Origin of the sequence: Nocardioides immobilis (assembly GCF_003515065.1) — a bacterium.
Lineage (GTDB): Bacteria > Actinomycetota > Actinomycetes > Propionibacteriales > Nocardioidaceae > Nocardioides > Nocardioides immobilis.
The window spans coordinates 1-112,735 of sequence record NZ_QXGH01000028.1; the positions used below are offsets into that span (position 1 = coordinate 1).

The window sequence follows — 112,735 nt, forward strand, 5'->3', positions numbered from 1 at the left end:
CCCACGACCAAGACCCGGAGAACCGGCGGCACCAGCGCCGGCGATCGCGCACGCCCGAAACGGATCCCGATCAGCGCCACGGCACCGAACCGCTCAGCGAGCCGCCCCGTGAAACGTCGAGGCTAGGCGTCTCCCGTCGTCCCACGTGCCCCGCTCACCAGCGGCCACGGGCGCGCCGCCTCGAGCTGGGCGCTGAGGCTCAGCAGGGTCGGCTCGTCGTCGAGGCGGCCGACCAGCTGGACCGACAACGGCAGGCCGTCGGGGCCGAGCCCGCACGGTACGGCGGCCGCGGGGTTGCCGGTCACGTTCCACAGCGCCGTGTAGGCGATCGCGGGGGTCGACCTCAGCGCCGCCGTCAGCGCGTTCGCGCCCTCGAGCACCCCGACCTTCGGCGGCCGGTTGGCGGTGACGGGGGTGAGGAGGACGTCGTACTCGTCGAAGACGCGGTTGGCCTTCGCGCTGACCCGCTCGGTCTGGCGCAGCGCCCACTCGATGACGCGGGGCCGCACCCAGAAGCCCAGCCGGTAGGCCTGTCGGATCGAGGGCTCGAGCCGTTCGTAGTGCTCGACCGCGTCGGCCTCGGTCCGGATCCCGGCGAAGAACTGGGGCACGAACGCCGCCGCCGGGTCCGGGAGCCCCGCGTCGACCTGGCGGACGTCGTGGCCGAGCTCGGTCAAGAGCCGGGCGGTGTCCTCGACCGCCTGCACGTGCAGCGGGTGCGGGCGGACGCCCTTGCTGGTCGGCTTCACGGTCCACCCGATCCGCAGCCGGCCGGGCTCGCGCGACGCGGCCTCGACGAAGCTGCCGGTCTCGGCCGCGTGAAAGCGGTCCCCGTCGTGGCTGCCGCGGATCACGTCGTAGACGAGGGCCGAGTCCAGCACCGACCTGGTCAGCGGCCCGATCACACCGAGCGCCCACCACAGGTGCGGGTTCGGGGCGGTGGACACCCGTCCGCGCTGCGGCTTGAGGCCGAAGAGACCGCAGTACGACGCCGGGATCCGGATCGAGCCGCCGCCGTCTCCCCCGATCCCGGTCGGGACCATGCCGGAGGCGACGGCGACCGCCGTACCGCCGCTGGAGCCGCCGGGCGTGTGCGCCGGGTCCCACGGATTGCGCGCCGGACCGAGGCTCCGCGGCTCGGTGTAGGGCCAGGCCCCGAACTCGGGCATCGAGGTCTTGCCCACGATCACCGCTCCCGCGGCCCGCAGCCGCCGGACGACCTCCGAGTCGGCAGCGGCCGGCGTGGTGTTGGCCTTGCCGCCGAAGGTGGTGACGCAGCCCTCGACGTCGTTCTCCTCCTTGATCGCGATCGGTACGCCGTGCAGCGGCCCCAGCGGGGCCGCCGCGTCGTCCCGGGTCGCGGCCTCGGCCCGGGCCCGGTCGGCGAGCACGACCGAGAAGGCGTTGAGCTCAGGGTTGCGGCTGTCGATGGCGTCGAGACACGCCTCGACCGCTTGTACGGCGGTCAGCTCGCCGGCCGCGATCCGGCCGGCCGTCTCGGCAACACCCCAGGTAGTGGTCATCGCCGCAGACTACGGCTGCGCCCGTCGTGCCGGGTCTTCATCGGAGCCCGATCCTCCGGTCGAACCCACCGGGCGCGTGGATGTTGAGGATCCGCACGTCGGTCGCGCCGTTGTTGACGATCGCGTGGGGGGTGCCGTCGGGGATCAGCACGAAGGTGCCGGCCCCGGCCGCCACCTCCCGGCCGTCCTCGCCGAGGGTGACCGACAGCGTGCCGTCGAGGACGAGGAACGAGTCGTCCTCGGCCCGGTGCACGTGGCGCTCGACGCCCTGGCCCGGCCCGAGCGTGACGATCCCCAGGTTGAAGAACGGGGTGTCCGTCGTACGGGCGAGGAACTCGACGTTGCCGAAGCGGTGCCCCTGTCCCGGCTCCACCACCACGACCGGCCGGCTCATCGCGCACCTGCCGGTGTGGAGGCGGCGTCGATCGCCGCGTGGCCGGCGAAGTTGGCCAGGCTGGTACCGGTCGACCACGGCGCCAGCGCGTCGACCACCCGGGTCGTGACGTCGTGCGCGGCCGCCAGCAGCGGCGGCGGTGCCGGCGCGATGGCCACCAACGAGAACGCGCCGTCCCGACCGGTCACTGCGTTCGGCACCGGCGCGGACCGGCCGAGCGCGCCGCCCATCAGCCGCACCTCGGCGACGGCCAGCGGGACGTCGACGTCGGGACCGGCCACGCCGAGCAGGGTGTCGACCAGCTCACCGGGCATCGAGTGCAGGAGTCCCCCGCGGGTCACTGCCGGCATCGGCTCCGGCGGGTCCATGTGGATGCTGTCGACCTCGGCGTAGGACATCGGGCGGACCGAGTCGAGGGCGGGCACGGCCACGCGGCGCAGCGGCGCCAGGAGCGCTTCGCCCTGCGCGGGCGAGCCGAGGAAGGCGAACCGGACGGCCAGGCTGACGACGCCTCGCAACGGCGGCGGTACGTCGTCGATCGGAGGCAGTCGCAGCAGGGCCACCGAGGTGGTGACGTCCTCCGGCATCGTCGGCGCCCAGGTCGCCCAGGCGTGCAGCACCTCCTCGACGGCGGGCCCGGTGAAGAACAGCGCGCCGCCGAAGAACGCGGGCACCGGGACCAGGTCGAACTCGAGCGCGGTGGCGATGCCGAACCTGCTCTGGCCGCCCCGCACCGCCCAGAACAGCTCGGGGTCGGTCCGGTCGGTGACCGTCCGGATCTCGCCATCGGCGGTCACCAGCACGACCGATCGGACGTGGTCGGCCGCGAAGCCGTGCCGGCGCGCGAGCAGGCCCATCCCGCCGCCGAGTGTGTAGCCGACGACCCCGACACCCGAGGACGAGCCGGACAGCGGCGCGAGTCCGTGCGGCACAGCGGCGTCGATGACGGACCGCCAGCGCACCCCCGCCTCGACCCGCGCCCGACGGGCCACCGGGTCGACGGCGACGCCCTGCATGCCCTTGGTGGAGACGAGCACCGAGCCGACCGACGGCGCGACCGCGCCGTGCCCGGTGGCCTGGACCGCCACCGGCAGGCCTTCGTCGTTGGCGTGGCGGACAGCAGCCGCCACGTCCTGCGCGGTGCGCGCCGCGACCACGACTGCCGGCTGGTGGCTGACAGCGGTGTTGAACCCGGCTGCCTCGGCCACGGCGCCGGCGTACGCGCCGTCGTACACCCTGCCGGTGAGCTGTCGCGCGAGCCGCTCGCGCGCAGACGTCGATCCCATCTCAGTTCCTCCTCGTCGCCTCCGCACGGTGCGGATCGGCATGGCGACGACGCTGGGCCTAAGGGGTGCCCTCAGACCTGAGGAATTCGCGCAGTCCCGCCTCAGAGACGGGCCGGCTCAGGGGACGTCCAGCAGTCCGCGACGTCGAGCCACGGTGACCGCCTCGGTGCGGCTGGAGACGTTGAGCTTGGTCATCAGGTTGCTCAGGTGCACGCTGGCGGTCTTCTCGCTGATGAACAGCCGCTTCCCGATCTCGCGGTTCGTCATCCCCTCGGCGACCAGGGTGAGCACCTCCCGCTCCCTGCCGGTCAGGACCGCGTCGGTAGAGGTGGCAGCGCCGGCGAGGCGGGCCTGGCTGATGGTGGCCGCGACTGCCCGTTGCAGCGGCGCGGCCTGCATCTGCTGCGCCGACGCCGCGGCGGCGAGCGCGTGGGGGCGGGCGCCGTCACGGTTGCCCGCGGCGACCAGCGCGTCGGCCAGCCGCCAGCGACAACGGGCCTGCTCGTAGACGTGCCCGTAGCCGAACGCGTCGAGCGCCTGCTGCCACAGCTCGACCCCTGGCTCGTCCCGCAGCCGGGCGTGCTCGGCCCGTGCGCGGGCGTGCCAGGCGCGTCCTTCCGGGCCCAGCTCCCCCGGCCTCCCGCGCCCGCCCTCGACGATCCGCTCGACGCGCTGGAGGAGCACGTCCCCCTGCCGGAGCGCTGCGGTCGCGCCCGCGTCGTCGCGCCGTTGGCGGCAGTACGACGCGCGGTCGGCCAACGCTCCGAGCGCGATCGCCGAGAGCCACAGGCCGCCGTACATCCCCTCGCCGGCGACAGCGTCGAGGTGGGACTGGGCGCGCTCGGCGACCGCCACTGCCGCGTCGGAGTCGCCTTCCCAGGCGAGCAGGTCCGCCTCGCAACCGCCGGCGACCAGCGCTACCTGCGGGTGCACGCTCCAGCTCTCGCGCAGGGCAGCCAGCCGCGGCGCGGCGTCGGGAAGCCCGCCGGCGACCACGGCGTAGCAGCTCACGGCGGCCAGCCGGGCGGCCGCGACGTCCGGCGGTTCGCTCTCCGGCGCCTGGGCTGCCTTCAGGCTGCCGTCGAGGTCGCCGGAGACGTAGAGCGCGACCGTGCTCAGCAGCCGCAGCTCGATGCCCGGGTTGCTCCACCGCAGGCCGGTCTCGGCCACCCGGGTCATCGCTGCTCCGAGCACCGGGAGCGACCCGGTGACGTCGCCGTTGTAGTAGTGGAGGGACGCCAGCAAGTAGTGTGCCCGCAGCTCGGCGGTCAGCTCCCCGGCATCGCGCGCCAGCCGCAGGGCAGTGTCTAGGCGGTCGGCCGCGGCCACCCGGTCGCCGGCAACCTCGTCGAGGAACGCCGCCGTCGTGAGCACCTCCACCTCGAGGCCGGTCGCGCCCGCGGCCCTGGCCTCGACCAGCGCCCGCTCGGCCACCGGGCGGGCCTCGTCGGTCCGACGCTCGGCGAGCAGCGCCCTCGCGAGCGCCGCGTGCGCCAACGCGGTCGAGCCCGGGTCGGAGCTCTCGGCCAGCCGCACGGCCTCCTCGGCCGGCCGGACCGCCTGGTCGGAGACGTCGGCCTCCACGAGCTGGTGGACCAGCTCCGCACGAGCCTCGATCCCGCCGGGCCGGTCGCCGTCGGCGTCGCAGAGACCGATCGCCCGGCCGGCCCAGTCGGTGGCCCGGGCCTGCTCGCCGGCGAGGCGCGCCGCGTGCGCCGCCCGTACGGCGACCCGGCCGTGTGCTGCTCCCGCGAGGTCGGCCGCCCCCTCGACGTCCGGCCACGCCGCGAGGGCGTGCTCGAGGTGCTGGAGCGCCTCCCCCGGGGCGCGGACAGCCATCGCCGCGTCGCCGGCGCGGACCGACCACTTCAGTGTCTTCGGTGCGTCCTGCGCCTCCTGGTAGTGGTGCGCGATCCCGGCAGCAGGTGCAGAGCCGGCCACGCCCGCCTCGAGGGCCGCGGCATGAGCGGCGTGCAGCCGCGCGCGCTCGCCGGGGAGCAGGTCGCCGTAGATCGCCGCGCGCAGCAGGTCGTGCGCGAAGACGTAGCCCGCCCCGTCCGGCGTCAGCAATCCCTCGGCCACGGCGGCCCGCACCGCCTCGTCGAGGCGGGCGTCGTCGAGGTCCACGACCTCCCGCAGCAGCCGGTCCGGGACAGCACCCGCAGCCACCGCGGCGCTGCGCACCACCGCCCGGACGTCGTCGCCGAGCCCCTCCACCCTGCCGACCAGCAGGTCCGCCAGTGCGCGCGGGATCCGCGCGTCCAAGCGGCCGGTCTGCGCCACCCCGGCCGCCAGGGTCTGCACGTAGTAGGGATTCCCGCGAGTTCGGCGGTACACCTCGGCGGCGACCTCCGGGTCCGGCTCGCTCCCGAGCAGCCGGGCGACGTACTCCGTCACCTCGGCAGGGCCGAACGGCTCGAGGTCGATCCGGCGCACCGCGGGGAGGCGACCGAGCTCGCTGAGCAGCTGCCGGGCCCGCGGCCGTGCGGCCAACCCGTCGGTGCGGACGGTCGCCACCACCAGGACCCGCTCCGTGGTCATCCGGCTGAGCAGGAACCGGAGGAAGTCCGCCGACGACGAGTCGACCCAGTGCAGGTCCTCCACGACCACGAGGACCGGTCCGCGGACGCGGCCCACGCCCGCGAGCAGCGAGGCCGTCGCATCGAAGAGCTGGAGTCGTCGCCCCTCGTCGACAGGGGTGTCGCCGGCGGACACCGGGCCGGTGATGCCGGCCAGGACCGGCAGGCCGTCGATGACCGCCGCGACGTCGGCATCGGTGGCGGCCACCGCCTCCAGGGCCCGAACCAGATCGACGATCGCGAGGTAGGGCAGGCCTGGATCGCCCAGGTCGACGCACTGGGCCCGGACGACGAGTGGTGCGGGGGGCGGAGGGTCGGTGAGCAGCGCGCGGACCAGGCGGGTCTTCCCGCCCCCGGCCTCACCGGCGACGAGGACCGCGCCGGCGTTGCCGTCGGCGGCCCTTGCCACCGACTCCCGCAGGAGGGTCAGCTCCCGCTCGCGGCCGACGAGCGGCACGTCGCCCAGGGATCCGACCACGGCGGCATCATCCCATCCGTCGCCGGGCGGGGTGCGGCTTCTGCAGCGGCTACTAGGCTCGCGGTCCGTGACTGCTCTGCTGCGCGAACGCCGCGACGACGGCGTCGAGATCCTCCGGATCAACCGCCCCGACAAGCGCAACGCGCTCGACACCGCGACGCTGCTGCTCATCAACGACGCCCTGACCGAGCTGGCCGCCGACGCCGACCTGCGGGTCGTGGTCGTCTCGACCAGCTCCACGAACGCGCTCTGCGCGGGCGCGGACGTCGGCGAGGACCTCGACGCAGCAGGCGGCGTCGCCCGGATGGAGGCGTTCGCCGAGCTCTACCGGCTGATCGAGCAGCTGCCGGTGCCGTCGATCGCGGTCTGCGTCGGCAACTGCGTCGGCGCGGGAGCCGAGATCGTCGCCGGTTGCGACCTGCGGGTCGGAGGGGACAACCTCAAGCTGGCCTGGGCCGGCGCGCGGCTGGGCGTCCCGGTGGGTCCGGCCCGGCTGACGCAGCTGATCGGGCTGTCCCGCGCGAAGGACCTGATCTACACCGGCCGTCCGATCGGCATGGAGGAGGCGGCGTCGTACGGGCTGTTCCAGCGCACCGCTGCCGCTGCCGACGCGGAGGCCGCCGCGCTCGACCTCGCGACCGACCTGGTCCGGCAGTCGGCCGGGGGCGTCCGGGTGCTGAAGCAGATGTTCCGCGAGCTCGAGGACTCGGCCCGGCGGGTCAGCTACGAGAACGAGCGGCTGATCGACTTCCAGCGCCACGGGTCCGGGCTGCCGCAGGGCACGGCCCCCTGACGGGCCGCTGGGTACGGCGGGCGGTCGCGATCTGTGGCCGACGCCCGGTTGAGGTGCACGGTGCCACCCGTCGGTTGAGGTGCGAGGCGCGCCAGCGCCGAGCCTCGAAACCAGGGCGAAGCCCGGTGGTCGAGGCGCGAGGAGCCGCCCTCCGGTCTAGGCGCGAGGAGTACAGCGCGCCGCTGGTCGAGGCGCGAGGCGCCGCCCGCTGGTCAAGGAGCGAGGAGTACGGCGCGCCGCTGGTCGAGGTGCGGGGCGCGCTAGCGCCAAGCCTCGAAACCAAGGCCCTCGCACCCGGCGAGCCACCTGTGGTCCACAGCCCAGATTGACGAACCGCCTGTCCACAGGCGGGTTCTGAGCGTTTCGATGTGTCGGTGGTCCCATATTGAATAGGGCTATGGATCTCGGGACCGCACCCCTCTTCGACCTCTCCGCCCCGGTGGCGGACGAGGCCGTCGAGCCCGCTCCGGTGACGCGTTCGCAGGAGCTGCTGGCGGAGATCCGCGACCGCCGTGCGGTGATCTCCGAGCAGGAGATCGCGACCGTCCGCGCGGTCGCCGAGTGGGCCGGCGAGCACGTCGTCGCCGACGAAGGCGACGCTTCGACGATCACCGAGCGGGGTTTCGACACCGGGCTCCCGGTCGCCGGCCCCGGTGCCCCGCTGATCAGTGACTTCGCGGTGATGGAGCTCTCCGCGCTGCTGGGCCGGTCGTTGGACGCCGGCCGCTCCTATGTGGGTCAGGTCGTCGAGCTGGCCTACCGGCTCCCCACTACCTGGGCCCGGGTGCTGGAGGGGCGGGTGCCGGTGTGGAAGGCACTGCGGATCGCGGAGTCCACCCGCACCCTGCCCGCCGACGCCGCGGGGTTCGTGGACCGGCAGCTCGCACCCATCGCCCACGGGGTCTCCTGGGCGCAGATCGACCGGCTGGTCGAGGAAGCCCTGGTCCGCTACGACCCGGCCGCGGCCGAGGAGAAGCGGCGCGACGCTCAGGAGACCCGGCACGTCGACATCGACCTCGACCGGGTCGGGTTCGACGGCACCGCCGAGGTCACCGCCACCCTCGACATCGCCGACGCCCTCGACCTCGAGACCGCGGTCGCCCGCCGCGCCAAGCTGCTCGGCCAGCTCGGCTGCGAGGACTCCCTCGATGTGCGCCGCGCGGTCGCGCTCGGGGAGATCGCCCGCCACGACCTCGCCCTCGACCTCCAGATCGTCGATCCCGACACCGGAGAGACCACCCACACCGCCCCCGGCCGCAGGGTCGAGCTGATCGTCCACCTCAACGACACCAGCGACCACACGGCCGACGGCGCGGTCGGCCGGTTCGCCAACACCCGCACCCCGATCAGCCCGGAGCAGATCAAGGAATGGATGGGCACCCCGGGCACCAGCGTGCTCGTGCGGCCCGTGATCGACCTCAACGGCCACCAGCCCGTGGACTCCTACGAGATCCCCGACCGGATCCGCCGCCAAGTCACCCTGGCCGACCACCACTGCACCTACCCCTACTGCACCCGACCCGCCGAACGCTGCGACCTCGACCACAACATCCCCCACACCCAGGGCGGACCAACGTGTCGATGCAACCTGAACCCGAAGTGCCGAGGCCACCACCGGTACAAGACCTCAGGACTCGCGACCTGCCGGGTCCTCTCACCCGGCACCTACCTGTGGACCCTGCCCAGCGGCCTGTACCTGGTCGACCCCACCGGCACCTACGACCTCACCCCCCGACCCGGCACCACCCAGCCGACCGAGCCGCCGACCGACCCGGCCGACCCACCCGACGAGTAGCCACCGAGCCCCGCACCCCGCCACCTGGTTCCACCGGCGGGGCTATCGGCGCGCTCAAGGGGTCGTTTCGAGGCTCCTCGCTGCGCTCGTCGCACCTCAACCACCGCGCGCCCGGCCGCCGACCTCGACCACCCGCCGTACCTGCTCCGACCGCGACCACAGCGAGCACCTCCGACCTCGCCGCGCCCTCCCTGGCGCGCGACCAAGTGCCGCAACCCACGACGGCGCGCCACCACGCTTCCTTCGAAAACCTCAACGATCCGCCAGCCGACGACTGCGAGCGCGCCTGCCTGGAAGACCCGCGCCAGGTCCTCAGCCCAGCCGTCGCCTGACCGACTCCGCGTAGGCCTGGGGCCGGAAGAGCAGGATCGGGTCCTCGGACAGCTCGATGCCGTCGACGACCCGGGTCGGATCGAACACGACGACGCCGCCGTCGGCCTCGGGGTCGTCGGCCGGCCCCGTGATCGTCAGCGTGCCCGCGTCGAAGACCTCGCGCGGCTTCCACACCGACATCGGGTCGTTCGGGTCGTCGCCGTCCGCGGCCACGCTGACCTCCAGGGTGAAGGTCACCGGTCCCGCGGCGAGCCGCGCGACGATCTCCTCGCGGAGCCGGTCCCGTCCCTCGAAGGAGCCCTCGGGATCGGTCGACGACTGCGGACGCAGCACGTAGCGCACCCAGCTGCCGGTGCCGTCAGCCGCGACCCACCGGAAGGCGTGGACGGCGAAGTAGGGCACCGCGGCGTACGAGCGCGGCGAGATCAGCGCTCTCGCCTTGCCGTTCACGAGCAGTGCAGGCACGGCGTCGCGGTGCCGCAGCAGGAAGCCGGGCAGCTTCCGCGGGTTGCGCGCCGCCTCCGTGAACTCGACGAACGCCTCCGGAGTGCGTACGACGAAGCGCGGGGCTGTCTGTCCCAGGATGTCGGTCGCCGTCCCGTCCGGGAGCTTGAAGGACACCGACATCCCGCGGACGTCGGGCGCCTTGTCGGGAGCGCGGTGGTTGCCCCCGCCGTTGGACCAGCGCACCAGGATCGGCACCTCGCTCCCCTGCAGGTGCCCGGCCGTGCTGAGCTCGGCGGCCCGGGGCGTCGCGGTGAAGGTGCCCGCGTAGAACGCGCCCTTGGCGTGCAGGGTGCGGTGGGGGGTGTCGGGCTCGGTCGGTCGCCCGAAGGCGGCCCGCAGGCGGTCGACCACGGCTGCGGGGGTAACGGCGCTCACCCGGCAGACGATAGGGCACCCGGCCGCTACTGGCGGGTGACCACCTCGCACGACCGCAGCCGGTCCGCGCCGTCCGTCGTCGCGGTGTCCGCTCCGCCGTCGCACTTGAGCCGGTCGGCGCCCAGCCCCCCGTCGAGGCGGTCGTCGCCCGCACCGCCCCCGAGCAGGTCGTCGCCGTCCTCCCCGAAGAGGACGTCCCGGCCGTCCGTGGCCACCAGCTGGTCGTCGCCGGCACCTGCCCACACCTGGTCCGGACCCTGACCGGTGCGGATCCAGTCGTTGCCGTCGCCGCCCCAGACCCGGTCACGCCCGGTGAAGCCGTTGAAGAAGTCCGGGCCGGCGCCGAACAGGGCCGTGTCGTGCCCCGCGTCCGAGAGCATGGTCATCGCGACCGTCTCGGGCAGACCCGACCCGTCGACGTAGTCGTCGCCGAGCCGCGGCCACACCTCGACCAGCAGGGGCGCGTCCGCGCTGATTCCCGCCGGCACCGTGCACAGCGCCGCGATCCCCACGTCCGCGTGCTCCTCGACGCAGGTACCCGCGAGCCGCTTGAACGCCGCGGTCCCGGTGTCGGCGAACCGGATCCCGTCATCGGTGAGCGTCACCACCAGGTGGGTGTCCTGCTGCCCGGCGCGGAACAGGTAGCCATGATCGGTCACGGTGAGCGCGGCCTGATCGGGCAACGGCAGGAACGCGTACCCGCCCATCAGCTCGGTCGCATAGTCGTACGGCGGGCCCGCGGTGCCCGGGCCGTCCGGCGGCGTCCCCTGACCGGCAGCGTCACCGGGGTCCAGTCCGGCGACGGCTGCGAGCGCGGCGAGCGCCGCGGCGGCGATGGAGGTACGACGGATCACCCGTCCAGGCTGAGCGGTGCACCGCAGTCGCGGAGCCGTTCACGCGCTTCCTGACCGACAGGTGCGCGGGCATGGCCCGCCTGTGCTACCTCCGCCGAACCGGACGAACCGGACGGACCGGCCGGACCGGCCGGACCGGCCGGCGCAACCTCGACGAGGGCGTGCATTCGGGACGAGATTGGGTACCTCCGCTGCAGATCTCCTCAGGAGGTCCGGAAGGACGAAGAGGACCCATGCCCGACCACGACGACGAGCAGCCCCAGGGTGCGCTGGTCGAGCAGGCCAAGGGGATCCTGACCCTTCTGTACCGGATCGATGCCGAGCAGGCGGTCGACGTACTCCGTGACTGGGCCAGGGATACCGACTGCTCCGTCAAGTCGGTCGCCCGCAGTCTCGTCCACGCCGTGTGCGCAGCGGACGACACGGAAGAGTGGAACCAGGTGGTGCGCGCTCACGTCGAGACCGCCGTCGGGCGGCTCCACGGCGTCCGGCTGCCCCGGCCGTCCGGCCCGCCGATCCGCCACCCGGCGCGCTTCAGGACAGTGAGATGAGCGTCCGGGACCGGCCGGACGACGACGTCGCGAGCACCGGTCACACGATCGCCACCAGCGACTCCGTCATCGCCTCGGTCCTCGACGTGCGGATCAAGTTCACCCCGACGCTCCCGGTCGTCCGGCTCACCGGCGAGCTCGACCTCGACTCCGCGCACCTGCTGGTCGACGCGTTGGACGCCATCGCCGCGACCTCGTGCCCGGCGGACCTCGTCGTGCTCGACCTCGCCGGGGTGACGTTCTGCGACGTCGCCGGACTGCGGGCCATCGAGTCGTCGGCGGCCATCCTCGCCGCGGCGGACCAGCACCTGGTGCTGTACCGCCCGCCGCGGCGGGTGACGAGGCTGATCGCGATGACGGGCGTCGCCGGCGGGTTGGCCCGGCACCAGGCGTAGCCGGATCAGACGTCGCCGGGCTTCACCTCGCCCCTCCAGCCACCCGTCTCGAGGCCGCGCGACTCGATGAAGTCCTTGAACCGCTCCAGGTCACCGTCGACCCGGTGCTGGATCAGGTGCGTGAGGTCCCCCGCCTTCTCGACGATGCCGGACGGCTCGAACTCCAGCCGCAGGGTGACCTCGGTGTGCTGGCCGCTCGGGTCCGAGGCGAACGACACGGTGCCGTCGTTCGTCGTACCGTCCGTCGCCCGCCAGGTGATCCGCTCGTCCGGCGTCTGGTCGACGATCTCGGCGTCCCACTCGCGGGTGACCCCGAGGATGTCGGCCTTCCAGTGCAGGTGCGTGTTGTCGATCTGGCGGACCTCCTCGACGCCCTCCATGAACTGCGGGAACGTCTCGAACTGGGTCCACTGGTCATACACCGTGCTCACGGGGAGGTCGACGGTGACGGTCTTCTCCATCGTGGACATCAGGGTTCTCCTCTCGATCGGGACTGACCCCTGGGCCGTACCCGCTCCCGCCTCCAGCAGACAGGTTCGGCGAATCGACTCCGCACCGGCGCCGTCGCCGGTAGCGTCCTCGGCACTGCCAGCTCCGCCAGCACCGCCCGCCAGGACCGCCGATGAGACAACAGCGCCCGTTCGCGCCGTACGACACGCCCGATGAGCTCGCCAAGGGCAAGCGGAAGACGATCCTGACCCTCGTCCTCGCCATCGGCGCCGCACTGCTCGCCGTCGTCGCCCAGTCCGTCGTCGACGACCAACGGCTGGCCACGGTCTACGTCGCTGCGGCGATCATCTGGATCCTCTCCGGCCTCGGCGAGGCACTGCGCTGGTCGAACACCGGGGAGTTCGAGCCGGCCGACTGACGGGCTGGGATGGGTGGCTTCTGGTCGGGTACCTGCGGTTCAGACCGTAGGACCGAGCCCGAGGAGCACCCATGACCGGAGATGTCGTCGACCTGATCCTGAAGGACCACCGCGAGCTGGAGCGCCTGTTCGACACGCTCCTCAACGAGCCGGACAAGCGCGCCGGTCTGGTGCCGGTCATGACCACGCTGCTGACCGCGCACAGCCGCGCTGAGGAGTCCGAGGTCTACCCGGCGGCCCGGGAGGCCGGCGGCGCGGACGACGTGGAGCACAGCCAGAAGGAGCACCTCGAGGCCGACGCGCTCGCCAAGAAGGTCGCTGCGACCGATCCGGACTCGGACGACTTCGGGACCGTGCTCCGCGAGCTCGTCGACGCGGTGAAGCACCACGTCGAGGAAGAGGAGCAGACCGTGCTCCCGGGGATGCGCGAGCGGATCGACGCCGCTCGGCGCGAGCAGCTCGGCGAGGCGTTCCTGGCGGTCCGCGAGGAGCACCTCGGGGACCAGCCGGCCGACATCACCAAGGCCGATCTCGAGCAGCAGGCTGCCAACGTGGGCGTCACCGGCGCCTCGTCGATGCCCAAGGACGAGCTGGCGGACAAGCTCGCGCAGGAGGCCGAGCGCTGAGGTGTCCCCTCGGCCCCGTGCCCTCGCGGCCGGCGTCGTCGTACTGACGCTGGCGTCGGGTTGCGGGTCGGCGGCCGACGACGACGCCGCGGAGCGCGCGGCGCACTTCTACGCCGCGATCGCCGCGGATGACGCCGCCGCAGCGTGCGCGGATCTCGCCCCGGAGGCTCGTGAGTCCCTCGAGGAGCAGGAGGGCAAGCCCTGTGCCGACTCGATCCTCGACCAGCAGCTCCCCGGGGACACCGGGCAGGGAGAGGCGCGGGTCTACGGGTCCATGGCCCAGGTGGAGTACCCGGACGAGACGGCCTTCCTATCGAGGTACGACGACCGATGGTTGCTGACCGCCGTCGGCTGTCCACCGCGCTCCGGCGATCAGCCACACGACTGCGCGATCGAGGTGGGCTGAGGTGCGAGTCCTGTTCTTCGGCTACCTGGCCGTCATCGTCCTCGGCCTGATGTTCTTCCTCGTTGTCGGCCTCACCAGGATGTGACCGCACATGCGTCGTGCGCTCCGCCACCACTCGCTCGGACTCTTCTTCGGCGCGCTCTTCCTGCTCAGCCTCGCGGGGCAGGCATTCGCGGGCTGGCACGCCTCCAACGCCGAGCAGGCCGCCGACGGGCTCGGCACGCTGTCGTTCGGCAGGTACCTGGTCTCGTCGGACTTCGCCGTCGACATCACCGAGAACTGGCAGAGCGAGTACCTCCAGTTCCTCCTCTTCATCACGGCGACGGTCTGGCTGCTCCAGCGCGGCTCCCCCGAGTCCAAGGAGCTCGACAAGGCGGGCCTCGAGTCGGACGAGGACCAGAAGGTCGGCAAGTACGCCGACGAGCGCTCGCCGCGGTGGGCTGCGGTCGGCGGGATCCGCACCACCGTCTTCTCCTGGTCGCTGGCCCTGGTGATGGGCACGATCTTCCTCGTGTCGTGGCTGGCCCAGTCGATCGCGGGCCAGGTCGCCTTCAACGAGGCCCGGCTCGGCCGGCGCCAGGACCCGTTGACCTGGACCGAGTACGTCGCCAACGCCGACTTCTGGTCACGCACCTTGCAGAACTGGCAGTCGGAGTTCCTCGCGGTCGGGTCCATGGCAGTCCTGGCCATCTACCTGCGCCAGCGCGGCTCGCCGGAGAGCAAGCCGGTGGGCGAGGCGCACGACGCCACCGGGGTCGAGGGCTGACGCGGAGCGGTCGGGAACTGGCGGTTGCCGACCGGACGGTGCGGGGTTATGGTCGTTTCGTAACACTGTTACGACAAAGGGGAGTCCGCGATGGCCAACATGTTCCTCGAGGGTCCGTTCGGCCCCGTCAGCGTCGAGCAGACGCTCACCGAGCTGCCGGTGACCGGCACGATCCCCGACCACCTCGACGGCCGCTACCTCCGCAACGGGCCGAACCCGGTCGCCGAGGTCGACCCGGCGACGTACCACTGGTTCACCGGCGACGGGATGGTCCACGGCGTCCGGCTCCGCGACGGCCGGGCCGAGTGGTACCGCAACCGCTGGGTCCGCACCGAGCGGGTCGCCCAGGCCCTCGGCGAGCCGTTCAGCGCGCGACCGCACCGGGGCGGGATGGACGCCATCGGTCCCAACACCAACGTGCTGGCGCACGCGGGCCGGACCCTGGCCCTGGTCGAGGGCGGCGTCGTCAACTACGAGCTCACCGACGAGCTCGACACGGTGGGCGCCTGCGACTTCGACGGCACCATCCACGGCGGCTACACCGCCCACCCCAAGCGGGATCCCGAGACCGGCGAGCTGCACGCGGTGTCGTACTCCTTCGCCCGCGGCAACACCGTGCAGTACTCCGTGATCGGCACCGACGGCCGGGCTCGTCGTACCGTCGACATCGAGGTCAACGGCAGCCCGATGATGCACGACTTCGCCCTGACCGAGAAGCACGTCGTCCTCTTCGACCTCCCGGTCACCTTCGACCCGCGCCAGGCCGCGGAAGCGAGCGTCCCGCGCCTCCTCCGTACGCCGGCCCGGCTGGTGCTGTCCGCCCTCATCGGCCGGGTCCGCGTCCCCGACCCGGTCGTCGCCGCCGTCGGCCGGCAGTCCACCGGCGGCGGCGTGATGCCGTACCGCTGGAACCCGCGCTACCCCGCGCGCGTCGGCGTGATGCCGCGCGAGGGCGGCGCCAGCGACGTCCGCTGGTTCGACGTCGAGCCCTGCTACGTCTTCCACTCGATGAACGCGTACGACGAGGGCGACTCCGTCGTCGTCGACGTCGTCCGGCACCCGAAGATGTTCGCCAGCGAGTTCCGCGGACCGGTCGAGGACCCGCCCACCCTGGACCGCTGGACCATCGACCTCAACGCCGGGAAGGTGCGCGAGGAGCGGGCCGACGACCGGGCCCAGGAGTTCCCGCGGGTCGACGAGCGGCGGCTCGGCCGGCGGCACCGCTACGGGTACGCCGTCGCCGCCGACCTGCGCGATCTCTCCAACAACACGTTGCTCCACCGGCACGACCGGGTCGCCGGCACGTCGACGACCCGCTCGTTCGGGCCGGGCCGGCTGGCCGGCGAGTTCGTGTTCGTCGAGTCCGGCCCCGACGCCGCCGAGGACGACGGCGTCCTCATGGGCTTCGTGTACGACGCCGCCGAGGCGACCACCGATCTGCGGATCCTGGACGCCGCGACCCTCGACGACGTCGCGAGCGTGCACGTGCCGCACAAGATCCCGGCCGGCTTCCACGGCAACTGGTGCCCGGCCTGATCTCACGGCGATCCGCCAGGATTTCCTTAACCCGGGCGACTGTTGCCTAGTGACCGTGATGCGCGTTACATTTCAGATCGCACCTGAACCGAACTCAGTTTGTAACGAGCGCCGGCCCGCTGGCAGGCAGGGATCGAGGACAAGATGACCGAGCTGTCGGCGAATGAAGACCTGAAGGCCACGGGCCGGGTACCGAGCGGTTGCCCGGTCATCCACCTGGACGCCTCACCCCCTCTCGAGGTGGGCAGCCACTGGCAGAAGGCCAACGAGCTGAGGGAGGAGAGCCCGGCGTTCTTCAACACCCACGCCCAGGGCTACTGGGTCTTCACGCGGTACGACGAGGTCCGGGAGATGTACCAGCACCCGGAGATCTTCTCCAGCGAGTCGATCACCCCGTGGGAGCCCGACCCGGTCTACCGCTTCGTACCCACCCAGATCGACCCGCCCGACCACAGCAAGTACCGCCAGCTGATCAGCCGCTGGTTCGCTCCCAACGCAATCACCCGGATCGCCCCCGAGGCGCACGAGATCGGCCGCCGCCTGGTCGCGGATCTCGCGCCGGCGGGCGAGTGTGACTTCGTCACCGACTTCGCGATGCGACTCCCCACCGAGATCTTCCTGACGATCATCGGCGTCCCCGGCTCCGACGCCGACCTGATGGGCCCGTGGGTGGAGGACTTCTTCGCCGGGTTCGGCGGCGACCTCGCGCAGCAGGAGGCGATGGGCGCAGCACTGGGTGGCATCCGGCAGTACTGGGTGGAGGTCCTCGAAGCCCGCCGCGGCGAGTCCGCTCCCCGCGACAACGACTTCGTGTCGCTGCTGCTGCACTCCGAGATCGACGACGAACCGCTCGACGACGCCCTGATCCTGGACATCCTGACGGTGCTCGTCCTCGCCGGGCTCGACACCACACGCGGGCAGCTCGGCTACCTGTTCCGCCACCTCGCCGAGCATCCCGACGACCGCAACCGGCTCCTCGCCGAGCCGGAGCTGATCCCCTCAGCGGTCGAGGAGTCGCTCCGGCTCTACACGATCATCTTCGGCGACGGACGGAAGGTGGCGCAGGACACCGACTTCCACGGCTGTCCGCTCAACAAGGGCGACATGGTCTACGGCCTGGTCTCCGGTGCCAACCGGGACCCGCGGGTCTACGACCGGCCGGACGAGTTCGTCGTGGACCGCAAGGCCAACAACCACCTCGGGTTCGCCGGCGGTCCCCACCGCTGTCTCGGCGCGCACCTCGCCCGGATGGTGATGCGGGTCGCGGTCGAGGAGTGGTTGAAGGTCATCCCCGCCTTCGAGGTGGCGAGCGAGGAGCCGCTGATGGAACGCGGCGGCGGCGCCATGTTGACCCTGCTCAGCCTTCCGCTCCGGTGGGAGGTCCCGGCATGAAGCTGACCGTTCGCAGCGACCTCTGCCGAGGACACGGCCGCTGCTACGACCTCGCCGAGGACTTCCTCGAGGACGACGACGAAGGGTTCGTGACCGCACGCGGTCAGACCCTCGACGTACCGGCTGACCAGGTGGAGGACGTCCGCAACGCGGCGGCCTCGTGTCCCGAGGGCGCCATCACGATCCTCGAGGACTGAGTCGGCTAGGGACCGACGACCCGCAGGCAGGCGCCCGTGATCAGCTCACGGACCTCGTCGAGCGTCATCCGGCCGCCCGGGCGGTACCACCGCCACACGCTGACGATCATGGCCAGCACGACGGTGGCGATCGCGTGCGGGTCGCGCTTGGCGAACTCCTTCGACCGCATGCCACGCTTCAGGAGAGCGGTCCACTCGCTCTCGATCTCCCGGACGAGCTCACGCGAGCGCTGACGTTCCGCCTCCTCCTTCTCCGACGGCCGGGGAGTGGCGAGAAGGTCCATGTGGCTCTGCAGGATGCGCATCTGCGACACCTCGCGCGGGGTCACGTCGTACGCCGCCGCGATCGCCGCCTCGAGCGCCTCCCGCGCTCCCGGCGCAGACGCGGTGACCTCGCGGAACCGCTGGAGGGAACGGTCCAGCTCCATGCTCATGATCGTGAGGAGGCAGTGGGCCTTCGACTCGAAGTAGTGGTAGAGCGCGGTCTGGCCGATGCCGACCTGGTCGGCGATCCTGGCCCACTTCGTGTGCTCGTACCCGTCCTTGCCGAAGCTGTCGATCGCCGCGGTCAGGATGAGCGCTCGCTTGGAGCGCGGACCCTCCGTCTCCGGCAACGTCTGCACCATGTGTCCACCTCGTCTGTCTGGTCCGCGAGCCCAGGCGTCGAGCCTGTGTCGGATGAGACGATGCTAGCAAGATGAGATGAACTCAGGTCAATTCTTCGGTCAGGCCGGCCAGCCGGGCACCTTCGGACCCCGGCCACCGACCGCCTCGAGGTAGCCGGCCGCGTCCGCGCGGCGCTCGCCCCACATGATCTCGAAGACCAGCCGCGAGATCTTCCAGGTGCCCTCGTGCTTGGTCAGCTCGTCGTGGTAGCGACCGACGAGGACGCAGACCTCGTCGTCGCCCGCGAACTTCTGGTACGACGTGTGGTAGACGAGCGCGGTCGCGGAGTCGCCCTGCACGTCGACGTGGTAGACGCTGAGCAGGTGGTGCTGCCAGACGCAGGTCTTGGTCGCCTCACGGATCCAGCCGATCACCGTCTCGGCGCTCTCGGCCGGCTCGGCGTTGCCGTACTGGGCCCACAGATCGGGGTGGAGCACATCGGTCAGCTGGTCGAGGCTGGCCGAGTCGATGCTCGATGCGTAGCGGTACAGCGTGTCCTCGATGAGCATCCGGTCTTCGACTGTGGTCATGGTGTTCCTCGTTCCTCGGTGTCGGTGGTCCTGGTCGGTCCTGGTCGGTCCTGGTGGGTCGGCGGTTCAGACGCTGGCGCCGGCGCGGTATCCCTCGGCGATCGCGTGACTGATCCGGCGGGGCGTGACGCAGTCGCCGATCGCCGTCAGCGTCGCGTCGGCGGACGTCGCACGCAGCAGTACGTCGTCGCCGATCCGGGGCTGGTGCCACACCAGCAGGTCGGGCTCCGTCATGCGGTCGTGCCGGCCGAACAGCGGCCGGAGGAGCAACGGGGCACCCGGGTCGTCGGGGACGACCACCCGGTGGGCGACCTCGAGGGCGACGCCGGCGTCACCGAGGCGCCGCAGCAGCGGACCGACGCTCTCCGCGGGGACCCGCGGTGCGAGCGCGGTCAGTGCGGTCACGAAGGTCACCTCCCAGCCGCGCCCGGCCAGCGCTTCCGCTGCGCTGTACGCCGACCAGAACCCGTCGCTCTCGTCGTAGACCACTGCGCTGCCGGGCTCGTCCGGGACAGCACCGGCGAGCACCTGGTCGACAGCCACGGCTCCGCGCGCGAGCGGGGCGGGTGGAAGGTCCCCGAGCTTCGAGCCGGTCGCCACGACGACGTGGTCGGCGATGCCCCGGACCTCCGCGAGGTCGTCCGTCGAGATCGGGGCGCCGAGGTTGACGTCGACCTTGAGCCGGCGGGTCTCCCGCGCGAGGTAGTCGACGACGTCGATGAGGGTTGCGCGATGAGGGGACGCCGCAGCGACGCGCACCGCTCCCCCGAGCGAGGTCTCGGCCTCGAAGAGCGTCACCCGATGGCCGCGCTCGGCGGCGACGCGGGCAGCCTCCAGCCCGGCCGGGCCACCACCGATCACGTAGATGTCCTTCGCTGAGGCGACCCGCACCCCCACCGTCGGCAACCGGCCGCGCCCGACCTCGGCGTTGACCGCGCAGTGCAGGTGCGGGTCGAACGCCCGGCAGTCCTGGTTGACACCGATGCAGCCGCGGATCTCGTCGAGCCGTCCCTGCTGGGACTTGGCGGGCAGGTCGGGGTCGGCGAGCAGCGCCCTCGCCATGCCGACCAGGTCGGCGTGGCCGGCCTTGACGACGTGCTCGGCGGTGCCGACGTCCCGGATCCGTTGGCCGACCAGCGTCGGCAGTCCGGTAGCGGCCCGGACCCGGGAAGCTGACGGCACGGCGACGGCGTCGGGCCCCGTGGAGTCCTTGACGTAGGTCCCTCGGGTGCCGTGGGTGATGCTGAGGTAGTCCACGCCGCCCGCCGCGGCCAGCGCCTCGGAGACCCGCACGCAGTCGTCGATCGCCATCCCGCCCGGGATCTCTTCCTCCCCGCTGAGCCGGACCCCGAGCGCGAAGCCGTCGGGGGTGACCGACCGCATCGCCTCGATCACCAGGCGCAGGAAGCGCATCCGGTTGTCGAAGGAGCCTCCGAAGTCATCGGTCCGCTGGTTGGTGAGCGGTGACAGGAACTGGGCCGCAAGGTAGCCGTGGGCGGCGTGGATCTCCACGCCGTCGAGGCCGGCCTTGACCAGGTTCTCGGTCGACACCCTCCAGCCCTCGATGATCGCGTCGATCTCACGGACGGTGAGCTCGTGGGGCGGATAGGCGTCGCGGACGGTCTTGATCGGCGAGGGTGCCATCGGTGGCTGGTCGGACTCGCCGCCGATGAACTCCCGCCCCAGGTGGACCAGCTGACCTACCAGGCGGGCGCCGTGCCGGTGGACGACGTCCGCCTTCTCCTTCATCGCCGGCACGACGGCGTCGAGATAGCCCTCGACCAGCTTGCCGGACCGCAACGCCGACGTGGAGTGGACGACGGTGGCGCCGCCGATGATCAGTCCGACGCCACCGGCGGCCAGCCGCTCGAAGTGCTCGATGTCCCCGTGGGTCGGGATCCCGCGCTCGACCAGGCTGGTCCCCGCTGGCAGCGCCACCAGCCGGTTCCTCAGGTCGAAGCCGGCCAACCGGAAGGGCGAGAACACATGGGGGAACTGCGCGTCCATCGGGTCGCTCAGTGCGTGCCGGGACCGGTTCCGCGTCGTACGCCCGCGGTCACGGCTTCGGGGAGCTGACGGCTCGGGTCGACCGAGATGGTCTTGTAGTGCAGGAACTCCTGGTACGCCGTCGGCCCGTGCTCACGCCCGATTCCGGACCGCTTGTAGCCGCCGAAGGGAGAGCCGAGGTCGGCCGCGAAGGTGTTGACCGAGAACGTCCCGCTCCGCACCCTGCGGGCGATCTCGAACCCGTGGGCGTCGTCCGCGGTGAACACGGCGCCCGAGAGCCCGAGCTCGCTGTCGTTGGCGATGCGGACGGCGTCGTCCTCACCGTGGTGAGGGATCAGCGAGGCCACGGGACCGAAGATCTCCTCGCGGCTGACGCGCATGTCGTTGTCTGCGTCGGTGATCAGGGTGGGCTCGAAGTACCAGCCGCGATCGAGACCGGCCGGCCGGCGGCCGCCGGTCGCGACGGTCGCGCCTTCCTTGCGTGCGAGCTCGACGTACTCCTCGACCCGGTCCCGCTGCCGCTCGGTCACCAGCGGGCTGATGACGGTGTCGGCCTCCATCGGGTCGCCGATCTTCAGCGACCGGAAACCCTCGACGAGGGCCTCGGCGTACTCGTCGTACTTCGCCGCGGGTACGACGAGCCTGGTCAGTGCGACGCAGCTCTGACCGGCGTTCGTCCCGACGCTGGCTCCGATGAGCACCGGGAGGGCGTCCTCGAGCTTCGCGTCGTCGAGGACGATCGCGGCCGACTTCCCGCCCAGCTCCAGCACGCACGGCTTGATCAGCTCGCCACACGCAGCGGCGATCCGGGCTCCGGTCTGCACCGAGCCGGTGAAGCTGACCATGTCGACGCCCGGGTGGCGCACGAGGTACTCAGCCTCCGGCGCGCGGGCCGCGACGATGTTGATGACGCCCGGCGGCAGGCCGACCTCCTCGCAGATGTCGCCGTAGATGAAGGTCGCCAGTGGGTTGGGCTCGGTCACCTTCACGACAGCGGTGCAGCCCGCGATGAGCGCCGGGCCGACCTTCTGCGGCACGGCCGGGAACGCGAAGTTGTACGCAGGGAAGGCGGCGACAACGCCGACCGGTTCCTGGACCACGAGGCTCGCGCCGGCCATCGGGATGATGCTGCCGCCCTCGGAGCTCGCTGCAAGCGGACCGAGGTCGCTGAGCCGCACCTCGGACGTGTCCAGGCTGCGGCCGATCTCGGCGTTGTAGTTGAGGCTCATCACCGGTGACACCACTTGGTAGACCTGAGACAGGAACAACGTGCACCCGAGCTCCTCGGTGATGAGCGGCGCAAGCTCCTCCTGGCGCCGCGCGATCGCGTCCGCCATCCGGGTCAGGTAGTCGGCACGCTCAGCAGGGCTGAGGCGGGGCCATTCACCGTGGTCGAACGCCTGTCGCGCGGCGGCGACGGCCGCATCGATGTCGGCGGTGGAGGCCGCGGGCACGCGGCCGATCCGCTCCTCCGACCGCGGCGAGATGATGTCGAAGTGGTCATCCGACTGCGCGGGACGCCAGGCTCCGTCGATGAAGAAGGCGTGGTGATCGGTGTTCATTGGGGACGTACCCTCCACTCGGTTTCGGGCCTGGGGCCCGGCTGAGAACTCGGCTCCTTCCGGCCCGAAACGGAAGTGAACCCAGTTCGATTCAATTTACGGCAAAGTGATCGGGGCCACAAGGGCTCCGGAGCTGCTACGGCACGCGCTGGAAGGAGCCGGCCGACGGACGGGATCCGGCCACACCGGTCGCCCATCCGCCGATGCGGTCCCAGAGGTCTGCGCGTCGGGCTTGGAAGTTGTGGCAGTGATAGCTCCCTGCGAGCACGAAGAGCGTGATGTCGTCCGCCCGTTCGTAGAACGCAGCCTCGTCTCGCGGCTGCTCGCTGATGTCGAACTCACCGAACGCCACGAACACAGGCGACGAGACCTGAGCAGCGTGAGCAGCCGTGAAGCCGACGTGGAGCGCGTCGACGTAGGGCCAGGCTGCCCAGACGACCGAGTTGGCATTGTCCGCGGCGATGATCTCGGCCGGCACGTCAGGACCGTTGAGCCACGCCTGGTGAGGCACCTTGTCGACGACGCCGTACCCCGCCTCCCACTGCGAGCCCCAGAATCCCTTGGCGAGCTCGACGGCGGTGGAGCGCAGCGACGCGTCGTCCCCGTGGTCGACAGAGCGAGTCTTGACTCCGTGCGTGTAGCCCAGGACGGCGATCGCGTCGTAGCTGCCCCACTGCGCCTGTTGGATGGCGACGAGCCCACCGCCCATGGAGTGCCCGACGCCGACCATTCTCGGCTCGGCGATGGGCGGCAGCCCGGCGGCGAGGGACCCGTCCGCCAGACGGGCGCGAAGAACCTCTATCGCGCCGTGGGCCGCGGTGGCCAGCGCCTCGTACGTGCAGACGGTGCCGTCCGCGGGCCGTCCGCTGCCTCCGACGCCCAGCGGGTCGACCGCGACCACCAGGAAGCCGCGCGACGTCATGTGCTCGGCGAAGCTGTAGCCGTCGTGACCAGGGAGTCGGATGTCCCAGTAGTCCCGTCCGTACGACCCGCCCGGCCAGCAGACGAGAACGCGGACCTCGTCACCGATCTCGTCCGGCGTGAACAGGGCGGCCGCGAGCGCCAGCTCTCCGACGCCATCAGGCGTGGCCGATGACGGCAGGGCAAGGTTCAGGTCGATTCCCGACCTGGGGCGAGCCTCTTCCTGCAGCTGCATCGGAGCTTCCTCTCTGCGGGGCGCCGCCCGGGCCGGCGCTGGTCGATGACGTGTCGGATGAAGGTGGATGCGGAGGGCGCCGGCACGATGACCGGCGCCCCCGCAAGCCTTCAGTTGAGCTGCCAGAGCTCGGTGAACTGCTCCTCGTACCCCGCAGGGCCGGCGAAGTCGTACGACGGCGCCAGCGCCTCCGCCGCCTCCGGCGTGTCGACGATGTACGTCGGCAGGGACCTCATCTCCTCGTGGTAGCCGTCAGGAAGCGTGCCGCCGTCGACGAGTCGGAGCGCCGCGTCGACCATCTGCCACCCCGAGTAGAGGCTCGGGTACGCCACCCAGGCGGCGTCCATCCCGCCACCCTCGACGAGCGCCTCGAACTGCTGGGGCCCGCCGCCGTTGCCGATCAGCTTGACCTTGTCCTCGAAGCCGGCAGCCTGGAGCGCCTCCGGGACTCCGATCTCGAGGTCCGCGAAGTTGAACAGCACGTAGTCGGTGTCGGGGTTCGACTGCAGGTAGGCCACGAGCTTCGACGCCACCTGGCCGCCGGCCAGGTCCTCGACGGTCAGCTCGAGCTCGTCGGCCGAGCAGTCCGCGCAGTGCTCATCGACCATCTTGTGCACGCCGTCGACGGTCGTCTGCAGCGACGGGAAGCTCGGGATGGTGACAGTCACGATGTTGGCGCCACCGCTGGAGTCCTTGATCGCCCACAGAGCGAGGTTCTCCCCGTCCGGCTGCGTGGTCTGGCTGCAGATCGCGGCGTACGTCTCGGGAGACGGGTCCTCCGGACCCGGCGAGCAGGTGACCACGGGGATGCCGGCTTCCGCGGCACTGGCGAGCTGAGCCTCGATCGCGGCCGACGGGATGCCGGTGATGCCGATGACATCAGGGCTCTGCTGGATCGCCGACTCGATGGCGCCGCCGGGGTCGGTGGCCTTGAAGACGATGTTCTCGTAGTTCCACCCGGCAGCGTCCACCGCCGCCTCGACGCCGGTCCCGATCTTCCCGCAGATCGGCAGCTCGCACTGCAGCCAGAAGAAGGTCTTGCCGGCCTCGGGCGGGGCCTCGAGCGGAGTGGTGATCGTGATCTCGGTCGGCGGGGTCGTCACCGGGTCCGGAGCTGCCTCGGCGGCAGCCGAGGCCTCGGGCGAGGTCGACTTCGTGTCGGAATCACCGCACGCAGCCAGCCCGAGGGCCAGCAGCGGCACGGCGAGCGACATGCGCGCAAGGCGCTGCCAGTTCTTCATCGGAACTCCTTGATAAATTGAATTCATGTCAGTTTGAAGCTGCAGAAAGATCCGAGATCCGGGTGGAGAACGGGCAGATCGTGCCCGGTTAGTGCCTGTCAGCCCTTCTTCGCGGTGTTCCCCGCGTCGATGGGAAGGGCGATCCCGGTGATGTACCGGGCCGCATCGGAGCAGAGCCAGGCGACTGCTTCGGAGACATCGAGGGGTTCGATCCACGGCACGTCCGGCAGGCTGTTGAGCCCTGCGAACGCCTCGCGCACATCGTCGGGACCGGGGTCCGCGACGCCGGGGGCGAACAGCCGGAACGTCGCGTCGTTGACGACCAGGGGCGTGTTGACCGTGGTGGGGCAGATCGCGTTGACACGGATCCGGTGGGGGCCGAGCTCCTGCGAGAGGACCTTCATCAGGCCGATCACGCCGTGCTTGGCGGCCGTGTAGTGAGCCGTGTTCTGGTAGCCGATCAGGCCGGCGGTCGAGCTGGTGAGCACCACCGAGCCGCCCTCTCCGCGCTCGACCATCGACGGGAGCGCGGCCCGGACCGTGTTGAAGACCCCGGTGAGGTTGACGTCGATCATGTCCTTCCAGACCTGCTCGGACATCTCCCAGCTGACCGCCCAGGAGCCGACGCCGGCGTTCGCGCAGACCACGTCGATCCGGCCGAGCTCGCCGAGCCCGGCGTCGACGACCTTCTGGACCTGGCCGAGGTCGCGGACGTCGGCCTGGTGGGCGACGATGCGGCGACCCTTCGCCTCCACGAGCGCGACGGTCTCGTCGAGGTCGGTGCGCGCCGCCAGGGCGTACGGGACCGTCTCCACCTCGTCGGCACAGATGTCCAGGGCGATGATGTCCGCCCCTTCGTCCGCCAGGCGCACCGCGTGCGAACGGCCCTGGCCGCGACCGGCTCCGGTGATGAAGGCGACCTTGCCCTCGAGTGTGCCCATCTTCCGCTTCTCCTCGTGCTGCGTGGTGGTCGTGGGTGTCCTTCGCCTTTGCTAGACGGTCGCCCCGAGGCCGAGCTGGAGGCGGCTGAGCTCCGCCGTGGTGAGCCGGGAGCCCGTGACCTCCGCGACGATGCGGCCGTCGCGCATGACGAGGACCCGGTCGCAGGTGTCGCACAGCTCGTTGTCGTCGGACGACGCGATCACGACGCAGGCGCCGTCCGCCGCCACCTGGCGAGCCAGGGCGTGGATGACGGCCTTGGCACCGACGTCGACCCCCTGGCTGGGCTCGTCGAGAAGGAGTACGGCGGGTTGCCGGCGCAGCCACTTCGCCAGCACGACCTTCTGCTGGTTGCCGCCCGACAGTGCGCCGAAGAGCGCCTCGGGAAGCGGCGGCCGGACGTCGAGGCGCCGGATCCACTCCGTGACCTCCTTCGTCTCGCGAGCGCGGCTCAGGAAGCCGAAGCGGGTCGCGAAGCGGCGGAGGTCGGTGAGACCGAAGTTCTCGCGGACGGGCATCTCGAGGATGGCGCCCTCACCTCGGCGGTCCGCGGGCACGAGCGCGAGTCCCGCCCGCATCGCTCGTCGCGGGTTCGCCGGCACCGGGCGGCCGTCGAGCTCGACCTCGCCCGTCCTCGATGCGACTCCGAAGATCAGCGGCAGGAGCTCCTCGCGTCCGGAGCCGGTGAGACCGGCGATCCCGACGACCTCGCCTCGTCGTACCCGGAGGTCGACGTCCTCGACAACGGTGCCGTTGAGGCCGGTGACCGCGAGGGCGACCTCGCCCGTCGGCTCGACGGACTGGTCGTGCGGAGGCCGCAGCTTCTCGTCACCGATCATCGAGCGCACCAGGCCGTCCTGGTCGATGGCGTCGACGTCCCACGTCCCGACGCGGACGCCGTCACGCAGGACGGTGACGCGGTCACCGATAGCGAAGATCTCGTCGAGTCGGTGGGACACGTAGATGACACCCAGGCCGGCTGCCCGGACCCGCTGGAGCGCCGCGAACAGCACCGCGACCTCCTCGCGCGGCAGCGACGCGGTCGGCTCGTCGACGACGAGGACCCGCGCGGCCTCCCAGTCCCACAGTGCTCGCGCGATGGCCACTCCGGTGCGCTCGGCGGCGCCGAGCGCAGCGACGGGTCGCGCGACGTCGAAGCCGTAGCCCAGGTCCTTCATCCGGCGTTCGGCGTCGCTGCGCTCGGCGTCCCAGCGGATCCGGCCGCCGCGAGCGGTCGTGAGCCGGCGGCCGAGCATCAGGTTCTCGACGGTGTTGAGCGTCCCCACCAGGCCGAGGTCCTGGTGCACGAAGCGCAGACCCGCGCGATGGGCGTCCGCCGTGCTCGACAGCTCGACCTCCTCTCCCCCGAGCCTGATCTCGACACCGGGATCGGGTTGGTGGAAGCCGGCGAGCACCTTGATCAGCGTCGACTTGCCGCAGCCGTTCTGGCCGACCAGCGCGTGGATCTCCCCGGCCCGCAGGTCGAGGTCGACACCGTTGAGCGCCCGGGTCGAGACGAACGTCTTGGACAGGCCGCGTATCGACAGCACGGGGGTCGCGCCCTCGACACCGTCGGGCGACAGCTGCTGGAGCGTCACCTCAGCTCACCGACTCCGGGGCCTGCTCCCGCGAGGCCCGCAGCTTGCGCAGGACCGGGCGGCTGGCGACCGCCACCGCGATGATGAGAGACACGCCCTGGAACATCGGCTGGCTCCAGACCGAGGCGGAGGACGCGGACAGCGCCAGCCCCTGGATGCCGAAGGCGAGCGCGAAGTAGGCGATCAGGGTGCCCCACACGTTGGGACGCTGGGAGAGCTGCGAGGCGCCGAGGAAGACGGCGGCGACGGCCGGGAAGAGGTAGCCCGGACCGACGCTGGACGAGAACACCGGGCTCTGCATGGAGAAGACCACGCCGGCGAGACCCGAGATGGCGCCGCTGGCGACGAACACCCCGAACAGCACCCGCTCGGTCGGTACGCCGGCCAGCCGCGCCGCGTCCCGGTTGCCGCCGGTCGCCAGGAGATGGCGGCCGACTGCGGTGAACTCCAGGCAGTACCACATCACGAGGGCGAGCAGGAGAAGCATCCAGACGACCACCGGTACGCCGGCGAAGTCGCCGCGCCCGAGCTCTCCCCATCCCTCCGGGAAGTCGCCGATCAGCTGGGTGTTGTTCGACATCAGCAGCAACACGCCGGCCAGCACCTGGCTGACGCCGAGGGTCGCGATGAACGAGTCGACGTGCAGCTTGACCACGATGAACCCCGACACCGCCCCGCTGAGCGCGGAGGCTGCGATCGCGATCAGCGCGGTCACCAGGATCGGCAGGTCGGTGTGCAGGGACAGGTAGACGACGATGCCGAGGCCGAGCGCCATGACCGCGCCGATGGAGAGGTCGTAGACCCCCGCGGTGAGCGGCACCAGGAAGGCGAGCGCGAGGATGCAGGTCACGACGCCGGACCGGAAGACCAGCGTGAAGGTCACCTCGGTCAGGAACGTGTCGGGGCTGAGCAACCCGAACAGCACGATGAAGGAGCCCAGCAGGTAGATCGCGCTGATGCGCCGCGGGGCGAGCTTGCCGAGGAGCCGGCGGGAACCCGTCCCCGAGGCGCGTGGCTCCGGCTCCGGGAGCTGGTCGACCGGCTCATCCAGCTGGATGGCCTGCTGCGTTGGTGCCACGTCGATTCTCCTCACACCGGGGTGCTGCTCGTTCACGAAACGTAGAACTGAATTGAACTCGTGTCAAGCGTCACATTCGCGGCGGACGGTCGGTGCTCACGACCGGGTCGGTGACCGGCCAGTTCTGCGTTTGCCCAGGTCACGCGGCTGTTTGAAGTCCGAGCGACCGCCGGTCGGACGCGTCTGACGAACCGCGCGGTCCGGGTAAAATTTAGTTGGACGCCCTAGGATCTCGGAGATCTCGCGGTCCTGGCAGTGCCGCGGAGGGCCAGCTCGAGGTAGGGCTCGACGGCTTCGCCGGCCGTGTCGAACCCAGGACCGGCACCAGCGCCCGCTCGCCTCCGATGGTCGATGCCGGCGGCGATCACGGCGACCTTGAAGCACGCGAGGGCGAGGTGGAAGTCCCAGTCGTCCAGCCGCACTCCCCCGGCCGACTCGTAGCCGGCAGCGAGCTCGGTGGCCGTGGGGAGGCGCTCGCTCGTCCACGCGCTCGGAGCTCCCAGCACGAGGTCGAACGGCGAATGCCGGTAGGCGCACATCATGGCGACGTCGGCCACCGGGTCGCCGATCGTCGACAGCTCCCAGTCGATGACGGCAGCCACCCGTGGCGACAGTCCGTCCACCGCGATCAGCGTGTTGTCGATGCGGTAGTCACCGTGCACGATCGACGTCGCCCGCTGCGTCGGCACCCGGTCGGCCAGCCGCGCCATCACGTCGCGCGCGAGTGGCTCGAGCTCGGGGGTCCCCACGCTCTGCCACTGGCGACTCCACCGCTTCAGCTGGCGCACGGCGTACCCCTCGGGACGGCCGAAGCCCTCCAGCCCGGCGGCGACGTGGTCGACCAGGTGCAGCGCAGCGAGCGTCGTGAGCAGACCACTCACCATCGCGCCGACGGCTGCGTCATCGTGCTCTGCGAGGTCTGCTTGCGTCCGGATCGCTGCCCCCTCGACGTGGCCGCTGACGGTGAACGGGACGCCGAGCAGCGACTCGTCCTCGCACAGCAGGAGAGCCGGGGCCACCGGGACGCCGGAGCCGGCCAGCGCCGCGGTCACCCGGTGCTCGCGCGCGACGTCGTGGGCCGAAGCCGTCCGGCCGGCGCGCGGCGGCGTGCGCAGGATCCACCTGGTCCGGCCGTCGGAGATCACGGCCGTCAGGTTGGAGCGACCGCCCGAGATCAGCTCCGCCTCGAGCGGCCCGACGACCTCGACACCCGCGTCGGACAGCGCGTCGGCGACGAGCGCGAGCTCGTCGCGGCTGGGCGCCGTCATGACGCTGCGGTGTCCGCGAGACGACGTACGGCGCGCCGGGCGATCGACCACCGGTGGACCTCCGAAGGGCCGTCGTAGATCCGGAACGGCCGGATCTCCCGTGCGATCCGCGCGACCGGCAGCTCCCGCGAGACGCCGAGCCCGCCGCACATCTGGGTGGCACGGTCGACGACCCGGTGCAGGGCCTCGGCCGCGAAGGTCTTCGCGATGGAGGTCGACTCAGAGGCCCGACCACCGGCATCCAGCTCACGACACGCCTCCATGAGGAGCGCACGCGTGGCAGCGAGATCGATCTCGTTGTCGGCGATCATCTGCTGCATCATCCCGAGATCCGCGAGGCGTCCGCCGAAGGCCGGGCGCTCCGCGGCGTACCTGACGGCCACCTCGTGGGCACGCGACGCTGCGCCCAGCCATCGCATGACGTGGGTCATCCGCGCCGGCCCGAGTCGCACCTGGGCGTACCGGAATCCCTCGTCCACTCCCCCGAGCACGTCCTCGTCCGCCACGAAGACGTCGGTGAACAGCATCTCGCAGTGGCCGCCCAGCATCGAGCGGTCGACCGTGTCGATGTGCCGGACGACGTCGATCCCGGCCGCCCGGCTGGGCGCGAGGAACATCGTGGCTCCGCCCGGCTCGCCCGGCTCGCCGCTGGTGCGCGCCATGATGATGTAGAAGCTCGCGCCGTCCGCACCGGTGATGAACAGCTTGCGGCCGTTGATCAACCACCCGCCGTCGACCTTCGCGGCAGCGGTCGTCAGCATCGTCGGATCGGCGCCCGCCCCCGGGGCCGGCTCGGTCATCGCGAAGGCCGAGCGTGCCTGACCGCTCACGAGCGGGGCCAGGTAGCGCGCCCGTTGGGCGCCGGACGCCACGTGGTCGAGGAGATGGACGTTGCCCTCGTCGGGGGCGTTGATGTTCAGCGCCACCGGGCCGAACAGCGACCGGCCCGCCGCCTCGAACACCGGCGCGCGGGCCGCCATCCCGAGGCCGAGACCGCCGCAGTCGACCGGTCCGTGCGGCGACAGCAGCCCTTCCGCGCGCGCCCCCTCCTGGAGCCGGCGGCGCAGTGCTTCGCCGCCTGCTGCCTCGATGTCGCCGTCATGCTCGTCGTCGACAGGGATGACCTCGCGCCGTACGAACGCCGTGGTCGCTGCGACAAGGGCCGCGGTGTCGCGGTCTGCCTGCATTGCTCTTCCTCACTCTTCGGGCGCGACTAGAGCCGCACCAAGGTCTTTCCGCGCGTCCGGCCGCGCAGCATGTCGGCGAGGGCCTGCGGCGCCGTCGCGAGTCCGTCGTAGACGGTTTCCGGACAGACCAGGTGGCCCTCCTGCAGCCACCGACCGACCCGGGCCTGCATCTCGGGCAGGAGATCCAGGTAGAGACTTCCGCGGAAGCCCGAGAGCGTCAGGTTCTTCGCGGTCGCGAGGAACACGTTGCTCGGGCCGCGGGGCTCGGACTCGTAGTCGGAGACGGAACCGCAGAGCGCGATCCGGCCTCGCATCCGCATCGCGTCGAGGGCCGCCTCGAGGTGGTCGCCGCCGACGTTGTCGAAGTAGACGTCGATGCCGTCGGGCGCCAGCCGCTTCAACGCGGCTCCCGGCTCCTCGTCGCGATAGCTGAACGCGTCGACGCCGAGGGTGTCCTGGAGCCAGCGGACCTTCTCCTGCGAGCCGGTCGAGGCGATCACGTGATGTCCGAGCAGCCGGGCCATCTGGGCAACGAGAGATCCCACCGCGCCGGCGCCGGCAGAGACCCACAGCACCTCGCCGCCACGCAGCGCACGGGCGACGGCGAGCCCGGCGTACGCCGTCAGGCCCATCGGGCCCAGTGCGCCGAGGAACCACTGCGGCTCGTTGCCGTGGAGCTCGAGCTGCCGCAGGGTACCGATGCCGTTCATCGCCTCGTCCGACGCCCGGACGACGGAGTGTTCCCGCCACCCGAGCGAGTGCCACACCGTGTCCCCCGTCGTGAAACCGGCGGCGCGCGACGCGACCACCTCGCCGACGGTGAGGATGCCGTCCATCGGCGCGCCGAGGGGGAAGGCCGAGAAGTACCCCTCAGGCGCCGCTGCCCGGAGACGAAGACGGAGACCGGGATCCACCGAGGTCCAGGTGTTGCGCACGAGCACCTCGCCCTCGGCCAGTCCGTCGGCACCGTCGGGAACCTCGACCTTGACCACGCTGAAGTGCTGCGGGCCCACCCCGCCCTCGGGGTAGCTCGCGACCTGCAGCTCTGCACTCAACACCTGAGCACCTCTCGTCGGTGGGCGGTGGACAGTGCCAGCCTACCTGAACTAAGTTCAGTTCATGCAAGATGAGACGATGTCCGCCTGGCGATGGACCGGCACCGGCCGACCCCTGGACCTCCAGGAGATCCCGGTCCCGGAGCCCGGCGATGACGAGGTCCTGATCAAGGTCAGGGCCGCCGGGATGTGCCACTCGGACGTCGGCGAGATCGACGAGCCGTCCTGGGCCGCGACGATCACCCGCAACCCGATCACGCTCGGCCACGAGATCGCCGGCGAGGTCGCTGCCGTCGGCAACGAGGTCGCCGACTGGAGGCCCGGACACCGGGTGGGCGTCCACCCGTTGGGCAGGACGGTGCCGGGCTACAGCCGCGACGGCGGCTACGCGGCGTACACGATCGCGCCGGCCGGCGACCTCGTCGCCGTCCCCGACGACCTCTCGCACGAGCTCGCTGCCGTCGGGACCGACGCCGGGATGACGTCGTACCACGCGGTCGCCGGGGTCGCCGGCGTCCGCGCCGGCATGCGGGTCGGCATCATCGGGCTGGGAGGTCTCGGCCAGCTCGGGGCCCAGCTCGCGGTGCACCTCGGCGCCGAGGTGTACGCAGCGGAGGTCAGTGCCGAGGCCCGGGCCCTCGCTGCGTCGTGGGGACTGGCGGGCACCGTCGGCTCCGCTGACGACCTGCGCGGTCTGCGTCTCGACGCCGTGGTCGACTTCGTCGGTGCAGGTACGACGACCGAGGCGGCCGTGCACGCGATCCGGGTCGGCGGCGACGTGGTGATGGTCGGGCTGGGTGCCGAGCACACCACCCTCACCACCGCCGACGTCATTCACCAGAAGGCCCGCATCCACGGCTCCTCGGGCGGGACCCGCGAGGACATCGAGGCGGTCTACCAGCTCCTGGCTAGCGGCACGCTGCAGCCGGCGCTCGAGTCCATCAGCTTCGACGAGATCCCCTCGGGTATCGACCGGCTGCGTGCCGGGACGGTGCGCGGACGGCTGGTCGTCCGGATGGCACCCTGACGGTGCTCGGTCAGGATGCCGCGACGAGCGGGCGGTCCACGGCCACCTCACCGAGCGGGTAGACCTGCATCTGGTCCGGCCGGAAGCTGATGGCCACGGGCTCCCCCGCGGTCGAGGAGCGCAGCCACGACCCGTGCGTCGCGGCATCCGCCCGCAGCCGGAACTCCTCGGAGCCGGCCGCGACGGTCACGTCGTAGTGGCGGCCACCGAACTCCGACGACAACAGGCTCGCCGAGAGCGCGACGGCGTGGGGCGGCAACGGCTCGTTGCCGCGATGCAGCTGGACGTCCTCGGGCCAGATCCGGGCAACCACGGCCTCGGCGTCCGGCAGGTCGCGATGCACGAGCACGTCGACGCCGTCGCCGGTCTGCCACCCCGTGGCGGACCGACGCAGCTCGAGCCGGTTCGACATCCCGATGAAGTCCGCGACGTAGTCGGTCGCGGGGTTGTTGTAGACGTCGTCGGGCGTGCCGAGCTGCTCGATCGTGCCCGCTCGCATGATCGCGAGCTTGTCGCCGAGGGCGAACGCCTCGGACTGGTCGTGCGTCACGAACACCGCGCCGAAGCCGAGGCTCTCGTGCAGGCGGTGGATCTCGGTGCGCACCTGGTCCCGCAGTCGAGCGTCGAGGTTGCTCAGCGGCTCGTCGAAGAGCACGAGGTCGGGTCGCGCAGAGAGGCCCCTGGCCAGGGCGATCCGCTGCTGCTGGCCACCGCTGAGCTGGGAGGGGTAGCGGTCGAGCAGGTGACCGCAGTGCACCATCTCCGCGGTCTCCTCGACCCGGCCCGCCGCGATGGCGTCCTTCATCTTCCGGACCTTGAGCGGGTAGGCGATGTTCCGGCGGACCGTCATGTTCGGCCACAGCGCGTAGGACTGGAACACCATCCCGATGCTGCGCTTGTGGGCCGGGACGTTGAGGCGGGCGGAGGAGTCGTAGACAGCCTGGCCCTTGAACTCGATCCGTCCCGCCTCCGGGGTCTCGAGGCCCGCGAGGCAGCGGAGGGTTGTGGTCTTGCCGCAGCCGCTCGGCCCGAGGAGGACGAGGAACTCGCCCTCGTCGATCTCCAGGTCGAGGTCGTCGACGATGACGTTGGAGCCGTAGGACTTGCTGAGGCCGGAGATTCGGAAGCTGGCCATCATGTACCTCTCGAGTGGTTCGGCCGGACGGGTCGGGCAGGGCGGACGGGTCGGGCAGGGCGGGCAAATCGGAAGGGAGGGTTCACAGGTTGTCCAGGACGTTGCGGCCGCCGACGAGCATCGCGACCATGACGCCGGCCGCTGTCACCGCCGACATGAGGATCGCCATCGCCGCGACCAGGGTGTAGGAGCCGTTGCTCCAGTGGTCGTAGAGCACCGTGCCCATCACCTGGGTCGTCGCGGAGCGGACCATCAGGGACGCCGCGAATTCGTGGGTGAGCAGGATGAACATCAGGGCCACGGCGCTCAGGACAGCGGGCTTCAGCATCGGCAGCGTCACGCGGAGGCTGGTCACGAGCGGGCTCGCGCCGCTCACGGCCGACGCCTCGCTGTAGGTGTTGCCCATCGAGATCAGGGCCGTCATCTGCATCCGGGTGGCGAACGGGATCATCAGCACGATGTAGACGAGGATGATCACCCACTTGGTGCCGTAGAGGATGAACGGCGGCTGGGTGTAGGTCAGCAGGAAGCCGACGCCGAAGATGACCGCCGGCAGGCCGAGCGGCAGGGCGGTGATCACGTCGGCGATCGTGCGGACGACCGTCAGGTGCCGGTTCCGCACCACGAGCGTCGCCACGGCGAGGCCCACCGGCACGCAGATCGCGACGGCGGCGAGCGAGGTCACCACGCTGGTGCTCACCGATTCCATGACGCCAGGGGTCCTCACCATCTCCCGGTAGTTCTGGAGGGTGAACAGGTCCCAGCTGAGGTTCTCCGACCAGTACGGCGACAGCGACACGATCAGCACGCCGAGCAGTGGCAGCACCAGCGCGACGAACCCGTAGAGACCGACGAAGAAGGCAGCCCAGTACGAGCGGCCACCGGCGGGCGCGAACGACTTGCCGCCATGGGTGACGAACCGGGCCTGGTTGCCGAGCAGGAACCGCTGGCTGAGCACGACCAGGATCCCGACGATCACCAGCGGCGAGGCCGCCGCGGCGGCGGCCGCGTAGTTGACCGGCGACTCCGACGTCCGTCGGTACATCTCGGTCGTGAGGACCTTCATGCCCTCGTTCTGGCCGAGCAGCAGTGGACCGGTGAACTGGCCCAGGCCCAGCAGCAACGCCACTCCGCCGCCGTACACCAGCGACGGGCGGAGCAGCGGCAGCACGACCTTGAAGAACACGCCGAGCTGGGACGACCCGCTGGACTGAGCGGCCTCGAGGTGCTCGGAGCTGATGTTCTGCATGCCGGCGCTGACGAAGAGGTAGACGAACGAGGTCAGGCCGAAGCCGGTGATGATGATGATCCAGGTCGAGCTGTAGACGTTCACCGGCCCGGAGTCGAGGTGGTCCCACCACGGCAGCTGCCGCATCAGCGCGTTGAGGTAGCCGGGGCCGGGCGACAGCAGGAAGGCCCAACCGACGACGTTGGCCACGGACGGCATCACGATCGGCAGGACCGGGATGATCCGGAGGAAGCCGACGCGTCGCGGGAGCCTGCTGGTGGCGTACGCGAGAAGGGTGCCGAGCACCATGGCGATGACGAGCGAGGCGATCGCGAGGCCGACGGTGGTGCGGAGCGTCTCGCCGATGTCGGGCCGGCCGAACTGTGACTCGTAACCGGCCGCGTCGTTCTCGAACGCGAGGGTCTGCAGCCGCCAGACCGGCATCACGATCAGGTAGCCGAGGGCGACGACGAGCGCGCCGTAGAAGAGGCGGCTGCGCCACCGCTGAAGGTCGACACCCAGCATCGCGAGTGGACGGGTCATGGCCATCGGATCACCTTCGGTTGGGGTGGAGATGCCGTGGTGGCGAGTGGTGGTCGACCCCGCCACCACGGCACGTCGTTCGCTGCCCGGGTCAGTGGGCGGCAGCGCAGGGTCAGCCGAGGAAGGCCTGCTCCCACTCGTCCTGGTAGGCCTGGACGGCGTCGGAGGAGAGCTCGTCGGCATCGCCGAGCGGCACGTCCTGCGCCTGCAGGTCGGTGCCGAGGCCGGTGCCCTCGATGTCGGGCAGACACGCGATGAAGTCGTGCGAGATCGCCGCCTGACCCTCGGGGGTCACCAGGAAGTCGGCCAGCACCTGCGCGGCGTTGGGGTGCGGGGAGGAGGAGAGCACGTGGCTGTACCACGGGACCCCGAACGGCTTCTCCGGCACGACGAACTCCACCGGGGCGCCATTGGCCTTCTCGGTGAGGACCGTGCTGCTGCTCATCGGCGTCGCCCAGATCTCGCCCGAGGCCAGTGCCTGGCCGATGGCGACGGCGCTGTCGTACACCCGGGGCTGGATCTCAGCGAGGCGCTCGACGTAGTTCTCGCCGAAGTCGACGTCGATCTTGCGATACATGTCGACGTACGTCGGGATGCCCGCGGGGTTGGTGACCCCGACCTTGCCGCCGGCGAGCTCGGACGCCAGCGCGTCCTCGGGATCCGCGAGGCCCTCCGGGAGCTTCTCGGTGTTCCACGCCAGCCCGAAGACCGTGGCGCTGGTGACGAACCACTTGTCCTCGATGATGCTGGCGTCGCGGTCGTACGCCTCCTCGTCGAAGGACGGGCCCACGACCTCGACGGAGTACTCCGCGTCCAGGCTGCGATCGATCCAGCCGGCGTCCGTGGTCATGTGGATGTCGGCGGTGCCCTGACCGGTCTGGTTCTCGATCTCCACCTTCGGGAGGATGTCCGCGTCGGTGCCCCGCACATAGGTCAGCTCGATCTCGGGGTACTCCTTCTCGAACGCCTGCTTGAGCAGCTCGAGGTTGTCGGGGGCGACGGTGCCGTAGATGACGACCTCCCCCTCCTCGTTGGCGGCTTCCAGGATCTCGTCCCAGCTGCCCGCCAGCTCCGCATCGTCCGAACCTCCGCAGCCGGCGAGCGCAGCAACGGCGAAGAGTCCTCCGGCCACTGCGGCAGCGAGTCGCTTCGATGTCATGGGACTTCTCCTTGTTGGTCGTGTCCGAGTTCACTAAACTGAAGTTGGTTCAGTTGCACGTTATGACGACCGTCACGCGAAAATCAAGAGGTCCGGACAAAAAACTGAACTGACTTCAGTCGGTATTGAACTCACTTCAGTTGCATGGGATGGTGACGCCATGAATCGGTACACCGACCGACGCGTCCTCGTCACCGGAGCCAGTGGCGGGCTCGGCACCGGGATCTGCGCGCGGCTGGCCGACGAGGGTGCCCGGCTGGTCGCGGCCGACCTGCCCGGCGCCGCTCTGGACGGAGCCCTCGAAGGCCTCCCCGACGGCGACCACGTCACGGTCGCCCTCGACATCAGCAGCGAGGACGACTGGCGGTCGGCGGTCGACCGGATCGAGCGGGAGCTCGGCGGGCTGGACGTCCTGGTCAACAACGCTGCCATCGGGTCGCTGAGGACGGTCGAGGACGAGGACCGCGAGACCTGGGACCGCGTCATGTCCGTCGACGCCACCGGCGTCTGGATGGGCATGAAGCACGCCGGCCCGGTCATCGAGCGGTCCGGCGGGGGCGCGATCGTCAACGTCGCCTCGATCCTCGGCAGCACCGGCGGGCTCGGCAACAGCGTCGCCTACGCCGCGGCGAAGGGGGCCGTCCGGACCATGACCAAGAACGCCGCGCTGCACTGGGCGACGCGCGGCGTACGGGTCAACTCGCTGCACCCCGGCTTCATCGAGACGCCGCAGCTGCTCGAGCGCTACGAGGGCAGCGAGCGGCACCGCGCGATGGTCGCGAACACCCCCATGGGCCGGCTGGGCCGACCCGAGGAGATCGCCGGGGTCGTTGCCTTCCTCGGCAGCGACGACGCCGGCTACATGACCGGCGCAGAGGTGTACGCCGACGGGGGCTGGACCGCGCGCTGAACGGGTCAGGCGGGGGGCACCATCACCTGCTCGTCGCCGCTGACGATGATGCTGCGGCCTCCCATGGAACCCACGTGGGCGACCGCTCGCGCCCACTCCTCGCTGGCCAGCGCGGCGTCGAGCGCTTCCTTGCTGTCGAAGCTCAGGATCGAGAGGCCGTCCCAACCGACCGACCGGTCGCCGTTCATGCCCTCGAGCACCTCCGTGTGCAGCCACCGGCGCAGTCCGGGCAGCGGATAGGTCACCTCGGCGTGCTCACCCCGCCACCACTCGATGAAGTGCTCGTGCGTCCAGGCGGACGGCTTGGAGGCGAGGACGACCAGGTTGTACACAGGAATCTCCTTGAGGTGATGGGGTTAGCGGGCGAGCCGGACGCAGGCATCGGCGGTCAGCTCGGCGATCTCGTCGAGCGTGTGGGCGCCCTCGGGTCGATACCAGCGCCAGACGCTGTTGACGGTGCCGAGCAGGAGCCTCGACAGCACCAGCTCGTCACGTCGCCCGAACGTGCCGACCGCGATGCCGTCGCGGATCAGGTCGGCCCACTCGTGCTCGATGTCGCGCACGAGGCGGCGGGCCCGCTGACGCTCGGCCTCCTCGCGGTCCGACGACCGCTGCCCGACCAGGAGGTCCTGGTGGCTCATCAGGATCCGCGCCTGCAGGGCTTCGCGCGGGGTCACGTCGAAGGCGGCCATGACGGCGACCCGGATCTTCTCGGCAGGGTCGTCGATCGCGGCCGTGACCGCCTGCGTCCGCTCGAACGAGCGCTCGAGCTCGGTGCTCATGATCGTGAGCAGGCAGTGCACCTTGGACTCGAAGTAGTGGTAGAGCGCCGTCTGCCCGATGCCGACCTCGTCGGCGATCGTGGCCCACTTCGTGTGCTCGAAGCCCACCCGGCCGAAGTTGTCGATGGCTGCGTCGAGGATCATCCCGCGCTTGGAGCGGGGACCCTCGACCCGCGCCCGCGCCTCAGTCTCCATGGGAGGCCTCTGCGGCTGTGGCGAGCTGCGCGGCCAGCGCGACCGCCTCGTTGCGGTTGAGCTTCCCGACCCGGTTCTGCGGCAGGGCGGGCACGGCGTACACGAACTCCGGCCACTTGAACTTCGGCACGTCCGCTGCCCGGAGCTGGTCACGGACCTCGTCGAGGCCCAGCTCGGCACCGGCGAAGACCACGAGGGCGGCAGCCCGCTCCCCCAGCAGGTCGTCCGGCACGGGTACGACGCATACCTGGGCGATGCCGGGGATCGCCGCCACTGAGGCCTCGACCTCGTTGATGTCGATGTTGCGGCCGCCGCGGATGATGATCTGCTTCTCCCGGCCGCGGATAGTGAGGGTGCCGTCGTCGTTGATCACCCCGAGGTCCCCGGTCGGCAGGAAGCCGTCGGGTGTGAGCTCCGGAGGTCGGGGCGCGCCGTTGCGGGCGTAGCCGACGAACATCGACGGGCCACGCACCTGGGCGTTGCCGACTTCGCCGTCCGGCACCGGCCTGCCGTGGGCGTCGACCACCCTGACCTCGGTGCCGGGGAAGGGCCGGCCGTCGCGGCCGAGACGGACGTCCACGGGGTCGGACGGCAGCGGCGTGGTGTGGCCCAGGCACTCGGACATCCCGAAGACACGGAGGAACCGGGTGTCCAGGTGACGCTCGGCGCTCTCGAGCGCCCGCTGGTTCATCGGCCCACCGCCGACCGTCATCGCCTTCAGCGAGGACAGCGCGCTCGCGGACCCGGCGACCAGGGAGAGCTGCAGAGCCATGGTGGGCACGAGCATGGTCCACGCGACCTCACGGTCCCGGAGGAGCGCGACCGCATCCTCGGGGCTCCACTTGTCGAGGCAGACCATCGGGCTGCCGAGCATGGCCGGGAGGTGCAGGCCGAAGCAGAAGGCCGCGACGCTCGACAACGGGACAAGAGCACCCACAGGGTCCCCTGGGTGCAGGCCGACGGCGTCGATGGTCGCCCGACCGGCGTACCGCAGCGCGCTCTCGGACTGTACGACGCACTTCGGCCGACCCGTCGAGCCCGAGGTCATCGCGATGACCACGCCGCCGTCCCAGCGCTCCACTCCCCTGGTCCGTCCGGGTGCCGCACGAAGCGGCCAGCCGCCGAGCACCTCGCCGGCAGCGGGCAACGAGGCGTCGGCCACCTGCCAGGTCGCCAACGCCTGCGGGGATGCGATGACGGCATCGGGCTGGATGTCCTCGAGGGCGAGCTCGTACTCCGAGCGCGCCGCGTGACCGCTGACGACAGCAATCAACCCGCCGCGAAGACCCACCGCGACTGCGGCGGCGAGCGTCCGCCACGAGTTGTCGGCCTGGACGAGGACGGTGGGAGGTCCGCTCTGGACCTGCTCCAGCAGATCCGCGATCTCGCGAGCCTGGGCGACGACCTGGCGAAGCGTGTGCTCGCCCTCGCCGTCGATGACGGCGACCACGTCCGGCGCGCGCTCGGCTCGCTCGACGAGTTCCTGCGCCAGCATCCTCATGTCGCACTCTCCTGGTTCCTCATGTTGATTGTGCTCACTACCGCGGCACCACGACAGCCCGGCCGTGCACCCGACCCGCTCTCAAGCACTCGTACGCCGTCACTACCTCCGCCAGGCGGTAGGTCTCGACCTCGGCTCGGATCCGTCCGGCCTCCGCGAGCCGGACGACCGCGGCAAGGTCGCGATACGTGCCCCAGAACGGTGCGCTCACGCCCCAGCCACGTTCCAACCCGGCCGCCTTGCCGACCTCGAGGTGCCCGCCGGCCGAGCCGACCAGCACCAGGCGGCCGCCCGGTGCGAGCAGGTTCCCGCCGGCAGCCAGGGTCTCCTGGGTGCCGACGAAGTCGAGGACGACGTCGGCCCCGTGCCCGCCGCCGCAGCCGTCCAGCCAGGCCGACGCGTCCGCGACAGCAGGTACGACGGCGTCCGCGCCCAGCTTCATCGCCAGCTGCCGTCCTGCGGTCCTCGGCTCGACCGCGACCACGCACGCCGGCTCGTGACCGGCGAGCAGCTGCAGCGCGAGGTGACCGAGGCCGCCGACCCCGATCACGACGACCGTGGCTCCGGGCAGCAGGTCCCGGTGGGAGTCGAGCGCGTGGTGCGCCGTCAGTCCCGCGTCGGTGAGCGGCGCCACGGCCAAGGGGTCGATCCCCTCGGCCGGCACCAGGTGTCGCGCCGCGGGCACCAGCATGTAGTCCGCCAGGCCGCCGTCGCGGCCGATGCCGCCGCCGATGGGGCCGGTCAACGCGTGGCAGTAGTTCTCCCGGCCACGGTGGCACTGGCGGCACCGGCCGCACGACCACACCCCGTGGACGGCGGCCCGCCGTCCGAGCCAGCCGGGCTCGACATCGTCACCGGTCGCCACCACGGTCCCGACCACCTCGTGCCCGAGGGTGAACGGCAGCTCGTAGGGCAGGGCGCCTGCGGGTGCGTCCATGATGTGGAGGTCGGAGTGGCAGAGACCGGCTGCTTCGACGCGGAGCAGCACCTCGGTGCCACGCGGCTCGGGCACCGGCACCTCGACGAGCTCGGGCGGCGCGCCCCAGGCGAGCAGGCGCAGCGCGCGCATCGTGGCGGGCAGCCCCGTCATCGCGCGGTCCATCCTCCGTCGACGGCAAGGGCGTTCCCAGTGACGTAGCTCGACGCGTCCGAGGCGAGGAACAGCAGGGCGCCGTCGACCTCGCCCTCACGGCCGCCGCGACCCAGCATCGTGTTGCGGCGCACCCAGCCGGCCGACTTCTCGTTGCTGAAGAGGCCGTCGGTCATCTCGGTGTCGAACCACCCCGGCACCAGGGCGTTGACCCGGACGCCGCGCCGTCCCCACTGACCGGCCAGCTCGCGGGTGATGCCGATGACCGCGGCCTTGGAGGCGGCGTACCCGGCTCCGCCGATCGGGGCGGTCGACACCAGCCCGACGACGGAGGAGATGTTGATGATCGAGGCACCCCGGTCCGCGGGGAGCGACTTCACCGTGTCCACCGCGAGCCGGAACCCGGCGGTGAGGTTGAGGTCGATGATCGCGTTGAACTCGTCGGCGGTCTCGGTCAGGGCGTCCGGTGGCCCGGCCATCCCGGCGTTGTTGACCAGGACGTCGATGCCGCCGTTGATCGCGGCGGCGGTGGCGATCAGCCGCTCCCGGTCCTCGGCCCGGGTGACGTCGCACTCGACCGGCACCAGGCCGGGGACGTCCGCGGCGAGCTTCTCGAGCCGACTCATCCGCCGGGCCGCGGCCACCACCGTTGCTCCGGCACCCGCAAGGGTCCGGGCGAAGCCGTCGCCGAGGCCGGCGGAGGCGCCGGTGACGACAGCGACGCGACCGGTCAGGTCGAAGGCGTCGAACGGGAAGTCGGACATCAGTAGACCGCCGTACGTCCGCCGTCGACGGGGATCAGGGCACCGGTCGTGTAGCCCGCCACGTCGGACGCGAGGTGGACGACCAGGCCGGCGAGCTCGCGGGGGTCACCGAGCCGCCCGGCCGGAAGCCGGTTGGTCACGAGTCCGACGAACTCGTCGTCCCACTCGCTGGCCATGTCGGTCGCGAACGCCCCGGGCATCACGCAGTTGACCCGCACGTGCGGGGCGTACTCCTGGGCGAAGGCGCGGGTGAGGGCGTTGAGCCCGTTCTTCGACGCCGCGTACGTCGCCTCCGGCGGGCTGGGTCGCTCGGCGCCGATGCTGGAGACGTTGATGATCGAGCCGCGCCGCGCCCGGAGCATGTGAGCGCCGGCCACGGCCATGAGGCGGAACGGGCCCTTGAGGTTGACGTCGATCGTCTTGTCGAACAGGGCCTCGGTGACGCCCATGGCCGACGGCGCGAGCGGCGCGATGCCTGCATTGTTGACCAGTACGTCGATCCGCCCGTTCCGCTCCACGACCTCGTCGACGGCGGGCTGGATGGCGTCCCAGTCGCCGACGTGCAGCGGCAGGGGGTGCGCCTTGACACCCGTGGCGGCGGTAATCTCGGCGGCGACCCGCTCGCACGCGTCGGCCTTGCGGCTGGAGACGATGACGGTCGCACCCGCCTCGGCGAGCGCGTCCGCGATGGACCGGCCGAGCCCGCGGGTGGCTCCGGTCACCAGTGCGACCCGGCCCTCGAGCGGGCCGATGCCGGTTGACGGAGCACTCACGAGACCGGCTCCTTCGGGACGTCGTGCTTCTTCAGCTCCTGGAGGGCGATGCTGCGGAGGTGGACCTCGGTGGGGCCGTCCGCGACCTGCAGGGCACGGGTGATCGAGAAGAGCCGCGCGAGGACGGTGTCGTCACTGACGCCCGCTGCGCCCCAGGTCTGGACGGCCCGGTTGACGACGTTGTGGGCGACCTCCATCGCGGCCACCTTGATCGCCGCGGCCTCGGTGCGGGCGGCCGCGTTGCCGCGGGTGTCCATCAGCCAGGCGGCCTTGAACGTGTAGAGCCGGATCTGGTCGATCTCCATCCGGCTGCGGCCGATCCACTCGCGCACGACGCCCTGGTCGGCGAGCGGGCCGCCGAAGGCCTCGCGGGAGCGGGCCCGCTGGCACATCAGCTCCAGGGCCCGCTCGGCCATGCCGATCGCGCGCATCGCGTAGTGCATGCGGCCGGGACCGAGCCGACCCTGCGCGATCGCGAAGCCGCCGCCCTCCTCCCCCAGGACGTTGTCCACCGGCACCCGGACGTCGGTGAAGGTGACCTCACCATGGCCGAGCCGGTCGCGGTAGCCGAACATCGGCAGGTCTCGCACGACCTCCACGCCGGCGGCGTCGGCCGGGACCAGGACCATGCTCTGCTGGCGGTAGGTGGGCGCCGTCGGGTCGGACTTGCCCATGAAGATGATCAGCTTGCAGTCCGGGTCGAGGATGCCGGAGGTGTACCACTTGCGGCCGTTGAGGACGTACTCGTCTCCGTCGCGCCGGATCGTGGACCTGATGTTGCGGGCGTCGGAGCTCGCGACCTCCGGCTCGGTCATCGCGAAGGCCGAGCGGATCTCGCAGTCCAGCAGCGGGTCCAGCCACTCCTTCTGCTGCTGCTCGGTCCCGTACATGGCCAGGATCTCCATGTTGCCGGTGTCCGGCGCCGAGCAGTTGATCGCCTCGTTGCCGATGATCGAGCGACCGACGATCTCGGCGAGCGGCGCGTACTCGAGGTTGGACAGCCCGGCGCCGCGGTCGCCGTGCGTCATGAAGAGGTTCCACAGACCCTGCTCACGGGCGATCCGCTGGAGGTCGCGCATGACCTGCGGCTGCTCGTGCGGGTTGCTGTTGGCGGCGACCTGCGCATCGAAGACCGCCTCGGCGGGATAGACGTGCTCCGCCATGAAGGTCTCGAGCCGGGCCGCCAGCTCGGCGGTTCGGTCGGAGAATTCGTAGTCCACGAAGGTTGCCTCTCGTGCGCGTCGTTGCGGGTGGGTGGCGGACCGGGCTCAGCCGAGCCGCTCGGTGCCGGTCTGGATCAGCCGTTCGATCGTGGCGGGCAGCCGTTCCTGGTCCGGGTCGTGGTGCCTGCCCTCGCGGTGCCGACGGAGGTTGTGGCCCATGATCGCGGCCATCTTGAAGCGGCCGAGCGCGTCGAACCAGGTCAGGTCGCGCAGCACCGGGCCGCCGTCGGCGTACCTCTCGACGAGCTCGACGGCGTCGGGGAGACCGGGGACCTCCCTGCCCACGCCCGGGAAGTTGGCGCCGTCGGCGAAGACGAGGAACCAGCCGAGCTCGACCCGCGGGTCGCCCGGGCTCCAGATCTCCCAGTCGATCAGCGCGGCCGGCTCCGAGCCGACGGAGATGAGGTTGCCGAGCCGGTAGTCCCCGTGAACGAGCACCGGGTCGACGGCCGCCGGGACCGAGGACGCCAGCAGCTTCTCCAACCGTTCGGATCCGGGGACGAGCTCGACCGGGACCGCGCCCATCGTGCGTCGCCACCTGGCCAGCTCGTCCGCCGGGGTGAGCGGCTCACCGTCGATCGGGAGCGCGGACAGCGGTACGGCGTGCAGGCGGGGGAGGATCTCGGCCGCGCGACGCATCCGCGCGGCGGCCAGTGCCGGCTCCACCTGGGGATCGTCGAGCACCGGCTCGAGGGACTCGCCCGCGACCAGCTCCATCGCGAACCAGGCCGGCTCGACGTCGTCGGTCGCCCTGATCGCCGGCACCGGGACGCCGGAGCCGGCGAGCGCGGACATGATCCGCGCCTGGCGCAGCATGTCGTGCCGGCCGATCGACCGCTGCCCCGGCGGCACCGCCTTGACGACGAACCACTGGTCGCCGAGCGCGATCTTGTAGGTCAGCCCGGAGTGACCCCCGAGCAGCGGCTCGAGCGCGGTCGGCTCGCCGCGGTGACCGGCAGCGGACAGGACGTCGACGACCCGTTGCTCGAGTGCGGTGCCGGTGCCGCTCGTGGCGTGGATGTCGGTGGTCATCGTGGCTCCCTCGGCAGGCCGAGCACCCGCTCCGCGAGGATGTTGTGCTGGATCTCGTCGGTGCCGCCGGCGATCCGGTAGCCCGGGGCACCGAGCACGTGCTCGACCCACGCCCAGGTCCCCCACCGGTCGCTCTGGACGGTGAGCTCGGGACCGAGCAGCATCCGCGCCACCTCGGACGTCCGCGCCATGGTGTCGGTGGCGAGCAGCTTGCCGACGGAGGCCTCCGGGCCGGGGTCGTCGCCGGCGACGACGGCCGCGGCGACCCGCATGCCGGTCAGCCGCTGGACGTAGCTCCTGGTCACCAGGTCGGCGACCTTGTCGCGCTCGAGCTCGGTGAGGGGTCGGCCCAGGTTGCGGGCGAGCTCGACGGCCTGGTCGGCGTTCTCGAGCCCGAGGTTGCCGGAGTCCAATCGCTCGGACGCGAGCACGGTGAGCGCGACCTTCCAGCCCTGGCCCTCCGGGCCGAGCCGGAAGCTGTCGTCGAGAGCGACGTCCTCGAGGTAGACCTCGTTGAAGGACGCACCGCCGGTCATCTGGCGGATCGGGCGCACGGTCACACCGGGCGCGTCCATCGGGACGATGAAGGCGGTGAGGCCGGCGTGCTTGGCGCTGGGATCGGTCCTGGTCACGGCCAGGCCGTAGTCGGCGACCGGAGCGCCGGACGTCCAGACCTTGTGGCCGTTGAGGATCCAGCCGTCGCCGTCCCGCACCGCGCGGGTGCGGACCGCCGCGAGGTCGGAGCCGGCCTCGGTCTCTGAGAAGAGCTGGCAGGCGATGAGGTCGGTGCGCAGCATCGCGCGGACGTACGTCGCGCGCTGCTCCTCACTCCCCCACTGCGCGATGGTGGGCGCGATCAGCTGCTGGGTCACCGGGAACATCTCGGTGCGCTTGGGCACGTCGTACTCGCCCTCGACCCGCCGGAAGGCCAGGAGGTACGACGGCGGCAGGTCGCGGCCGCCGTACTCCTCCGGCCAGGTGATGGCACCGAAGCCGGCGTCGAACTTGGCCTGTTCGTAGGTGCGGACCCGGTCGGTCTCGTCGCGCTCCTGCTCGGCGGTCCAGTTCTCGAAGACGGCGACCGAGTCGGAGCCCTCGCCCCAGGCTCGTCGGGTGCGCGGCTCGGCGACACCGTCGAGCCAGGCGCGAGCGTCGGCGACGAAGGTGTCGAGGTCGGGGCTCGTCATGTCAGGACTGGTCATGTCAGACCCCCAGGACTGTGCAGGCGCTGATGCCCGGCGCACCGTAGACGTGGGTGAAGCCCAGCCGCGGAGAGCCGGGGACCTGACGGTCGCCGGCCTCGCCGCGCAGCTGCGTGACGATCTCGTGGACCTGCCGGAGCCCGGAAGCGCCGATCGGCTCGCCGTTGGCGATGCAGCCGCCGTCGGTGTTCACCGGGAGCCGGCCAGAGATCTCGGTCTCGCCGGCTGCGATCCACTTCTCCTGCTCACCGTGCTCGCAGAACCCGCACTCGGCCAGGTGCATGATCTCCGCGCCGCTCTCGGTGTCTTGGAGCTGCGCGACGTCGATGTCGTCGGGCCCGACGCCGGCCTGCTCGAAGGCGGCCCGGGACGCGTCGGTGCTGACGCTCGGCGGGATGCCGTCGCCCTGGATCGAGGGACTGAAGACCTCGAACGAGCCGAACGCCCGGGTCCGCGGCGCGACGGCGAGCAGCTTGACCGCCCGCGCCCCGAGCCGCTTCGCGGCGGCCGGGCTCGCGACGACGATCGCCGCGCCACCCTCACCGGGCGAGCAGAACATGTACTGCGTGAGCGGGTCGTTGACCATCGCCGCTCCGGTGATCTGCTCCTCGCTCATCGGCTCCTGGCGCCAGGCGTTCGGGTTGAGCGACCCGTTGCGGTAGGCCTTGGCGGCGACCTTGGCGAGCGCGCTCTCGTCGATGCCGTGCTCGCGGAGGTAGCGCGCGATCTTCACGGCGAAGAACTGTGTGGTGACCATGAGCCCGGCCTCGCCGTACCCGGTCGGGAGTCCCCAGTCCTCAGGACGGGGGTCGAACGCTCCCCGCGGGTGCTTGTCGAACCCGACGGCGAGCGCGATCTCGGCAGCGCCGGAGCGGACTGCGTTGACGGCGCCGACGAGGGCACTGCCCCCGGTCGCGCAGCCGTTCTTGACGTTGGTGAAGGGGATGCCGGTGAGGCCGAGCTCGGCGACCAGCGTGTCGGCGAGACCGGCACCGTCGCTGCCGCCGAAGGCGACCTGGACGTCCGGCCAGGCGATGCCTGCGTCGGCCAGTGCGGCGTGGATCGCCTGCACCGCCAGCTGCCGCCCGGTGACGCCCGGCTGACGCCCGAACCGCGACAGGCCGGCGCCGATGATCGAGACATCGAGGCTCATCGGGGACCGACCTCCTCGGCTGCCGATCGGCTGCTGAGCCAGGCCTCGGTCGCGAACCGCGGCACCGGCTCGGTGGCCACGAGGGTCACCCGGGCGTCCGCGAGCTCGGCGGGCTCGTCGACCGTGGTGGCCTCGAGGACCGCCTCGACCTTGACGCCGTCGGGGAGCTCGACGTACCCCACGGCGAAGGGCGTGAAGCCCTCCGCCGGGGGCACGTACGGAGGCGACTTGGGTGCGAAGCGCTGGACCGTGTGGGCCCAGACCGTGCCCCACCTCGCCAGCTCGACGGACGCCAGGTCGGAACTGCCGCACCGCTGGCACCCCGCCGCGGCGGGATAGGCGACGTTGCCGCACGAGGAGCAACGGCTCCCCGTCAGCGGCAGGACCGACTCGACCGTCATCGTCAGCGACCGACCCACTTGGGCTCGCGCTTCTGCAGGAATGCCTGGACGCCCTCGCGGCCGTCCTCGGACTGCAGCGCGTTGCCGACGGCGAGGTGCTCCATGATCATGAGCGAGCGGACGTCTGCGTCGAGACCCTGGTTGATCGCCATCTTGGTCAGTCGCATCATGTAAGGGCTCTTGTCCGTCAGCGTCGCGACGAACTCCTCCACCCGCTTGTCGAGCTCCTCGGCCGGCGCGGAGTCGTTGATCAGGTCGAAGTCCTTCGCCTCCTGGCCCGAGAGGAGCTTGCCGGTCAGCATCAGCTCCTTCGTCTTGCGCAGGCCGATCATGCGGGGCAGGCGGTAGATCGGGCCCGCGCCGCCGAACAGGGCGCGGCGGATGTGGAAGTCGCCGATCTGGGCGTCGTCCGAGGCGATGGCGAAGTCGCAGGAGATCATCAGCTCGAAGCCGCCGGCGGTGACGAACCCCTCGAGGACCGCGACCGAGGGCGTGTTCATCGAGTAGAGGCGGTCGCAGACCTCGGCGGAGAGCACGGCGACGTCCATCGCCATGGTCGAGCCGATGTAGTCCGACAGCAGCTCGTCGAGGTCGAAGCCGGAGCAGAACTGGTTCTGCACCCCGCGCAGGACGAGCACCTTGAGGTCGGGGTCGGCGTCGACCTCCTTGATGATCTCGTCGAGGCGGTGCAGGAGCTCGACGGTCACCGCATTCTTCTTGTGCGGGCGGTTGAGCCACACCCGGGCGACGTCGCCGTCCTTCTCGAGGAGGACGTGATCGGTGTGCACCATGAGGGAAAGTCCTTTCAGAACCGAACTGGATTCAGTTTAGTTTGAACTGAGTTCAGTCGCCTGTCAAGCGATGCCGGCAATCACGAGACCGTGAACCGCCCGCCGTTGCTCAACAGGACGGCCCCGACGACGTTGGACGCTCCGGATGAGGCGAGGTAGCAGATGTTGTCCGCGAGCTCCTCCGCGCTGGCGTAGCCGAGAGCGCCGGTCGCCTCCATCGCCGCCCGGACCGACGGTGGCGTGCGGCCGGCCATCGGGGTGTCGACCGGACCGGGAGCCACGGTGTTGACCCGGATCCCGAAACCGACCGCCTCCTTCGCGACCGACTGGGAGAGGGCGTGCACCGCCGCTTTGGACGCGGCGTAGTGCGGATAGCCGACCAGCGTGTCGAAGGAGGCCGACGAGCCGACGGTGACGATCGCGCCGCTCCCCTGCGGGCGCATCGCCCGCACCGCAGCGCGCAGGACATGGAAGGTCCCGTCGAGGTTGACCGAGATCACCCGGCGCCAGGCCTCGTCGGTCAGCCGCGACGTGACGTCGACCGGCCGGCCCGACTCCCCCGCCTCACGGATCCACGCCTTGGCCTGCGGATCGTCGACGCCGGCCGCGTGCACGACGACGTCCAGCGACCCGGCCCCGCGCACCACGGCGTCCACCAGGCCGTCGACCGCTGCGGCGTCGGTGACGTCGACGGTGTGGGCGACGGCACCGACCGACGCCGCGACGCTCGAGGCGTTGGCGGCGACCACGTCGGCGACGTGCACGGCCGCCCCCTCGGCAGCGAGCCGGCGGACGACGGCAGCCCCGATGCCGGAGCCGCCGCCCGTGACGAGGGCGGTGCATCCGGTGAACCGGCCGGTCCCGGTCGCGTTGTCGTTCATGTGTTGCCTCCTCGGCGCCGGCGCTCCGCCGGCTCAGTGGTGGACGGACCCGGCCGCACCGGCGTGAGCGCGGGTCCGGCGGACCTGGTCGTCAGCGCCTGCACGACGTGGCGCAGCCGTTGTTCGGGAACAGTGAGCCGCGAGGTCTCCTGCTCGAGCAGGAGGCTGCGGTCACGGACGCGGTAGCTCTCGATGAACGTGCAGGGGCGGGCCGGGTCGGGCTCGAGCAACCAGGACCGCGCACCCAGCCGCAACCGGGACAGGCGCAGGTCGGCCATCGCATCCCGGAAGGTGTCGTGATGGGTAGCGGCGACGTCGTACTCGAAGCGGACGACGAGCTCACCCTCGGCGGCCTCGCGGACCAGCTCGGCGATCGCCGCGTCGGGCGTCGCCGGCACCGGCTCGATCCCGACGCTGGTCCGCAGCCCGGTGCTGACGAGCACGGCGGCGTAGCCGACGAGGAGGGCCGCAGCGAGGCCCAGGGCGCGCTGGACGCCGACGACGTCGGCCACGGCACCCCACGCGAGCGCACCGACGGCCTGGGTCCCTTGGAAGAGCATGAGCAGGAACGCGACCACCCGCGGCCGGACCCAGTCCGGGAGGGCCTGGTGGGCGAGCATCATCCAGGTGCTCTGGACGACGACCCAGGAGATGCCGCCGAGCACGAGGAACGGCGCCAGCAGCCACAGCTCGCCGAGCAGCGCGAGGGCCGCGAGGTTGATCGCATAGCCGGCGGAGAACGTGGCCACGAGGAGATGAGCGCTCACCCGCGCCCGCAGCCGCCCGAGGGTCACCGCGGCCGCGACCGATCCGGCGCCGATGAGTGCCATCGTGACGCCGAACCCGGATCCGCCGAGGTGCAGCCGCTCGTGGACGACCAGGGAGACGAGCGCCCACAGGGCACTCGAGGGCAGGCCGAACATCACCAGGCGCACGAGCAGCCCGGTGGTCCACGGCGAATGGCGGACGAACCGCAGCGCCCCGCCGATCGCCGTCACGATCGACTCCGACCGGCACGGGCGGGCGGGCGTCGTACGGCCGAGGAAGAGGAGCAGCACCGAGCAGACGCCGAACATGACGGCGACGGTGCCGAACAACGCGGCTGGGAGGCCGAGCCCGAGGACGGTGCCGGCGACCAGCGGACCGACCGCGCGCGCCATGTTGAAGACCGCGCCGTCGAGCAGGACCGCGGACGGCAGGACTTCCCGGTCGACGATCTCCGGCAGCAGCGACTGCCATGCGACTCCGACGACGACGAGCGCCGCGCCCACGACGACGATCGTGGCCAGGAGCGGCAGAGCTGCGTCGGTCCCGGAGAGAACGAGGAGCGCAGCAGCGGCGGCGGCGAGTCCCGCGACAGCGGCCGCGCGAGCGATCAGCATCTCTCGTACGGCGTGGCTCACGATCACGCCGACGGGGAGCGAGAGGACGATGAACGGGACGGCGACAGCCGTCGGCGCGAGCGCCACGACCGTCGCCGACTCCCCGCGCTCCGTCAGGATCCACTGGACCGCGACGACGTGCACCCACACCGCGGTCGCGTTCACGAGCTGCACGGAGAGCAGCAGCCGGAAGACCCGCACGCGGAGGGCGGAGCGCGGTCCGCCCGGGGCCTCGGTCATGCCAGCACTCCCTTGAACTGAAGTAAGTTTAGTTTAGGGTAACTGACGTCACAGAGAAAGGAAGCCGAGATGTTGGAGACGGACCTGCTGGTGATCGGTGCCGGGATGGCGGGGCTGACCGCCGCCGCACGCGCCGCCCGTGACGGACGACGGGTCGTCGTGGTCGAGGTGGGCGACGACGTCGGCGGGTCCGCGCGGTTCGCCGGATACATCTGGACGGCGCCCAGCCGCGCGGTGATGGACGAGGTCAACCCGCACGGCGACGAGGCGCTTCGCCATGCTGTCGTGGACCGGTTCGCCGAAGGTGTCGAGTGGATCCGCTCGGTCGGTGTCGACGTCCAGGAGGCGGTGCCCGTGCTCGGGTTCGGCCGCGGCCACCAGTTCGACACCAACCAGTACGTCGACCTGTGTCGCCGGATCGTCACCGACGCCGGCGGCGAGATGCTGCTGAGGACCCAGGCCTCGCGCCTCCTCACCCACCACGGCCGCGTCGTCGGCGCGGAGCTGACCGGGCCCGAAGGGACCCAAGAGGTGCGCGCGGCCTGGACGCTGCTGGCGACCGGCGGCTTCCAGGGCGATCCCGACCTGGTCGCCAGCAACATCCACCCGCGGGCCGCCGGGATGCAGCTGCGGTCCAACCCCCGCAGCACCGGCGCCGGCTACCGGCTGGCAGCCTCCGTCGATGCCGCCACCGGGCCCGACGACGCAGGCTTCTACGGCCACCTGGTCCCCAGCGGGATCCCCTTCGCCGACCCGGCTGACTTCGTCCACCTCTCGCTCTACTACAGCGAGCACGCCCTCCTCTTCAACGTCGACGGTCAGCGCTTCACGGACGAGACCCTCGGCGACCACCTCACGACGATGGCGCTGCTGGAGCAGCCGGAGTCCCGCGGCCTGCTGATCTGCGACGCCCGCGTGCACCGCGACTGGATGGTCACGTCGTACGTCGAGGGCGCGGTCGCCCTCGACAAGTTCGCCCTGGCCAGCAGGCGCGGAGGTCGGGTCGGCGTCGCCGAGACGCTCGACGAGCTGGACCTCCTCCCCGAGGACTGGGGGTACGACGGCCCGGCCATCCGGGCGCGGATCGAGGAGCTCAACCGCGCCGCCGAGGCCGGCAACCCGCTCCAGCCGGGTCGCGTGCGGGACGCAGCACCCCAGGACGAAGGGCCCTGGTACGTCGTGGAGTGCGTCCCGGCGCTGACGTTCCCGTTCCACGGCGTCCGCATCGACGACCGTGCCCGCGTGCTCGGCAAGGACGGCGCCGCCGTACCCGGTCTGCTCTGCGCCGGATCGGACACGGGCGGGATCTACAACCGCGCGTACGCCGGCGGCCTCGCTTCGGCGCTCGCGTTCGGCATGACAGCGGCCGAGACGGCGTCGGCGGCGATCACGGCCTGACGGAAGGCCGCTGAGACCTGGAGCATCGGACTGGCGTCGATCCTCCGCGGGGAGTCCGGAGGGCACCGCACTCAGTTGCCGAGCAGCGGGCGTGCATCGCGCGAAGGGCGCGAACCCCGACCCCTAAGTCGCGCTCCCCCGGCGGTATTCGCCGGCCTATCGCGAGTTGGTCCTCACGCCATTCGTCCGCCGGTCGCCCGACCGTGCGCACCGGGGCGACCGATCCTTGCTGCCGAGCTCAGACCTCGACGAGCTCGGCGATGCGGGCGCGGTGCTCGCGCGACGCGCCGAAGAGTCCCTCGTCGCCGAGCACCCGGCGGACGTAGTAGTGTGCGCGATGCTCCCACGTGAAGCCGATGCCCCCGTGCAGCTGCACCGCCTCGTGCGCGGTCCGCATCGCTGCGTCGGCGCAAGCTGCGGCGGCGACGGCGACGGGGAGGGCCGCGGTGTCCGGCTCCCCGTCGAGGACCGCAGCGGCGTACCGACTGGCGGAGCGAGCACGCTCGCGGTCGACGAGCACGTCAGCGAGCCGGTGCTTGATCGCTTGGAATGAGCCGACCGCCCGCCCGAACTGGTCGCGCTGGGTCACGTACTCACAGGTGCGGTCGAGGAGCTCGCCGACGATGCCGGTGTGCTCCGCCGCGAGAGCGGCACGCCCGATCAGGTCCAGCCGATCGATGACAGCAGCGGCACGGGGGACGCCGACCAGCAGCCGGGCAGGCGCTGCGTCGAAGGAGAGGTCGGCCTGGCGGCGGGTCAGGTCGACGGTGGTCCGGGGTCGGACCGCGACGTCCGTCGCCGCCACGGCGAAGAGGACCGCGCCCTGCGGTGTGACCGCGTCCACCACGACGAGTCCGGCCGCGGCTCCGTGCAGCACCCTGGCCCGACCGCCGGACACGCGCCAGCGGCCATCGGGGTCCTGGGCAGCAGTGAGCGGATCGGCACCCGTGGCGACCGTCACGACGAGCTCGCCGCTGAGCGCCGGGGTGAGGAGATCCGTGATGCTGGCGGGGTCGTCGGCGGCCGCCAGCGCCTGGCAGCCCAGCGCTGCTGAGCTCAGGACGGGCTCGGGCAACAGCCCGGCACCGCACTCCTCGATGACGACGAAGAGCTCCTGCAGCCCGAAGCCGTTGCCGCCGAGGTTCTCGGCGACGGCCAGCCGGCTGATCTCGAGCTCGACATTCAGCAGCCGCCAGAGGTCCTCGGAGTAGCCGGCAGCGGAGTCGGCCGCCGCGCGGACCTGCTCGTGGTCGGCATGCTTGGCCAGCACCTCGCGGACGACCTGCCGGAGCTCCTCTCGCTCGGGGACCGGTGCCAGGAGCTCGGGATGAAGCTCGGGCCAGGGATGCATGTCGCGCCTCTCACTTGAATTGAACTGAGTTCAGGTTACGCGCGGTGCGCGACTCGGGCAAGGCTCTGGACACGCCTTACGAATTGAATTAGGTTCAGACCGTGACCAGCACGGCTCTTTCCCGGTACTACGCCGCCGTCGACGCAGGTGACTTGGACACGGCGATGTCGCTGCTCGACCCCGAGGTACGGTCGGCGATCCTGCTGCCCGGTGGGGCCGTCCGCGGCGAGGGCAGGCAGGCGTTGCACGACTACCTCTCCGGGCGCGGTGAGGTCGTCCGGCGGCACGTCCTGCTCCGGGAGGCGGTCGTCGACGGCCTCGAGCTCGCCTACGGCGCGGTGGTCGACGACGGCACGACCACCACCGGCCACTTCATCGCGGCGGCCAGCCTGGGGACGGACGGCCTCGTCACGGGCTACCAGGTGGCGTTCGACCCCGAGCTGGCCCTGCTGCCCGACGCATGAGTCGCCGATCCGGAGGAAGGTCCACGATGAGTCCCACTCCCCTGCTGCATGCCTGGTTCGAGATCATGGACTCGACCACCCCGGAGCGCGTGCTGGACATGATCACCGACGACTTCCGGCTGTCGATCCTGTTCTCCACCGGCGACAAGGCGGCGGAGTTCGAGGGCGACCGGGCGGGCCTCGAGGTCTACCTCGCGCAGCGCGAGGTCAGCGTGCTGACGCACCACCTCCTCCAGGGCGCCGTCGTTGGCGACACCGAGCTGGTGCTCGGCGAGACCCGGCGCGACGGCGCGTTCGAGGCTTCCTTCAACGCGAGCGCGCAGCTGGCAGAGGACAGCGGGCTGGTACGACGCCTGCTGATCTGCCGCAGCCCGTGGGTCCGGTTCACCGCCTAGCTCCGATCCGCCGCGAGCTGTCCGTCCTAGACTGGTCATCTCGGATGCACGTCGGCGCACACGGACGCCGAGTGTGGTCGACCCGACAGCTGTAGGGGCAGTACGGCAGAGGCGGACCCTCGATGGCGACGACGAAGTCTGCGGCGTCGGTCAGGGGTGCGCTCCCGGCCGAGCTGACGACCTTCGTCGGCCGGCGCCGTGAGCTGAGCGAGACCCGGCGGCTCCTCGCGAGCAGCCGGATGCTGACCCTGACCGGGGTCGGCGGCGTCGGCAAGACCCGGCTCGCGCTGCGGATGGCGGCCGAGGTGCGGCGTTCCTTCCCCGACGGCGTGTGGTTCGTCGAGCTCGCTGCCCTCCACGATCCGCAGCTGGTGCCGCACACGGTGGCCAACACGCTCGAGCTGAGGCAGGTCTCGGCCGACCCTGCCAGCGACCTCGCCGCCTACCTCGAGTCGCGACGGCTCCTCATCGTGCTCGACAACTGCGAGCACCTCACCGACGCCTGCGCGATGCTGGCCAGCAAGCTGCTGGCGGCGGCTCCCGGACTGCGCATCCTCGCCACCAGCCGGCACGTCCTCGGGGTCGAGGGTGAGCAGATCCTCACGGTCCCGCCGCTGAGCACTCCGGCCGCCGAGGTCGAGGCCGGCGACGCCGCTCACTACGAGTCGGTCCGGCTGTTCCTCGACCGGGCTGCGGCCGTCGCGCCCGACTTCGAGGTCGGGGACGGCAACCGCGACGCCGTGGTCGAGCTGTGCCGGCGGCTCGACGGGGTCCCCCTGGCAATCGAGCTCGCCGCGGTCTGGCTGCGCACCCTGTCACCGGTGCAGATCCTCAACCGGCTCGAGGACCGCTTCCGGCTGCTCACCAGCGGTCGATCGGCAGCACCAAGGCATCAGGCGCTCGACGCCACCGTGGGCTGGAGCTACGAGCTGTGCTCTCCGGCCGAGCAGGTGCTGTGGGCGCGGCTCTCGGTGTTCTCGGGGGGCTTCGACCTCGAGGCTGCGGAGGAGGTCTGCAGCGGAGAGGGGATCCCCACCGCCGACGTCCTGAACCTGATCGCGAGCCTGGTGAACAAGTCGATCGTGATCCGCATCCAGGCGACCAGCCACACGACCGCGTGGTACCAGATGCTGGAGACCATCCGGCAGTACGGCGAGGAGCGGCTCGGCGAGGGCGAGAAGCAGGAGCTGGTGGTCAGGCATCGCAACCACTACCGATCCCTCGCGGAGCGGTATGCCGCGGAGGGCTTCGGCTCCCACCAGGCCGACTGGTACATCCGCCTGCGGCGCGAGCACGGGAACCTCCGGGCCGCCCTCGAGCTCGCGCTCGATGACCCGGCCGACGCCGCGGCCGCGTTCGACATCGCCGCACCCCTCTGGAACTTCTGGTTCGCCGGGTTCCTTCGCGAGGGCTATCGCTACCTGATCCGGGCGATCGAGCTCGCCGCCGAGCCCACCCGCGCCCGCGCTCACGGGCTGTGGGCCGCCAGCTACCTGGCCCTGATCGCCGGCGACCTCGACCGGACGGACACCATGCTGGCAGAGGCGGCCGAGCTCGCCGAGCGGTTCGACGACGACCTGCTGCGGGCCCGCGTCGCGGAGCTCCGGGGACACACCGTGCTCTACCGCGGAGACCTGCCGGCCGCGATCGCACTGCTCGAGGAAGCCCGGACCCGGTTCCGTGCGCTGGGCGAGCCGCTCGGCGAGTTCGACACCCTGGTCCTGCTGGCCGCTGCCACGTTCTTCCTCGAGGACCCCCGCGACGGCGACTTCAGCCAACAGGCGCTGGCGCTCACGGAGCAGTACGGCGCCACGTCGTCGAAGGCGTACGCGCTGTGGTGCGTCGGCGTCTCGAGCTGGCGCGTGGGTGAGTACGACCGGGCCGTCGAGAACCTGCGCGAGTGCGTGCGACTGTTCCAACCCCTTCATGACCTCACCGGCATCGGGTTCGGCGTCCAGGCGCTGTCCTGGTGCGGGGCCTCGATCTCACCCGACGAGCGGGCGGCACGTCTGCTGGGAGCGTCGCACGCGGTCTGGAGGACCAGCGGGGCCAAGATCGACGAGACCAGCCCCTACAGCCAGGTCGAGAAGGGGCTGCAGGAAGCAGTGGCCGGGACGATCGGTGCGGCGGCCTTCGAGCGAGCCTTCACGGAGGGGGCGTCGTACTCCTTCGACGAGGCGGTGGCGCTCGCCCTCGGTGAGGGTGACGGCGGATCTCCGCAGTCGGGCCGCTCCGCCGGGAGGGCGGGGGCGGAGGCTCCTGGCGGCCTGACCAGGCGGGAGCAGGAGATCGCCGGACTGCTCGCCGAGGGTCTGACCAACCGCGAGATCGCCGCCCGGCTCGTCATCGCCCAGCGCACCGCAGAGACCCACGTCGACCACATCCTCAGCAAGCTGGGCATGACCTCCCGGGCGCAGGTCGCGGCCTGGGTCGCCGAGCAGCAGGACCGCTGACGGGACCTACGTAGTCGAGGGCACGTACGTACCTTTCACCGTAGGTCTCTCGATGCCGGAAGGCGGCCCCGGACGGAAGGTGAGGACGACGCCGTTCCCCACCACCCGAGGTCCCCCATGTCCGCCGCGCCGATCGCCTCACCCAGCCTTGGACGGTTGGTCGCAGGACGGCCCGTGGTGGTGGCGGAACGGCGTCTTCTCCGCGGTCTCTGTCGGCAGCCCGAGGTGACCCGATGAGCAACCCGCGCCCCGTCCTGCTCGGCTACATCCGCGCGGACGTCCTGAAGAGCGCCTCCAGGATCCGACGGGTGCAGGCCCAGCTCGCGAGCTTCGCGCACCGCGAGGTGTTCAGTCTCGGGACCGTCTACGTGGAGGAGGGCATCGACAGTGGCGTGTTCCACTCGCTGCTGGACGAGCTGGCCCACGACGATTCCGTCTGGGGTGTCGTGGTGCCCGACCTGCGCCACCTCACCGTCGTCGAGCAGCTCCTCCTGAGGACGCGCGGGGACGCGGCCGGGATCCCCCTGTTGATCGCCGACCACGCGCGAGGGCGGCTCACGTGAGCCATCCCGACCCGGATCTCAGCCCGAGCGGCTCCGAGCGAGCGTCCGGCATGACGTGGCACTCGGTCACCGTCCCGACCGAAGACCTCCACCTGCTCGTCGTCGCGATCGCCGGGGGCGGCGGGACCATCACGAGCAGCCGACCGTGCCCGGCCGGCGTCCGGGTGACCTATGTGAGCGAGCACGCCACGCAGTCAGGATCTGATTGACCTGTCTCATGCCGCGGAGAAGAGGGCACCGTCGGGATCGTGGACGACCTGCGCTTCGCCGCGCTCGACGAGGACGTCGAGATGGGCGATGGTCTCGCAGGTGGCGATCATCTTGTTGAAGTCGTCGAGGTCGTCGTACGACCGCCGGCGGCGCGTCCACGTCAGCACCCGGGCGACGTCCGACGCGGTCGCCGTGCCCCTCGCGTCGAGCGCCCGCACGGTTTCCGCCAGGCGCACGTCGTGGTGCTCGAGGAGCTCGGCTGCTCTTGCGTGGGCGCTGGATCCGGGCGCCCCATGGGCGGGGAGCATCCTGGCGTCGGGCCGCTGCAGGACGAGCTCCAACGAGCGCAGGTAGCTCGCGAGCGGCGAGTCCCATTCGCCGAGCTCGAACCCGATCGACGGGGAGATCGTCGGCAGCAGGTGGTCCCCGGCGAAGAGGAGTCCCGCATCCAGGTCGTGGTAGACGAGGTGCCCCTTCGTGTGGCCCGGGGTTGCCACCGCCTCCAAGGCGCGCCCGCCGACGGCGTACTGCCCCGGTTCGAGCCAGACGTCGGGCTTCTCCCATCCCTCAGCGTCGAACTCCTCCCCGGCCGCCATGACCTCGATCGCCGCCGCGAGCCCGGCATCGCCGGACCTGCGGAGCTGCCGGAGGGAGGTGACCGGCACGTTGCTGCCGATCTCGAGGAGCTCGTGCAACCCGGGGGCCTCGTCGCGCCCCAGGTGGACGCGGGTCCCGAACCGTCGCCGCAGCTCCACCGCCAGGGTGTAGTGGTCGCGATGGACGTGGGTGACGTAGACGTCGTGGATGGCCGCCACGTCGTGGGCGACGCCGCGGAGGGCCGATGCAAGCTCGTCGAAGCTGGTGGGAGTGCGCCACCCGCCGTCGATCAGGGCCAGTCCGTCGGTGGTCTCCAATGCATAGACGTTGATCGCGTGCAGGCCGTCACCCGGCATGCCGAGCGGGACCCGGAACACGCCGTCGGCGACGACATGGGCACCGGGTGCCGTCCAGTCGGTCATCAGGCTTCCTCCCACCGCACCCGCCACGCTTGACTTGAATTAAGTTCAGTCTACCCGATCAGGCCACAGCGTTGCTGGGGACGGGCGCCTCGAAGTGCAGGAGGCCGTCGACGACGGGCTCCTCGAGCAACAGCCTCGAGTCCTGCTTGTAGTTCATGAGCACCTTCCACGGATTCCGCGAGCCCTGCCGCGGGAGCGTGTCCTTGGCCCGCTGCACGTATCCGGATTGGAGGTCGTCGAGCATGCCCATGTCCAGGGCAGAGTCATCGGCGTCCCGCGGCGTGGCCACCTGGTGCCCGTTGTCGTCCATGTGCTGGAACAACCGGCACAGGTACTTGCCCGCGATGTCGGACTTCAGCGTCCACGGTGCGTTCGTGTAGCCGAAGATCCAGGCCAGGTTCGGGATGTCCTCGACGAGCACGCCCTTGTAGGTCATCTTCTGCTGCAGCTCGTGGGCCATGCCGTCGACAGAGAGCTGCATGCCCCCGAGCATCTGCACCTGGAGTCCCGTGGCGGTCACGACGATGTCCGCCTCGAGCGTCTGGCCGGACCTGAGCAGGATGCCGGTCTCGGTGAACGTCTCGATGTGGTCGGTCACGACCGAGGCGGCGCCGGACCGCAGCGCCTTGAAGAGGTCCGCGTCCGGGACCGCGCACAGGCGCTCGTCCCAGGGCATGTACGTCGGCGTGAAGTGGCTCATGTCGACAGCGGGGCCGACCCTGCGCTTCACGTGGCCCAGGAGGAACGAGCGCATCGTCCTGGGGAACCGCCGACTGGCGACGTACATGCCACGCTGGATGGCGATGTTGCGCCACCGGGCGAACGCATAGACCTGCCGGTCGGGCAGCACGCGGCGCAGGACCTTCGAGATGTCGTCCCTCGCCGGGATCGAGAACACGTACGACGGCGAGCGCTGCAGCATCGTGACGTGGCCCGCCTCCTCCGCCATCGACGGGATCAGGGTGACGGCAGTCGCACCGCTGCCGATGACGACCACCTTCTTGCCGGCGTAGTCCAGGTCCTCCGGCCAGTCCTGCGGGTGGACGATCTGACCGCCGAACTGCTCGGCGCCCGGGAAGTCGGGGAGGTAGCCGGCGTCGTAGTCGTAGTAGCCGGTGCAGCTGATCAGGAAGCCACAGGTGTAGGTGACGGTCTCGCCTGTGGCCTCGCGCAGCGCGGTGAGGGTCCATCGACTGTCCGCGCTGGACCAGTCGGCACTCACGATCTGCAGGCCGTAGTGGATCTTCTCGTCGATGCCGTACTCGGTCGCCGTGTCGGCGATGTACTGGCGGATCGACGCGCCGTCGCCGAGCACCTGCAGGTCCTGCCACGGCCGGAACTCGTAGCCGAAGGAGAACATGTCGGCGTCCGACCGGATGCCCGGGTACCTGAAGAGGTCCCAGGTGCCGCCGAGGCGCTCCCGGCGCTCCAGGATCGCGATGGACTTCCCCGGATGCTGGTGGGTCACCTGGCACGCGGTGCCGATGCCGGAGAGGCCGGCACCGATGATGAGGACGTCGAAGTGTGGGGTCGTCATGGAACGACAATGACCGGGCAGGGCTCCGCTAGTCTTGGCGTCGTGCGACACGTTTTTGGCTTCATGCGACATAGGGCCGTCGCATGGCCAGCTTGATCCGCGCCACGAACCTGTGGGGCTACTCCGACCTGGTGCGGGAGCTGGGCGGCGACCCCGAGCAGCTGCTGTCGCGGTTCCAGCTGCCGGTGAGCATCGAGCAGCAGTCCGACGCCTTCATCGACTTCCGGTCGGGCGCGCGCCTCGTGGAGTCGACGGCTGTCGACCTCGACTGCCCTGACTTCGGGCTCAGGCTGTCCCGCTGGCAGGGCCTCGACATCCTGGGTCCGGTCGCGGTGATCGCCCGCAACGCCCAGACCGTCCGCGACGCGCTGACGGCGGTCGCCAGGTTCCTGTACGTCCACTCGCCCGCGCTCAAGCTCGAGGTCGCCGAGCCGAGCGGCGGTTCGGACATGACGTTCAACTACGAGATCACCGAACGCGGCCTGCCCGACCTCCGCCAGGCCTATGAGCTGAGCACGGCCAACTTCTCCCGCGTCGTCGGCCTGCTCGCAGGACCCGACGCGCACCTGGCAGCCGTCTCGTTCATGCACCAGCAGCTCGGTCCGGACTCCGCCTACGAGGAGGTGCTCGGCTGCCCGGTGCTGTTCGGTCAGCCGAGGTGCGAGTTCCATCTCCCAGCCGGCCTGGCGGACAAGCCGATCGACAACGCCGACCAGGAGACGCGCAGGATCGGGACCAGGTACCTGGAGACCGAGTTCCTCCCCCACGACGCCACCTTCGCCGACCAGGTGGCGGCTCTGAGCCGACGCCTGCTGCCGGTCGGCCAGGCCACGACCGAGGCGATCGCCGACGAGCTGGCGATGCACCCGCGCAGTCTCCAGCGACGGCTGGCAGAGGAAGGGACCCGCTGCCAGGACATCGTCGACGACGAGCGCCGCAAGCAGGCCGTGCGCTACCTGTCCGAGCCGCGCCTCTACCTGGGTCAGATCACCGGCATGCTCGGGTTCGCCGAGCAGAGCAGCCTCAACCGCGCCTGCCAGCGCTGGTTCGGGATGACGCCGCGCGAGTACCGGGCGGGCCTCCCCCGCGCGCGCAGCGTGTCGGACTAGGCCAAAAACCTGTCGCCCCGGGCCAAGACGCCGCCGTCGGTGTGCAGCGACGCTCTTCCCCATGAGCACCCACCACGAGATCCACTTCCCCAGCAGCGGCTCGCGCTGCGCAGCGTGGCATCTCCCCGGACGCACTGACACCTTCGCCACCGACGGTGGCCGACCGTGCGTCGTGATGGCCCACGGTTTCGGCGGCACCCGGGACACCGGCCTGCTGGCGTACGCCGAAGGCTTCGCAGCCGCCGGCCTCGACGTGGTGCTGTTCGACTACCGCGGGTTCGGCGCGTCGGACGGCACGCCCCGCCAGCGGGTCTCCTACCGTCATCAGCGGGCCGACTACCACGCAGCCATCGCCGCTGCCCGTGCCCTTCCTGGCGTCGACCCGGGGCGAATCGTCCTGTGGGGCACGTCGTACTCAGGCGGTCACGTGGTCCCCGTCGCCGTTCGCGACGGTCGGACCGCCGCGATCCTCGCGTTGACGCCAGCGATGGACGGCGGCGCGGCGCTCCTGGCGATCGCGCGGCGTCACCCGCTCATGCTCGTCCCCTTGGTGGCCCACGGCCTGCGTGACGCCGTCCGCGCGGTCCTGCGCCGCGCGCCCCACCACCTGCCGATCGTCGGCGCACCGGGGACGACCGCGATGATCACCGCGCCCGGTGCTGTCGAGGGCTGTCAGGCCATGGCGGGTCCGACCTGGCGCAACGAGGTGTGCGCACGCGCTGCCCTCGAGGTCGCCTTCAACCGGCCGACCCGCGCGGCATCCCGGGTCCGGACGCCGATGCTTGTCCAGGTCGGCGAGAACGACGCGGTGGCGCCACCATCAGCGGCCCGGGCCGCAGCCCGCAAGGCGGGGCGGTACGCCGAGGTGCGCACCTACCCCGTCGACCACTTCGACGTCTACGACGGCGACTGGCAGCGGCAGATCCTCGCCGACCAGATCGACTTCCTCACCCGACAACCGACCCTTGCGCAGCACGCAGACGCAGGGACCTCCCACCGAAAGCTGGCCCGATGATGCACCGCTACTCAGTCAACGACAAGGTCGCTCTCGTGACCGGCGCCGCTCGCGGCATCGGCTTCGCGACCGCTCAGGACCTCTACGAACGCGGCGCGAGCGTCGTCCTCGTCGACCTCGACGCCGAGGCCACTGTTCTCGCGGCCAAGCAGCTCGGTGACCGCGCGATCGGCATCGGCGCCGACGTCACCGACCCGACGGCGATGGAGGAGGCGGTCGCCCGGACGGTGGAGACCTTCGGCCGGCTCGACATCGTGATGGCGAACGCGGGCATCGCGCCCGAGCTCGCCACCGTGCGGGTGATGGAGCCCGCCCTCTTCGAGAAGGTCCTGGACGTCAACGTCCTGGGCGTGTACCGCACCGTGCACGCCGCGCTCCCCCAGATCATCGAGAACCAGGGCCAGGTCGTCGTCGTTGCCTCGGTCTACGCCTTCGTGAACGGTGTCATGGTGGCGCCGTACGCGATGTCCAAGTCGGCGGTCGAGCAGCTCGGCCGGGCCCTGCGCGGCGAGCTCGCACTCCACGGCGCATCGGCGAGCGTGGCCTACTTCGGGTTCGTCGACACCGCCATGGTCCGGGAGGGGTTCGGGAGCTCCATCGCCCAGCGCTTCGAGGCGACGTTCCCCTCGTTCCTGCGCCGACGCCTCACCCCGGCGCAGGCCGGCAAGGCCGTCGTCGACGGCATCGAGTCCCGCGCCCCCAGGATCATCACGCCCCAGCGCTGGTCGGCGTACTCCGTGCTGCGCGGCGTGATCAACCCGCTGCTCGATCGTCGCATCGAGCGCAACGCGAAGATCCAGCGGATCGTCAAGGATGCGGACGTGGCTGTGGCCGAGGTCCGACCGATCCGCCCGGCCTGAGCGGGTCAGAAGGGCTCGATCGAGCTGACGAGCCAGTCGCCGTCCTCGCGCTCGAGGCCGCTCATCCCGCGCGCCCCGTCCTGATCGCGGCGAAGAACGCCCGCATGTCGTCGGTCAGCTCCACGATCTCGACGTACGGCGCACCCCAGCGCGCGCCGTCGACGTACGCGAAGGACATCAGGCCGCCTGCCATCACGCCCTGCTGGACGATCTCGAGACCGGCCGCGTGCGCGCGCTCGACGGCGGCGGCGAGGTCGTCGGTCTCGAAGCAGAGGTGGTGCAGCCCGCCGTGGGACCACGACCGCCCGGCGCCGGTCCGGTCGAGGAACTCGGTGTAGATCGACTCTCCCGAGACGGGCTGGATCAGCTCGAGCTGCAGGTCGCCGGCGTACGCCAGCGAGACGTGGGCGGTGAAGTCGGCCGGCGCTCCGCGGTAGGTCGCCTCCTCGGGCCCGAACCGGACGTCGGGCATCCGCGTCCACTTCCCCACGCCGAAGTGCTCGCTGTGGAAGCCCTCGGCGGCTTCGATGTCGTCGACCACCCAGCAGAGCTGGACGACCGGACCGGAGACGATGGTCATCGGGAGCCTTTCTTCGGTTCATCACGGCGGTCATCACTGACGGCATCAGCCGGTAGAGCCGCCAGATCATCCCGGTTGTAGCGGGGAAAGGTGATGAACAACTGGTTGCGCTGGACGCCGGCCAGGATGTCACCGGCTGCGCGATCGGGGGTGACCTTGCGGAAGGGCAGCTTGTCGATGGTCCGCTGGTAGTCGTCGCCGGACTTCCGCCAGGCCTACGACAAGTGGCAGGTGCACGACTTCTACGGAACGCTCTACTACGACTCCACGATCCAGGCACCGCCGAAGACGGTCCGGCCCGACGAGCCGGACAACCTCGGCTCCAAGCTGGCGATCTGGAGCGACGGGCCGGCAAGCCAACAAATCTAGGTCGGCGTGCTCAGGGCCGGCTCCCAGCGGGATCTGGATATCCCGGTCGTTTCCCGGATCGCGGCCGAAGCCCCACCGGGTGACTGTGGATGAACACACCACGAGTCGCCTGGAGGTCGACATGAGCACCCAGCAAGAGTCAGCGAAGTCCCCGGAGCTCATGACGGCCCTGTGCCGTGAGCTCGTGCGCCTCGCGCGGCACGAGGAGGAGCTCGCAGCCAACGAGGCAGCGCGCGTCCCCTACTGGCGCGTCTGCCCGCCGAGCGTCGACGGTCACCGGGCCGCCGCCGCGGCGCTTCGCGCCGACCTCGCCCGGCTGGAGTCCCAGGCCCGCGAGTGGGAACGCGCGAGCTGACCCGGCACCGCGCGTGAAACGGATAGCCGCTGCGCTCGACGGATCGCACGCGACTCCGCTCTCAGCGACCGTTGTCGCCACCCACATTCTTCCGAGCGCAGGGTCGGGCCCTGGAGGAGCACCCATGAGCGATCGCGTCACTGTGGCCCCGAGCTGGCTCCGGTCGGCCGTCACCTCGATCTTCACCGAGGCAGGCCTGTCCACGAAGGCGGCCGGGACCGTCGCCGGATCGCTCGTCGCCGCCGACATGCGAGGGATCACCTCGCACGGCGCGCTCCTGGTCCCGATGTACGTCGACCGGCTCCTCGCGGGGTCCGTCAGTCCTCGTGACGCGGCCGAGGTCGTCGTGGACGCGGGCGCCATGGCCGTGCTCGACGCTCACCACGCCTTCGGACAGCTCAGCGGCGACCAAGCCATGACGATCGCAGTGGCGAAGGCAGCGCAGCACGGGGTGGGCGCGGTTGTCGTCCGCCGGGCCTTCCACTTCGGCGGCGCCTTCCGCTACGTCGAGGCCGCAGCGGGGGCCGGGTGCATCGGCATCGCCGCGGCCAACACCCGCCCCCTGATGCCGGCACCCGGCGGCGCCGAGGCAGTGGTGGGCAACAACCCACTCGCCGTCGCCGTCCCGGTGGCCGGTCACGCCCCGGTCCTCCTCGACATGGCCCTGTCCGAGGCCGCTCTGGGCAAGATCCGGCTGGCCGCACAGGAAGGTCGAGCAATCCCGCCGACCTGGGCCACTGACGCGGCCGGCGCGCCCACGACCGACCCCACCGAGGCCATCGCAGGTCTGCTCCTGCCCATGGCCGGCCACAAGGGCTACGGACTCGCGCTGGTGATCGACGTACTCACCGGCCTGCTCTCGGGCGGATCCTTCGGCAAGGGCGTCCAAGGCCTGTACGCCGACACCTCGGTCCCGAACGACTGCGCCCATTTCTTCCTCGCCATCGACGTGGCGAAGTTCGGCGATCGCGAGGCGTTCCTGAGCAGAGCCGCCGACCTCACCGCCGATGTCGTCTCGTCAGCGAAGGCACCCGGCGTCGACCGCCTCCTCCTCCCCGGCCAGCTGGAAGCAGAGCGCGCTGCGCTCGCGGAGGCCAACGGCATCGACGTCGACGCCAGTGTCCTCCTCGCGCTCAGGGACACCGCCGAGCGCCTCGGGCTGGTCCTGCCCCCGCTCGATTCCACCGCCGGCGACCTCGTGCCGGCTGCCCAGGCGAGCCCGTCATGACTCGCGCCAGCACGTCGGACGTCATCGTCATCGGCAGCGGGATCAACGGACTCGTCGCCGCCGCTGAGCTCGCGCGTGCGGGCCGGTCGGTGACCGTCGTCGAGCGCAACGACGAGATCGGCGGCTTCGTGGCCTCCGAGGCGCGCACGATCCCCGGCTACATCCACGACACCTACTCCTCGTGGCACCCGCTCTTCCTCGCCGGTCCGGCCTATGCGGCGCTCGGCGACGACCTCCACCGGCACGGCCTCGAGTACAGCAACACCGACGGGTTCGTCACGGCCAGCGTCGCCGACGACGGCCGCGTCGTGGTCGCGCACCGTGACCCTGTGGCAACCGCAGCCGGGTTCACCCACGAACGCGACCGCGTCACCTACCTGTCAGCACTCGGGCGGTTCGTGGACAACGCCGAGCAGGTCGGCGCCCTCCTGGGCACCGAGCTCCGCTCCCCCGCTGCCCTTCGGCACGGTCTCAAGGTCCTCCGCCGGACCGGGCTCAAGGGCGGCTCCACCTGGGCACGGGACCTGGTGTCCAGCGGTCGGGCGTACTGCCGGCGCTCCTTCGACGGGACCGAGGTGGACCACCTGTGGACCCCGTGGCTCCTGCACGCCGGGCTCTCCCCCGACCAGGCATCCGGCGGCTTCATGCTCCCGGTGATGGCGGCCACGATGCACGGCTTCGGCCTGCCCGTGGTGACCGGCGGCAGCGGCCGGTTCGTGGACGCGTTCCGCCGGCTCCTCGACGAGCTCGGGGTCCGCGTCATCACCGGCGCGGAGGCGGAGACCGTGGTGACGGAGGACGGGCGAGCCGTGGGCGTCATCGCCGCCGGTCGGCTGCTGCGCGCGCGGCACGCCGTACTCGCCTCGGTCACCCCGCAGGCGCTCTACGGGAGCCTGCTCGAGGGAGACCCGCTGGTGCGGGAGCCGGTCGCGGACGACGCCAACAGCTACCGGTACGGGCGCGGCGCGATGCAGATCCACGTCGCCCTCAGTGCGCCACTGTCCTGGAACGACGCACGACTGTCATCGACCCCGTTGATCCATCTCTCCGACGGCTCCTCGAGCACCGGGATCGCGTGCGCCCAGGCAGAAGCCGACCTGTTGCCGAGTCTTCCGACCGTGGTCGTCGGACAGCAGTACGTCGTCGACCCGAGCCGGGTCCCCGAGGGCGCGGCGTCGCTGTGGATCCAGCTGCAGGAGGTGCCGTACGCGCCGCACGGTGACGCGGCCGGCGAGCTCGACACCAGCGACGGATGGACGAAGCAGCTCGCCCACCAGTTCGCGAACCGCGTCCTTGCTCGGATCGCCCAGCACGCGCCGGACCTGGACCAGAAGCTCCGCGCGGTCGACGTGGTCACCCCCGTGGACCTGGAGGCGCACAACCCGAACGCGGTCCACGGTGACCCGTACGGCGGCGCCGCGGAGCTCGACCAGAACTTCCACTGGCGACCGCTTCCCTCGTCGGGCTCGCACCGCACGAGTGTCCCCGGGCTGTGGCACATCGGCTCGTCGACCCATCCCGGTCCCGGACTCGGCGGAGCATCCGGACACCTCGTAGCCCAGTCGATCATCGCGCGAAGGTCACGCCTGCCGCGTCGTACCAGGAGGTCAGCATGAAGGCACAGTTCGACGCCTCGGGCGAGGTGCTGATCGTCACCGGCGGGGCGCGGGGCATCGGAGCCGCCCTGGCCCGCGCGTACGCCGACCTGGGCGGCACCGCCGTCGTGCTCGACGTCGTGCCGGCCCCGGACCTGGCCGAGCACCCGCGCGTCGAGGTGCACCACGTCGACGTCTCCGACGCGACGGCGGTGCGCGACGCCGTCGACGACGTGGCCGCGCGTCACGGGCGCATCGACGCGTTGGTGGCGGGCGCGGCCGTCCAGCCACGAGTCGACGTCATGGACACGTCGCCCGACCTGTGGCGCCAGGTGATGGCCGTCAACCTCGACGGCGTCGTCTGGTGCTGCCAGGCCGTGCTGCCGCACCTGGTCGAGCGGCGGAGCGGGGCGATCCTCGTCTTCGCCTCCGGCCTCGCCCTCGCGGGCCGCGCCCAGGCCGCCGCCTACGCCGCGAGCAAGGGGGCCCTGGTCGCCTACGCCAAGTCGCTCGCGGCCGAGGTCGCCCAACACCGGGTGCGGGTCAACACCGTCTTCCCCGGTGTGATCGACACGGCTCAGTTCCGGGACGCCAACCCGGACGGGCGGGAGCGCGACCACTGGTCCACGACCACCGGCATCGGCAGTCCCGACGACGTGGTCGGGCCGCTCCTGTTCCTGCTGTCCGAGGCCGCCACCATGACCGGCTCGACGCTCACCCGCGACCGTGCGTTCCCGAAGGAGTAGCCATGAACCACGCCGAGGAATCCCTGCTCCCCGCCGAGGAGCTGCCCGTCGCCATCGTGGGTGCCGGCCCCATCGGCCTCATCACCGCGCTCGGGCTGGCCTACTACGGCATCCCCTTCGTGGTGTTCGAGGAGGACGACCGCCTGTCCCTGGACACCAAGGCCGGCACGGTCCTCACCCGCACCCTCGAGGTCCTCAACCGGTACGACGCCCTCGACGACGTCCTCCAGGCGTCCTTGCGGGTCGACGAGATCGGTGAGATCGACCGGGTGACGAACGCGCCGACCCTCAGCGTCCGGACCGGCGACCTGACCGAGGACACCAGGTTCCCGTTCGTCATCAACATCCCGCAGCACCACCTCGAGCCGGTGCTCCGCGCCACCCTGGAGGAGCGGGCGCCCGGAGCGCTGCACATGGGCCACCGCCTGACCAAGTTCGCCCAGCGCGCCGACCACGTGGAGCTCCGCCTCGACGCACCGGACGGCGAGCGGACCGTCAAGGCGCGGTACCTGCTGGCCTGTGACGGAGGCCGGTCGCAGATCCGCGAGCAGCTCGGGATCGTCGTCGAGGGCACCACGCTCGAAGAGCGCTACATGCTCGTCGACCTCGAGGTCGACCTCGACGTCGGCAACCCGCGCGACTACCCCTACCTCGCCTACTTCTCCGACCCCTCCGAGTGGATGATCCTGGTCCGTCAGCCGCACTGCTGGCGGTTCCTCTACCCCCTCCCCCCGGGCGAGCCCGAGCCGAGCCGCGAGGAGCTGCGGGACAAGGCCCTGCGCTTCATCGGCGAGGTCAGCGACATCGAGATCCTCGGCACGAACATCTACCCGGTGCACCAGCGGGTAGCCAGCAAATGGCGCGACGGCCGGGTCTTCCTGATGGGCGACGCCGCGCACCTGATCACCCCGATGTGGGCGCTGGGCCTCAACACCGGCGTCCTGGACGCCTCCAACCTGCCGTGGCGCCTCGCGTGGGTCCTCCGCGGCTGGGCCGACGAGACCCTGCTCGACGGCTACGAGCGGGAGCAGGCTCCGGTCGCCATCCGCGGGTCGGGCCAGATGGCGGAGGCGGCACGTGCCTACATGTCCGGTCGCGGCGACGCCGTCGAGGCCATGACCGACGGCAACTGGGGCAACGCCTTCACCCGGGCGCTCCTGGGCGTGCAGCTCGACGTCGACGGGACCGGCGACTGGAACATGGTCAAGACCGGCGACGTACCGACGGCGGTGCGACCAGGAGACCGGGCGCCCGACCTCCCCGTGTTCGGACCCGAGGGGCAGGTGCACCTGCACGACCTGTGCCGCGACTCGTTCGTCGCGCTCCACTTCACCGACGCCCGGCGCCGTCCGGAGATCCCGGCGCCGACGGCCGCGCTCCAGCACTACGTCGTCAGCCGGTGGGACGTCCCCCACGACTCAGGCCTGCGGGACCGAGGGCTCTTCGACCCGGCGGAGCGGCTGCGCCGTCGACTCGGCGTACCGGACGACTCGGTCGTCCTGCTACGGCCCGACGCCCACGTGGCGGCCATCGCAACCGGCGCCGACAACACCAGCGCCATCGCCGCCATCTACCAGCGCATCACCGGACACACCCCGTAGCGCACCCGCTGCGCGGGACTGAACGAAGGAGACAACCATGAGTTCGAACGTCACAGTCGGCCCGGACGGGTCCCCCGTCGAGCTCGGGCCGGTCGGCCAGGAGATCGTGTTCGAGAACGACCAGGTCCGCATCTGGGAGATCAGCCTCGAACCGGGCGAGCAGCAGACCTGGCACCAGCACCTCAACCCGTACGTCGTCATCGCCATCGCGGCCGCCGACAACCGGATCGACGCGCTCGCCGGCGGCGAGCCCCGACTGATCCACGAACCCGTCGGCGGCATCGTCTACCGCGAGCCGGGCGAGGTGCACAAGCTGACCAACCATGGCCAGACCACCTACCGATCCCGGCTGATCGAGCTCAAGTACCTCGGCGAGGGCGCCGCCCACCGCCACGACGGCGCCGAGGGTGCTCGATGACGGCGATCACGCGACCGGACGACGTCTCACCCGAGGAGTGGGCGAACAACCTCTCCGAGCCTGCCGACTACTCGGGCACTGCCCCGGACCGGTCCCGAGAGGCCGATCTCGCCCAGCCCGACGGCAAGGTCCTCGGACGGTTCCGCGAGATCCTGGTGCAGACCGACGACCTCGGCTGGGTGGACAAGACCCTCGCGGGTCTGTCCCACAAGATGCTCTGGCGGGACGAAGCGACGGGCGCCTCGATCGCGCTCGTGCGGTTCGAGAAGGGCGCGGGGATCCCCCTTCGCCACTCGCACGCGTCCAACCAGTTCATGTTCTGCCTGCAGGGCCGCTACCGCTACGTGCCGACCGGCCTCGTCCTGACCGAGGGCTCCTTCTACTGGAACCCCAAGGGATGCCTGCACGGCCCGACCCTCGCCGAGGAGGAGTCGGTCCTCGTCGAGATCTACGACGGGCCCCATTACCCCACGCAACCGGACTGGTACTCCGACCCGGCAGACGCCCACTGACGTCCAGCTGCCACGAACACCGGAAAACAGAGGAGCTCTCATGTCGAAGCACAACGTCATCTCACCCGAGCTGGCCACCCCCAACGGCCACTTCTCGCAGGCGACGGTCGTGGAGTCCCGCGGCCGCATGGTCTTCATCTCGGGAATGACCGCCCGCAACAAGGACGGCGGCATCACCGGGGTCGGCAACATCACCGCGCAGACACACCAGGTCTGCCAGAACCTGAAGGCCGCCGTCGAGGCGGCAGGCGGCACCCTCAGCGACATCTGCCGGGTCGACGTCTACGTCCGCAACATGGAGGACTTCGACGCCATCCACGAGGTACGCCGTCAGTACTTCACCAGCGAGCCCCCCGCCTCGACCATGGTCGAGGTGTCGAAGTTCGTCTCCAAGGACTACCTCATCGAGATCAACGCGATCGCCATCCTGGATGGGCAGACGCCGTGAAGCTGGCCAGCGTCATCCAGTCAGGGACCCGACGCCTCGGGGTCGTCGACGTACAGGCCGGGATCGTCTCCGTCCTCGCCTCCGGGCCGGACGTGGACGCCGTCGTCCGGGGGTACCCCGGCGCCCTCGAGGCGGTCCGAGCAGGGCTCGCGACGGCCGAGGCCGTTCCGCTCGGCGAAGCGCGACTGACCTCACCGCTGAGCCGGTTCAACCGGGACATCCTGTGCACCGGCTGGAACTACTGGGACCACTTCGAGGAGTCCCGGGGCAAGCGGGAAGGACAGGACCCGGACGGCCGGCCCACCCATCCCACCTTCTTCACCAAGGGCCCCGACACGGTCATCGGACCGTATGACGACATCGCCTACGACCCCGACCTCTCGCAGAAGTGGGACTACGAAGCCGAGGTTGCCATCGTGATCGGCCGGGACGGTCGTTCGATCCCGCCCGAGCACGCCATGGACCACGTGTTCGGGTACTGCGTGGCCAACGACGTCAGCCAGCGCGACCTCCAACGCCAGCACGGCGGCCAGTGGCTCAAGGGCAAGAGCATCGACCAGACCATGCCTCTCGGCCCGTGGATCACAACGGCCGACGAGATCGAAGACCCCTACGCGCTGCAGATCGAGTGCGAGGTCGACGGCCGAGTGCTGCAGGACGCGTCCACCGCGCAGGTCGCCTTCTCCTTCGAGCAGATCATCGCCGAGCTCTCCTGGGGCATGACCCTCCGCGCCGGCGATGTCATCCTGACCGGCACCCCGAGCGGGATCGGCAACGCCCGGGAGCCGCAGGTGTTCCTCACCGACGGCTCCGAGGTCATCACCCGCGTGAGCGGACTGGGGACCCTGAGGAACCGCGTCGCGAAGGTCAAGCTGACCTGACCCGCCGGACCACGGCCGGAACCCGCGGTCAGCTCCGCAGCGTCGTCGACGGCGAGACGCCGTACTTCTCGCGGTAGGCCTGGGCGAACCGACCGAGGTGCATGAAGCCCTTTGCCAGAGCCACGTCGGTCACCGTCACGCCTGCGCCCGGGTCTGCTGAGACCAGCGCCTTGTGCACCAGGTCCAGCCGTACGTCGCGCAGGTAGCCCATCGGTGACGACCCCACGTGGTTGCGGAACCCCGACTGCAGGGCCCGCACGCTGGTCCCCACCGCCTCGGCGATGTCCTCCACCGTGAGCGGCTCGTGCGCGTGGTCCTCGATGATCTCCATCGCACGACGCACCGTCCGCGGCGCGGCCTCGGAGTGGTCGCCGTTGAGGCGCTCGGTGTAGTTGTGCGGCGCGCTCAGCAGGAGGGACGTCATCAGCAGGTCCTCGAGCTGACCCACGATCAGCGGCTGCTCCGACAGGCCGTTGTCCGTCTCGAGCTCGAAGCGCAGCATGTCGACGAAGTGCCGCATCGAGATCGCCGACGGCGTGTCCATCGGCAGTCCGAGCTCGAACGTCAGCGGATCCTTCAGGCTCCTGCCGATCATCCGCGACATCTTGGTCTCGAGCGCCTCGCGGTCGATGCGCACGCACAGGTGCGGCGTACCGGATGTCCAGCGCATCGACACCGGCTCGTGCGGGCTCAGCACCGTGGCCAGCTGCGGTGTGGAGACGACGTCGACGCCGCCGGACGTGGCTTCGGCGACACCGGCGAGCGGGATCTGGACGAGGAAGAACGACTGCAGCGGCTCCGGGCTGATCCGGACGTCGGCGCCGTAGTCGAGGTAGTGCAGCGACAGGTTCGCAAGCCCGGCGGAGTTCTGTCGTACGTCGATCTGGGAGCCGTCGAGCAGCTCGAGCCGGTGCGAGCAGAACGCGCGAGCGACCAGCTCCCGGGCCTGGTCCACGTCTCGTGTGTGGAAGGCCGCCCGCGCCTCGAGGGGTACTCCCATCCCGCACCAATCCTGCTTTGTCGACCGTCGGCGGTAAGTGGATAGCACCCGCGTCTCACGGATAGCAACAGCTTCCCGGCGAGCCTAGCGTTCCTGACCACGGTACTCCCAGAGCTTCCCACGGAGGAGCAATGAACGGATTGTCCGGCAAGACCGCGATCGTCACCGGTGGAGCAACGCTGATCGGCCAGGGACTGGTCCGGGCGTTCGCAGCCGCCGGCGCCAACGTCGTGGTCGCAGACATCGACGAGGAAGCCGGCGAGAAGCTCGCCGTCGACATCGGCGACGCGGTCCTCTTCGTCCGCACCGACATCACCGACGACGTCGCTGTCGAGGCGTGCGTCGCGCAGGCCGTCGAGCGCTTCGGCGGGGTGCACTACCTGGTGAACCTGGCCTGCTCCTACGTCGACAACGGTTTCGACTCCAGCCGGGCCGAGTGGCTGCAGACCCTGGACGTCAACGTGGTCAGCGCGGTCGCCATGGCCAAGGCGGTCCACCCGCACTTCGTCGCCCAAGGTGGCGGCGCGATCGTGAACTTCACCTCGATCTCCGCCAAGGTCGCGCAGACGGGTCGCTGGCTCTACCCGGTCAGCAAGGCCGCGCTGGTCCAGGTCACCCGCAACATGGCGATGGACCTGGCGGGCGACAACATCCGGGTCAACTCCGTCTCCCCGGGATGGACCTGGTCGAAGGTCATGGACGACCTGAGCGGCGGGGACCGACCCAAGACCGACCGGGTGGCCGCCCCGTTCCACCTGCTCGGACGCGTCGGCGATCCCGAGGAAATGGCATCGGTCGTGCTGTTCCTGTGCTCGGACGACGCGTCGTTCGTCACCGGCGCCGACTGGGCCGTGGACGGCGGCTACTCCGCCATGGGCCCCGAGCAGGCAGTCCCCGCCATTGCGCAGCTCACCGCGTAGATCCCCAGAACTTCACCAAGGAGAAGCAATGCGCAAGATCACCATCGTCGGCGCCGGCCAGGCCGGGCTCCAGCTGGGTCTCGGCCTGCTCGAGAACGGCTACGACGTCACCCTCATCACCAACCGCACCGGTGACCAGATCCGCGACGGCAAGGTCATGTCGAGCCAGTGCATGTTCGACACCGCGCTCAGCCACGAACGGTCGCTCGGGCTGGACTTCTGGGGAGACAAGTGTCCCCCGGTCGAGGGCGTCGGGCTGACGGTCCCGAACCCCGAGGGCGGCATCGCCTTCTCGTGGGCGGCCCGTCTCGACGCTCCTGCCAGCTCGGTCGACCAGCGGGTGAAGATGCCCCGCTGGATCGCCGAGCTCGAGAACCGCGGCGGGAAGGTCGACCTCGTCGACGCCGGGGTCGAGGACCTCGAGCGGTACGCGACCGACAGCGACCTCGTCATCGTCGCGGCCGGCAAGGGCGACGTCGCCCGGCTCTTCGAGCGCGACGCCGACCGGTCGCAGTTCGACAAGCCGCAGCGCGCGCTCGCCCTGACCTACGTCAACGGGCTGACTCCTCGCGAGGAGCACTCCGCGGTCTCGTTCAACCTCATCCCCGGGGTCGGGGAGTACTTCGTCTTCCCGGCACTCACCACCACCGGCCCCTGCGAGATCATGGTGTTCGAAGGCATCCCGGGTGGTCCGATGGATCGCTTCGGCGACGTCACCAGCCCGCAGGAGCACCTCGCGCTCTCCAAGGAGCTGCTCGACACCTTCCTGCCGTGGGAGGCCGATCGCGCTCGCAACGTGGAGCTGACCGACGCGAACGGCGTACTCGCCGGACGGTTCCCGCCCACCGTGCGCAAGCCGGTGGCCGTCCTCCCCTCCGGGCGCGCCGTCCTCGGCATCGCCGACGTGGTCGTCCTCAACGACCCGATCACCGGTCAGGGCTCGAACAACGCCAGCAAGTGCGCTCGTTCCTACCTGACCAGCATCCTCGAGCACGGCGACCGACCGTACGACCAGGCCTTCATGCAGGCGACGTTCGAGAACTACTACGACTACGCCCAGTACGTCGCAGCCTGGACCAACGCCCTGCTGATGCCTCCGCCGCCGCACGTCCTGGAGCTCTTCGGCGCGGCCGCGAGCCACCCGGCGATCGCGTCGAGGTTCGCCAACGGCTTCGACGACCCGCGCGACTTCTTCGAGTGGTTCATGGACCCGGAGAAGGCGGCCCAGTACCTCGCCGACGTCACCCGCTGAACACCACGCCAGCCCTAGAGGAGTTCCGATGCGCAAGATCGCCATCGTCGGCGCAGGCCAGGCCGGCACCCAGCTCGCCCTCGGACTCCTCGAGCGCGGGTACGCCGTCACCCTGGTCAGCGACCGCACACCGGCCGACATCCGCAACGGCTCGGTCATGTCGAGCCAGTGCATGTTCGAGACCGCACTGCAGACGGAGCGCGACCTCGGCCTCGACCTGTGGGAGGAGGCCTGCCCCAACGTGGAGCAGATCAGCTTCGCGCTCCACGGAGACGAAGGCGACCGATACGCCTGGACCGCGAAGCTCGACGGCTACGCACAGTCGGCCGACCAGCGGGTGAAGGTCGCCGGCTGGATCGAGCTGTTCGCTGACCGGGGCGGCAACCTCGTGCTCCGGTCGGCGACTGTCGCGGACCTCGAGGACCTGGCTCGCACCCACGACCTCGTCATCGTGTCCACCGGCAAGGGCGAGCTCGGCCGGCTGTTCCCCCGCGACGCCGAGCGCTCGCCGTACGACCAGCCGCAGCGAGTCCTGGCACTCACCTACGTCACCGGCATGTCCCCACGCGAGGCCGGGCCCGCCGTCTCGTTCAACGTTGCGCCCGGCGTCGGCGAGTACTTCGTGTTCCCTGCGCTCACTACCACCGGTCCCTGCGAGATCATGGTCTTCGAAGGAGTCCCCGGCGGTCCGATGGACTGCTGGGACGACGTCCGCACCCCCGAGGAGCACCTCTCCCGCTCCCTCGAGATCCTCACCAAGCACTTCCCCGACGAAGCCGACCGCTGCGCTGAGGTCGCCCTGACCGACGACGGCGGCGTCCTGCGCGGACGGCTCACCCCCACCGTGCGGCGGCCGGTCGCCAGCCTCCCCTCCGGCGCGAAGGTCCTCGGGCTCGCCGACGCGGTCGTGCTGAACGACCCACTCACCGGCCAGGGCTCCAACAACGCCGCCAAGGCGGCTTCGTTCTACCTCGACAGCATCACCGGCCACGGCGCCCACGAGTTCACAGCCGGGTGGATGTCCCGGACGTTCGAGAACTACTGGCGCGGTTGGGCCCAGTGGGTCGTCGCCTGGACGAACTCCCTCCTCGCGCCGCCACAGCAGCACGTGGCGGACCTCCTCGCGGCAGCAGCCGAGGTCCCCGGCATCGCGGCGACCCTCGCCAACGGGTTCGACGACCCGCGGACCTTCTTTCCCTGGTGGTACGACGCCGGCTCCGCCGAGCGGTTCGTCTCGGAACGGCGCGCCCAGGAGTCGACGTCGTTCGACCCCCGCGCGATGCGCCAGGCCCTCGGCCAGTACGCCACCGGTGTGACCGTGGTGACCTGCCGGGGCCAGGACGGCCAGCGGATCGGGATGACCGCGAACTCCTTCACCTCGGTCTCCCTCGACCCCCCGCTCGTGCTGTGGTGCCCGAAGAAGGACTCACCCAGCCTCGACGACTTCGCCGCCGCCGGCCACTTCGCCGTCAACGTCCTGGCGTCCGACCAGCACCACCTCTCCCGGCAGTTCGCGACGCCGACGGCGGACAAGTTCGCCGGCGCTCCCGTCACGGACGGGCTCTCCGGAGTCCCGGTGCTGGACGGGACCGTGGCCAGCTTCCAGTGCCGGACGGTCGCGACGTACGAGGCCGGTGACCACGTGATCATGCTCGGCGAGGTCGAGCGGTACGACGCCCCCGGCGGCGAGCCTCTGGTCTTCCACTCGGGGTTCTACCACCTCGCCACGAAGCACCCCGACGTCTGACCCAACGACCCGAACCGAGGCTCCGATGATCCTGCCACCCCTCCGCTACCTGCGGCCCGGCTCCGTCGGCGACGCCGTGCACTGGCTGACGCACATCGACGGCGCCATCGTCCTGGCCGGGGGCCAGACCCTGGTCAACGCGCTGAAGCTCGACCTGGTCGCACCCACCGCACTGGTCGACATCCACCGTCTCGACGAGCTGCGTTCGATCGCGGTCTCTCCCGACCGGACGCTCACCATCGGCGCCGCGACGACGTACGCCGCCCTCGCGGCCTCCACCGACGTCCGCCTCACCGCCCCGTCCGTCGCATCCATGGCCGCCGGCCTGGTCGACCGGCAGGTACGCAACCGCGGAACCATCGGGGGCAACGTCTGCCTCAACGATCCGACGAACAACTTCCCGCCACTTCTGGTCGCGCTCGGTGCTCGCTTCACCGTGCTCGGACCCGAGGGAACCCGGACGATCGACGCCGACGACTTCTTCGTCGGGACGATGACGACCGCCCTGGGCAACGGTGAGCTGCTGGTGAGCATCGAGATCCCTCCGCTACCCCGGGGAGCCCGGCTCGTGCACCGCCACCTCCAGGTCGGTGCGGACTCGTGGGCGATGGCTCGCGCGGTGGTGCGCATCGACGACGACAACGGAGTGGTGGTTGCCTCCCGGGTCGTGGTCGGGGCCGTCCTCGGCTCGCCGCAGAGGCTCCGGCTCGTCGAACGTGCACTCGTCGGCCTGCCCACGGGAGGCGACCTGGACGGCGCAGCTGCCGAGGCCTTCGACCGCGAGTCGATCGAGACCGTCGGTGACGTCCACTGCTCGGCGGACTACCGCCGCCAGATGTCCAAGGTCCAGCTGCGTCGCGCGCTGCGCGACCTCGCGAAGGGAACACCCTCATGACCCAGCCCCAGGACGAGATGCTGCCCATCTCGGTCACCGTGGACGGCCGGCTCGAGACCGGGCAGGTGAGCTCACGGACGCTGCTCGTGCACTGGCTGCGCGACGACCTCGACAAGCGCGGACCCAAGATCGGGTGCGACACCGGCAACTGCGGCGCCTGCACGATCCGCTGGGACGGGCTCCTGGTGAAGTCGTGCATGGTGCTCGCGGCACAGGCCGACGACACCCGCGTCGAGACCGCGGCTTCGCTCGCCCATGACGACGGGTCGCTCAACGACCTGCAGGCGTGCTTCAAGGAGCACCACGGGCTCCAGTGCGGCTACTGCACCTCGGGGATGCTGATGACCGCCACCGACCTTCTCGAGTCCGGCGAGGAGATCACCGAGCACTCGGTGCGCCGTGGCCTGAAGGGCAACATCTGCCGGTGCACCGGCTACGAGAACATCGTCCGTGCCGTCCGGGCCGCAGCCGGCCACGACGTGGAGAAGCCGCACGGCGCCGCGGAGGAGGTGGCGTCATGACGATGCAGGACACCGCCACCTCCACCTGGACCGGGAAGACCGTGCCCCGCAAGGAGGACGACCGTCTGCTCAAGGCGCAGGGCGAGTTCGGCGACGACACGCCGATCGCCCACCTCGGCCACGTCGTCTTCGTCCGCTCGCCCTACGCCCACGCCCGGATCCTCGACATCGACGTCTCGGCCGCCGAGTCCCTGCCCGGATACCTCGGCTGCCTGCTCCCTGACGAGGTCGACGTGCTGACCGACGGGTTCATGGAGCTGCAGCCCGCTCCGGCGGACGCCGAGGTGGACAAGTGCCTGGCCGCCGGCGGCAAGGTCCGGTTCGTGGGCGAGCCCGTCGTGGCCGTCGCCGGAACGTCCCGCCAGGCGGCTCGCGATGTCGCGGCAACAGTCGTCGTCGACTACGAGCCGCTTCCCCACGTCGTCGACGCGCGCCGCGCCGTCGAGCCGGAGGCCCCCCAGGTCCACGACGAGATCGGTTCGAACGTCGCGTGGGACGGTGTCTACGACTGGGGCGACATCGACGCTGCGCTCAAGTCGGCGGACCACGTCATCGAGGTCGACGAACTGCACTTCCACCGCTTCTCCTCCACCCCGCTCGAGTGCTCGGTGGTCACCGTGAGCTACGACGCCGGCATCGACACGTTCAACCTGATCGGTGGCTGCGCGATGCCGCAGATCACCACCCTGATGATGGCCGCTGCCATGCGCCACCCGGCCGAGAAGATCCGGATCGTCTCCAAGGACTTCGGCGGCTCCTTCGGCGTCAAGATCGGGATGTACGTGCCCGCAACCGCGGTGGCTCTGCTGTCCCGCAAGCTCGGCCGGCCGATGCGCTGGACCGAGACCCGCACCGAGCACCACTGGATGGGCGGGCACGGGAACGAACGCTGGTTCCACAACGTGAAGATGGCGGTGACGTCGGAGGGCCGGGTCCTCGGGCTCAGCTACGACGCGCTCGACGACGTCGGCGCCTACACCCGGTACGAGCCCCTCGGGGCGGTGATCTGGACCCAGGTGGCCAACGCCTGCTACCAGCTGCAGCACCTCAAGGTGCACTACCGGTCGATCTACACCAACAAGGGGCCGGTCCACCCGAACCGCGGGTACTCGCGTCTCCAGCACATGTGGCTGGTCGAGCGGATGATGGACATCGCCGCCCACCGTCTCGGCTTCGACCCGGTGCAGTTCCGGCTCCAGAACTACGTCCAGCCGGAGCAGTACCCGTACGAGACCGTCAACGGATGTGTCTACGACTCCGGCAACCTGCCGCTCTCCCTCGAGAAGGCACTCGACCTGATCGAGTACGACGACGCCCGGCGGCTCCAGCGCGAGAGCGCCGGAACCGGCAAGCGGATCGGCATCGGCATCGGTTCCACCCTCGACTCAGGCACGAACAACTTCGGCCAGGCGCGTCTGATCAACCAGTTCCTCCCCTTCAGCGGGAACACCGAGGGAGGGCTGGTCCGGATGGGGGTCGACGGCAGCGTGTACACCGTCACCGGCGGGGTGGCGTTCGGCCAGGGCCACGAGACGACCGTGGCCCAGGTGGTCGCCGACATGCTCGGACTCACTCCCGACGAGATCATCACGCACCGCGGCTCGGACTCCGCGCTCTCCGCGCAGACCGGGTTCTCGGGGTCCTACGCCTCCCAGTTCGCGGTCACCGGGATCGGCGCGATCCTCAACGCCACCCGCAAGCTCGTCCGCGAGATCCAGCTGGTCGCGGCCAGCATCCTCGGGGCGACGCCGGAGGAGATCGTCCTGGAGGGCGGCCACGCCCTGGTCCTCGGAGACCCGGAACGGGCGCTGCCCTTCGCGGCGGTGGCGGGCATCGTGCACTTCTCCCCGGCCGACCTGCCGGCGGAGGTCGCCGACGAGGTCGGGCTGGTCGGGCGGGCCGTGTATCGCGCACCGTTCGAGATCCCCGACCTGGAGAGGAAGCGGGGCAACCTCACCCTCACCTACGCCTCGCAGATCCATGCGTGCGTCCTGGAGATCGACGAGGAGACCGGCGAGGTCAAGATCCTTCGCTACGGGATGGTCGACGACTGCGGGACACCGATCAACCCGATGATCATCCAGGGCCAGGTGCACGGAGCCACCGTGCACGGCATCTCCGCCGCCCTGTTCGAGCACTTCGCGTACGACGACGACGGGCAGCTGCTGGCCGCCAACTTCTACGACTACCACGCGGCCACCGCCCTGGATCTCCCGTCGCTTCGCTACGACAGCGTGGTGAGCCCGTCTCCGTTCACCCCGATCGGCGCGAAGGGAATGGGCGAAGGCGGTGGCGCACCACTGCACGCGATCGCGGCCGCCATCCAGGACGCGGTCGGCGGGGACGGTGGCGTCGTCCTCGAGTCGTTCAACCCGCCGGAGCGGATCCTCGGCCTGCTCAACGGTGGCACCGAATCAACCGTGAGGGTTCTGCGATGAAGCTGTCAGGCACGTTCACCACCCAGGCCAGCCCGGCTCAGCTCGCGAGGCTGAGCACGGAACCACGGCAGCTGGAGCAGGTGACCTCCTTGCGCGATGTCGCCGTGGACGCGCACGGGCACATCCGGGCGATCTTCACGGCGGCCACTCCGCTCGGGGCGATTCCGCTGACGACCACCATCGCCACCGACCGCGCCGACGAGTCCTCCTCGCGGGTCCTCGTCCGCGGCACCCGCGGGCAGCACCGGGTCGACGTGACGCTCGAGATCAGCTACCAGCCCACCGCGACTGCGACGCAGGTCAGCTGGCACGCCGACGTACGGCTCGGCGGCACCGGGGCCAGCGTTGCCCAACGGGTTGCCCACGACATCGCCCGCAACGCCATCGACGGCGTCCTGCAGCAGGCCGCCGGCCAGCACTTGACCCTGACCTGAGGGAGAACGCACATGCCCGGTACCGACGTCCACACGCACCTTGCGCCCCGGCTCGAGGGACACCGAGCGGGCCCTCCCGCGCTCTACGAGCCGGCGGCCCTCGAGGCCTACCTCGACCGGGCCGGCCTGGACGAGGCCATCGTCTCCGTCCCACCCCCCTTCTACCGCCAAGACCTCGAACCGACCCCAGCCGCCGACTGGGCAACGGCCATCAATGAGGGCCTCGCAGAGGCGGTGGCCGGCCGCCCTCGCCTCCGTCCCCTTGCCTACCTCCCCCTCGAGCACCCGGAGGTGGCGGTGGCCGAGTACGAACGAGTCCGTACCGACGACCGGTTCGTCGGCGCGACCGCTGCTGCTGGCGGAGCGTCGGTGTTGGCCTCGGACCCACGGCTGGAGGCACTGTGGAAGGGACTCGACCTCGACGGTGCCGTGCTGTTGCTCCACCCGGGCTCGAGCCCGGACGGCCGGCTCGACGACTTCTACCTCGCGAACCTGCTCGGGAATCCCGCGGAGACTGCCGTGGCCGCCGCCCACCTGGTTCTCGGCGGCGTACTGCAGCGCTACCCCGCGATGCAGGTCGTTCTCGTTCACTGCGGGGGAACGCTTCCCGCCGTCGTCGGGCGGTGGCAGCGCGGCGTCGACACGGACAGGCCCGGGACCGACCCCCTGATCGAACCGCCCGTCGCTGCCGTACGGCGGCTGTACGTCGACTGTCTCGCCCACGACCCCGCAGTGGTGGACCTCGCGGTTTCCACCTTCGGCGCGAACCGCATCCTGCTCGGCAGTGACTGGCCGTTCCCGATGGGGACCGACAACCCGGGCGGGCTCGTCCAGCACCGTGGCGACGAGTTCGTACGGCGGGTAGCAATGGAGAACCCGGGGCGGCTGTTCCGAAAGCACGTGTGATGCGCGAGATCCTGGCCGAGCTGGTCGAATGCTGGTCCGCCGGTGAGCCGGTGGCGCTCGGCACCGTCGTCGCGACCTTCGGCTCCGCGCCCCGCCAACCCGGCGCGTCCATGCTGGTCCGCCGTTCGGGTGCGGTCACCGGATCCGTCTCAGGCGGATGCGTCGAGGGCGCGGTCTACGAGCGGGCCGACGAGGTCCTCCGCGGCGCAGCACCGGCGCTGGAACGCTACGGGTTCAGCGACGAGGATGCCTTCGCTGTCGGACTGACCTGCGGCGGGATCCTCGACATCTACGTGCAACGCATCAGCCGCGAGTCGTTCCCGGAGCTGGCGGAGGTCGCGGCCGACGTGGCGGCCGGCAGACCCGTCGCGGTGGCGACCGTCGTCGAACACCCCGACCCGGCAGTCCTGGGAAGGCACCTGGTCGTCCGGCCACGAGACACCTCGGCACGGGTCGTCGGCGCCCTCGGATCCCTGCGCCTCGCCGAGGCGATCGCCACCGACGCACAGGGTCTCCTCGCCACGGGCCAGAGCGGGACCCTCACCTACGGAGCCGACGGCGAGCGGCTCGGCAAAGGCGCCCGGGTCTTCGTGTGGGCGGCCGCGCCACCCCCACGGATGCTCGTGTTCGGGGCGATCGACTACGCGTCCGCGGTGGCCCAGATGGGATCGTTCCTCGGGTACGACGTCACCGTCTGCGACGCCCGCCCGGTGTTCGCGACCGCATCCCGCTTCCCCGCAGCGGACCGCGTGGTCGTCTCCTGGCCGCACAAGTTCCTGGCCGAAGAGGTCGAAGCGGGCCGCGTCGACGAGAGCACCGTGATCTGCGTCCTCACCCATGACCCGAAGTTCGACGGCCCTCTCCTGGAGCTGGCCCTCCGGCTGCCGTCGGTGGGCTACATCGGAGCCATGGGCTCCCGCAAGACCCACGCCGACCGCACCCAACGGCTCCGCGCCGCCGGCCTCACGCAGGCCGAGCTCGACCGGATGTCCAGCCCGATCGGACTCGACCTTGCCGCCCGGACCCCCGAAGAGACGGCCGTCAGCATCGCGGCGGAGATCCTCGCCCGCCGTGGTGGCGCGACGGGACTCCCGCTCCGGGAGCTGCATAGCCCCATCCACGCCGAGCGACCGCGATCGATTCCCGAGGAGTCGATCGCGTGACCCGGCGTCGTCGTACTCGCGCGCACGTTCATGCCCCGCAAGGGGTGTCAGTCCAGGGCGACCTGGGGCACCGGGTGAGACATCAGCTCGTCGATGGTCTCCTCCAGGCTGAGGGCCTTCCCTCGCGCGAGCTCCTCGTCGAGCTGCGCCCCGAGCCGTTCGCGCAAGCGGTCGTGCTCGGCTTGGGTCCAGTCCGGCTCGTGGTCGACCATGCCGGCCGCTGCGGTCGCTGTCTCTATCGCCCCGAATGTCCGAGCAGCCGGTGCCGGGAGGTCGGCTCCGAGTGCAGCGGCGAGTATGGACGCAAGCTCGATGGTCAGGACGATGTCCCCTAGTTCTCGGACCCGCGGGCAGACCGCCGCCAGTCGTGCGTGGGCCCGATCGGGGGTGTTCATCCGCACCTCGACGTCAGCCAGCAGTAGCTCGTCGCTGATCAGTCGCCACGCGTCGCCCGCCGCTTGGTCGAGCTCTCTCAGGCCGAGGATCAGGCGACGCGCCTCCACGAAGTCGTCTCGTGCCATCGCGACCTGAGACAGAGCCGTCAGAAGCTTGCTCCGCTCCGTGCGAGCAAGTCCCGGAAGCGCGAGTGCCTGCCGTCCGTAGGTCTCGGCCTCGTCGAACAGGTCCAACGTCACCAGGATCATCGACAAGTAGGCCGTCGTCTTTGCTTCGATGAAGTCGGGCGAGACCGCTTCGACGAGTCCGGCGCCGTTCTCTGTCGTCGTCCGTGCCGTGGGCAGCTCGTCCAACACTGCTTGGAGCACGGCACGACATGCTGCGGGGTCGCCGTAGGACAGGGCGGTGGCTCGCTCCAGACAGCACGCGAGGTAGCCCATCGGGTCCTCGGCGCGGCCGGCCTTGATCCGGGGGCTCTCGGTCCATGCAAGAGCCGTCGCGATCTGTCGGGCGTTGGTCGCCAGCCCTGCCGCGAACGAGCGCAGCTGGAGCGACGTCAGGCTCGCGTCCTCGGTGGGGTGGATCACCGGTTCGTGGTTGTGGCTGAGCAGCTCATGCAGGTTGAACAGCTCTGCGACGAACTCGGCGGCCACCGCGTCGCCGGCTCGGGCCCGGTCCCGCAGGCCGGTGACCCATGCTCCGAAGTGCTGGGCGTGTGCCTGCCGAGCGACACGGGTCTCGCCGAGGTGGTCGAGGTGCTCACCGGCGAAGCGACGCATGGTCACGAGCAGCTCGAAGCGCGGCGGGTCGACGTCATAGCGCGGGACGACGAAGCTGGCCTCGACCAGGGCCAGGAGCGCGTCGATCGGGTCGGCGCCGAGATCAGCAGGTGCCACCGCGGTCACGGCGTCGACGTCAGCGCCGCCGGCAAACACCGAGAGCCAGGCCAAGAGCCGCTGCTGATCGGGCGGAAGCAGTCGGAAGCTCCACTCGATCGCCCCTCGTAGGGTGCGCTGTCGCTCGGGTACGCCCGAACCTCCCGAACCACCCGCGTCGACGTCGAGCACCGTGTCGAGGCGGGCCAGCAGCGCCGCCGGGTTGAAGAGCCTGATGCGGGTGGCGGCGAGCTCGATCGCCAACGGCAGGCCGTCGAGCGCGCGCAGCAACGCAGCCACGTCGGCAGCATTGCCGGCGTCGATCTCGAATCCTCGGCGGACTCGCGCCGCGCATCGCGCAAACAGAAGCCCGGCCTCGGATGCCGCCACCGCAGGAAGCTCGTCGGTCGCCGGCAACGACAACGTGCCCAAGGCGTACTCATGCTCCCCTGCCACGTGCAACGGCCGCCGCGACGTCGCCACGATCCGCAGGTGCGGCGCACCCTCCAGCAGCTCGCGCACGAGCCCGTCGACCTCCTCGATCTGCTCGAGGTTGTCCAGCACCAACACCACGCGCCGCTGCGCGAGGTGGTCGAAGAACTTGGGCGGCAGATGGCTGTCCGATGGTAGGTCCAGCGATCGCGCGATGGTGGTCCACGCGGTCGCGACCTCCGTCACCCCGGCCAACGCCACGAAACACACGTCATCGGCGAGGTCAGCGGCCAACACCTCGGCCACCGCTATGGCCAACCGCGTCTTGCCCGTGCCGCCAGGCCCAGTCACCGTGACCAACCGAGTGCCATCCCCCGTGAACAGCGCCGCGACCTCGGCGACCTCGGCCTCACGCCCGACAATCGGCGTCAACGTGCCGGGCAGGTTGATCGCCCGTCCCAGCGACCGCAAGGGCGAGAAATCGTCGGCCAGATCCGGTCCCACCAGCTGGTGCACCCGCACCGGACCCGGCACGTCCTTGACCCGGTGCTCGCCCAGGTCACGCAACCGCAATCCTCCAGCCAGCTGCTCACTCACCAGCACCGCCGTACTGTCGGACACCAACACCTGTCCCCCGTGCGCTAGCAAGCCGATCCGAGCCGTCTTGTGCACGTCGAACCCGACGTACCCCTCCTCGATTCTGCGGGGACTGCCGGTGTGCACGCCCATCCGGACCCGCACCCCCGCCCCGTCCGGCCACGAGTGGGCGGCCAGGGCCCGCTGGGCGTCCGCAGCCGCTGCGAGGGCATCGCCCGCCCGCGCGAAGACCACGAAGAAGCTGTCGTCCTCCGTGCCCATCTCGACCCCGTCGTGCGCCGCCCAGGCATCACGGCAGACGCGCCTCTGCTCAGACAGCACATCGGGCCAGGCCGTACCCAGCTGCCGCACCAACCCGGTGGAACCCTCGATGTCGGAGAACAGCATCGTCACCGTGCCGGCGGGCAGGACCGCATCGGCATCGGAAAGGATGGTCGCCCCAGTCAGTGGGGATCGCGGGGACCCGGTGGTTGCGAAATCGGGCGGCGGAGGCGGCGCCTGCACCGGAGGGCGCGTATCTGCGCCCTGCATCGGCGGGGCTCGGTCTGGTTGCAGCAGTGTCTCCTCGTCGAGGTCGCCCGACAGGAGATTCTCGGGTACATGACCGAGGGCGTAGCCGATGACGCCCAGCGCCCAGGTCGCTCGTCGTACGTCGTCGCTCCCCCTGTCGCGGGCCAGCGACGATCCCGCCGTTTCCACGGCGGCCGCAGGTGTCGCACCGTGACCGAGCAGGTCGAGGAGCCGAGCGACCGCACCCAGCCTGACGGCGTCGGAGAGGAGATTGAGCTCGCCGATGGTGACTTCGTCCTCGGTCAGGTAGTCGTCCAGAGCCGCCCGGAACTCCGACCCGTCCTCCACGACGCCCCGCCCGCGGGATACGACCATGTCCCGCAACGACTTGTGCAGCGACATCGCGATCCTCGTCCTCCACCACCGACAAGCCGGCATCCAGCCCGATGAGCCTAACCATTGAGCGTGGCCGAATGGGCCCGGTTTCCGGGACTGGTCGAGGTCACATCAGGCGCTGTCGACCCCGACGCCGAGTGGGATGCCGTGGACCGCTTCGAACGGTTCCAGCTGCTGGACGCCCTGGGCATCGCATTGGTGCAGACGGCGCTCGCGCACAGAGTCCCTGGGACAGCCCTGTCAGAGGAATGCAACGACCTCGCATTCGCGGTTGATCCGGTCGTTGCCGTCGGAGATCACTGCGTCGATGCCGTCGCCACACAGGACGAAGTCGTTGCCGTCGCCGCCCACGAGCCGGTCGATGCCGGAGTTTCCGCCAAGACGGTCGTCACCGGAACCGCCGAAGAAGACGTCGTTGCCTCCGGCGTCCTGGTCGATGATCTGATCATCGCCGCCGTCGCCGTGCACGAGGTCGTTGTCGCCACCGCTACGGATCCAGTCATTGCCGTCGCCACCCTCGATGACGTCTCGACCGGTGTGGCCGTTGAAGAAGTCCCATCCGGCTCCGAACTTGACGACCTCCTTGCCGGCGTCGCCGAGCACCGTCACGGCATAGGTCTCGGGCAGCGAGGAGGTGTCGACGTAGTCGTCCCCGAGTCGCGGCCACACCTCGATCAGTAGTGGCTTGTCCGCGCTGATCCCGGCTGGGATCGGGCACACCGCGGCGATCCCTGTAGGCGGGTGGCGACGCTTACACACGCGGGCGATGTCCTTGAACGACTTGGTGCCGGTGTCGACGAGCTTGAGTCGGCCGCGGGGCGTGACCGTGATGGTCAGGTGCGTGTCCTGCTGGCCGGCCCGGAACCGGTAGCCGTGCTTGGTGCTATCCAGGGAGGCCTTGTCGACCAGCGGCTCGGCGGGCCCGGGGACCATGAGCTCGGTCGTGTAGTTGTACGGCGGACCAGCGGTGCCGGGGCCGTTCGGCGGGGTGCCCCCCGCGGCGACCGGCGCCGGCTCGAAGGCAACAGCCGCAAGCGTGGCTGTTGCGAGAATCCCCAGCGCTGCACGGAGGATGCCGGACGCCGGAACTCCCCCGCGAGGAGCTGACCGAGACCACTCGGCTGAGCCTTCTACCGCCCGGCGCGCGGCAACTGACTCGTCGAGCCTGCTTCGACTCTTCTTCGACATCGCGCCTCCCAGGTAGGGCCAGCGGGATTCCATCCTAAGTCAAGGATGCCTTGACAGACAAGGCTTCCCTGACGCTCGACGAGGTGATGTCGTGCGCGCTATCGGTGCTGAACCGGACACGACCCCCGACCCGCATGCGACTACAGGTCGGGGGCCGCAACGGCCCGATCGGACTGCTCCATGGCCCGATCGAGGCCTAACCGATCCCGGGGGGGAGCAAGGACCGGCTAGTGCCATTGTTGCCCCTACCAGACCGCCTCAGTCAAGACTTTCTTGACACAAGACGACCGCCGATCCAATTGCGCACGATTGGGCTTCTTGTCGTGGCACTCCAGCATGTGTCAAGGTGTTCCTGTCAACCGTCAAGGTTGCCCTGACAAAAGGAGACGATGATGTTGAAGATTCGTTTTGTGGTCGCTCGACTGATCCAGCGGGCGCAGGGCCGGGACGTTCCCGCCGGCTACTACTGGGCATAGTGACGCGGTAGCCACCGTGGGCCGCCTGCCGACGAGGGGGGTTTGGTCTCTGGGAGCCCAACGGCTCGCGCTGCCCGGACCGCTGCGGCCGCCCGGACCTCGAGGGTCGTGGGGCAGCGGCAACCTGGCGGCCTACGAGGCCGATCGCCTCAAGTTCCTGATCCAGGCCAAGGATCAGTTCGGCCCAGCGGTGCGGTTCGGCCCGCGGACCACGATCCTTTTCGCCCCTGCAGCTGTGGCATCGGTGCTGCGCGCGACCGAGGACTTCGTGATCAGTGAGAATTTCCTTCAGCGCAGGCTCTCGGTGGCCGAGCAGGCCGAGGGGCGCAGTCTCCGTGCGGTGTTGAGCCCGGGACTGCGCCTACCGGCCTTGGGCCAGGTCCCCGCAGTGGTCGACAGACACCTGGTCCCGGCAGTCGACAGGCTCGGACCCGCATGGTTCGACCCGCTGCCGGTGATGGAGTCGGTCATCTCGGGTGCAGTGGCCGAACTCTACTTCGGAGCCGACGGCGCGTCGCTACCCGCGATGTTGGCGGAGCTTCTGGACGAGCTTTCGCGGGTGATCGGGAACCCGTTCGCGCTGCCCGAGCGCTGGAGCTCCCCTCTCCGGCGCCGGATCGAGGCTCGGCACGAGCTGCTCCGCGCAGAGGTGGAACGCCTCCTCGCAGCGCGGCTCGACGCGCCGCGCGGCGCGATCGATGACGTCGCCACCGGGGTGATCTCCCGCGCTGGAAGTCGGCATTCGCTGTCCCGGGTGGCCGACATGGTTATCGGGTCGCTCCTCGCGTCCCAACGAGTACCGGCGGCCGCTGCGTCGTGGCTGCTGATGACCCTTGCCGACCATCCACGGGTCCAGGATCAGATCGCAGCAGAGATGTGGTCCCTGCAGTCCGTTCAGTGCCCAGCATCGCGAACTGATCCCGTGGTGGCCCGGCGAGCGGTATTGGAGGTCCTGCGGCTCTACCCGCCGACCTGGCTGTTGGTGCGCACCGCTTCCCGCCCAGTCGAGGTCGCCGGATACTCGTTCGCGGCCGGCCACCACTTCATGATCAGCCCTTACGTCCAGCACCGCGACGCGGACGTGTTCGTCGACCCGGCGATGTTCCGGCCTGAACGCTGGATCCAGCCTCCGCATGGTCCCGGGCAGTACCTGCCGTTCGGCGGCGGAGTGCACGTGTGCCCAGGGCGACATCTGGCCACCGGCATCCTCATCGCAATCGCACAGGGACTCACCACCCGGTATCGGATCATCCGGACACCGGCGCAGGTCATCCCGAACCCGCGGACCACCCTGCTTCCTGACGGTCTGCGAACCGCCCTCCGACCGGCAGGCGACCGGTCCGATCAGCTGCCAGCCTTGGCCGGCGTGTCGTCACCGCGGTGATGGGCGGCGAACCTCTCCCACGCAGCCTGACGCGACACACCGAGGACGCTCCCGATCTGGGCCCACGAGATCTTCCGCGCTCGGATCAGCCCGATCCAGTCGATCACGAACGCCTGGTTCTGCTCGGCAGACTTCACGATCAGCGGCAGCTTGGCCAGCAGCTCGGTGTCTGTCATTTCATCCCATACCGGCCGCGTCCGCTTCGCGACACGGGCGGACGACCTGGAGTCCTCGTAGTACCACTCCAGACACTCAAAACAGATCATCGCTCCCAATCCGCCGGCAAGCCGGTTCCTCCGACTGCCCGGCCGCCCACAGAACGAACAGATCTTGTTCTCAAGCTTGGAATCCACCACCAACCTCCTCAATCACAGGCCCTCGCCGGGCGCGCCGTGACCGGCGTGCCCGGCGGGCCCGACCAGTCGTCCTCACGATGTTCGAAATCGCTCCCACGCGGCCTGACGCGACACCTGCAACGCATCCCCGATCTCACGCCAGGTTGCCCGATGTGCCCGCAACAACCGCACACACTCCCGGAGCCGCCGCTCACCAGCCTCGATCTCGTCCTCGAACGCGGGGAGCAGCGCAAGCAGGTCGGGGATGTCGAAGGCGGTCTCGACCCCCAGCAGCGAATCGGCAGCTTCCCGATCGATTACGTCATTGGACTCGGCCAAGTCGCGCGACGCAGTGCCTCGCACGCTGCCGATATGTCCTTCATAGCGCTCACCCATCCGAACCTCCCCGACAACCCGGGCCCCGGGCGTCACCGTCCTCATCGTATTGACATTGTGTGACCGACCAGCCGGCAGTTGTCCCTGCGATGCGCCCATGGTGACGCGGTAGTCCCCCAAGGCAGGTCTGACGCCACCCCCGCTGTCAAGGCTAACCTGACCTTCAGAAATCTCCCACATAGATCTGCGACATTTGTCCCGATCAATCTTGCAGCTGCGGCAGGGCCTCGTGACGCAACCAGATGCCGTGCTTGCCGGTCCACGCATCCCCGCCGTAGTAGACGATCCCGTGCCGCAGCAGCAGCGTCGACAACCGATGCCGCGCCCGCATCAGGTCCGCGCGACAGTCCTCCCGGGCGCGCACCAGGTCACGGGCAGCCTCCTGGTCGACGGTCGGAATGGCCACCGAGGTGATCTCTTCCAAACGCAGCAACCTCGCCAGTTGGATGGTCCTTCATGTCGGTCTTGACCCGGTCACCGGCCGGCTTCTGCAGCTTCGACGGTGCGACGACCTCGCACCGGATACGGGCCGCGGTCAGGTGCCGGTACAGCCCGACGAATCTCGTGAGTGAGGCCCTGGCCCGCAACCAACTCAGGACGAGCCGGTCACGTCATACCGTCTAGTCCATTGCGCCGCATACAGCGCGATACGAGCTTGCATGGGTCTGACTCCCCCGCTGAGGGCCGGGAATGGTCGCCCTTCCCTGGCACTACCGAGCATGAACATGTCCGCGGCGAAGCGCTCGCTGCCTACCGGGTGATTTGCCCCAGCCGACCGGCACCGGCCAAAGCGGTTTCGCCGGCGGTCACGAGGGGGGTGAACCCGAGGCGACGGTGGGTCGCGACCGCGGCCTCGAGGTGCCGGACCGCAGCGTCCCGGTCGCCGGTCGCGAGCGCCAGCTCACCGACCGTGTGGTGGACGCTACCGAGGAACATCGCGGACATCCCGCCGACCACCAGGCGATCGGCATAGGGCTCGAGCTGGGTGCGGAGGTCGGCGATGGCTTCTTCGTCCCCGAATGCCATCCAGAGCCGGGCCCGGACGACGGTCAGTCCTGTCCACAGGTAGTCCCAGAGCAACGGCGGCTGCTCAGCCCACGCACCCACGGCCACCCGCGCGTCGTCCGCGCGCCCTGACTGGACCAGGGCCAAGGCGTGGAGGTCGCGGAAGTTGGGGTGCTGCCCGGCCGCTTCCGCCAGGACGGGCTCCAGCTCCGAGAGGCGGCCCTGCAGCAGGCGCATGGTCGCCAGCTGACACAGTCCGATGCCGACACCGGCCATCGAGATCGTCGCCTGGAGGTCCTCGATCTCGGCGATCGCGCTCTCCGAGCCCTCGAAGTCACCGACGGCCTGGCGGCCGAGTGACAGCGCCCATCCGGTTATGACCAGCATCGGTGCCGCCTGATGGCGGACCGCGAGCTGCTGGGCCCTCGTCATGTCGGCGTGGGCCTCGGCCCACCGAGTCGACTCGGCATGGTCGGTCGCCCGCATGCAGAGTGCAGCGGCCAGCTCGACCCCGGCGTCCATCCTGGCGGCCAGGGCGACCATCTCGTCGCCGATCGCGATCCGTCGATCCAGCAGGTCGGGGCGTTGGAGGGCAAGGTGCGCCAGTTGCAGGACCCTCAGCAGCTCCTGCGGGGCGTCGCCACGACGAGCCGCAAGCACGGCCTCATCGACGAGGCGGCTGGCGGGGTCCGCGGCGCCCGGTCGGTAGAGCAGCTCCACGGCGAGTGCCACCTTCACCCGCGCCCGCAGGAGCGGCTCATCCTCGGGGAGCGAGCCGAGGACCGCCTGCCACGACTCGATGGCCCGATCATCGACCAGGGGGTGGGTGCGCCAGGTCCACACCGCCTGCTCGGTGATGGCGAGCAGGATCCGGGCGGCAGAGACCGGGTCGCCCCTGCCGAGTGCCGACTCACCCGCTGCTGCCAGATGCGCCCAGGCGTCCATCGGTCGCGCCGCTCGGCACAGTGCGCGGCCCAGCCCCGACCGGACCGACTCGCGCTCCTCAGCTGATGCGGAGTCGTCGGCCTGTACCGCCTCGACGGCCACGGCGTACAGACGTGCGGCTTCGACGGGTGCCGAGCGTTCGATGGCCAGCTCGGCCGCGCGGCGCGCGAACGACCAGGCTTCCCGGGCATGGGCAGGCCCGGCGAGCCGGTAGTGCTCCGCCAGCTCGGCCGCGTGGTCCGCGGTCCGCCCGAAGCGTCGGCGCTCCAGCGCCTGCCCCGCCGCCGCATGCGCGCGCCGGCGACCCGTTGCCGGCAGCAGGTCGTACACCGCGTCTCGGACGATGGCGTGGGTAAATCGGAACCGGCCGGGCCCGTCGTCGTCGAGCAGCCCGGCTACGAGCCCGGTTTCGATGGCCCCGTCCACCTCGTCGCCGGACCGCGCCGTGGCCCCCTCGAGGACGTCGAGGTCGAAGGACCGGCCGAGGACGGCGGCCGTCACGAGTACGTCCCGCTGCCCCGAGGACAGCCGCGCGAGCCGTTCCCGGACAACGTCCAGTACGCCCTCGGGAACGGTTCCCCAGGAGTCCGCGGAGGGATCGGTGAGCGTGCCGTCCTCCACGAGGAGCCGAACGACCTCGGCGACGAAGAACGGGTTGCCCTCGGTCCGGTCGCGGATCGCCGCGGCCACGTCCCCGCCGACGGCGACACCGGTCTGCTGGCGCACCTGGTCGGCGACGCCGCGAAGGTCCAGTCCGGTTAGCGGTAGCCGCACCGGATCCGAGCGCGCCAGCCAGGCCAGGGTGTCGCTCAGCGTGGGGCCGATGTCCGCGGCCGAGTCCCGCGCCGTGACCACCAGCACGAGCGGGAGCGTCGCGATTGCGGACGTACATCGGCGGAGTAGCCGCAGGCTGTCGGAGTCGGCCCAATGCACGTCGTCAAGGACGAGCAGCGTGGGCCCGGCCGAGCGCAATGCGCCGACGACGGCACCGCCGAGCCGGTATGTCGTGGACGCCACGTCGGTCTGGTCCGGGGTGGGCAGGTGCAGGACCTCGGGGTTGCCCAGGGCCTCGCCGAGGGACAGATGCCAGCCTGACAGCGGTGGCGCCTCGTCCGCATCCCAGGCTCCGCGCCCCACCCGGAACCCGCGGGCGGCCGCCTCAGCCGCGATGCTGCGCGCCAGGCTTGTCTTGCCGATCCCGGGGCCACCGGTCACCAGGACCAGCCGACCCGCTCCCCCTTGCGCGGCTTCCAGCGCGCTGCGGGCCAGCCCGATCTCGCGCTGGCGCCCGACGATCTCGCTCGTCGGGGTCAGGACGTAAGCCGCTGACCGGGCCGGGCCAGGGTCCTCCAGCGCTGGGTCCTGGCGGAGCACCGCGACCTCGAGCTCGCGAAGCTCCGTCCCGGGATCGATACCGAGCTCCTCCGCGAGGTGAGACCTGGCGCGGCGCAGGGCGGCGAGAGCCTCGCCCTGCCTGCCAGAGCGGTACAGCGCCAGGGCGAGCAGGCGCCAGCACCGCTCACGAAAAGGGTGCAGCGCGACGAGCCGCTCGAGCTCACCGACCGCACCTGCGGACTCGCCCCGGCCGAGGCGGGAGGCCCACAGCCTTTCCAGGGCATCCAGTCGCATCTCCTCCAGCCGCGCCGCTTCGGCTCCCAGCGCTGTCGAGGTCGTGGACACCCCGCCGTAGGCATCGCCGCGCCAAAGCCCCAGCCCCTCCTCCAGCTTGGCCTCCGCCCGGACCGGGTGGTCCTTGGTGTCGCCGGCCTCGGCCAACAGCTCCATGAAGCGCCGCGCATCAAGATCCTGGTCGGCGAGCAGCAGCGCGTAGCCGGAGGGCCGAGTCACTAGGATCCGCGGGGGCTGATGGGGCGGTCGTCCCGACTCGAGGAGCCTGCGCAAGTTGGCGACGTACGCCTGGAGCGAGGTCATCACCTTGGCCGGCGGTTCGTCGCCCCACAGCAAGTCGATCAGCCGCTCGACCGAGACTGCACGCCCGTCGGCCGCCACCAGGGCCGCGAACAGTGCCCGCTGCTTGAGTCCGCCCAGGTCGACGACGCTGCCATCGACGATCACCTCGACGTTGCCGAGGACGCGGACCAGCATGCACGCAGCGTAGACGCGCGCAGCCGCGCACCGCCCAAGGACGTTCCAAGCCGTTTCCAAGTCGGGCGATGCACCGTGAGCGGGTCAGCTACCCAGCACAGGAAAGAGACCGACCATGACCACCGCCCCAGCCGCCACCGACCCGATCGACACCCGCGACATGGTGTGCGTGCACGTCTTCCTGCGGCGCGAGTTCCGGCTCGCCGCGAGCGTCGTCCGCGAGGTCTCCGCCGGCGACCGGCACCGTAGCCGCGTCGTCGCCGACCACCTGGAGTTCATCACGAGGTTCCTGCACAACCACCACACCGCCGAGGACGAGCTGCTCTGGCCCCGACTGCGCGAACGGGTTCCGGACGAGATCGCCCCGATCGTGCACCTGATGGAGACCCAGCACGAGGCCGTCGACTCACTGCTCCAGCAGATCAACGACCTGCTACCCGGATGGCGCGAATCGGCGGCCACCAAGGACCGCGACCGGCTCGCCGCCCTGTTCGACGCGCTGTACCCCGGGCTCGCGGAGCACCTCGACGCCGAGGAGCAACGGCTGCTGCCCCTCGCCGCGCGCAGCGTCTCCCTCAAGGAGTGGCACGAGCTCGGCAAGGCCGGTGTCGCGGTGCTGCCCCGGTCGGAGATGCCGCTGGTGCTCGGAATGTTCCAGTACGAAGGCGACCCGGTCGTCGTCGCCCAGATCGCCCGCGAAGCACCGCCCCTGATCCGTTTCATCGTGCCGCTCCTGGCGCGCCGCGCCTTCCGCAAGCACGCCCTGTCCGTCCACGGCACCTCAACGCCCTGACGACGCCCTGACCTCCAAGGAGAAGAACCATGTCGAAGAGGCTCATCCGTCATCAACACAGCATCGTCGTGGACGCCGACGCAGAGACCGTCTGGGCGTTGGCCTGCGCGGTCCCGCGCTACCCGGAGTGGGTCGGCGTCACCCTAGCGATGCTCGAGTCCGTCGACCGGGCGGCGACCGGTGCCACGTACGCCGAGCGGACCCGCGTGCTCGGGCCGATCACGACGGTCGGCCACTGGACCGTCGTCCGGTGCGACGACGCAGCGCTGTTCCAGCGGCACGAGTGCCGCGACGAGCCTGGTCCGGTCAAGGAAATGTGGCTGGAGATGCAGGTCGTCGCGGACGGCTCGCGGACCCGTTTCGACCTCGCCATCGGCTGCTGCGCCACCGCGGGCCCTCTCACCCGGCCCCTGGCCAGTGTCCTGTCGCGAAAGTTCCGCTCCGGCAACGACCAGAACGTCCGCCGTTTCGCGGCCCTGGCCGAGCGCGCCGTACGCAGCGGCTGAGCCCGGGGGTCCGCTGCGCGAACTGGTGACAGTTCGACTAAGGCGCCTGGGTGGCGGCCGTCTACTGACTCGCCCGCCACGCCAACATCGGGAGAGGCATTCCCCCGCTCAAAGCGCCCCTGTGGAGGCCGCCGCCGAGCATTGGGAGTGTGCACCCCGCTTCTCCGACCGTTGTCGAGGCGTCCGCGGACCACGCCGTGGTCGCTGGGGCCGATCGGGTCCTCTTGCGGGCGGAAAGGACCGGAGCGTCGAGCGCCGCAGGGCAGCCCGCGATTGACCCTCCGCGTCGCGGCGAAGTGCAACAGACTCGAAGTCGCCGCCATCTGTAGCGGAGGCAGGATTTTGAACCTGCGACCTCTTGGATACACCCGTAGTGCACTGAGCGTTCTGCCGTTGTTTGACACTGTTCGACGCTTCAGGGATGACCTGCGCAAACGTCAAACGCGCGCCTTCACCGTTTGACAACGGTCGACTCGGTTCGCGGCCAAATCCGCCCACTTTCCGCCCCCTCAAGTCTCCTGCCGTGCACCGGCAGGCTCCGACAGGTGGGCGCCAACCTCTTGCGACGCTCAAATCTCTGCGCCCTCCGGGGAACGCGACGAACCCCCAACGAAGGAGTCCATAGTCGGTTGGCCACCGCGTGCCACCGCCAGCGTCTCACGTCGCCAGCTCCAAGGCCCCGGTGATGAGCGCCCGGACGTAGTCGACGGTTGCATCGAGGCGAACGCTCTCGGCAAGGCGAGGGTAAGGCGGCCAGTACTCCGCTGACCCATCCCCTTCTTTGCCCCCGCCAACGTTCCAGAGGGAGTCGTTGCCGCGGGCGGTGAAAGTGACGACTCCGGGGACCGGGTTCTCGGGTGGAGAAGTGCTCATGGGTCCACCTCGCTTTGGTCCCGCTCGGCGTGGTGAGGGATTGGCCCTCTCTTCCATGTCATGAACTACCCGCTTGGTACCGAACAGGACGGGCTCAATGTGGAGCGTAACTGGACACGACTCGAAGCCCCGATCGTGCCGCGCACCGGCGCTGGTGCTAGTCACTTTATGTCTCCAGCACTCTGGGCCAGACTAGCCGCGTGACTGCCTATTGGCTCGCCCGGCGAATGTCGTCGACGCAGACCGGTACGGGCAATACGCCAGCCGGGTATCCGGCATCATCAGCAGATACGGCGGCGCCATCTTGGCGCGCGGCGGTGCCTTCGAAGTGCTGGAAGGCGACAACCTGTTCGAGAGGTTCGTCGTCGTCGCCTTTCCGAGTATGGAGGCCGCACGGGCGTGCCATGCCTCCGCGGAGTACGCGGAAGCAGCGGCCTTCAGACGATCTGGAGCCGGCCAGAACGAGTGCGTCGTCGTCGCGGGTGTATGACCGGCACTGCTCAGACCCTCGCGAGGAAGTTCGGTACAGCGATCCGCCCCATCAATTCCTGCGGGTCCTGCAACGTCCTGTGCATGGCGACTTCCTCGGCGGTCTCTAGTCGGCTTCCCAGCTGCGCACCCAAGAGCCGCCCGTGAGCCACCGCCTTGCGCGCCACTGGCAGCCGGCGGCGCTCGTACAGGGCCAACGCCTCGCCCACCTCGTCAACCTCGCCGAGACACTCGGCGAGCGCCAGCGCCTCCGACGCAGCCTTCGACGCCCCGAATCCGGCATGAGGACGCACCGTCGCGGCTGCGTCACCGACAAAGGCGACCCGCCCCGATGACATCCGGTCAGGCATGACGTCATAGATGGGCGTGAAGAACGGCTGGTCGATCTGATCGACACAATCCACGTGAGGTGGCAGCAACTCACCGGCGTCGGCGCGCATCCCGTCGATCAGATCCCGACGGACATGTGGGGGCGGCACAGAAAATTCATGATGCACACCGGCCTTATCGACAAGCATCTCGCCGAGCTGGTCGGCGTCGGCGAGCCGGAACCAAGCGAAGTTGTATCGACGTGAGCCCGGGTCGAGACCATGGCGGCCGCCGGGGATCGGATACCCGAGCGCCTGAAGGTGCGTCCCGACATAGAAGCTGTAGGTGTCGAATATGCTCGATCGGGTGTGATCGGACAGTCGCAGCTCGTCCGGCGCACCGCGCCAGAGAAAGTACCCGGAGTACTCCGGTACCGCCTCGAACCCCGTCAGGGTCCGGACGCTCGACAACCAACCGTCGCACCCGACGAGCACATCGGCTCGTAGGCGCCTCCCGTTGGAGAACTCTGCGGCTACGCCGTTCCCATCGGAGTCGAGCCCAGTGAGTTCGTGTCCGTATTGCACAACCTCACGACCGGCAGCATCCGCCAGGACCCCTTGCAACCTGTCCCAAGATGTGACCAGTTGAACCATGCCTCGGCGAGCCACAACTCCACCCGCCCGGTCGAGGACCACGCGGCCGTGCGAGAGAACCCCCAGACCCCCCGTGTCTGCTCCACAGCGGCTCAGCGCTTCCAACAGTTCGGGGTGGGTTGCAAAGATCCCGGCACCGCGTCCCGTCAGCTCGGCGTTCGAGCGTTCGCAAACCGTCACCTGCCAGCCGATGCGCCTCAACATGGCCGCGGTGGCCAGACCTGCGATCGAGCCGCCCACCACGATCGCATGTCTACCCGTCGGAGGCAGGTCGCGGACGGGCCACGACCACGTTTCTCCCGCATGGGTCAGCGGCATCACTGGGCGACCGTCTTCTGTCTCGTCGAGGCCGAGCCCGTCGAGCGGACCAGCAAGCCCGGATTGACCGGTTCGAAACCGCAGAATGTGCCCGGGTCGCGCTGCGGGACGCGTCCCTCGCGGCTCGGTCGAGCAGGAGAGCGGACCAGGCGCGCTGCGGCGGGCCTTCGAGTCTTTCTGCTCACCAAGTGTCTCTCCAAGCGGTTGGGCCCCGTCCAGACTTCTTGACGCGCGCGGCGCTGCCAACTAGCGTGACGGCGCGCACATACACCAAGTCACCATGAGACTATCCCAAGACGCTCACACGAAGCGCACCCGAGGAAGAAGTCTGTTGATGGAAGCCCGGCCCGAAGGGACCCCAGCCCGATACTCGGTTCGTACGGCCGACGGAGTTCAAGCACTCTCCACACCCGACGACGACCGCCAAGTAGTCCTGACCGGCTGCTCCGTGCTCTCCATGGACAGCGAACAGGAAGACGTCGAACGCGGCGACATCGTCATCAAGGGACATTCGATTCAGGCTGTCTCCTCCAACCTCGACGTCGCCGCCCTCGCCGCCGACGGCGCAATCGTCGTTGACGCCGAAGGAACCATCGTCCTGCCCGGATTCCAGGACGGACACCGGCACTGTTGGCAGAACCAACTCCGACAGTTGATTTCCGACGTCGATGACCTCGAGGACTACGTAGACCTAACACACCGCACGGTCGCGCCCCTCTACACACCCGAAGACGTCTACATCGCCAACAACCTCACAGCATGGGGGTGTCTCGACGCCGGAATCACCACCGTCCTCGACTTCTTCCACAACCGGCGCTCCGCAGAGCATGCTGAGGCAGCGATCGCCGGCATAACCGACGCGGGCATCCGAGTGGTGCACGCCAGCTGCGCCCCTCTCTCTGGATCGTGGGACGGCAAATGGCCGGCCGACCTGCCTCGGCTTCGGGACACCGTCGCCGACGGGGTCTACGGCCCCGCGACGGTCAGAATGGGAGTCGTCGGATCAACCGCCTTCGGACCCGAACACGCCGCACTCAGCGAACGGAACCTCAGATTCGCCCGCGAACACGGACTCGCCATGACCGTGGACGCAGTACTCGGTGACGCCGGGTCCGCGAATCTCGTGGATCTCGGCGAGCGCGGCCTCCTTGGCGACGACGTGACTCTCATTCACTGCAACGCCCTCTCCCCCGAAGCCTGGCGACACATCGCCGACTCGGATTGCCACGTAGTCCTCGCGCCGACATCAGACGCCCAGATCGGCATCACCGCCGCTGTTCCCCCGATCCAGGACGTCCTGGACGCCGGTCTGAAGACCGGCCTAAGCGTCGACGTCGAGGTCGCCCTTTCCGGCGACATGCACACCCAGATGCGTCTCGTGCTGAACACGCAGCGCATGCTCCGCTCACGCGAGCTCTACTACGGGCGTCCGGCCCCCGAACGGGCGATCTCAGTTCGAGACGTCCTTGGATACGCGACAATCGACGGCGCGCACGCAAACGGTGTCGGCGACCAGGTCGGCAGCCTCCGTCCAGGCAAGCGGGCGGACCTGATCGTGATCGACGCCACCGCCCCCAACACAATGCCGCGAAACAACGCCGTCGGCACCGCTGTGTTGGGCGCGGACGCCCGGAACGTGCTGGCCGTCTTTGTCGACGGACGGGCCAGGAAATGGGCAGGCTCTGTCGTCGGCTGGGACCAGGCCGGCACTCTCGTTGAGGTCGAGCGTTCCCGCGATCGGCTGATCCGCGACGGTGGACTGCAGTACGACCCCATCAACGGAATGACTGGCAGGCTGCGGCCAGCCGCCGGCGGCTACGAGGTGGCGGTAGAGGCCGATTACGGCGACTGACCATCGCACTCCGTGAGGACGCGCTCCCAGGCTCAGTGACATGCCGGCGGTCCCCTCAGTGCACACCCCCGAGAATTCCTCGCTTCAAGATGCCCTCACACGCACACCGGCATCACTGTTGCGTCGAGCGCCCGCGCTGCGCGTGTCCTCAAGATTCATAGTTCCCGGCGTCCCTTGCCGCGTCGGGGAGCGCTCGAGCGGCGGCACGGGCCGAATCATCGGTGCGGCGATGGCGCCGCATCCCTGATGACGATGATCTACGGCATTCGCACCCCTGAACATCGACGGATGAACGGGAAGCCAACGCGCTTGACGGTCCCGCACCGCTCTATGACACCTACCGTGCAGCGACCCCGCGGCCGCAACTGGTCGAGAGCTTCGCCATCGGGCTCGTCGAGGTCCTAGTAGCTGAGCATCGTCACCTCCGCCCGAAGTGACGCGGAGGTCTGCAATTGGTAGTCCGACCAAGGCCTTGCCACCCAGACGAGCGGCCTTCCGTCGCTCGGCTTCTCACTGCAAGCTGGTGCTCTTCTGACCGCCACTACCTTGATGGTGGAGGAAGTTCACCCACTCGTATGCCGACGAGGCGTCGAGGGTCATGTTCAGATGGTCGACAATCCGTCGCTTCACAACGCGCTTGGTCATGGCCAGCGCGTACGCCCAGCCTCTGCACCAAGTCGTCCACCACTTCGTCGAGCCGTTCTTGCGGTACGGCGTAGTTGATGGCCCCCATGCACTCCAACTCCGCCGCGGTGTACGCCTTGGCGAGCAACAGGTACTCCATCGCTTTGGCCGGGAACATGTGCATCGGCACCAGCGCCGCGCCGCCATCCCCTGGGACGGTGTCGAATCCAAGGAGATCCTGCATATTCAGGTGGACATCAGCGACCACAGCATCCTCGCGAGCAACGATAAGATCGCAACCGAACATGATGCTCTGGGCGTACCCCACGGCGTCTCCGTTGACCTTGGCGATCACTGGTTTCTCCATCTCAGCCAAGGTCTGGAGAGTCATCCGGATGCCCAGGAACACACTCCACAGCCAGTCCGGGACTGTCGTCGGGCTCGGCTCGTTGATGGGCTGTCCGCTGTATGGCGGCGCGGCAAGGTGCCAAGGCGCACCATCGTCAGCGCCCGTGATCACCACAACCCGGACGTCGTTGTCCTCACGCGGCCGAGTCAGGACTCTCCCAAGATCGAAGTGCAATTCGGCTGGTGGCCCTCCGCGTTGAGTCTGAAAATGCTCTGCAGGCTCAGCGTCGTTATGGTCGCGACGCGGTCAACGATCTCGATGGCCAGCGATTCGTACGATTCGTAACCAGGATGGGTCATGACCGCTCTCCTTCGAGGATGTCTGGGCTAGTCCGCGTCGACTGAACTCAAGGCGTTCCAGTTCGAGCCCTCCGCAAGGAACTCTGTGGGTGGTTGGCGAGTCGAACCTGCATCCCGGGTGGTGGGGACGACAGTCGCGCAACGTTCCACGGACGCGAAACCCTCCGAAGAGGGGGTGCCAGAGATCCCTTCCATGGTTCCGAGCTTCACGCCCGCCTCTGCCACCGCTTCGGTGTGGCGCTACGGAGGACGGCTCGTCGAGTCGCGAGACGGCGCCGCCGAGGTCAATCTCGACGAGGCCCGGCATGATCGCCACGGCCTCCATGTCGAGATCAGCGGCGAGATGGACGATCTCGGGTGTCGTCAGACCGAGTGCCGTGAGCGGGGGTTCAAGCGGTGCATCGCTCGCTTCCTTCCTTCCGCCTGAACCGGTCCGGCGTCGGCACCGGGGCGGCGCCCACCCGTGTGGGCCGGGCGATCCACCCGCCCCCGACATCGTTCCCCCCGTTGCCGGATGAGCGCCCGCCCGAGGTCGCAGTGGAGTTGGGACAACGCTCCCCCCGATCGACGCGATACAATCTGAAGAGGGTGGCCCTGGCGCATCGCCGACTCCGCGAGAGGCCCTCGACATCGACCGCTTCGACGCTCGGCCACGCCCAACAGCTCGACTCCGAGCAGCGGCCGCCCCCGAGGCGCATACTCGACGGGCCACGGCCCTTCCCTCGTCGCTGGAAGCGAGGCGTCGGCGACGCGACGCCTCCCTCCCAGCGACTCCCAAGCGGCACTGAAGGAATCCGCGGCCGATCAACCCCACATGACGATCGCTTAAGGGCTGGCCGACGCTACAGCGCCGATGGCGCGCTTGACCGCCTCTTGGATGCGCCTCGCGCTCGGATACAGCGGTCGTTCGAGGGATGGACTGAACGGGATCTGGATGTCCGGGGTGTTTACCCGCAGGATCGGAGCCTTGAGCGAGTCGAACCCGTATTCGTTGACCAGCGCCGAGATCTCCGCGGCTGCGCCGCACGTCCGGTGCGCCGGATCGGCGACAACCAGCCGGCCAGTCTTGGCAACGGACTTCAGGATCGTTTCGACGTCGAGTGGGACCAAAGTTCGCGGGTCGATCAACTCCGCGCTGACACCCTCGCCTGCGAGGGCAGCGACAGCCTTCCTCGCCTCTTCCACCGCACCCGCGATCGCGACCACGGTCACGTCCGTCCCTTCGGTGACCAGGTTGGCGACGCCGAACGGAATCCGGAACTCCTCGTCCGGGAGATCCTGCTTCTTCGTCCACAGCGTCGCGTCCTCGAAGGAGAGGACGGGATCGTCGAGATCGATGGCGGTCCTGAGTAGCCCCTTCGCTTCGTACGCCCCGGACGGCACCATGATTTTCAGCCCGGGCACGTTCATGAACATCGGGTACGGCCGGTCGGAATGATGAGCGGCCGTAGACGACCGGTAGAACATCGAGGCCCGGTACACCACTGGCAGGCTCGCCTGCCCGCCGAACATGTAGCGGTTCTTCGCGACTTGATTCACGAACTGGTCCATCGCCATGTACATGAAACTTGCGTAGGTGAGGTCCACGATCGGCCGCAGTCCCGTCATCGCCGCGCCCGCAGCCGCGCCAACGAAACCTTCCTCCGAGATGGGCGCATTCCGCACGCGTTCCACACCGAACATCTCGACAAAATTCGGTGCCGTCCCGTACAGGTTCGACTGGACGTCCTCACCGATGAGAATCACTCTAGGGTCCGCGGCCATTGCCTCGCGCTGCGCTTCGCCGATCGCTGCCAAGTAACTGATTCTGGTCACACCATGCCCCCGAACTGGGGGATGGGAGTAGTGAAGAGGTCAGCGTATGCCTCTGCAGGCTCAGGCAACGGACTTGCGACCGCAAACTCCAGCGCGCTGGCGACTTCGTCCTCGACATCGCTGACGAGCTGGTCCAACTCCGCCTCGGTCGCGACTCCCGCCGTCAGGAGGCGAGCTCGGTGCAAGACCAGCGGATCCCTGGCGATCCAACTCTCACGTTCGGCGGCGTCCCGATAGGCACCTGCGTGCAGGAGTCCCTCCGAGTGCTCGGAGTACCGGTACGTCATGATCTCCACGATCGAGGGGCCCTCACCGCGGCGCGCACGGTCGACGGCAACCTTGACGGCGGCGTAAACGGCCAGCACGTCCTGACCGTCTTCAACTGTGACGCCCGGGATGGAGTATCCGCTCGCCCTTTGGGCGACCCGGTCCACCGAGAGGACCGTCCGAGCCGGGGTCGTGGAGGCGTACTGATTGTTCTCGCACAAGAAGATGACCGGCAACTTCCAGATGGCGGCGAGATTCAGCGACTCGTGCAGGCACCCCTGGTTCGCCGCGCCATCGCCGAAGAAGCAGAGCGCAACCCGGCCGTTACCCAAGACATGCGCCGAGAGAGCAGCACCAGTCGCGACAGGGATGGCCGACCCCACGACCCCGGATTCGCCGAGGCTTCCGACCGAGAAGTCGGCCAGGTGCATGGAGCCACCCTTGCCCCGACATACACCGGTGGACTTGCCAAGGAGTTCGGCCATCAGGGGCGGCAAACTGGCGCCCTTGCCGATCGGGTGTCCGTGGCTGCGGTGATTCCCGGTCATGTAGTCGGTCGGCGCCAGGGCCATGCACGCGCCGACAACCTCCGCCTCCTGTCCGAGGCTGGTGTGCACCGCCCCTGGGAGTTCACCCTTCTTCACTAGGGAAGCGACCGTCAGCTCGAACGAACGGACACGTTGCATCCGCCGCAGCATCTCCAACTGCGTTTCACGGTCCACCTCGACCGGGGCATATACCTCCGTGAGTTCAGGCACTGGTCGCGTCGTCCTCGTTCTTTCGGCCGTGGGCCCAGTCCCAGTAGTCGGCCGGCGGTGTCCAGTCATCGTCGCCCGGCTTCCAGGGGACGAAGCTCGGGTACCTGTCGTAGATGGCGATCACCATGGAGCCCTGGTCGCCGGAGATCACCGGACCCCAGTAGGTTCCCGGGATCTCGTGATGCCAGTGCCCGGGGGTCACCTTCTCTCCGTCAAGGTCCCACTCGCCCTCCAGCAGGTAATGGGTGACGGTGCCGCCGTGCGTGTGTCGCGGGATGCGGGTACCCGCCGAATGGCGTACGAGGTAGAACCAGGGCCCCTCGTCGATGTCCCCGAAGAACTTGCCTTCCATGCCGGGGTGATCTGCACCGTCGAAACCGGGCAGGTCCTTCATTGGGATCCAAGGGAGCTCGTCGAAGTGGGCGACGAGATTGCGCTGTGCCATGTCGTTGCATTCCTTGTCTCGTGTGGTGCGTGGTTGATGGTCAGGCGTTGCGGTCGCGATCGACCCGGTGGTAGATGCCACCCGAGACGAGCCCGCCGTCGACGGCGATGTCCTGCCCGGTGACGAACGATGCGTCGTCTGAGGCGAGGAAGAGCACCACGGACGCCACTTCTTCGGGCAAGCCTCCCCGCCCCATCGGCGTTGCCGACTCCATCGCCGACACGAACCGGGTGTCCCAGTTCACGATCGGTGTGTCGATCAGTCCGGGATGAACCGAGTTGACCCTGATTCCGTCCGGGCCGTACTCGCGGGCTGCTGACTGGGACAGTCCGCGGAGTCCCCACTTGCTGGCGGCGTAGGCGGCGGTGAGGTGCCCGACCAGAGCCGCAGCAGAACCGGTGTTGATGATGGAACCACCGCCTTGCCGGCGCATGAGCGGCACAATCGCCTTGATTCCCAAATACGGGCCGGTCAGATTGACGGCGAGTATCCGCTGCCAGTCGTCGAGGGCGGTCGAGTCGAGCCCCTGGCGCAGCGCGATACCGGCATTGTTGACGAGGATGTCGACACCACCGAAGTCGCGTTCGACCATCGTGGTCAGGGCGGTCCAGTCCTCTGGACTGGAGACGTCCAAATGGACGTAGACAGCTCGACCGCCGCCTTCGTTGATCCGCGCTGCGGTGGCGTCCCCATCCTCGTCGAGAACGTCGGCGATGATGACCGCTGCGCCGTTCGCCGCGAGGAGTTCGGCCTCGGCCGCGCCTTGGCCGCGCGCGCCGCCGGTGATCACCGCGACCTTTCCCGAGAGTTTCACGTTCGCGTCCTTTCGGTAGCAGGCCGCGCACCGGCGTTGCTCTCGGCCGGCGTCCCGCCCGAGAAAGGCGTGCCGGTGCCCGGATCTGTCGAGGTGGGTTCCTGCCGCACGGTCTTCGTCCGTCGGATCGACCTTCTCTCCAGTTGGGAGAACAAGACGGCGACGACGAGGATCGCGCCCTGGATCAGGTTGATCGCCCAAGTGGGCAGGTTGAGCATGGTGAGGCCGGTCTGGATGACGCCCAGGAAGAGGACGCCAACGATTGTCCCGGCCACCGTGAACTCGCCGGGTTTGAAGACGGCGGTGCCTAGGAAGGCCGCCGCGAAGGCCGGTAGCAGGTAGGCCGAGCCGAGATTTGGGGAGTAGGAAGCGCCCTGAGAGGAGATCAGGACACCTACCGCCGATGCGGTCACCCCCACGATCACGAAGCCCAGCAGGCGTAGAACCTTGACCCGGACTCCTGCGAGGCGCGCCGCCTCGGCGTTCCCGCCGATGGCGTACATGTAGCGGCCGGTCTCGGTCCTTTCCAGCAGCAGCGCGACCGCAAGGGAGAACACAGCGGCAATCCACACGAGATTGCTGAGCCCGAGCGTCGATGCCTGACCGATTTCCATATAGCTGAACGGGATACCGCCGTAGATCGTCGTCTGGTCCGAGATGGCGTATTCGATGCCGGTGACGATGGTTCCCATTGCGAGTGTGATGACGAACGACGACCCACCGAGATAGGCCACGAGGAATCCGTTGGCGAATCCGACGACCGCTCCCAAGAGCAGGGTCGCGAGGATGGCGATGATCGGGAGCAATCCGTGGCTCACCATCCCAACCACAGCGGCGGCTGCGCCGGCGCCGATCACCGCGCCGAACGACAGGTCGAAGTCGCGCATCACCAGTACGACCGTGAGACCGACAGCCAGGATGAGCGGGGCCGCTGCCGTCGTCAGGATGGAGGTGGCGTTGTCCCAGGTGGGGAAGGTTTCCGGGCGCTGGACGGAGAAGACGATGACCACGACACAGAAGGCGAGCAGCAGCCCGTACTTCCGTAGAACCTCGACGGTCGCGCCCCTACGGTCCCCACGAGCCGATGCACCGGATGCATCCCCCGAACCGCTAACAGTCGCGGTTGCCTCTTCCGCACTCACGCACCGAACTCCTTGGCCCACTTGGCGGTGAAGAACGCCTCGAAGTCGGCGACCGGGGGCACCGGCCCGCTGCCCGGGACATCGTCCTTCTCGAAAACCCGATAGCTCGCGATCGGGAAGTCGCCGTACTCGGGGAAGTCGCCGTCAGTGGGACCTGGAGTAGGCATCCGGTCGCGGGCGAAGAACTCCGCAAGCTGATCGATGGCAACCCAACCGTCGACGGCGGTGGCGTTCTCGATCACCGCGTCGATAGAGCCCTGCCGGAGTAGGGCGAGAGTTCCGGAGTCAGTTCCGAAGGTGGTCACGAGGGGACGGTCGGGGAACTGCGTGCCGGGGAACTTTGATCCCACGGCCTGCGCACCAGCCTGGGCGGCGACGTCGTAGGAGAACCAGATCGCCTTGAGATCGGGGTTCTGGGTGAGCTGGTCGGTTACGGTCTTGCTGGTACCGGCCTGGACGTTGGTGGGGTCGGTTGACGCCGTCGCCACGATCTCGACGTCGTCAGTGGCTTCCACGGCCGCAGTGACAGCCTCCGTGCGGGCCTCGCCCCACGATGCGGGGAACGTGTGGACTGCGATGCCTTTGTCGCCGTCCAGGGTCTGGAGCTGCTCGATGATGTAGTCGGCCAGGACCTCGCCCTGGTGACCGTTGTCGGGTGCGTAGCTACCAAGGATGGCGGGATCCGGTCCGACGTTGCCGGCGACGTTGATGACGGGGATGTTCTCGGCCTTCGCCTTGTCGAGCGCCGGCTTCCACAGGGACGGCTCGTTGCTGATCGACACGATCCCGTCGACGCCTTGGTCGAGGAGCGATTGCCCACAGGAGGCGGTCTTGACCGGGTCGCCCTGTGCGTCACAGGCGACAGTGGTCCAGCCGATGGCGTCTGCAGCGGCCTCGATCGACTTCTGGGCGTTCAGGGCCGATTCGGCGGCCGCGATGATCTGCAGGATCCCGATCTTCTGGGGCTCGAGGGTGACCGGGTCACCTGCCTCCTCAGCAGCCACCTGCCCCGCCGCCTCGGCTTCGTTGGCAGCGGCCCTGCTCGCCGAGGCGTTCGCCTCGGGATCCGCGGCGTCAGAGTTGCCCGACTCCGAGGAACACCCCGGGAAGAGGGCAGCCACCAGCGCCGTTGTCGCGGCGCCAGCGAAGAGTCGATTGCGGATCATTGAACTATCTCCTTTTGGATGGTTGCTGCGCGGTCTTTCCCGTGCAGGCCGTAACAGTGAGCCGTTAGGTTGCTCAAGTTGGTGTCGCGACGAGCCAACTCGGCGACGATGTGCCCCTCGCGCATCACGTAGGTCCGATCGCAGACAGCTGAGATCTCGCCGAACTCGGACGAGATAAAGACGACGGCCTTGCCGCGGTCCGCCAGCCGGCGCATCAGCGTGTGGAACTCCGCTTTGGCCCCCACGTCGATGCCGTGTGTGGGCTCGTCGAACAGGTAGATGTCGGCTTCGGCTTCGAGCCACTTGCCGATCACGATCTTCTGCTGGTTTCCTCCCGAGAACCAACGGACCGGGCGCTCCACGTCGCGCGGGGTGACCGCGAGTTCACTGAGTCGTGCCTTGGCGGCAGCCCGCTCGCTCTTCTTGCTCGGCCAGGGCAATGCGCCGACGTGACGATGACGGGGCAGGCTTGCCAGCGACACGTTCTTCCAGACGGGATCGTCGAGGACGAGACCTTGACCCCGTCTGTCTTCAGGCAAGAGGGCAAGGTGGCGCTTCAGGGCGCCCCTCGGTGAACGGATCTTGGCTCTCGTGCCTGCCACATAGACGGTTCCGGAGTCGATAGCGTCGGCCCCGAAGATCGCGCGCGCGAGTTCGGTGCGTCCTGCGCCGACCAGGCCGGCAATACCGACGACTTCGCCGCTGTGCGCCACCACGTCGACGTCCTCGAAGACGCCGTGCCGGGTCAGGTTTGCGGTCCGCAGCAACTCACGGCCGGGCGATGCAGCCGGCAGGGTAACCGGGTGTGGCGCCGCCGCCGATCGACCCGTGATCGCCTCTACGAGTTGTGCGTGTGAAAGGTCCGGTGTGAGCGAGTTCGCGACCACTCGGCCGTCGCGCATCACCACCGTGCGGGTGGTGAGGCGCGCTACCTCGTCGAGGCGGTGGGATACGTAGATCACGGCCACCTTGCGCTCGGCCAGCCGCTTGACCACAAGGTGGAGGTGGTCGATCTCGGCGGCGCTGAGGGAAGCTGAGGGTTCGTCCAGGATGAGTACCTGTGCGTTCGCGGCGAGCGCGCGTGCGATCATGACAACACGCTGCTCGGCGACGCTCAGTTCGCCGGTGAGCCGACCAGGATCAACCTCGGAGCCGAGTTGGCGGAGAAGCTTGGCAGCATGGCCACGTTGTCGGGCCAGGGAGAACAATCCGTGACGGCGCTCGTAGCCGAGCCCGAGTCCGACGTTCTCAGCGACTGTCAGGTTCGGGACGTTGATCAGTTCCTGGTGGACGGTAACGACCCCGTGGCGTTGGGCGATCAACGGGGAGGCGAAGTCGACCTCGCCGCCGCTCATGCGGATGCTCCCGGCGTCGGGTTGGACCGCGCCCGACAGGGCTCGGATCAGGGTGCTCTTGCCGGCCCCGTTGCGTCCGCAGAGGCCGACGACATCCCCAGCCTCGATTGTGATGGAGACGTCGTCGAGCGCGAGCACGCCGGGATATGCCTTGCGGAGGCCCACGCACTCGAGCAGGGGGTTGATCATGAGCCGATCCTTCCTACCTAGTCACCAAGTGACTTGGTTAGTGTGACGGTCGTTACTTGCCTTGTCAACGGCAGAGAAGGAAACGAGCCCAGGGAGTCCCGAGATCTCTGAGGGGATCGCTACCGCTCGTCCCGCACGACGTGAGAACTCACCAAATCGACGAGAGTGGTGGACTGCGGCCCTGACAAGTGAGTCGCCTGCAACACGCAACTGAACCCGTCAACGACGAGCGTGCCGCCGGCCAGCGTGTCCTCCAGGGCCGGCAACCACTGATGCTCGCCGATCGACCTGCTCACCTGGGCGTGCGCCGCGGTGTAGCCGAACGATCCCGCCAGACCACAGCAACCCGCGTCCGCCACCCGCACGTCGTAACCGAGGTTGATCAGCAACGTCGACTCGGCGTCAGCACCCCATCCGGCGCGCTGATGGCAGTGGGTATGGACCGTCACGGGCGCCGCCTCGGAAGCGAGCTGGAACTCTGGACGCTCCCAGACGGCGCGACTCGCGAGGAACTCCGCCGGACTCATCAACAGTTGTCGGAACGCGTCGACACGATCGTCGTCCGCCAAGAGTCTCGGGAGTTCGTCGCGGAAGCTCGCCAGACAACTCGGCTCTGGCACCACGATCGGCACACCCAAGGCCACCCACGGCGCTGCAACGTCGAGCACACGACGCAGCGAGCGCTTCGCTCGGCCGAGCATTCCGGCGTCATAGAGTGTCCTGCCGCAACACGACCAGTCCCGAGGGACGGCGACCGTCTCACCGATCTCCTCGAACAGTCCGACGAGACGTCGACCGGCGTCGGCGTTGAAGGCGTCGGTGAACGTGTCCGGCCAGATCACCACGGACACGTCCGCTTGCGACGCTCCGGCTCGCGGCAGCTCTCGCCTCATTGCGAGGGAGCTGAACTGCGGCGCAGGACGACTGGTCGTAACGCCGGCGACGCGACGACTCGTTCTGCCCACAGGGTGGTCGGCGACCATCCAGTTCGCAAGCCGCGGCGCTCGGGTGGCCAGGCGCGCAAGCCACGGCAGGTTTGCCAACGCATACATCGACCGAGGACGGATCCGTCGCCGGTAGAAGTGGCTCATGAACTCTGCCTTGTAAGTTGCCATGTCGACGTGGGTCGGGCAATCGGTCAAGCAGCCCTTACATGCGAGGCAGAGGTCGAGTGCATCGCGGACGTCTTCGTTGCGCCACGAGGCCGGGGTCACCTCCCCTTGGAACATCTCGACGAGCAGCTTTGCCCGTCCTCGCGTGGAGTGCCGTTCCTCGCCGGTCTCTCGATAGCTCGGACACATCACGCCGCCGGACGCGCTGCGACACTTCCCGACACCGACGCAGCGCTCGGCACCGTGTTGGAGAGAGCCCGCGTCCTCGTCGAAGACGAACTGGAGCTTGGACGAGGGGAGGACGACATCCCTGGCATAGGCGGGACCGAAGCGCAGATTGGAATCGAGGGGGTAGGGGTCGACGAGCTTCCCCGGGTTCATCTTGCCGTTCGGGTCGAACACCGCCTTGACCTGTCGAAAGAGGTCGACGACCTCGGGTCCGTACATCCGCTCGAGTAGTTCACCTCGAGCCTGACCGTCCCCGTGTTCACCGGAGATCGACCCTCCCATCCCGACGACCAGGTCAGTCGCCTGTTCGACGTAGTTGCGGTAGGACGCGAGTCCCGCCTCACTGCCGAGATCAAAGTTGTTGCGGGTGTGGACACACCCCTGCCCGAAGTGGCCGTACCAGGCCCCGCGGTAACCGAACTCCTCCTGCAGTAGTTTCAACTGCCGGAAATAGTTGCCGAGTTGGTCCGGCGGGACCGCCGCGTCCTCCCAGCCCTCGTAGTTGTGGCCGCCGTCCGCCCGTAGGGCTGTGGCACCCAGTCCGGACTCCCGCATGGCCCATACCCCGCCCATTTCGGCGTCGGACCGATAGATCCTGGCCTCGGGCCGGGCGCTGGCGGGCGCCTCCAAGATGGCGCGCTCGGCCACGGCAAGGTCTTCCTCGGCGGCCCCCTCGATCTCGGCAAGCAACCAGCCCCGTCCCTCGGGTAGGAGGTGCAGTTTGTCGAGGTGGAGCTTGTTGACCCTGAGGAGGTCCACCAAGGCGCCGTCGAAACCCTCCAACGCGATCAGGTGGTCCGTGGCGCGCAGGAGGACCGGCACCGCGTCGGCGGCCTCTTCCAGCGACGGATACCCCAGGACGACAAGTCTCCGCTTTCGGAATGCGGGGATGAGGTCGACGACAGCCTCGGTGACGACGGCGCACGTCGATTCGGTGCCGACCAGCAGTTTGGCGATGTCGAGGCGTTGTCCGGGGAGCAGCTTGTCGAGGTTGTATCCACTGACACGTCGCTGGAGGTCGGGAAATCGGCTGCGTACGTGCGGTTCGGCCCGACGGCCGATCTCGCGCAGGCTGCCGAGCAGCCTCGCCAGGGTGCCGCCGTCCAGGACGGCCTGCCGGTACTGGTCGTCTCCGTAACTACCGAGGCGCAAACGTTCCCCGCCGTAGAGGACCACCTCCAGTTCGGCGACACAGTCCGAGGTCTTGCCCGACTTGATCGAATGCGTCCCACAGGAGTTGTTCCCGATCATTCCGCCGATCGTGCACCAGGCATGCGTTGCCGGATCTGGGCCGAACGTCAGCCCATACGGAGCGCAGGCTGCCCGGAGGTGGTCGAGGACGACCCCTGGCTGGACTCTGGCCGTGCGGCGATCTGGGTCGACATCGAGGATCATCGTCATGTGCCGACTCATATCGAGGATCAGCGCCTCGTTGCAGGCCTGACCAGCCAGACTCGTCCCAGCTCCCCGAGCCAACACGGGTACTCCGTACTCGGAGGCGAGCTGCAGGGTCATGCTCACGTCTCCTGCGGTGCGTGGGAA

At 69.9% G+C, this 112,735-nt stretch carries 106 protein-coding genes and 1 pseudogene (1 of these 107 cut by a window edge); 47 read left to right on the forward strand and 60 right to left on the reverse strand.

All coding sequences use genetic code 11. From position 1 onward, the window contains the following. Nucleotides 1–122: 122 nt before the first annotated feature. The 4 genes from D0Z08_RS21845 to D0Z08_RS21860 form a co-directional block, all read right to left on the reverse strand. Entirely contained in the window at nt 123–1,523 is a 1,401-nt protein-coding gene (locus D0Z08_RS21845; protein WP_118927394.1) for an amidase, read from the reverse strand. 37 nt (nt 1,524–1,560) lie between these two features. After that, nucleotides 1,561–1,917, reverse strand: a complete 357-nt coding sequence (locus D0Z08_RS21850) for a cupin domain-containing protein (protein WP_118927395.1) — start codon at nt 1,915–1,917, stop codon at nt 1,561–1,563. Continuing rightward, nucleotides 1,914–3,203, reverse strand: a complete 1,290-nt coding sequence (locus tag D0Z08_RS21855) for an FAD-binding oxidoreductase (protein ID WP_118927396.1) — start codon at nt 3,201–3,203, stop codon at nt 1,914–1,916. Before D0Z08_RS21855 ends, D0Z08_RS21850 begins: the two co-directional genes overlap by 4 nt. 117 nt (nt 3,204–3,320) lie before the next feature. Beyond that, nucleotides 3,321–6,260, reverse strand: coding sequence for a helix-turn-helix transcriptional regulator (locus tag D0Z08_RS21860; protein ID WP_182481424.1), 2,940 nt, complete (start codon nt 6,258–6,260; stop codon nt 3,321–3,323). Between the two features lie 67 nt (nt 6,261–6,327). Here D0Z08_RS21860 and D0Z08_RS21865 point away from each other — a divergent pair, with 67 nt between their 5' ends. Next, complete coding sequence (locus tag D0Z08_RS21865) at nt 6,328–7,053, forward strand: enoyl-CoA hydratase/isomerase family protein (protein WP_182481425.1); 726 nt, start codon at nt 6,328–6,330, stop codon at nt 7,051–7,053. Nucleotides 7,054–7,450: 397 nt separating this feature from the next. After that, complete coding sequence (locus tag D0Z08_RS21870) at nt 7,451–8,848, forward strand: HNH endonuclease signature motif containing protein (RefSeq protein WP_118927399.1); 1,398 nt, start codon at nt 7,451–7,453, stop codon at nt 8,846–8,848. A gap of 312 nt (nt 8,849–9,160) precedes the next feature. Here the strand turns inward: D0Z08_RS21870 and D0Z08_RS21880 are convergent, their stop codons facing one another. After that, complete coding sequence (locus D0Z08_RS21880) at nt 9,161–10,063, reverse strand: catalase (RefSeq protein WP_182481426.1); 903 nt, start codon at nt 10,061–10,063, stop codon at nt 9,161–9,163. 26 nt (nt 10,064–10,089) lie between these two features. After that, nucleotides 10,090–10,917: a calcium-binding protein gene (locus D0Z08_RS21885; RefSeq protein ID WP_118927402.1), complete on the reverse strand. Its 828-nt coding sequence runs from the start codon at nt 10,915–10,917 to the stop codon at nt 10,090–10,092. Nucleotides 10,918–11,150: 233 nt separating this feature from the next. On the opposite strand from D0Z08_RS21885, the gene D0Z08_RS21890 reads away from it, so the two are divergent. Both D0Z08_RS21890 and D0Z08_RS21895 read left to right on the forward strand, forming a co-directional pair. Beyond that, nucleotides 11,151–11,468 (forward strand): ANTAR domain-containing protein, encoded by a 318-nt coding sequence (locus tag D0Z08_RS21890; protein WP_182481427.1) that lies wholly within the window; start codon nt 11,151–11,153, stop codon nt 11,466–11,468. Then, complete coding sequence (locus D0Z08_RS21895) at nt 11,465–11,863, forward strand: STAS domain-containing protein (protein WP_118927404.1); 399 nt, start codon at nt 11,465–11,467, stop codon at nt 11,861–11,863. The genes D0Z08_RS21890 and D0Z08_RS21895 overlap by 4 nt, the downstream gene beginning before the upstream one ends. 5 nt (nt 11,864–11,868) lie before the next feature. On the opposite strand, the gene D0Z08_RS21900 is transcribed toward D0Z08_RS21895, so the two are convergent. Beyond that, nucleotides 11,869–12,333 (reverse strand): SRPBCC family protein, encoded by a 465-nt coding sequence (locus D0Z08_RS21900; RefSeq protein WP_118927405.1) that lies wholly within the window; start codon nt 12,331–12,333, stop codon nt 11,869–11,871. 152 nt (nt 12,334–12,485) lie between these two features. On the opposite strand from D0Z08_RS21900, the gene D0Z08_RS21905 reads away from it, so the two are divergent. From D0Z08_RS21905 to D0Z08_RS21935, 7 genes are all read left to right on the forward strand, one after another. Further along, nucleotides 12,486–12,731, forward strand: a complete 246-nt coding sequence (locus D0Z08_RS21905) for a hypothetical protein (RefSeq protein ID WP_118927406.1) — start codon at nt 12,486–12,488, stop codon at nt 12,729–12,731. Nucleotides 12,732–12,802: 71 nt separating this feature from the next. Continuing rightward, nucleotides 12,803–13,357: a hemerythrin domain-containing protein gene (locus D0Z08_RS21910; RefSeq protein ID WP_118927407.1), complete on the forward strand. Its 555-nt coding sequence runs from the start codon at nt 12,803–12,805 to the stop codon at nt 13,355–13,357. A gap of 1 nt (nt 13,358) precedes the next feature. After that, on the forward strand, nt 13,359–13,763 hold the full coding sequence (locus tag D0Z08_RS21915) for a hypothetical protein (protein ID WP_118927408.1): 405 nt from the start codon (nt 13,359–13,361) through the stop codon (nt 13,761–13,763). A 91-nt stretch (nt 13,764–13,854) separates the two neighbouring features. Further along, nucleotides 13,855–14,529 (forward strand): DUF6766 family protein, encoded by a 675-nt coding sequence (locus D0Z08_RS21920; RefSeq protein WP_118927409.1) that lies wholly within the window; start codon nt 13,855–13,857, stop codon nt 14,527–14,529. A gap of 90 nt (nt 14,530–14,619) precedes the next feature. Beyond that, nucleotides 14,620–16,065, forward strand: coding sequence for a carotenoid oxygenase family protein (locus tag D0Z08_RS21925; RefSeq protein WP_118927410.1), 1,446 nt, complete (start codon nt 14,620–14,622; stop codon nt 16,063–16,065). 144 nt (nt 16,066–16,209) lie between these two features. After that, nucleotides 16,210–17,457, forward strand: coding sequence for a cytochrome P450 (locus tag D0Z08_RS21930; RefSeq protein ID WP_118927411.1), 1,248 nt, complete (start codon nt 16,210–16,212; stop codon nt 17,455–17,457). Then, a complete protein-coding gene (locus D0Z08_RS21935; protein ID WP_118927412.1) occupies nt 17,454–17,654 on the forward strand; it encodes a ferredoxin in 201 nt (66 codons plus the stop codon). Before D0Z08_RS21930 ends, D0Z08_RS21935 begins: the two co-directional genes overlap by 4 nt. Nucleotides 17,655–17,659: 5 nt before the next feature. Here D0Z08_RS21935 and D0Z08_RS21940 read toward each other — a convergent pair whose 3' ends face one another. From D0Z08_RS21940 to D0Z08_RS21995, 12 genes are all read right to left on the reverse strand, one after another. Continuing rightward, entirely contained in the window at nt 17,660–18,280 is a 621-nt protein-coding gene (locus tag D0Z08_RS21940) for a TetR/AcrR family transcriptional regulator (RefSeq protein WP_118927413.1), read from the reverse strand. A gap of 99 nt (nt 18,281–18,379) precedes the next feature. Beyond that, nucleotides 18,380–18,850, reverse strand: a complete 471-nt coding sequence (locus tag D0Z08_RS21945) for a nuclear transport factor 2 family protein (protein ID WP_118927414.1) — start codon at nt 18,848–18,850, stop codon at nt 18,380–18,382. A gap of 66 nt (nt 18,851–18,916) precedes the next feature. Beyond that, a complete protein-coding gene (locus tag D0Z08_RS21950; protein ID WP_118927415.1) occupies nt 18,917–20,857 on the reverse strand; it encodes an oxidoreductase in 1,941 nt (646 codons plus the stop codon). A gap of 8 nt (nt 20,858–20,865) precedes the next feature. Next, nucleotides 20,866–22,419, reverse strand: coding sequence for an aldehyde dehydrogenase (locus D0Z08_RS21955; RefSeq protein ID WP_118927416.1), 1,554 nt, complete (start codon nt 22,417–22,419; stop codon nt 20,866–20,868). A gap of 136 nt (nt 22,420–22,555) precedes the next feature. Continuing rightward, nucleotides 22,556–23,575, reverse strand: a complete 1,020-nt coding sequence (locus D0Z08_RS21960) for an alpha/beta hydrolase (protein ID WP_118927417.1) — start codon at nt 23,573–23,575, stop codon at nt 22,556–22,558. Nucleotides 23,576–23,685: 110 nt separating this feature from the next. Continuing rightward, nucleotides 23,686–24,816: a sugar ABC transporter substrate-binding protein gene (locus D0Z08_RS21965; RefSeq protein WP_182481428.1), complete on the reverse strand. Its 1,131-nt coding sequence runs from the start codon at nt 24,814–24,816 to the stop codon at nt 23,686–23,688. A 98-nt stretch (nt 24,817–24,914) separates the two neighbouring features. Next, the gene (locus D0Z08_RS21970) at nt 24,915–25,757 is read right to left on the reverse strand and encodes a mycofactocin-coupled SDR family oxidoreductase (RefSeq protein WP_118927419.1); all 843 of its coding nucleotides are present in this window, start codon (nt 25,755–25,757) and stop codon (nt 24,915–24,917) included. 51 nt (nt 25,758–25,808) lie between these two features. Further along, a complete protein-coding gene (locus D0Z08_RS21975) occupies nt 25,809–27,353 on the reverse strand; it encodes a sugar ABC transporter ATP-binding protein (RefSeq protein WP_118927420.1) in 1,545 nt (514 codons plus the stop codon). Nucleotide 27,354: 1 nt separating this feature from the next. Continuing rightward, on the reverse strand, nt 27,355–28,431 hold the full coding sequence (locus D0Z08_RS21980; protein WP_182481429.1) for an ABC transporter permease: 1,077 nt from the start codon (nt 28,429–28,431) through the stop codon (nt 27,355–27,357). A gap of 224 nt (nt 28,432–28,655) precedes the next feature. Further along, the gene (locus D0Z08_RS21985) at nt 28,656–29,699 is read right to left on the reverse strand and encodes a phosphotransferase family protein (RefSeq protein WP_118927422.1); all 1,044 of its coding nucleotides are present in this window, start codon (nt 29,697–29,699) and stop codon (nt 28,656–28,658) included. After that, nucleotides 29,696–30,886, reverse strand: coding sequence for an acyl-CoA dehydrogenase family protein (locus D0Z08_RS21990; protein ID WP_118927423.1), 1,191 nt, complete (start codon nt 30,884–30,886; stop codon nt 29,696–29,698). The genes D0Z08_RS21985 and D0Z08_RS21990 overlap by 4 nt, the downstream gene beginning before the upstream one ends. A gap of 26 nt (nt 30,887–30,912) precedes the next feature. Further along, nucleotides 30,913–31,944 carry an NADP-dependent oxidoreductase gene (locus D0Z08_RS21995; protein ID WP_118927424.1) on the reverse strand — a complete coding sequence of 344 codons (1,032 nt, stop codon included), beginning with the start codon at nt 31,942–31,944 and terminating at the stop codon, nt 30,913–30,915. Nucleotides 31,945–32,005: 61 nt separating this feature from the next. On the opposite strand from D0Z08_RS21995, the gene D0Z08_RS22000 reads away from it, so the two are divergent. Next, nucleotides 32,006–32,968 (forward strand): zinc-binding dehydrogenase, encoded by a 963-nt coding sequence (locus tag D0Z08_RS22000; protein ID WP_118927425.1) that lies wholly within the window; start codon nt 32,006–32,008, stop codon nt 32,966–32,968. A gap of 10 nt (nt 32,969–32,978) precedes the next feature. Here the strand turns inward: D0Z08_RS22000 and D0Z08_RS22005 are convergent, their stop codons facing one another. The 3 genes from D0Z08_RS22005 to D0Z08_RS22015 all read right to left on the reverse strand — a co-directional run bounded on the left by D0Z08_RS22005 (nt 32,979) and on the right by D0Z08_RS22015 (nt 37,033). After that, nucleotides 32,979–34,106, reverse strand: a complete 1,128-nt coding sequence (locus D0Z08_RS22005) for an ABC transporter ATP-binding protein (protein WP_118927426.1) — start codon at nt 34,104–34,106, stop codon at nt 32,979–32,981. Nucleotides 34,107–34,185: 79 nt separating this feature from the next. After that, nucleotides 34,186–35,874, reverse strand: a complete 1,689-nt coding sequence (locus D0Z08_RS22010) for an ABC transporter permease (RefSeq protein WP_245994297.1) — start codon at nt 35,872–35,874, stop codon at nt 34,186–34,188. Between the two features lie 112 nt (nt 35,875–35,986). Further along, nucleotides 35,987–37,033 (reverse strand): extracellular solute-binding protein, encoded by a 1,047-nt coding sequence (locus tag D0Z08_RS22015; protein WP_118927427.1) that lies wholly within the window; start codon nt 37,031–37,033, stop codon nt 35,987–35,989. Nucleotides 37,034–37,193: 160 nt separating this feature from the next. Between D0Z08_RS22015 and D0Z08_RS22020 the strand changes: the two genes are divergently transcribed. After that, nucleotides 37,194–37,943, forward strand: coding sequence for an SDR family NAD(P)-dependent oxidoreductase (locus D0Z08_RS22020; protein ID WP_118927428.1), 750 nt, complete (start codon nt 37,194–37,196; stop codon nt 37,941–37,943). A 5-nt stretch (nt 37,944–37,948) separates the two neighbouring features. On the opposite strand, the gene D0Z08_RS22025 is transcribed toward D0Z08_RS22020, so the two are convergent. From D0Z08_RS22025 to D0Z08_RS22090, 14 genes are all read right to left on the reverse strand, one after another. Next, entirely contained in the window at nt 37,949–38,275 is a 327-nt protein-coding gene (locus D0Z08_RS22025) for an EthD domain-containing protein (protein WP_118927429.1), read from the reverse strand. Nucleotides 38,276–38,299: 24 nt separating this feature from the next. Continuing rightward, the gene (locus tag D0Z08_RS22030; protein WP_118927430.1) at nt 38,300–38,920 is read right to left on the reverse strand and encodes a TetR/AcrR family transcriptional regulator; all 621 of its coding nucleotides are present in this window, start codon (nt 38,918–38,920) and stop codon (nt 38,300–38,302) included. Continuing rightward, nucleotides 38,910–40,421: a class I adenylate-forming enzyme family protein gene (locus D0Z08_RS22035; protein ID WP_118927431.1), complete on the reverse strand. Its 1,512-nt coding sequence runs from the start codon at nt 40,419–40,421 to the stop codon at nt 38,910–38,912. Before D0Z08_RS22035 ends, D0Z08_RS22030 begins: the two co-directional genes overlap by 11 nt. 37 nt (nt 40,422–40,458) lie before the next feature. Further along, entirely contained in the window at nt 40,459–41,511 is a 1,053-nt protein-coding gene (locus D0Z08_RS22040) for an NAD(P)-dependent alcohol dehydrogenase (protein WP_245994298.1), read from the reverse strand. Then, entirely contained in the window at nt 41,508–42,275 is a 768-nt protein-coding gene (locus D0Z08_RS22045) for an SDR family NAD(P)-dependent oxidoreductase (RefSeq protein ID WP_118927432.1), read from the reverse strand. The genes D0Z08_RS22040 and D0Z08_RS22045 overlap by 4 nt, the downstream gene beginning before the upstream one ends. Next, nucleotides 42,275–43,048, reverse strand: coding sequence for an SDR family NAD(P)-dependent oxidoreductase (locus tag D0Z08_RS22050; RefSeq protein ID WP_220454293.1), 774 nt, complete (start codon nt 43,046–43,048; stop codon nt 42,275–42,277). Before D0Z08_RS22050 ends, D0Z08_RS22045 begins: the two co-directional genes overlap by 1 nt. After that, entirely contained in the window at nt 43,045–44,268 is a 1,224-nt protein-coding gene (locus D0Z08_RS22055) for an acyl-CoA dehydrogenase family protein (protein ID WP_118927433.1), read from the reverse strand. The genes D0Z08_RS22050 and D0Z08_RS22055 overlap by 4 nt, the downstream gene beginning before the upstream one ends. A gap of 48 nt (nt 44,269–44,316) precedes the next feature. Next, on the reverse strand, nt 44,317–45,303 hold the full coding sequence (locus D0Z08_RS22060) for a phosphotransferase family protein (protein ID WP_118927434.1): 987 nt from the start codon (nt 45,301–45,303) through the stop codon (nt 44,317–44,319). Then, nucleotides 45,300–46,505 (reverse strand): acyl-CoA dehydrogenase family protein, encoded by a 1,206-nt coding sequence (locus D0Z08_RS22065; protein ID WP_118927435.1) that lies wholly within the window; start codon nt 46,503–46,505, stop codon nt 45,300–45,302. Before D0Z08_RS22065 ends, D0Z08_RS22060 begins: the two co-directional genes overlap by 4 nt. A gap of 1 nt (nt 46,506) precedes the next feature. Next, entirely contained in the window at nt 46,507–47,658 is a 1,152-nt protein-coding gene (locus tag D0Z08_RS22070) for a thiolase family protein (protein ID WP_118927436.1), read from the reverse strand. Then, complete coding sequence (locus D0Z08_RS22075; protein ID WP_118927502.1) at nt 47,655–48,059, reverse strand: Zn-ribbon domain-containing OB-fold protein; 405 nt, start codon at nt 48,057–48,059, stop codon at nt 47,655–47,657. The genes D0Z08_RS22070 and D0Z08_RS22075 overlap by 4 nt, the downstream gene beginning before the upstream one ends. A 2-nt stretch (nt 48,060–48,061) precedes the next feature. Beyond that, nucleotides 48,062–48,850, reverse strand: a complete 789-nt coding sequence (locus D0Z08_RS22080; RefSeq protein WP_118927437.1) for an enoyl-CoA hydratase/isomerase family protein — start codon at nt 48,848–48,850, stop codon at nt 48,062–48,064. An 80-nt stretch (nt 48,851–48,930) separates the two neighbouring features. After that, complete coding sequence (locus D0Z08_RS22085) at nt 48,931–49,731, reverse strand: SDR family NAD(P)-dependent oxidoreductase (protein ID WP_118927438.1); 801 nt, start codon at nt 49,729–49,731, stop codon at nt 48,931–48,933. Then, entirely contained in the window at nt 49,728–51,353 is a 1,626-nt protein-coding gene (locus D0Z08_RS22090; protein WP_118927439.1) for an MFS transporter, read from the reverse strand. Before D0Z08_RS22090 ends, D0Z08_RS22085 begins: the two co-directional genes overlap by 4 nt. 69 nt (nt 51,354–51,422) lie before the next feature. Here D0Z08_RS22090 and D0Z08_RS22095 point away from each other — a divergent pair, with 69 nt between their 5' ends. After that, on the forward strand, nt 51,423–52,751 hold the full coding sequence (locus tag D0Z08_RS22095; RefSeq protein WP_118927440.1) for an FAD-dependent oxidoreductase: 1,329 nt from the start codon (nt 51,423–51,425) through the stop codon (nt 52,749–52,751). A gap of 238 nt (nt 52,752–52,989) precedes the next feature. Here the strand turns inward: D0Z08_RS22095 and D0Z08_RS22100 are convergent, their stop codons facing one another. Further along, entirely contained in the window at nt 52,990–54,102 is a 1,113-nt protein-coding gene (locus D0Z08_RS22100) for an acyl-CoA dehydrogenase family protein (RefSeq protein WP_118927441.1), read from the reverse strand. Nucleotides 54,103–54,203: 101 nt separating this feature from the next. Here D0Z08_RS22100 and D0Z08_RS22105 point away from each other — a divergent pair, with 101 nt between their 5' ends. The 5 genes from D0Z08_RS22105 to D0Z08_RS22125 all read left to right on the forward strand — a co-directional run bounded on the left by D0Z08_RS22105 (nt 54,204) and on the right by D0Z08_RS22125 (nt 58,186). Further along, a complete protein-coding gene (locus tag D0Z08_RS22105; RefSeq protein WP_118927442.1) occupies nt 54,204–54,566 on the forward strand; it encodes a nuclear transport factor 2-like protein in 363 nt (120 codons plus the stop codon). Nucleotides 54,567–54,592: 26 nt separating this feature from the next. After that, nucleotides 54,593–54,961: a hypothetical protein gene (locus tag D0Z08_RS22110; protein WP_220454294.1), complete on the forward strand. Its 369-nt coding sequence runs from the start codon at nt 54,593–54,595 to the stop codon at nt 54,959–54,961. A gap of 122 nt (nt 54,962–55,083) precedes the next feature. Continuing rightward, entirely contained in the window at nt 55,084–57,414 is a 2,331-nt protein-coding gene (locus D0Z08_RS22115; RefSeq protein WP_118927444.1) for an ATP-binding protein, read from the forward strand. A gap of 233 nt (nt 57,415–57,647) precedes the next feature. Continuing rightward, the gene (locus D0Z08_RS22120; protein ID WP_118927445.1) at nt 57,648–57,977 is read left to right on the forward strand and encodes a hypothetical protein; all 330 of its coding nucleotides are present in this window, start codon (nt 57,648–57,650) and stop codon (nt 57,975–57,977) included. Further along, on the forward strand, nt 57,974–58,186 hold the full coding sequence (locus D0Z08_RS22125; protein ID WP_118927446.1) for an MPN domain-containing protein: 213 nt from the start codon (nt 57,974–57,976) through the stop codon (nt 58,184–58,186). The genes D0Z08_RS22120 and D0Z08_RS22125 overlap by 4 nt, the downstream gene beginning before the upstream one ends. A 6-nt stretch (nt 58,187–58,192) precedes the next feature. Here the strand turns inward: D0Z08_RS22125 and D0Z08_RS22130 are convergent, their stop codons facing one another. Then, nucleotides 58,193–59,206: an MBL fold metallo-hydrolase gene (locus tag D0Z08_RS22130; RefSeq protein ID WP_220454295.1), complete on the reverse strand. Its 1,014-nt coding sequence runs from the start codon at nt 59,204–59,206 to the stop codon at nt 58,193–58,195. A gap of 58 nt (nt 59,207–59,264) precedes the next feature. Next, entirely contained in the window at nt 59,265–60,743 is a 1,479-nt protein-coding gene (locus D0Z08_RS22135) for a flavin-containing monooxygenase (RefSeq protein WP_118927447.1), read from the reverse strand. Nucleotides 60,744–60,826: 83 nt separating this feature from the next. Between D0Z08_RS22135 and D0Z08_RS22140 the strand changes: the two genes are divergently transcribed. The 3 genes from D0Z08_RS22140 (at nt 60,827) to D0Z08_RS22150 (ending at nt 63,727) form a co-directional block, all read left to right on the forward strand. After that, nucleotides 60,827–61,852: an AraC family transcriptional regulator gene (locus tag D0Z08_RS22140; protein WP_118927448.1), complete on the forward strand. Its 1,026-nt coding sequence runs from the start codon at nt 60,827–60,829 to the stop codon at nt 61,850–61,852. Between the two features lie 61 nt (nt 61,853–61,913). Next, complete coding sequence (locus tag D0Z08_RS22145; RefSeq protein WP_118927449.1) at nt 61,914–62,867, forward strand: alpha/beta hydrolase; 954 nt, start codon at nt 61,914–61,916, stop codon at nt 62,865–62,867. After that, nucleotides 62,864–63,727: a short-chain dehydrogenase/reductase gene (locus D0Z08_RS22150; RefSeq protein WP_245994299.1), complete on the forward strand. Its 864-nt coding sequence runs from the start codon at nt 62,864–62,866 to the stop codon at nt 63,725–63,727. Before D0Z08_RS22145 ends, D0Z08_RS22150 begins: the two co-directional genes overlap by 4 nt. Nucleotides 63,728–63,788: 61 nt before the next feature. On the opposite strand, the gene D0Z08_RS22155 is transcribed toward D0Z08_RS22150, so the two are convergent. Next, complete coding sequence (locus D0Z08_RS22155) at nt 63,789–64,307, reverse strand: VOC family protein (RefSeq protein WP_118927450.1); 519 nt, start codon at nt 64,305–64,307, stop codon at nt 63,789–63,791. Between the two features lie 231 nt (nt 64,308–64,538). Here D0Z08_RS22155 and D0Z08_RS32285 point away from each other — a divergent pair, with 231 nt between their 5' ends. From D0Z08_RS32285 to D0Z08_RS22200, 10 genes are all read left to right on the forward strand, one after another. Beyond that, nucleotides 64,539–64,676: a hypothetical protein gene (locus tag D0Z08_RS32285; protein WP_182481431.1), complete on the forward strand. Its 138-nt coding sequence runs from the start codon at nt 64,539–64,541 to the stop codon at nt 64,674–64,676. A gap of 121 nt (nt 64,677–64,797) precedes the next feature. Next, nucleotides 64,798–65,031: a hypothetical protein gene (locus tag D0Z08_RS22160; protein ID WP_147381503.1), complete on the forward strand. Its 234-nt coding sequence runs from the start codon at nt 64,798–64,800 to the stop codon at nt 65,029–65,031. Nucleotides 65,032–65,155: 124 nt separating this feature from the next. Beyond that, a complete protein-coding gene (locus D0Z08_RS22165) occupies nt 65,156–66,259 on the forward strand; it encodes an Ldh family oxidoreductase (RefSeq protein WP_118927452.1) in 1,104 nt (367 codons plus the stop codon). Then, entirely contained in the window at nt 66,256–67,875 is a 1,620-nt protein-coding gene (locus tag D0Z08_RS22170; RefSeq protein WP_118927453.1) for a phytoene desaturase family protein, read from the forward strand. Before D0Z08_RS22165 ends, D0Z08_RS22170 begins: the two co-directional genes overlap by 4 nt. Beyond that, on the forward strand, nt 67,872–68,600 hold the full coding sequence (locus D0Z08_RS22175) for an SDR family NAD(P)-dependent oxidoreductase (protein ID WP_118927454.1): 729 nt from the start codon (nt 67,872–67,874) through the stop codon (nt 68,598–68,600). Before D0Z08_RS22170 ends, D0Z08_RS22175 begins: the two co-directional genes overlap by 4 nt. 2 nt (nt 68,601–68,602) lie before the next feature. Beyond that, the gene (locus D0Z08_RS22180) at nt 68,603–70,201 is read left to right on the forward strand and encodes an FAD-dependent monooxygenase (RefSeq protein ID WP_118927455.1); all 1,599 of its coding nucleotides are present in this window, start codon (nt 68,603–68,605) and stop codon (nt 70,199–70,201) included. A gap of 37 nt (nt 70,202–70,238) precedes the next feature. Continuing rightward, entirely contained in the window at nt 70,239–70,619 is a 381-nt protein-coding gene (locus D0Z08_RS22185; protein WP_118927456.1) for a cupin domain-containing protein, read from the forward strand. Beyond that, nucleotides 70,616–71,131 (forward strand): cupin domain-containing protein, encoded by a 516-nt coding sequence (locus D0Z08_RS22190; RefSeq protein ID WP_118927457.1) that lies wholly within the window; start codon nt 70,616–70,618, stop codon nt 71,129–71,131. Before D0Z08_RS22185 ends, D0Z08_RS22190 begins: the two co-directional genes overlap by 4 nt. Before the next feature lie 40 nt (nt 71,132–71,171). Further along, the gene (locus D0Z08_RS22195) at nt 71,172–71,579 is read left to right on the forward strand and encodes a RidA family protein (protein WP_118927458.1); all 408 of its coding nucleotides are present in this window, start codon (nt 71,172–71,174) and stop codon (nt 71,577–71,579) included. Next, complete coding sequence (locus D0Z08_RS22200) at nt 71,576–72,460, forward strand: fumarylacetoacetate hydrolase family protein (protein ID WP_118927459.1); 885 nt, start codon at nt 71,576–71,578, stop codon at nt 72,458–72,460. Before D0Z08_RS22195 ends, D0Z08_RS22200 begins: the two co-directional genes overlap by 4 nt. A 28-nt stretch (nt 72,461–72,488) precedes the next feature. On the opposite strand, the gene D0Z08_RS22205 is transcribed toward D0Z08_RS22200, so the two are convergent. Further along, nucleotides 72,489–73,460 carry an AraC family transcriptional regulator gene (locus D0Z08_RS22205; protein ID WP_118927460.1) on the reverse strand — a complete coding sequence of 324 codons (972 nt, stop codon included), beginning with the start codon at nt 73,458–73,460 and terminating at the stop codon, nt 72,489–72,491. Between the two features lie 131 nt (nt 73,461–73,591). On the opposite strand from D0Z08_RS22205, the gene D0Z08_RS22210 reads away from it, so the two are divergent. From D0Z08_RS22210 to D0Z08_RS22250, 9 genes are read left to right on the forward strand one after another with little or no spacing between them, the layout of a single operon-like run. Further along, nucleotides 73,592–74,380, forward strand: coding sequence for an SDR family oxidoreductase (locus D0Z08_RS22210; protein WP_118927461.1), 789 nt, complete (start codon nt 73,592–73,594; stop codon nt 74,378–74,380). Between the two features lie 28 nt (nt 74,381–74,408). Further along, nucleotides 74,409–75,632, forward strand: a complete 1,224-nt coding sequence (locus D0Z08_RS22215) for a styrene monooxygenase/indole monooxygenase family protein (RefSeq protein ID WP_118927462.1) — start codon at nt 74,409–74,411, stop codon at nt 75,630–75,632. 28 nt (nt 75,633–75,660) lie between these two features. Then, nucleotides 75,661–77,379 (forward strand): styrene monooxygenase/indole monooxygenase family protein, encoded by a 1,719-nt coding sequence (locus tag D0Z08_RS22220; protein ID WP_118927463.1) that lies wholly within the window; start codon nt 75,661–75,663, stop codon nt 77,377–77,379. A 25-nt stretch (nt 77,380–77,404) separates the two neighbouring features. Continuing rightward, nucleotides 77,405–78,274, forward strand: coding sequence for an FAD binding domain-containing protein (locus D0Z08_RS22225; RefSeq protein ID WP_118927464.1), 870 nt, complete (start codon nt 77,405–77,407; stop codon nt 78,272–78,274). Further along, nucleotides 78,271–78,795 (forward strand): (2Fe-2S)-binding protein, encoded by a 525-nt coding sequence (locus D0Z08_RS22230; RefSeq protein WP_245994300.1) that lies wholly within the window; start codon nt 78,271–78,273, stop codon nt 78,793–78,795. Before D0Z08_RS22225 ends, D0Z08_RS22230 begins: the two co-directional genes overlap by 4 nt. Further along, nucleotides 78,792–81,233 (forward strand): xanthine dehydrogenase family protein molybdopterin-binding subunit, encoded by a 2,442-nt coding sequence (locus tag D0Z08_RS22235; RefSeq protein WP_118927465.1) that lies wholly within the window; start codon nt 78,792–78,794, stop codon nt 81,231–81,233. Before D0Z08_RS22230 ends, D0Z08_RS22235 begins: the two co-directional genes overlap by 4 nt. Further along, nucleotides 81,230–81,667 carry an SRPBCC domain-containing protein gene (locus D0Z08_RS22240; RefSeq protein WP_118927466.1) on the forward strand — a complete coding sequence of 146 codons (438 nt, stop codon included), beginning with the start codon at nt 81,230–81,232 and terminating at the stop codon, nt 81,665–81,667. The genes D0Z08_RS22235 and D0Z08_RS22240 overlap by 4 nt, the downstream gene beginning before the upstream one ends. 12 nt (nt 81,668–81,679) lie before the next feature. Further along, nucleotides 81,680–82,573, forward strand: coding sequence for an amidohydrolase family protein (locus tag D0Z08_RS22245; protein ID WP_118927467.1), 894 nt, complete (start codon nt 81,680–81,682; stop codon nt 82,571–82,573). Next, the gene (locus D0Z08_RS22250; protein ID WP_118927468.1) at nt 82,573–83,736 is read left to right on the forward strand and encodes an XdhC family protein; all 1,164 of its coding nucleotides are present in this window, start codon (nt 82,573–82,575) and stop codon (nt 83,734–83,736) included. The genes D0Z08_RS22245 and D0Z08_RS22250 overlap by 1 nt, the downstream gene beginning before the upstream one ends. 47 nt (nt 83,737–83,783) lie before the next feature. On the opposite strand, the gene D0Z08_RS22255 is transcribed toward D0Z08_RS22250, so the two are convergent. Both D0Z08_RS22255 and D0Z08_RS32290 read right to left on the reverse strand, forming a co-directional pair. Beyond that, complete coding sequence (locus tag D0Z08_RS22255) at nt 83,784–86,948, reverse strand: adenylate/guanylate cyclase domain-containing protein (protein WP_182481432.1); 3,165 nt, start codon at nt 86,946–86,948, stop codon at nt 83,784–83,786. A 234-nt stretch (nt 86,949–87,182) separates the two neighbouring features. Then, on the reverse strand, nt 87,183–88,130 hold the full coding sequence (locus tag D0Z08_RS32290) for a calcium-binding protein (RefSeq protein ID WP_182481433.1): 948 nt from the start codon (nt 88,128–88,130) through the stop codon (nt 87,183–87,185). Nucleotides 88,131–88,622: 492 nt separating this feature from the next. Between D0Z08_RS32290 and D0Z08_RS22265 the strand changes: the two genes are divergently transcribed. Further along, nucleotides 88,623–89,990, forward strand: a complete 1,368-nt coding sequence (locus D0Z08_RS22265; protein ID WP_118927471.1) for a cytochrome P450 — start codon at nt 88,623–88,625, stop codon at nt 89,988–89,990. Here the strand turns inward: D0Z08_RS22265 and D0Z08_RS33130 are convergent. The 5 genes and pseudogenes from D0Z08_RS33130 to D0Z08_RS22285 all read right to left on the reverse strand — a co-directional run bounded on the left by D0Z08_RS33130 (nt 89,951) and on the right by D0Z08_RS22285 (nt 94,777). Next, on the reverse strand, nt 89,951–90,166 hold the full coding sequence (locus D0Z08_RS33130) for a hypothetical protein (RefSeq protein WP_245994301.1): 216 nt from the start codon (nt 90,164–90,166) through the stop codon (nt 89,951–89,953). The genes D0Z08_RS22265 and D0Z08_RS33130 overlap by 40 nt on opposite strands. 78 nt (nt 90,167–90,244) lie before the next feature. Then, nucleotides 90,245–90,346: pseudogene (locus D0Z08_RS33765) on the reverse strand (ClpX C4-type zinc finger protein); the annotation flags it as partial. A gap of 72 nt (nt 90,347–90,418) precedes the next feature. Continuing rightward, the gene (locus D0Z08_RS22275; protein ID WP_147381504.1) at nt 90,419–90,721 is read right to left on the reverse strand and encodes a hypothetical protein; all 303 of its coding nucleotides are present in this window, start codon (nt 90,719–90,721) and stop codon (nt 90,419–90,421) included. Between the two features lie 202 nt (nt 90,722–90,923). Next, the gene (locus D0Z08_RS32710; protein ID WP_220454296.1) at nt 90,924–91,145 is read right to left on the reverse strand and encodes a hypothetical protein; all 222 of its coding nucleotides are present in this window, start codon (nt 91,143–91,145) and stop codon (nt 90,924–90,926) included. Nucleotides 91,146–91,471: 326 nt separating this feature from the next. Then, entirely contained in the window at nt 91,472–94,777 is a 3,306-nt protein-coding gene (locus D0Z08_RS22285) for an ATP-binding protein (RefSeq protein WP_118927474.1), read from the reverse strand. Between the two features lie 115 nt (nt 94,778–94,892). On the opposite strand from D0Z08_RS22285, the gene D0Z08_RS22290 reads away from it, so the two are divergent. Both D0Z08_RS22290 and D0Z08_RS22295 read left to right on the forward strand, forming a co-directional pair. Then, the gene (locus tag D0Z08_RS22290; protein ID WP_118927475.1) at nt 94,893–95,570 is read left to right on the forward strand and encodes a hemerythrin domain-containing protein; all 678 of its coding nucleotides are present in this window, start codon (nt 94,893–94,895) and stop codon (nt 95,568–95,570) included. A gap of 29 nt (nt 95,571–95,599) precedes the next feature. Then, nucleotides 95,600–96,076, forward strand: coding sequence for an SRPBCC family protein (locus D0Z08_RS22295; protein ID WP_118927476.1), 477 nt, complete (start codon nt 95,600–95,602; stop codon nt 96,074–96,076). 657 nt (nt 96,077–96,733) lie between these two features. Here the strand turns inward: D0Z08_RS22295 and D0Z08_RS31735 are convergent. Continuing rightward, nucleotides 96,734–96,949, reverse strand: coding sequence for a hypothetical protein (locus D0Z08_RS31735; protein ID WP_147381505.1), 216 nt, complete (start codon nt 96,947–96,949; stop codon nt 96,734–96,736). A gap of 211 nt (nt 96,950–97,160) precedes the next feature. Here D0Z08_RS31735 and D0Z08_RS33770 point away from each other — a divergent pair, with 211 nt between their 5' ends. After that, the gene (locus tag D0Z08_RS33770) at nt 97,161–97,439 is read left to right on the forward strand and encodes a DUF1330 domain-containing protein (protein ID WP_118927477.1); all 279 of its coding nucleotides are present in this window, start codon (nt 97,161–97,163) and stop codon (nt 97,437–97,439) included. A 10-nt stretch (nt 97,440–97,449) separates the two neighbouring features. On the opposite strand, the gene D0Z08_RS22305 is transcribed toward D0Z08_RS33770, so the two are convergent. After that, on the reverse strand, nt 97,450–98,718 hold the full coding sequence (locus tag D0Z08_RS22305; RefSeq protein ID WP_245994309.1) for an FAD binding domain-containing protein: 1,269 nt from the start codon (nt 98,716–98,718) through the stop codon (nt 97,450–97,452). A 457-nt stretch (nt 98,719–99,175) separates the two neighbouring features. Here D0Z08_RS22305 and D0Z08_RS22310 point away from each other — a divergent pair, with 457 nt between their 5' ends. After that, a complete protein-coding gene (locus D0Z08_RS22310) occupies nt 99,176–100,570 on the forward strand; it encodes an amidohydrolase family protein (RefSeq protein WP_182481435.1) in 1,395 nt (464 codons plus the stop codon). Nucleotides 100,571–101,111: 541 nt separating this feature from the next. Here D0Z08_RS22310 and D0Z08_RS22315 read toward each other — a convergent pair. Both D0Z08_RS22315 and D0Z08_RS32295 read right to left on the reverse strand, forming a co-directional pair. Next, a complete protein-coding gene (locus D0Z08_RS22315; protein WP_182481436.1) occupies nt 101,112–101,570 on the reverse strand; it encodes an enoyl-CoA hydratase/isomerase family protein in 459 nt (152 codons plus the stop codon). 179 nt (nt 101,571–101,749) lie between these two features. Beyond that, a complete protein-coding gene (locus D0Z08_RS32295; RefSeq protein ID WP_182481437.1) occupies nt 101,750–101,902 on the reverse strand; it encodes a hypothetical protein in 153 nt (50 codons plus the stop codon). 121 nt (nt 101,903–102,023) lie between these two features. Between D0Z08_RS32295 and D0Z08_RS31740 the strand changes: the two genes are divergently transcribed. Then, nucleotides 102,024–102,329 (forward strand): hypothetical protein, encoded by a 306-nt coding sequence (locus tag D0Z08_RS31740; protein WP_147381507.1) that lies wholly within the window; start codon nt 102,024–102,026, stop codon nt 102,327–102,329. A 398-nt stretch (nt 102,330–102,727) separates the two neighbouring features. Here the strand turns inward: D0Z08_RS31740 and D0Z08_RS22325 are convergent, their stop codons facing one another. The 8 genes from D0Z08_RS22325 to D0Z08_RS22360 form a co-directional block, all read right to left on the reverse strand. Next, entirely contained in the window at nt 102,728–103,699 is a 972-nt protein-coding gene (locus D0Z08_RS22325; protein WP_220454297.1) for an alpha-ketoacid dehydrogenase subunit beta, read from the reverse strand. A gap of 14 nt (nt 103,700–103,713) precedes the next feature. Continuing rightward, the gene (locus tag D0Z08_RS22330) at nt 103,714–104,742 is read right to left on the reverse strand and encodes a thiamine pyrophosphate-dependent dehydrogenase E1 component subunit alpha (RefSeq protein WP_220454298.1); all 1,029 of its coding nucleotides are present in this window, start codon (nt 104,740–104,742) and stop codon (nt 103,714–103,716) included. Next, the gene (locus tag D0Z08_RS22335) at nt 104,735–105,187 is read right to left on the reverse strand and encodes a cupin domain-containing protein (protein ID WP_118927483.1); all 453 of its coding nucleotides are present in this window, start codon (nt 105,185–105,187) and stop codon (nt 104,735–104,737) included. The genes D0Z08_RS22330 and D0Z08_RS22335 overlap by 8 nt, the downstream gene beginning before the upstream one ends. A 40-nt stretch (nt 105,188–105,227) precedes the next feature. After that, nucleotides 105,228–106,001: an SDR family NAD(P)-dependent oxidoreductase gene (locus D0Z08_RS22340; protein ID WP_118927484.1), complete on the reverse strand. Its 774-nt coding sequence runs from the start codon at nt 105,999–106,001 to the stop codon at nt 105,228–105,230. Beyond that, nucleotides 105,998–107,143 (reverse strand): ABC transporter permease, encoded by a 1,146-nt coding sequence (locus D0Z08_RS22345; RefSeq protein WP_182481438.1) that lies wholly within the window; start codon nt 107,141–107,143, stop codon nt 105,998–106,000. Before D0Z08_RS22345 ends, D0Z08_RS22340 begins: the two co-directional genes overlap by 4 nt. Then, nucleotides 107,140–108,309: a sugar ABC transporter substrate-binding protein gene (locus D0Z08_RS22350; RefSeq protein ID WP_118927486.1), complete on the reverse strand. Its 1,170-nt coding sequence runs from the start codon at nt 108,307–108,309 to the stop codon at nt 107,140–107,142. The genes D0Z08_RS22345 and D0Z08_RS22350 overlap by 4 nt, the downstream gene beginning before the upstream one ends. Next, the gene (locus D0Z08_RS22355) at nt 108,306–109,853 is read right to left on the reverse strand and encodes a sugar ABC transporter ATP-binding protein (RefSeq protein WP_118927487.1); all 1,548 of its coding nucleotides are present in this window, start codon (nt 109,851–109,853) and stop codon (nt 108,306–108,308) included. The genes D0Z08_RS22350 and D0Z08_RS22355 overlap by 4 nt, the downstream gene beginning before the upstream one ends. Before the next feature lie 119 nt (nt 109,854–109,972). Further along, nucleotides 109,973–112,735: the 3' portion of an FAD-binding and (Fe-S)-binding domain-containing protein gene (locus D0Z08_RS22360; RefSeq protein ID WP_118927488.1), read on the reverse strand. The gene runs 162 nt beyond the window's last position; the window shows 2,763 of its 2,925 coding nt (coding positions 163–2,925); its start codon lies off the right edge, out of view; it ends in the stop codon at nt 109,973–109,975.

Excerpts from the sequence above, each read along its gene's own strand:
- D0Z08_RS21845 (WP_118927394.1), bottom strand. The coding sequence starts at position 1,523 with ATGACCACTACCTGGGGTGTTGCCGAGACGGCCGGCCGGATCGCGGCC.
- D0Z08_RS21850 (WP_118927395.1), bottom strand. The coding sequence starts at position 1,917 with ATGAGCCGGCCGGTCGTGGTGGTGGAGCCGGGACAGGGGCACCGCTTC.
- D0Z08_RS21855 (WP_118927396.1), bottom strand. The coding sequence starts at position 3,203 with ATGGGATCGACGTCTGCGCGCGAGCGGCTCGCGCGACAGCTCACCGGC.
- D0Z08_RS21870 (WP_118927399.1), top strand. The coding sequence starts at position 7,451 with ATGGATCTCGGGACCGCACCCCTCTTCGACCTCTCCGCCCCGGTGGCG.
- D0Z08_RS21890 (WP_182481427.1), top strand. The coding sequence starts at position 11,151 with ATGCCCGACCACGACGACGAGCAGCCCCAGGGTGCGCTGGTCGAGCAG.
- D0Z08_RS21895 (WP_118927404.1), top strand. The coding sequence starts at position 11,465 with ATGAGCGTCCGGGACCGGCCGGACGACGACGTCGCGAGCACCGGTCAC.
- D0Z08_RS21900 (WP_118927405.1), bottom strand. The coding sequence starts at position 12,333 with ATGTCCACGATGGAGAAGACCGTCACCGTCGACCTCCCCGTGAGCACG.
- D0Z08_RS21905 (WP_118927406.1), top strand. The coding sequence starts at position 12,486 with ATGAGACAACAGCGCCCGTTCGCGCCGTACGACACGCCCGATGAGCTC.
- D0Z08_RS21910 (WP_118927407.1), top strand. The coding sequence starts at position 12,803 with ATGACCGGAGATGTCGTCGACCTGATCCTGAAGGACCACCGCGAGCTG.
- D0Z08_RS21920 (WP_118927409.1), top strand. The coding sequence starts at position 13,855 with ATGCGTCGTGCGCTCCGCCACCACTCGCTCGGACTCTTCTTCGGCGCG.
- D0Z08_RS21925 (WP_118927410.1), top strand. The coding sequence starts at position 14,620 with ATGGCCAACATGTTCCTCGAGGGTCCGTTCGGCCCCGTCAGCGTCGAG.
- D0Z08_RS21930 (WP_118927411.1), top strand. The coding sequence starts at position 16,210 with ATGACCGAGCTGTCGGCGAATGAAGACCTGAAGGCCACGGGCCGGGTA.
- D0Z08_RS21935 (WP_118927412.1), top strand. The coding sequence starts at position 17,454 with ATGAAGCTGACCGTTCGCAGCGACCTCTGCCGAGGACACGGCCGCTGC.
- D0Z08_RS21940 (WP_118927413.1), bottom strand. The coding sequence starts at position 18,280 with ATGGTGCAGACGTTGCCGGAGACGGAGGGTCCGCGCTCCAAGCGAGCG.
- D0Z08_RS21945 (WP_118927414.1), bottom strand. The coding sequence starts at position 18,850 with ATGACCACAGTCGAAGACCGGATGCTCATCGAGGACACGCTGTACCGC.
- D0Z08_RS21950 (WP_118927415.1), bottom strand. The coding sequence starts at position 20,857 with ATGGACGCGCAGTTCCCCCATGTGTTCTCGCCCTTCCGGTTGGCCGGC.
- D0Z08_RS21955 (WP_118927416.1), bottom strand. The coding sequence starts at position 22,419 with ATGAACACCGATCACCACGCCTTCTTCATCGACGGAGCCTGGCGTCCC.
- D0Z08_RS21960 (WP_118927417.1), bottom strand. The coding sequence starts at position 23,575 with ATGCAGCTGCAGGAAGAGGCTCGCCCCAGGTCGGGAATCGACCTGAAC.
- D0Z08_RS21965 (WP_182481428.1), bottom strand. The coding sequence starts at position 24,816 with ATGAAGAACTGGCAGCGCCTTGCGCGCATGTCGCTCGCCGTGCCGCTG.
- D0Z08_RS21970 (WP_118927419.1), bottom strand. The coding sequence starts at position 25,757 with ATGGGCACACTCGAGGGCAAGGTCGCCTTCATCACCGGAGCCGGTCGC.
- D0Z08_RS21985 (WP_118927422.1), bottom strand. The coding sequence starts at position 29,699 with ATGACGGCGCCCAGCCGCGACGAGCTCGCGCTCGTCGCCGACGCGCTG.
- D0Z08_RS21990 (WP_118927423.1), bottom strand. The coding sequence starts at position 30,886 with ATGCAGGCAGACCGCGACACCGCGGCCCTTGTCGCAGCGACCACGGCG.
- D0Z08_RS22000 (WP_118927425.1), top strand. The coding sequence starts at position 32,006 with ATGCAAGATGAGACGATGTCCGCCTGGCGATGGACCGGCACCGGCCGA.
- D0Z08_RS22005 (WP_118927426.1), bottom strand. The coding sequence starts at position 34,106 with ATGATGGCCAGCTTCCGAATCTCCGGCCTCAGCAAGTCCTACGGCTCC.
- D0Z08_RS22010 (WP_245994297.1), bottom strand. The coding sequence starts at position 35,874 with ATGACCCGTCCACTCGCGATGCTGGGTGTCGACCTTCAGCGGTGGCGC.
- D0Z08_RS22015 (WP_118927427.1), bottom strand. The coding sequence starts at position 37,033 with ATGACATCGAAGCGACTCGCTGCCGCAGTGGCCGGAGGACTCTTCGCC.
- D0Z08_RS22020 (WP_118927428.1), top strand. The coding sequence starts at position 37,194 with ATGAATCGGTACACCGACCGACGCGTCCTCGTCACCGGAGCCAGTGGC.
- D0Z08_RS22030 (WP_118927430.1), bottom strand. The coding sequence starts at position 38,920 with ATGGAGACTGAGGCGCGGGCGCGGGTCGAGGGTCCCCGCTCCAAGCGC.
- D0Z08_RS22035 (WP_118927431.1), bottom strand. The coding sequence starts at position 40,421 with ATGAGGATGCTGGCGCAGGAACTCGTCGAGCGAGCCGAGCGCGCGCCG.
- D0Z08_RS22040 (WP_245994298.1), bottom strand. The coding sequence starts at position 41,511 with ATGACGGGGCTGCCCGCCACGATGCGCGCGCTGCGCCTGCTCGCCTGG.
- D0Z08_RS22045 (WP_118927432.1), bottom strand. The coding sequence starts at position 42,275 with ATGTCCGACTTCCCGTTCGACGCCTTCGACCTGACCGGTCGCGTCGCT.
- D0Z08_RS22060 (WP_118927434.1), bottom strand. The coding sequence starts at position 45,303 with ATGACCACCGACATCCACGCCACGAGCGGCACCGGCACCGCACTCGAG.
- D0Z08_RS22065 (WP_118927435.1), bottom strand. The coding sequence starts at position 46,505 with ATGACCAGTCCTGACATGACGAGCCCCGACCTCGACACCTTCGTCGCC.
- D0Z08_RS22070 (WP_118927436.1), bottom strand. The coding sequence starts at position 47,658 with ATGAGCCTCGATGTCTCGATCATCGGCGCCGGCCTGTCGCGGTTCGGG.
- D0Z08_RS22075 (WP_118927502.1), bottom strand. The coding sequence starts at position 48,059 with ATGACGGTCGAGTCGGTCCTGCCGCTGACGGGGAGCCGTTGCTCCTCG.
- D0Z08_RS22080 (WP_118927437.1), bottom strand. The coding sequence starts at position 48,850 with ATGGTGCACACCGATCACGTCCTCCTCGAGAAGGACGGCGACGTCGCC.
- D0Z08_RS22085 (WP_118927438.1), bottom strand. The coding sequence starts at position 49,731 with ATGAACGACAACGCGACCGGGACCGGCCGGTTCACCGGATGCACCGCC.
- D0Z08_RS22090 (WP_118927439.1), bottom strand. The coding sequence starts at position 51,353 with ATGACCGAGGCCCCGGGCGGACCGCGCTCCGCCCTCCGCGTGCGGGTC.
- D0Z08_RS22095 (WP_118927440.1), top strand. The coding sequence starts at position 51,423 with ATGTTGGAGACGGACCTGCTGGTGATCGGTGCCGGGATGGCGGGGCTG.
- D0Z08_RS22100 (WP_118927441.1), bottom strand. The coding sequence starts at position 54,102 with ATGCATCCCTGGCCCGAGCTTCATCCCGAGCTCCTGGCACCGGTCCCC.
- D0Z08_RS22110 (WP_220454294.1), top strand. The coding sequence starts at position 54,593 with ATGAGTCCCACTCCCCTGCTGCATGCCTGGTTCGAGATCATGGACTCG.
- D0Z08_RS22115 (WP_118927444.1), top strand. The coding sequence starts at position 55,084 with ATGGCGACGACGAAGTCTGCGGCGTCGGTCAGGGGTGCGCTCCCGGCC.
- D0Z08_RS22120 (WP_118927445.1), top strand. The coding sequence starts at position 57,648 with ATGAGCAACCCGCGCCCCGTCCTGCTCGGCTACATCCGCGCGGACGTC.
- D0Z08_RS22130 (WP_220454295.1), bottom strand. The coding sequence starts at position 59,206 with ATGACCGACTGGACGGCACCCGGTGCCCATGTCGTCGCCGACGGCGTG.
- D0Z08_RS22135 (WP_118927447.1), bottom strand. The coding sequence starts at position 60,743 with ATGACGACCCCACACTTCGACGTCCTCATCATCGGTGCCGGCCTCTCC.
- D0Z08_RS22140 (WP_118927448.1), top strand. The coding sequence starts at position 60,827 with ATGGCCAGCTTGATCCGCGCCACGAACCTGTGGGGCTACTCCGACCTG.
- D0Z08_RS22145 (WP_118927449.1), top strand. The coding sequence starts at position 61,914 with ATGAGCACCCACCACGAGATCCACTTCCCCAGCAGCGGCTCGCGCTGC.
- D0Z08_RS22150 (WP_245994299.1), top strand. The coding sequence starts at position 62,864 with ATGATGCACCGCTACTCAGTCAACGACAAGGTCGCTCTCGTGACCGGC.
- D0Z08_RS22155 (WP_118927450.1), bottom strand. The coding sequence starts at position 64,307 with ATGACCATCGTCTCCGGTCCGGTCGTCCAGCTCTGCTGGGTGGTCGAC.
- D0Z08_RS22160 (WP_147381503.1), top strand. The coding sequence starts at position 64,798 with ATGAGCACCCAGCAAGAGTCAGCGAAGTCCCCGGAGCTCATGACGGCC.
- D0Z08_RS22165 (WP_118927452.1), top strand. The coding sequence starts at position 65,156 with ATGAGCGATCGCGTCACTGTGGCCCCGAGCTGGCTCCGGTCGGCCGTC.
- D0Z08_RS22170 (WP_118927453.1), top strand. The coding sequence starts at position 66,256 with ATGACTCGCGCCAGCACGTCGGACGTCATCGTCATCGGCAGCGGGATC.
- D0Z08_RS22175 (WP_118927454.1), top strand. The coding sequence starts at position 67,872 with ATGAAGGCACAGTTCGACGCCTCGGGCGAGGTGCTGATCGTCACCGGC.
- D0Z08_RS22180 (WP_118927455.1), top strand. The coding sequence starts at position 68,603 with ATGAACCACGCCGAGGAATCCCTGCTCCCCGCCGAGGAGCTGCCCGTC.
- D0Z08_RS22185 (WP_118927456.1), top strand. The coding sequence starts at position 70,239 with ATGAGTTCGAACGTCACAGTCGGCCCGGACGGGTCCCCCGTCGAGCTC.
- D0Z08_RS22190 (WP_118927457.1), top strand. The coding sequence starts at position 70,616 with ATGACGGCGATCACGCGACCGGACGACGTCTCACCCGAGGAGTGGGCG.
- D0Z08_RS22195 (WP_118927458.1), top strand. The coding sequence starts at position 71,172 with ATGTCGAAGCACAACGTCATCTCACCCGAGCTGGCCACCCCCAACGGC.
- D0Z08_RS22205 (WP_118927460.1), bottom strand. The coding sequence starts at position 73,460 with ATGGGAGTACCCCTCGAGGCGCGGGCGGCCTTCCACACACGAGACGTG.
- D0Z08_RS22210 (WP_118927461.1), top strand. The coding sequence starts at position 73,592 with ATGAACGGATTGTCCGGCAAGACCGCGATCGTCACCGGTGGAGCAACG.
- D0Z08_RS22215 (WP_118927462.1), top strand. The coding sequence starts at position 74,409 with ATGCGCAAGATCACCATCGTCGGCGCCGGCCAGGCCGGGCTCCAGCTG.
- D0Z08_RS22220 (WP_118927463.1), top strand. The coding sequence starts at position 75,661 with ATGCGCAAGATCGCCATCGTCGGCGCAGGCCAGGCCGGCACCCAGCTC.
- D0Z08_RS22225 (WP_118927464.1), top strand. The coding sequence starts at position 77,405 with ATGATCCTGCCACCCCTCCGCTACCTGCGGCCCGGCTCCGTCGGCGAC.
- D0Z08_RS22230 (WP_245994300.1), top strand. The coding sequence starts at position 78,271 with ATGACCCAGCCCCAGGACGAGATGCTGCCCATCTCGGTCACCGTGGAC.
- D0Z08_RS22235 (WP_118927465.1), top strand. The coding sequence starts at position 78,792 with ATGACGATGCAGGACACCGCCACCTCCACCTGGACCGGGAAGACCGTG.
- D0Z08_RS22240 (WP_118927466.1), top strand. The coding sequence starts at position 81,230 with ATGAAGCTGTCAGGCACGTTCACCACCCAGGCCAGCCCGGCTCAGCTC.
- D0Z08_RS22245 (WP_118927467.1), top strand. The coding sequence starts at position 81,680 with ATGCCCGGTACCGACGTCCACACGCACCTTGCGCCCCGGCTCGAGGGA.
- D0Z08_RS22250 (WP_118927468.1), top strand. The coding sequence starts at position 82,573 with ATGCGCGAGATCCTGGCCGAGCTGGTCGAATGCTGGTCCGCCGGTGAG.
- D0Z08_RS22255 (WP_182481432.1), bottom strand. The coding sequence starts at position 86,948 with ATGTCGCTGCACAAGTCGTTGCGGGACATGGTCGTATCCCGCGGGCGG.
- D0Z08_RS32290 (WP_182481433.1), bottom strand. The coding sequence starts at position 88,130 with ATGTCGAAGAAGAGTCGAAGCAGGCTCGACGAGTCAGTTGCCGCGCGC.
- D0Z08_RS33130 (WP_245994301.1), bottom strand. The coding sequence starts at position 90,166 with ATGACAGACACCGAGCTGCTGGCCAAGCTGCCGCTGATCGTGAAGTCT.
- D0Z08_RS22275 (WP_147381504.1), bottom strand. The coding sequence starts at position 90,721 with ATGGGTGAGCGCTATGAAGGACATATCGGCAGCGTGCGAGGCACTGCG.
- D0Z08_RS22285 (WP_118927474.1), bottom strand. The coding sequence starts at position 94,777 with ATGCTGGTCCGCGTCCTCGGCAACGTCGAGGTGATCGTCGATGGCAGC.
- D0Z08_RS22290 (WP_118927475.1), top strand. The coding sequence starts at position 94,893 with ATGACCACCGCCCCAGCCGCCACCGACCCGATCGACACCCGCGACATG.
- D0Z08_RS22295 (WP_118927476.1), top strand. The coding sequence starts at position 95,600 with ATGTCGAAGAGGCTCATCCGTCATCAACACAGCATCGTCGTGGACGCC.
- D0Z08_RS31735 (WP_147381505.1), bottom strand. The coding sequence starts at position 96,949 with ATGAGCACTTCTCCACCCGAGAACCCGGTCCCCGGAGTCGTCACTTTC.
- D0Z08_RS22305 (WP_245994309.1), bottom strand. The coding sequence starts at position 98,718 with ATGCCGCTGACCCATGCGGGAGAAACGTGGTCGTGGCCCGTCCGCGAC.
- D0Z08_RS22310 (WP_182481435.1), top strand. The coding sequence starts at position 99,176 with ATGGACAGCGAACAGGAAGACGTCGAACGCGGCGACATCGTCATCAAG.
- D0Z08_RS32295 (WP_182481437.1), bottom strand. The coding sequence starts at position 101,902 with ATGACCCATCCTGGTTACGAATCGTACGAATCGCTGGCCATCGAGATC.
- D0Z08_RS22335 (WP_118927483.1), bottom strand. The coding sequence starts at position 105,187 with ATGGCACAGCGCAATCTCGTCGCCCACTTCGACGAGCTCCCTTGGATC.
- D0Z08_RS22350 (WP_118927486.1), bottom strand. The coding sequence starts at position 108,309 with ATGATCCGCAATCGACTCTTCGCTGGCGCCGCGACAACGGCGCTGGTG.
- D0Z08_RS22355 (WP_118927487.1), bottom strand. The coding sequence starts at position 109,853 with ATGATCAACCCCCTGCTCGAGTGCGTGGGCCTCCGCAAGGCATATCCC.